The 115,343-nt window shown below is 63.0% G+C and carries 101 protein-coding genes, 3 tRNA genes and 1 riboswitch (1 of these 105 running past the window's edge); of the genes, 54 read left to right on the top strand and 50 right to left on the bottom strand.

The genetic code is table 11. The features are described from left to right. The 10 genes from FHS84_RS20790 to FHS84_RS20750 all read left to right on the top strand — a co-directional run. Positions 1-570: the 3' portion of a murein hydrolase activator EnvC family protein gene (locus tag FHS84_RS20790; RefSeq protein ID WP_166937464.1), read on the top strand. 648 nt of this gene lie to the left of the window's left edge; only the last 570 of its 1,218 coding nucleotides appear in the window; its start codon lies off the left edge, out of view; it ends in the stop codon at positions 568-570. A gap of 1 nt (position 571) precedes the next feature. Beyond that, positions 572-1,870, top strand: a complete 1,299-nt coding sequence (locus tag FHS84_RS20785; protein WP_166937463.1) for a S41 family peptidase — start codon at positions 572-574, stop codon at positions 1,868-1,870. Between the two features lie 153 nt (positions 1,871-2,023). Beyond that, on the top strand, positions 2,024-3,172 hold the full coding sequence (locus FHS84_RS20780; protein WP_166937462.1) for a divergent polysaccharide deacetylase family protein: 1,149 nt from the start codon (positions 2,024-2,026) through the stop codon (positions 3,170-3,172). Positions 3,173-3,225: 53 nt separating this feature from the next. Next, the gene (locus FHS84_RS20775; RefSeq protein ID WP_166937461.1) at positions 3,226-3,711 is read left to right on the top strand and encodes an RNA pyrophosphohydrolase; all 486 of its coding nucleotides are present in this window, start codon (positions 3,226-3,228) and stop codon (positions 3,709-3,711) included. Positions 3,712-3,810: 99 nt separating this feature from the next. Next, positions 3,811-3,936, top strand: a complete 126-nt coding sequence (locus FHS84_RS22115; RefSeq protein WP_279589374.1) for a hypothetical protein — start codon at positions 3,811-3,813, stop codon at positions 3,934-3,936. 132 nt (positions 3,937-4,068) lie between these two features. Then, on the top strand, positions 4,069-4,314 hold the full coding sequence (locus tag FHS84_RS20770) for a DUF2934 domain-containing protein (protein WP_166937460.1): 246 nt from the start codon (positions 4,069-4,071) through the stop codon (positions 4,312-4,314). Between the two features lie 63 nt (positions 4,315-4,377). Next, positions 4,378-5,340: an L-lactate dehydrogenase gene (locus tag FHS84_RS20765; protein WP_166937459.1), complete on the top strand. Its 963-nt coding sequence runs from the start codon at positions 4,378-4,380 to the stop codon at positions 5,338-5,340. A gap of 272 nt (positions 5,341-5,612) precedes the next feature. Further along, complete coding sequence (locus FHS84_RS20760; protein ID WP_166937458.1) at positions 5,613-6,020, top strand: hypothetical protein; 408 nt, start codon at positions 5,613-5,615, stop codon at positions 6,018-6,020. A gap of 9 nt (positions 6,021-6,029) precedes the next feature. Next, entirely contained in the window at positions 6,030-7,145 is a 1,116-nt protein-coding gene (locus FHS84_RS20755; protein ID WP_166937457.1) for a pentapeptide repeat-containing protein, read from the top strand. A gap of 137 nt (positions 7,146-7,282) precedes the next feature. Continuing rightward, positions 7,283-7,792, top strand: coding sequence for a hypothetical protein (locus FHS84_RS20750; RefSeq protein WP_166937456.1), 510 nt, complete (start codon positions 7,283-7,285; stop codon positions 7,790-7,792). A gap of 32 nt (positions 7,793-7,824) precedes the next feature. On the opposite strand, the gene FHS84_RS20745 is transcribed toward FHS84_RS20750, so the two are convergent. From FHS84_RS20745 to FHS84_RS20725, 5 genes are read right to left on the bottom strand one after another with little or no spacing between them, the layout of a single operon-like run. Next, positions 7,825-11,145, bottom strand: coding sequence for a hypothetical protein (locus tag FHS84_RS20745; RefSeq protein WP_166937455.1), 3,321 nt, complete (start codon positions 11,143-11,145; stop codon positions 7,825-7,827). Positions 11,146-11,161: 16 nt separating this feature from the next. Then, a complete protein-coding gene (locus FHS84_RS20740) occupies positions 11,162-11,866 on the bottom strand; it encodes a MotE family protein (RefSeq protein WP_166937454.1) in 705 nt (234 codons plus the stop codon). Beyond that, positions 11,863-12,261, bottom strand: coding sequence for a DUF6468 domain-containing protein (locus tag FHS84_RS20735; RefSeq protein ID WP_166937453.1), 399 nt, complete (start codon positions 12,259-12,261; stop codon positions 11,863-11,865). Before FHS84_RS20735 ends, FHS84_RS20740 begins: the two co-directional genes overlap by 4 nt. An 11-nt stretch (positions 12,262-12,272) precedes the next feature. After that, a complete protein-coding gene (gene fliM / locus FHS84_RS20730; RefSeq protein WP_166937452.1) occupies positions 12,273-13,373 on the bottom strand; it encodes a flagellar motor switch protein FliM in 1,101 nt (366 codons plus the stop codon). Between the two features lie 22 nt (positions 13,374-13,395). Continuing rightward, on the bottom strand, positions 13,396-13,935 hold the full coding sequence (locus FHS84_RS20725; RefSeq protein WP_166937451.1) for a flagellar basal body-associated FliL family protein: 540 nt from the start codon (positions 13,933-13,935) through the stop codon (positions 13,396-13,398). A gap of 99 nt (positions 13,936-14,034) precedes the next feature. Here FHS84_RS20725 and flgF point away from each other — a divergent pair, with 99 nt between their 5' ends. From flgF to flgH, 4 genes are read left to right on the top strand one after another with little or no spacing between them, the layout of a single operon-like run. Continuing rightward, positions 14,035-14,886, top strand: coding sequence for a flagellar basal-body rod protein FlgF (gene flgF, locus FHS84_RS20720; RefSeq protein WP_166937450.1), 852 nt, complete (start codon positions 14,035-14,037; stop codon positions 14,884-14,886). A gap of 16 nt (positions 14,887-14,902) precedes the next feature. After that, the gene (gene flgG / locus FHS84_RS20715) at positions 14,903-15,691 is read left to right on the top strand and encodes a flagellar basal-body rod protein FlgG (protein ID WP_166937449.1); all 789 of its coding nucleotides are present in this window, start codon (positions 14,903-14,905) and stop codon (positions 15,689-15,691) included. Between the two features lies 1 nt (position 15,692). After that, positions 15,693-16,181, top strand: coding sequence for a flagellar basal body P-ring formation chaperone FlgA (flgA, locus tag FHS84_RS20710; RefSeq protein ID WP_166937448.1), 489 nt, complete (start codon positions 15,693-15,695; stop codon positions 16,179-16,181). A gap of 10 nt (positions 16,182-16,191) precedes the next feature. Beyond that, positions 16,192-16,914: a flagellar basal body L-ring protein FlgH gene (flgH, locus tag FHS84_RS20705; RefSeq protein ID WP_208394009.1), complete on the top strand. Its 723-nt coding sequence runs from the start codon at positions 16,192-16,194 to the stop codon at positions 16,912-16,914. Between the two features lie 77 nt (positions 16,915-16,991). On the opposite strand, the gene dksA is transcribed toward flgH, so the two are convergent. After that, entirely contained in the window at positions 16,992-17,408 is a 417-nt protein-coding gene (gene dksA / locus FHS84_RS20700; protein WP_166937447.1) for an RNA polymerase-binding protein DksA, read from the bottom strand. 372 nt (positions 17,409-17,780) lie between these two features. Here dksA and FHS84_RS20695 point away from each other — a divergent pair. Both FHS84_RS20695 and FHS84_RS20690 read left to right on the top strand, forming a co-directional pair. After that, positions 17,781-17,857: transfer RNA gene (locus FHS84_RS20695), tRNA-Met, on the top strand. A gap of 110 nt (positions 17,858-17,967) precedes the next feature. After that, entirely contained in the window at positions 17,968-21,402 is a 3,435-nt protein-coding gene (locus tag FHS84_RS20690) for a trifunctional glycoside hydrolase family 18/polysaccharide deacetylase/glycosyltransferase family 2 protein (RefSeq protein ID WP_166937446.1), read from the top strand. Positions 21,403-21,436: 34 nt separating this feature from the next. On the opposite strand, the gene FHS84_RS20685 is transcribed toward FHS84_RS20690, so the two are convergent. From FHS84_RS20685 to FHS84_RS20675, 3 genes are all read right to left on the bottom strand, one after another. Next, complete coding sequence (locus FHS84_RS20685) at positions 21,437-22,825, bottom strand: 6-pyruvoyl-tetrahydropterin synthase-related protein (RefSeq protein WP_166937445.1); 1,389 nt, start codon at positions 22,823-22,825, stop codon at positions 21,437-21,439. Then, positions 22,822-24,366 (bottom strand): hypothetical protein, encoded by a 1,545-nt coding sequence (locus FHS84_RS20680; protein ID WP_166937444.1) that lies wholly within the window; start codon positions 24,364-24,366, stop codon positions 22,822-22,824. Before FHS84_RS20680 ends, FHS84_RS20685 begins: the two co-directional genes overlap by 4 nt. A gap of 101 nt (positions 24,367-24,467) precedes the next feature. Continuing rightward, a complete protein-coding gene (locus FHS84_RS20675; RefSeq protein ID WP_166937443.1) occupies positions 24,468-25,637 on the bottom strand; it encodes an SAM-dependent methyltransferase in 1,170 nt (389 codons plus the stop codon). Positions 25,638-25,857: 220 nt separating this feature from the next. Here FHS84_RS20675 and FHS84_RS20670 point away from each other — a divergent pair, with 220 nt between their 5' ends. From FHS84_RS20670 to lpdA, 3 genes are read left to right on the top strand one after another with little or no spacing between them, the layout of a single operon-like run. Further along, entirely contained in the window at positions 25,858-26,979 is a 1,122-nt protein-coding gene (locus FHS84_RS20670) for a glycosyltransferase (RefSeq protein ID WP_166937442.1), read from the top strand. Beyond that, positions 26,934-28,427, top strand: a complete 1,494-nt coding sequence (locus FHS84_RS20665; RefSeq protein WP_166937441.1) for a glycosyltransferase family 39 protein — start codon at positions 26,934-26,936, stop codon at positions 28,425-28,427. The genes FHS84_RS20670 and FHS84_RS20665 overlap by 46 nt, the downstream gene beginning before the upstream one ends. 55 nt (positions 28,428-28,482) lie before the next feature. Beyond that, the gene (gene lpdA, locus FHS84_RS20660; RefSeq protein ID WP_166937440.1) at positions 28,483-29,886 is read left to right on the top strand and encodes a dihydrolipoyl dehydrogenase; all 1,404 of its coding nucleotides are present in this window, start codon (positions 28,483-28,485) and stop codon (positions 29,884-29,886) included. 192 nt (positions 29,887-30,078) lie between these two features. On the opposite strand, the gene FHS84_RS20655 is transcribed toward lpdA, so the two are convergent. The 3 genes from FHS84_RS20655 to FHS84_RS20645 all read right to left on the bottom strand — a co-directional run bounded on the left by FHS84_RS20655 (position 30,079) and on the right by FHS84_RS20645 (position 33,134). Then, entirely contained in the window at positions 30,079-31,110 is a 1,032-nt protein-coding gene (locus tag FHS84_RS20655; protein WP_166937439.1) for an SMP-30/gluconolactonase/LRE family protein, read from the bottom strand. Between the two features lie 118 nt (positions 31,111-31,228). Continuing rightward, entirely contained in the window at positions 31,229-31,960 is a 732-nt protein-coding gene (gene rquA / locus FHS84_RS20650) for a rhodoquinone biosynthesis methyltransferase RquA (RefSeq protein ID WP_166937438.1), read from the bottom strand. A 193-nt stretch (positions 31,961-32,153) separates the two neighbouring features. Continuing rightward, the gene (locus tag FHS84_RS20645; RefSeq protein WP_166937437.1) at positions 32,154-33,134 is read right to left on the bottom strand and encodes a helix-turn-helix transcriptional regulator; all 981 of its coding nucleotides are present in this window, start codon (positions 33,132-33,134) and stop codon (positions 32,154-32,156) included. Between the two features lie 275 nt (positions 33,135-33,409). Here FHS84_RS20645 and FHS84_RS20640 point away from each other — a divergent pair, with 275 nt between their 5' ends. Then, positions 33,410-35,113 carry a methyl-accepting chemotaxis protein gene (locus FHS84_RS20640; RefSeq protein ID WP_166937436.1) on the top strand — a complete coding sequence of 568 codons (1,704 nt, stop codon included), beginning with the start codon at positions 33,410-33,412 and terminating at the stop codon, positions 35,111-35,113. Positions 35,114-35,121: 8 nt separating this feature from the next. Beyond that, positions 35,122-35,985 (top strand): CheR family methyltransferase, encoded by an 864-nt coding sequence (locus FHS84_RS20635; RefSeq protein ID WP_166937502.1) that lies wholly within the window; start codon positions 35,122-35,124, stop codon positions 35,983-35,985. Positions 35,986-36,041: 56 nt separating this feature from the next. Here the strand turns inward: FHS84_RS20635 and FHS84_RS20630 are convergent, their stop codons facing one another. Continuing rightward, positions 36,042-38,108 carry a beta-galactosidase gene (locus FHS84_RS20630; RefSeq protein ID WP_166937435.1) on the bottom strand — a complete coding sequence of 689 codons (2,067 nt, stop codon included), beginning with the start codon at positions 38,106-38,108 and terminating at the stop codon, positions 36,042-36,044. Between the two features lie 249 nt (positions 38,109-38,357). Here FHS84_RS20630 and FHS84_RS20625 point away from each other — a divergent pair, with 249 nt between their 5' ends. The 10 genes from FHS84_RS20625 (at position 38,358) to FHS84_RS20580 (ending at position 57,755) form a co-directional block, all read left to right on the top strand. Beyond that, positions 38,358-40,514 (top strand): beta propeller repeat protein, encoded by a 2,157-nt coding sequence (locus FHS84_RS20625; RefSeq protein WP_208394007.1) that lies wholly within the window; start codon positions 38,358-38,360, stop codon positions 40,512-40,514. A 118-nt stretch (positions 40,515-40,632) separates the two neighbouring features. Then, the gene (locus tag FHS84_RS20620; protein ID WP_166937434.1) at positions 40,633-41,724 is read left to right on the top strand and encodes a sensor histidine kinase; all 1,092 of its coding nucleotides are present in this window, start codon (positions 40,633-40,635) and stop codon (positions 41,722-41,724) included. A gap of 4 nt (positions 41,725-41,728) precedes the next feature. Further along, positions 41,729-42,514, top strand: a complete 786-nt coding sequence (locus tag FHS84_RS20615) for a LytR/AlgR family response regulator transcription factor (RefSeq protein WP_166937433.1) — start codon at positions 41,729-41,731, stop codon at positions 42,512-42,514. A 545-nt stretch (positions 42,515-43,059) separates the two neighbouring features. Next, positions 43,060-45,183 (top strand): autotransporter family protein, encoded by a 2,124-nt coding sequence (locus FHS84_RS20610; RefSeq protein WP_166937432.1) that lies wholly within the window; start codon positions 43,060-43,062, stop codon positions 45,181-45,183. Between the two features lie 189 nt (positions 45,184-45,372). Then, positions 45,373-48,537 carry a TonB-dependent receptor gene (locus tag FHS84_RS20605; protein ID WP_166937431.1) on the top strand — a complete coding sequence of 1,055 codons (3,165 nt, stop codon included), beginning with the start codon at positions 45,373-45,375 and terminating at the stop codon, positions 48,535-48,537. Positions 48,538-48,731: 194 nt separating this feature from the next. Next, positions 48,732-49,730, top strand: coding sequence for a hypothetical protein (locus FHS84_RS20600; RefSeq protein WP_166937430.1), 999 nt, complete (start codon positions 48,732-48,734; stop codon positions 49,728-49,730). Positions 49,731-49,743: 13 nt separating this feature from the next. Beyond that, the gene (locus FHS84_RS20595; RefSeq protein WP_208394006.1) at positions 49,744-51,312 is read left to right on the top strand and encodes a GH39 family glycosyl hydrolase; all 1,569 of its coding nucleotides are present in this window, start codon (positions 49,744-49,746) and stop codon (positions 51,310-51,312) included. A 46-nt stretch (positions 51,313-51,358) separates the two neighbouring features. Further along, the gene (locus FHS84_RS20590) at positions 51,359-53,596 is read left to right on the top strand and encodes an alpha-L-fucosidase (RefSeq protein WP_208394005.1); all 2,238 of its coding nucleotides are present in this window, start codon (positions 51,359-51,361) and stop codon (positions 53,594-53,596) included. 17 nt (positions 53,597-53,613) lie between these two features. After that, on the top strand, positions 53,614-56,109 hold the full coding sequence (gene galA / locus FHS84_RS20585; RefSeq protein ID WP_166937429.1) for a beta-galactosidase GalA: 2,496 nt from the start codon (positions 53,614-53,616) through the stop codon (positions 56,107-56,109). A 20-nt stretch (positions 56,110-56,129) separates the two neighbouring features. Continuing rightward, positions 56,130-57,755, top strand: coding sequence for an alpha-L-fucosidase (locus FHS84_RS20580; protein ID WP_166937428.1), 1,626 nt, complete (start codon positions 56,130-56,132; stop codon positions 57,753-57,755). A 263-nt stretch (positions 57,756-58,018) separates the two neighbouring features. On the opposite strand, the gene FHS84_RS20575 is transcribed toward FHS84_RS20580, so the two are convergent. From FHS84_RS20575 to FHS84_RS20530, 10 genes are all read right to left on the bottom strand, one after another. Beyond that, positions 58,019-59,290 (bottom strand): M48 family metalloprotease, encoded by a 1,272-nt coding sequence (locus tag FHS84_RS20575; RefSeq protein ID WP_166937427.1) that lies wholly within the window; start codon positions 59,288-59,290, stop codon positions 58,019-58,021. A gap of 30 nt (positions 59,291-59,320) precedes the next feature. Beyond that, positions 59,321-60,505 (bottom strand): toll/interleukin-1 receptor domain-containing protein, encoded by a 1,185-nt coding sequence (locus FHS84_RS20570; RefSeq protein WP_166937426.1) that lies wholly within the window; start codon positions 60,503-60,505, stop codon positions 59,321-59,323. A 431-nt stretch (positions 60,506-60,936) separates the two neighbouring features. Further along, on the bottom strand, positions 60,937-61,710 hold the full coding sequence (locus FHS84_RS20565; protein ID WP_166937425.1) for a hypothetical protein: 774 nt from the start codon (positions 61,708-61,710) through the stop codon (positions 60,937-60,939). Between the two features lie 214 nt (positions 61,711-61,924). After that, positions 61,925-62,137: a hypothetical protein gene (locus FHS84_RS20560; protein ID WP_166937424.1), complete on the bottom strand. Its 213-nt coding sequence runs from the start codon at positions 62,135-62,137 to the stop codon at positions 61,925-61,927. A gap of 164 nt (positions 62,138-62,301) precedes the next feature. Then, positions 62,302-63,873 carry a hypothetical protein gene (locus FHS84_RS20555; RefSeq protein ID WP_166937423.1) on the bottom strand — a complete coding sequence of 524 codons (1,572 nt, stop codon included), beginning with the start codon at positions 63,871-63,873 and terminating at the stop codon, positions 62,302-62,304. Positions 63,874-63,978: 105 nt separating this feature from the next. Continuing rightward, complete coding sequence (locus tag FHS84_RS20550; RefSeq protein WP_166937422.1) at positions 63,979-64,689, bottom strand: recombinase family protein; 711 nt, start codon at positions 64,687-64,689, stop codon at positions 63,979-63,981. Positions 64,690-65,052: 363 nt separating this feature from the next. Next, complete coding sequence (locus FHS84_RS20545) at positions 65,053-66,045, bottom strand: caspase family protein (protein WP_166937421.1); 993 nt, start codon at positions 66,043-66,045, stop codon at positions 65,053-65,055. A gap of 2 nt (positions 66,046-66,047) precedes the next feature. After that, positions 66,048-66,419 (bottom strand): TIR domain-containing protein, encoded by a 372-nt coding sequence (locus FHS84_RS20540; protein ID WP_166937420.1) that lies wholly within the window; start codon positions 66,417-66,419, stop codon positions 66,048-66,050. Between the two features lie 92 nt (positions 66,420-66,511). Further along, positions 66,512-66,964: a PHD finger domain-containing protein gene (locus tag FHS84_RS20535; protein ID WP_166937419.1), complete on the bottom strand. Its 453-nt coding sequence runs from the start codon at positions 66,962-66,964 to the stop codon at positions 66,512-66,514. Positions 66,965-67,179: 215 nt separating this feature from the next. After that, positions 67,180-68,073, bottom strand: coding sequence for a hypothetical protein (locus tag FHS84_RS20530; RefSeq protein WP_166937418.1), 894 nt, complete (start codon positions 68,071-68,073; stop codon positions 67,180-67,182). A 126-nt stretch (positions 68,074-68,199) separates the two neighbouring features. Between FHS84_RS20530 and FHS84_RS20525 the strand changes: the two genes are divergently transcribed. Then, on the top strand, positions 68,200-68,592 hold the full coding sequence (locus FHS84_RS20525) for a helix-turn-helix domain-containing protein (RefSeq protein WP_166937417.1): 393 nt from the start codon (positions 68,200-68,202) through the stop codon (positions 68,590-68,592). A 157-nt stretch (positions 68,593-68,749) separates the two neighbouring features. Here FHS84_RS20525 and FHS84_RS20520 read toward each other — a convergent pair whose 3' ends face one another. The 3 genes from FHS84_RS20520 to FHS84_RS20510 form a co-directional block, all read right to left on the bottom strand. Then, a complete protein-coding gene (locus tag FHS84_RS20520) occupies positions 68,750-69,193 on the bottom strand; it encodes a hypothetical protein (protein ID WP_166937416.1) in 444 nt (147 codons plus the stop codon). A 100-nt stretch (positions 69,194-69,293) separates the two neighbouring features. Continuing rightward, positions 69,294-71,033 carry a DUF6538 domain-containing protein gene (locus FHS84_RS22310; RefSeq protein ID WP_341801851.1) on the bottom strand — a complete coding sequence of 580 codons (1,740 nt, stop codon included), beginning with the start codon at positions 71,031-71,033 and terminating at the stop codon, positions 69,294-69,296. Positions 71,034-71,118: 85 nt separating this feature from the next. Beyond that, positions 71,119-71,195: transfer RNA gene (locus FHS84_RS20510), tRNA-Ile, on the bottom strand. 118 nt (positions 71,196-71,313) lie between these two features. Here FHS84_RS20510 and FHS84_RS20505 point away from each other — a divergent pair. Further along, entirely contained in the window at positions 71,314-72,018 is a 705-nt protein-coding gene (locus FHS84_RS20505; RefSeq protein ID WP_166937414.1) for an SIMPL domain-containing protein, read from the top strand. 194 nt (positions 72,019-72,212) lie between these two features. Here the strand turns inward: FHS84_RS20505 and pepF are convergent, their stop codons facing one another. Next, complete coding sequence (pepF, locus tag FHS84_RS20500; protein ID WP_166937413.1) at positions 72,213-74,093, bottom strand: oligoendopeptidase F; 1,881 nt, start codon at positions 74,091-74,093, stop codon at positions 72,213-72,215. Positions 74,094-74,202: 109 nt separating this feature from the next. Between pepF and FHS84_RS20495 the strand changes: the two genes are divergently transcribed. Further along, on the top strand, positions 74,203-74,706 hold the full coding sequence (locus FHS84_RS20495) for a thioredoxin family protein (protein WP_166937412.1): 504 nt from the start codon (positions 74,203-74,205) through the stop codon (positions 74,704-74,706). Between the two features lie 52 nt (positions 74,707-74,758). On the opposite strand, the gene FHS84_RS20490 is transcribed toward FHS84_RS20495, so the two are convergent. From FHS84_RS20490 to FHS84_RS20480, 3 genes are all read right to left on the bottom strand, one after another. Then, positions 74,759-75,517: an MBL fold metallo-hydrolase gene (locus FHS84_RS20490; protein WP_166937411.1), complete on the bottom strand. Its 759-nt coding sequence runs from the start codon at positions 75,515-75,517 to the stop codon at positions 74,759-74,761. 74 nt (positions 75,518-75,591) lie between these two features. Then, positions 75,592-76,506: a VOC family protein gene (locus tag FHS84_RS20485; protein WP_166937410.1), complete on the bottom strand. Its 915-nt coding sequence runs from the start codon at positions 76,504-76,506 to the stop codon at positions 75,592-75,594. Beyond that, positions 76,503-77,393, bottom strand: a complete 891-nt coding sequence (locus tag FHS84_RS20480) for a TolB family protein (protein WP_166937409.1) — start codon at positions 77,391-77,393, stop codon at positions 76,503-76,505. Before FHS84_RS20480 ends, FHS84_RS20485 begins: the two co-directional genes overlap by 4 nt. 151 nt (positions 77,394-77,544) lie before the next feature. Then, positions 77,545-77,744: riboswitch (cobalamin riboswitch) on the top strand. Positions 77,745-77,805: 61 nt separating this feature from the next. On the opposite strand from FHS84_RS20480, the gene FHS84_RS20475 reads away from it, so the two are divergent. The 3 genes from FHS84_RS20475 to FHS84_RS20465 are packed head-to-tail and all read left to right on the top strand — an operon-like array spanning position 77,806 to position 80,664. Then, positions 77,806-79,815 (top strand): ribonucleoside triphosphate reductase, encoded by a 2,010-nt coding sequence (locus FHS84_RS20475; RefSeq protein WP_166937498.1) that lies wholly within the window; start codon positions 77,806-77,808, stop codon positions 79,813-79,815. A gap of 8 nt (positions 79,816-79,823) precedes the next feature. Further along, positions 79,824-80,000 (top strand): anaerobic ribonucleoside-triphosphate reductase, encoded by a 177-nt coding sequence (nrdD, locus tag FHS84_RS22110; protein ID WP_166937408.1) that lies wholly within the window; start codon positions 79,824-79,826, stop codon positions 79,998-80,000. After that, entirely contained in the window at positions 79,990-80,664 is a 675-nt protein-coding gene (locus FHS84_RS20465; RefSeq protein WP_166937407.1) for an anaerobic ribonucleoside-triphosphate reductase activating protein, read from the top strand. Before nrdD ends, FHS84_RS20465 begins: the two co-directional genes overlap by 11 nt. Here FHS84_RS20465 and FHS84_RS20460 read toward each other — a convergent pair. Continuing rightward, entirely contained in the window at positions 80,651-81,814 is a 1,164-nt protein-coding gene (locus FHS84_RS20460) for an MFS transporter (protein WP_166937406.1), read from the bottom strand. The genes FHS84_RS20465 and FHS84_RS20460 overlap by 14 nt on opposite strands. A gap of 176 nt (positions 81,815-81,990) precedes the next feature. Between FHS84_RS20460 and FHS84_RS20455 the strand changes: the two genes are divergently transcribed. The 6 genes from FHS84_RS20455 (at position 81,991) to FHS84_RS20430 (ending at position 87,487) form a co-directional block, all read left to right on the top strand. Continuing rightward, positions 81,991-83,190, top strand: a complete 1,200-nt coding sequence (locus FHS84_RS20455) for a TIGR03862 family flavoprotein (protein WP_166937405.1) — start codon at positions 81,991-81,993, stop codon at positions 83,188-83,190. Positions 83,191-83,236: 46 nt separating this feature from the next. Further along, positions 83,237-83,324: transfer RNA gene (locus FHS84_RS20450), tRNA-Leu, on the top strand. A gap of 395 nt (positions 83,325-83,719) precedes the next feature. Continuing rightward, positions 83,720-84,460 (top strand): class I SAM-dependent methyltransferase, encoded by a 741-nt coding sequence (locus FHS84_RS20445; RefSeq protein ID WP_166937404.1) that lies wholly within the window; start codon positions 83,720-83,722, stop codon positions 84,458-84,460. Positions 84,461-84,675: 215 nt separating this feature from the next. After that, positions 84,676-85,290 carry a 30S ribosomal protein S4 gene (rpsD, locus tag FHS84_RS20440; RefSeq protein ID WP_166937403.1) on the top strand — a complete coding sequence of 205 codons (615 nt, stop codon included), beginning with the start codon at positions 84,676-84,678 and terminating at the stop codon, positions 85,288-85,290. 330 nt (positions 85,291-85,620) lie between these two features. Then, a complete protein-coding gene (locus tag FHS84_RS20435) occupies positions 85,621-86,256 on the top strand; it encodes a glutathione S-transferase family protein (protein WP_166937402.1) in 636 nt (211 codons plus the stop codon). A 28-nt stretch (positions 86,257-86,284) separates the two neighbouring features. Beyond that, a complete protein-coding gene (locus tag FHS84_RS20430; protein ID WP_166937401.1) occupies positions 86,285-87,487 on the top strand; it encodes a nitroreductase family protein in 1,203 nt (400 codons plus the stop codon). Here the strand turns inward: FHS84_RS20430 and FHS84_RS20425 are convergent, their stop codons facing one another. Then, a complete protein-coding gene (locus FHS84_RS20425) occupies positions 87,488-89,527 on the bottom strand; it encodes a M13 family metallopeptidase (RefSeq protein WP_166937400.1) in 2,040 nt (679 codons plus the stop codon). Positions 89,528-89,699: 172 nt separating this feature from the next. Here FHS84_RS20425 and FHS84_RS20420 point away from each other — a divergent pair, with 172 nt between their 5' ends. Continuing rightward, entirely contained in the window at positions 89,700-90,098 is a 399-nt protein-coding gene (locus tag FHS84_RS20420; RefSeq protein ID WP_166937399.1) for a bacteriohemerythrin, read from the top strand. Positions 90,099-90,104: 6 nt separating this feature from the next. On the opposite strand, the gene grxD is transcribed toward FHS84_RS20420, so the two are convergent. The 10 genes from grxD to purC all read right to left on the bottom strand — a co-directional run bounded on the left by grxD (position 90,105) and on the right by purC (position 97,212). Then, on the bottom strand, positions 90,105-90,437 hold the full coding sequence (grxD, locus tag FHS84_RS20415) for a Grx4 family monothiol glutaredoxin (protein WP_166937398.1): 333 nt from the start codon (positions 90,435-90,437) through the stop codon (positions 90,105-90,107). A 50-nt stretch (positions 90,438-90,487) separates the two neighbouring features. Then, positions 90,488-90,766 (bottom strand): hypothetical protein, encoded by a 279-nt coding sequence (locus FHS84_RS20410; RefSeq protein WP_166937397.1) that lies wholly within the window; start codon positions 90,764-90,766, stop codon positions 90,488-90,490. A gap of 2 nt (positions 90,767-90,768) precedes the next feature. Beyond that, on the bottom strand, positions 90,769-91,002 hold the full coding sequence (locus FHS84_RS20405) for a BolA/IbaG family iron-sulfur metabolism protein (protein WP_166937396.1): 234 nt from the start codon (positions 91,000-91,002) through the stop codon (positions 90,769-90,771). 64 nt (positions 91,003-91,066) lie between these two features. Continuing rightward, on the bottom strand, positions 91,067-91,285 hold the full coding sequence (locus FHS84_RS20400) for a hypothetical protein (protein ID WP_166937395.1): 219 nt from the start codon (positions 91,283-91,285) through the stop codon (positions 91,067-91,069). 96 nt (positions 91,286-91,381) lie between these two features. Beyond that, on the bottom strand, positions 91,382-92,188 hold the full coding sequence (locus tag FHS84_RS20395; protein WP_166937394.1) for an autoinducer binding domain-containing protein: 807 nt from the start codon (positions 92,186-92,188) through the stop codon (positions 91,382-91,384). A 102-nt stretch (positions 92,189-92,290) separates the two neighbouring features. Continuing rightward, the gene (gene purL, locus FHS84_RS20390) at positions 92,291-94,501 is read right to left on the bottom strand and encodes a phosphoribosylformylglycinamidine synthase subunit PurL (protein ID WP_166937393.1); all 2,211 of its coding nucleotides are present in this window, start codon (positions 94,499-94,501) and stop codon (positions 92,291-92,293) included. Positions 94,502-94,829: 328 nt separating this feature from the next. Beyond that, entirely contained in the window at positions 94,830-95,498 is a 669-nt protein-coding gene (gene purQ / locus FHS84_RS20385; RefSeq protein WP_166937392.1) for a phosphoribosylformylglycinamidine synthase subunit PurQ, read from the bottom strand. Further along, positions 95,495-95,983 carry a DUF2059 domain-containing protein gene (locus FHS84_RS20380; protein WP_166937391.1) on the bottom strand — a complete coding sequence of 163 codons (489 nt, stop codon included), beginning with the start codon at positions 95,981-95,983 and terminating at the stop codon, positions 95,495-95,497. Before FHS84_RS20380 ends, purQ begins: the two co-directional genes overlap by 4 nt. A 3-nt stretch (positions 95,984-95,986) precedes the next feature. After that, a complete protein-coding gene (gene purS, locus FHS84_RS20375; RefSeq protein ID WP_166937390.1) occupies positions 95,987-96,229 on the bottom strand; it encodes a phosphoribosylformylglycinamidine synthase subunit PurS in 243 nt (80 codons plus the stop codon). A 218-nt stretch (positions 96,230-96,447) separates the two neighbouring features. After that, positions 96,448-97,212, bottom strand: coding sequence for a phosphoribosylaminoimidazolesuccinocarboxamide synthase (gene purC, locus FHS84_RS20370; protein WP_166937389.1), 765 nt, complete (start codon positions 97,210-97,212; stop codon positions 96,448-96,450). A gap of 240 nt (positions 97,213-97,452) precedes the next feature. Here purC and FHS84_RS20365 point away from each other — a divergent pair, with 240 nt between their 5' ends. The 4 genes from FHS84_RS20365 to FHS84_RS20350 all read left to right on the top strand — a co-directional run bounded on the left by FHS84_RS20365 (position 97,453) and on the right by FHS84_RS20350 (position 101,984). Next, positions 97,453-97,767: a DUF1476 domain-containing protein gene (locus FHS84_RS20365; protein WP_166937388.1), complete on the top strand. Its 315-nt coding sequence runs from the start codon at positions 97,453-97,455 to the stop codon at positions 97,765-97,767. A gap of 207 nt (positions 97,768-97,974) precedes the next feature. Continuing rightward, complete coding sequence (locus FHS84_RS20360; RefSeq protein WP_166937387.1) at positions 97,975-100,248, top strand: TonB-dependent receptor; 2,274 nt, start codon at positions 97,975-97,977, stop codon at positions 100,246-100,248. Between the two features lie 121 nt (positions 100,249-100,369). After that, positions 100,370-100,732 (top strand): antibiotic biosynthesis monooxygenase family protein, encoded by a 363-nt coding sequence (locus FHS84_RS20355; RefSeq protein ID WP_166937386.1) that lies wholly within the window; start codon positions 100,370-100,372, stop codon positions 100,730-100,732. 160 nt (positions 100,733-100,892) lie between these two features. Beyond that, positions 100,893-101,984: a LamG domain-containing protein gene (locus FHS84_RS20350; protein WP_166937385.1), complete on the top strand. Its 1,092-nt coding sequence runs from the start codon at positions 100,893-100,895 to the stop codon at positions 101,982-101,984. Between the two features lie 1,462 nt (positions 101,985-103,446). Here FHS84_RS20350 and purB read toward each other — a convergent pair. The 6 genes from purB to map form a co-directional block, all read right to left on the bottom strand. Further along, positions 103,447-104,748, bottom strand: a complete 1,302-nt coding sequence (purB, locus tag FHS84_RS20345) for an adenylosuccinate lyase (protein WP_166937384.1) — start codon at positions 104,746-104,748, stop codon at positions 103,447-103,449. A gap of 85 nt (positions 104,749-104,833) precedes the next feature. Then, on the bottom strand, positions 104,834-106,408 hold the full coding sequence (locus FHS84_RS20340) for an ABC transporter ATP-binding protein (RefSeq protein WP_166937383.1): 1,575 nt from the start codon (positions 106,406-106,408) through the stop codon (positions 104,834-104,836). Continuing rightward, on the bottom strand, positions 106,405-107,202 hold the full coding sequence (locus FHS84_RS20335; RefSeq protein WP_166937382.1) for a hypothetical protein: 798 nt from the start codon (positions 107,200-107,202) through the stop codon (positions 106,405-106,407). The genes FHS84_RS20340 and FHS84_RS20335 overlap by 4 nt, the downstream gene beginning before the upstream one ends. Beyond that, entirely contained in the window at positions 107,199-108,062 is an 864-nt protein-coding gene (locus FHS84_RS20330; protein WP_166937381.1) for an ABC transporter permease subunit, read from the bottom strand. The genes FHS84_RS20335 and FHS84_RS20330 overlap by 4 nt, the downstream gene beginning before the upstream one ends. Positions 108,063-108,132: 70 nt before the next feature. After that, positions 108,133-108,804 (bottom strand): RadC family protein, encoded by a 672-nt coding sequence (radC, locus tag FHS84_RS20325; RefSeq protein ID WP_166937497.1) that lies wholly within the window; start codon positions 108,802-108,804, stop codon positions 108,133-108,135. Positions 108,805-108,888: 84 nt separating this feature from the next. Then, entirely contained in the window at positions 108,889-109,713 is an 825-nt protein-coding gene (gene map, locus FHS84_RS20320) for a type I methionyl aminopeptidase (protein ID WP_166937380.1), read from the bottom strand. A 122-nt stretch (positions 109,714-109,835) separates the two neighbouring features. Between map and FHS84_RS20315 the strand changes: the two genes are divergently transcribed. Further along, a complete protein-coding gene (locus tag FHS84_RS20315) occupies positions 109,836-110,588 on the top strand; it encodes a competence/damage-inducible protein A (protein WP_166937379.1) in 753 nt (250 codons plus the stop codon). A gap of 134 nt (positions 110,589-110,722) precedes the next feature. Then, entirely contained in the window at positions 110,723-110,992 is a 270-nt protein-coding gene (locus tag FHS84_RS20310; protein WP_166937378.1) for a hypothetical protein, read from the top strand. Between the two features lie 55 nt (positions 110,993-111,047). Here the strand turns inward: FHS84_RS20310 and FHS84_RS20305 are convergent, their stop codons facing one another. Together FHS84_RS20305 and FHS84_RS20300 are read right to left on the bottom strand one after the other, a co-directional pair. Then, positions 111,048-111,788, bottom strand: a complete 741-nt coding sequence (locus FHS84_RS20305) for an RNA methyltransferase (RefSeq protein WP_166937377.1) — start codon at positions 111,786-111,788, stop codon at positions 111,048-111,050. After that, positions 111,785-112,450: a hypothetical protein gene (locus FHS84_RS20300; protein WP_166937376.1), complete on the bottom strand. Its 666-nt coding sequence runs from the start codon at positions 112,448-112,450 to the stop codon at positions 111,785-111,787. The genes FHS84_RS20305 and FHS84_RS20300 overlap by 4 nt, the downstream gene beginning before the upstream one ends. An 80-nt stretch (positions 112,451-112,530) precedes the next feature. Between FHS84_RS20300 and FHS84_RS20295 the strand changes: the two genes are divergently transcribed. The 4 genes from FHS84_RS20295 to FHS84_RS20280 all read left to right on the top strand — a co-directional run bounded on the left by FHS84_RS20295 (position 112,531) and on the right by FHS84_RS20280 (position 115,227). Continuing rightward, positions 112,531-113,742, top strand: coding sequence for an NADP-dependent isocitrate dehydrogenase (locus FHS84_RS20295; RefSeq protein WP_166937375.1), 1,212 nt, complete (start codon positions 112,531-112,533; stop codon positions 113,740-113,742). A 6-nt stretch (positions 113,743-113,748) separates the two neighbouring features. Further along, positions 113,749-114,351 carry a carbonic anhydrase gene (locus FHS84_RS20290; protein ID WP_166937374.1) on the top strand — a complete coding sequence of 201 codons (603 nt, stop codon included), beginning with the start codon at positions 113,749-113,751 and terminating at the stop codon, positions 114,349-114,351. Between the two features lie 70 nt (positions 114,352-114,421). Beyond that, positions 114,422-114,784 carry a cupin domain-containing protein gene (locus FHS84_RS20285; protein WP_166937373.1) on the top strand — a complete coding sequence of 121 codons (363 nt, stop codon included), beginning with the start codon at positions 114,422-114,424 and terminating at the stop codon, positions 114,782-114,784. Between the two features lie 62 nt (positions 114,785-114,846). Continuing rightward, a complete protein-coding gene (locus FHS84_RS20280) occupies positions 114,847-115,227 on the top strand; it encodes a VOC family protein (protein WP_166937372.1) in 381 nt (126 codons plus the stop codon). The last annotated feature ends 116 nt before the right edge of the window (positions 115,228-115,343 follow it).

Below are 115,343 nucleotides of genomic sequence, written 5' to 3'. Positions count from 1 at the left end.
CTCCTCGCCGTCAAACGCCAGCAGGCCGATCTCGCCGCCGCGCGTTATGGAGTTCTAAAGACCCGTCTCGATACCATTGCGTCGCAGGCGGTCGATCTGCAGACATTGCTTAAGAAGGTGGCACAGTTGCGTGCGGCACCGTCCAGTCCCGCGGTCATTACGGTAAACGCCCCTCGCGGCAAGGGCTGGCTGAGGTCACCTGTTGTTGGTGCCTACAATTCCGGCGGAGTCGACGGCGTCGGCGGTTCCACGGCGCCTGGCATTACATTTGCGACAGTATCCGGCGCCACCGTGGTCGCACCGGCCGACGGCAACGTTATTTTCGCCGGACAGTCCGGTAAGGCCGGTCGCGTATTGATCCTGGAGATCGGGGCTGGTTACGATGTGCTTCTGGCAGGGTTGGACCGGTTCGATGTGCGGTCCGGTGACGCCGTTCTAGCGGGGGAGCCGGTCGGCGTTATGCCGAAATTTGACCACGAGCCGAGGTTATATTTTGAATTACGGCCGAAAAACGGAAAAGGGATGAGCCCTGCTCCCTACCTCGCCGTCACGCTCAGGAAGGCACGATAGCATGAAGCGCCTTGGGTATGTCGCTCTCGGAATGGGTCTCGGTATCGTCACCGCCGTGGGGCTGTTGCCTCAGGCGCAAGGCGCTAACAACGGCTCCATCTACAAGCAGTTCGATCTGTTCAGCGACGCCTATGAGAAGGTGCGCGAAAATTACGTCCGCCCGGTTCAGGATCAGGAGCTGATGAGCGGCGCCATCGAAGGCATGGTGTCGGGCCTCGATCCGCATTCGAGCTACATGGACGCGAAGGCCTTCGCCGACATGCAGATCACCACCAAGGGCGAATTCGGCGGCGTCGGCATCGAAGTGACGATGGACGACGGCCTCATCAAAGTGATCTCGCCGATCGACGACACGCCTGCCGCCAAGGCCGGCGTCAAGACCGGCGACTATATCGCCGCCATCAACGGCGACTCGATCCAGGGCATGGGCCTCAACGACGCCATCGACAAGATGCGCGGTCCCGCCGGCACCAAGGTGACTCTCACCGTGCTGCGCCAGGGCGAGAAGAAGCCGCTCGACATCCAGCTCACCCGCGCCGTCATTCACGTCGACAGCGTGAAATGGCGCAAAGAGGGCGATATCGGCTACATCCGCATTTCCTCGTTCAACGAGGAAACCGGCCGCGGTCTCGAAAAGGCCGTCAAGGAACTGAAGAAGCAGATTCCCAACATCAAGGGTTATGTCGTCGATCTCAGGAACGACCCCGGCGGTCTGCTGGATCAGGCGGTGCAGGTCTCCGACGACTTCCTCAACAAGGGCGAGATCGTTTCGACGCGCGGCCGTCATCCCGACGACACCCAGCGCTATCCCGCCAAGCCGGGCGACATCACCGACGGCAAGCCGATCGTGGTCCTCATCAACGGCGGTACCGCTTCGGCCTCCGAAATCGTCGCCGGCGCTTTGCAGGATCACAAGCGCGCCACCATCGTCGGCATGACCAGCTTCGGCAAAGGCTCGGTCCAGACCATCATCCCGCTCGGCGAAGGCGGCGGCGCGCTGCGTCTGACCACCGCGCGCTACTACACGCCGTCGGGCCGTTCGATCCAGGCCGAAGGCATCGTGCCGAACATCGCCGTGGCGCAGGGCTCGGAAGAGAACGTCGCCAAGTTCGAGCGTCCCTCGGAAGCCGATCTGCCCGGCCATCTCGCCAACGATGCCGCCGCCAAGAACAAGACTCCGCAGCCGGTCGTCCGCCCGCCGCAGGGCAAGAAAATCGAAGACTTCCAGCTCAGCTACGCGCTCGACCTCTTGCACGGCAAGCAGGCCATCGCCCAGGCCAAGAGCCCGGAGAAGCGGTAAGCTTTCGCATCAAGCGTCGAAGATGGCCCGGTCGCTCCGGGCCATTTTCTTTTGCGGCGGCCGGAAAGCGCCCGGAAATGGGGCAATTTTCGCGCCCGTTAACCTCATTTGAACCACGCCGGCCGTTACCATACCGGTATGGCCGCGAAGAGCATGACCGGGAACCGCGGGGCCCTCGTGCTTGGGCTCGCGTGGGCACTCGTCCTTGCGGCAATCGGGGCCGCAGCCCTCGCCATCCAGTTTCTCGGCGGACCGGCCAGTGACGACGTCATCACCATGGCGCTGGCGCCGCGGCCGCATCAGGCCAATACCACCGCAGCCGCCGCACCCAAGCCGCCCGCCGGACCGGTGGTGTTCGAAACGCCGCCCGGCGGCATTCTTCCGGCCCAGCTTTCGCCCGCCGAACAGGCCGCCGTCGCCGCTTTGCCGCCGCCGCCCGAAGCGCCCGGCGGCTCCATGGTCATCGCCCAGCCGCAGCCGGTGGCGTTGCCGCCGCTCAAAGGCGGACCCGCGGTCGCCAACACGGCGCTGCTGGAAAAAACACCCGACGGCTACCTGCCGCGCATTTCCGATGCCGGTCTGACGCCGATGCAGGCTTACGCAGGGGCGCAGCCGCCTGCCGGCCGTCCGCGCATCGCCATCGTCATCACCGGTCTCGGCCTCAGTGCCTCGAACACCCAGGCCGCGATCAACAATTTGCCGCCCGGCGTGACGCTGGCCTTCGCGCCCTATCTCGCCGACGTCCAGAACTGGGTGGCCCTGGCGCGCCAGAAGGGCCACGAAGTCCTGCTGCAGGTGCCGATGGAGCCCTACGACTTCCCCGATTCCGATCCCGGCGAGCACACGCTTCGGGTTTCGGTCGGCGAAGAAGCCAACACGCGCCGCCTCAGTTGGGCGCTGACCCGTTTCACCGGTTATGTCGGCGTGACCAACATGCTGGGCGGACGCTTCCTCTCCGAGCCCGGCCCGATCGAGCCGATGATGACCTTCCTGATGCGCCGCGGCCTGCTGTTCTACGATAACGGCGCGGCGTCGCGGTCGGTGGCGCCGATGGTGGCCGAGCGGCTCGGTGCGCCGTTCGCACAAGCGACCAACACCATCGATTCGATCCAGGCCTCGATGGAAATCGATCATCGTCTCGCCGATCTCGAAGCCGAAGCCCGCGCCCGCGGCAAGGCGGTTGGGACCGGTTTCCGCTATCCGGTGACGATGGAGCGGGTGACGCTGTGGGCGCGCGGATTGCAGAGCCGGGGCTTTGTTCTGGCGCCCATTTCGGCGATAGTTGCAACCGGAAAGAAATAGAGGCCGCGTCGCTTCCGCGCTGTCGCGGGAGTGCTCCGGCACGGCGGAAACCCATGCCCAAGAACCTCAAAGCCGAAGACCTGCCTTATCGCCCTTGCGTCGGACTGATGCTGCTCAATCCCGAAGGCAAGGTGTTCGTCGGCCGCCGCATCGACCAGACCGTCGAAGGCTGGCAGATGCCGCAAGGCGGCATCGACAAAGGCGAAACCCCCGAACAGGCGGCGATGCGCGAACTCAAGGAGGAAATCGGTACCGACAAGGCCGAAATCCTGCGCGCCCATCCCGACTGGCTGAATTACGACCTGCCGCCCCATCTCATCGGCGTCGCGCTGCACGGCAAATACCGCGGCCAGTCGCAGAAATGGTTCGCGCTGCGCTTCCTCGGCAAGGACGGCGACATCAATCTCGTCACCCACGAGCCCGAATTCGCCACCTGGCGCTGGTCCGGCTTCGACGAGCTGTTGTCGCTGATCGTGCCGTTCAAGCGCGACACCTACCGTAAGGTGGTGGCCGAGTTCAAAGACCTGGTCCACACCTGAGCCGGTAGCGGAATTCCGGCGTATCGCGAACGCTTTGGCGCATCGCATTTGGCGGCGGTTTGCGCCACAATAGCCTTCGTGCCAGGAGGGGCCGTTTTCATGCGCCGGTTTTTCGGGTTGTTCGCCGCGTTTCTGGCGGCGATGGTGCTTGTCATTGCCGCATACGGCGCCGGACCTTCGCAAAGCGCGCCCGATCGCGCAGACGTCCCGGCGCAGAATAACTGACCGGCCGATCTTCATTCCGCCGATGCCCCGCGTTGCGGCGGTACCGCCGCTGCAAACTCTTCATCAATCCGTGATGCCGGTTGCGCTATAGTCGGCCTTGGGACAGGCTGGCAGCATCGCGGAGGACAAGTCATGTCGAAATCCAGGCCGACGACGTTTTCGGATTACGAGGTGCGCGTGCGCGCCTACCGGATCTGGGAACGGTCCGGCCGTCCCGACGGCTGCGCCGAGGAGCATTGGCGCGAAGCTCTGGCGGAGCTCGAGGCCGAACGGCGGGCAGAAACTGCGGTGCAGGTTCCGCCCCAGCCGGACGTGTCGCAACAGCCGACCCGGACGGTCGCCGACAAGAGCGGGAACGCCGAAGACAAAGCCGCCTGATCGCCTTGTCATCGTCGCAATTTGCGTTCAAGACGCTCGCAGAATTGCAGCGGGAGTCTGACGATGGAAACCGAGCACTGGAAAGCCAGGAAGGTCGTGATTGTCGGAGCCGGCGCGGTCGGTTCCACCTATGCCTACACGCTGGCGCTGCGCGGACTGGCCGACGAAATCGTGCTGATCGATTACAATCGCGACCTCGCCAAAGGCCAGGCGCTCGACATGATGCACGGCCAGGCCTTCTTTCCCTCGATCCAGATCCGTGATGGCGACCAGAGCGATTACGCCGATGCAGCGCTGATCGTCATCACCGCGGGCGCCAAACAGCAGCCGGGTGAATCGCGCCTGCAACTGGTCCAGAAGAATGCCGCCATCATCAACGGCTGCATGGATCAGATTCTGGCGCAGAATTCTCCGGCGGTGGTGTTGATCGTCTCCAATCCGGTCGACATCCTGACCTATGTCGCGCACAAGCGCTCGGGCTGGCCGCGCGGCCGTGTGCTCGGTTCGGGTACGGTGCTGGACTCCGCCCGCTTCCGCCACCAGCTTGCGACGCGCTGCGGTGTCGACGTGCACAACGTCCATGCTCACATCATGGGCGAGCACGGCGACAGCGAATTCGCGGCGTGGTCGATCACCAACATGGCCGGCATGCCGATCGAGCAGTTCTGCAAATCCTGCGCGAAATGCGACAACTCCGAACTCGGCCGCAAGGCGATCGTCCATGCGGTGCGCCATTCGGCGTACCACATCATCGATTACAAGGGCGCGACCTGGTTTGCGGTGGCGCTCGCCATGACCCAGATCACCGCCGCGATCCTGCGCAATCAGTCGAGCGTGCTGACGGTCTCGGCGGTGCTCGACGGCGAATACGGCGAACAGGGCGTGGCGCTCGGCGTGCCGAGTATCGTCTCGGTCAACGGCGTCGATCAGGTCTTGGAAGTGGCGCTGCCGCCCGACGAGAGCAAGGCGTTCCACAACTCCGCCGCCACCTTGCGCGAGATCATCGCCAGCCTCGGTCTGAACTAGAGCGGCGAACAGTCTGGCGGGTTTACCCTTCTCCCGTGGAGGGTGAACTCTACCCGCTTGCCAACACATTGATTTAAATGCATTTCTCTGCCGCAGGGGAACAACCCTTACGGCAAATCCTGCGCTTTACCCGGCAAGCTCTACCGTGTCGCGGCAGCCCCTGCCGCGGTTTAACCTCGCGTTCACCCATCTTTCCCAAGTCTTGCCGGCAGTTCCGGTGGGCACGCTTCCTGCTTTGTGGCCTTCAGCAGCACTCGCTTGGAAGGCTTCCCATGTACATGAATGTCCCTGCCCACGGCCGCGAAATCGCGTTCGAGGGGTTTGCCGGTTTCGTGCCTCTCGAATCGGTCGAAGCGGCCGTCATGCAAGCCATGGTGCGCGGCGAGCAACTGGCCGAGGTCCTGCCGCCGACCTGTGTCAGCGAGGGCGCGCCGGTGCTGCTATCGATTTCGTCGCGCGATCTCGCGCTCGGTCTGCTGAACCTCAAGGACGATCCGCTCGCGCTCGCCGACTGGGCCGGCTTCGTCCTGATGATGACCGACCATCTCAAATTCGACCGCCCCAGCGAACCCTCCGACCGGCTTCTCACCGCCGTCTGGCAGCTGGCGTTCGGCGTTCCGGTGAGTCCGGGAATGATTCGTCTCGCCGAGTCCGTGGTCAGCCGTTGCACCTATCGCTGAGGCCGGACCATGCACATCGATGCCCATCGCCCTGCGGAGGCGCCGTCACCCGACGGCAGTGTCATCAACCAGCGCGCACTGACGCGCATCGTCGCCGATCACGAACGTTATCTGGCGCGCCGCCAAGGCGCCCGCGCCCGGCTCCCCAACGCCCGGCTCGATGATCTCGACATCGCCGGCCACGATCTGTCGGAAGCCGATCTCTCCGGCGCATCGCTCAGGAACGCCAATCTCAGCGGCGTCAATCTCTCCCACGCCAGCCTGTATTGTGCCGATCTCACCGGCTGCGATCTGCGCGGCGCGCGTCTCGATCATGCCGATCTCAGGGGCGCGGCGTTCCGCGATGCCGATCTCAGCAACGCGGTGATGGATCATGCCGATCTGCGCGCCGCCGCCGTGCTGCATCTCGACGGGATGCCGAAATTCCGCGGCAACGAACATGCCGAGGCGCCTTATGGCGCGGTGGATTTCTCGGGTGCCGCGCTGCGCCACGCGTCCTTCCGCCATGCCAAGCTCGACAATGCCAATTTCACCGATGCGCTGATCGAGGATGCCTCGTTCCAGGGCGCGCGGTTGCGCAACACCTGTTTCCGCGATGCCGTGGCATCGGGCGAGACGGCGAAAGCGCTCGGGCACGTGCTGCCGGCGCCCAATGCAGCGGCCCGCGATCGCGCCCGGCTTGTCTTCTCCACGTTGCTCGCGCACCACGAATGGTTTTCCTCGAACGGCAAGCACGGCCAGCCGGCGGCGATCGATCACGAAGATCTGCGTCCGCTCGGCGATGCGCTCAGGGGCTTGTGCCTGGCCGGCATATCGGCGCGCGACGTCATCGCGGTGGGCGTCGATTTCTCCGGCTGCCAGCTCCAGGCCGCCAAGTTCGACGGCGCCGATCTCAGAGCCGCCGTTTTCAATAAGGCCGATCTTTCGGGCACGTCGTTCCGCCGCGCCAAGCTGGCACACGCAACTTTCAAGGATGCCGCGATCCGCGATCTGATCCTTTGCACCGGACAGGTCGTGAATTTCACCGCCGATGCCCGCGCCGGTCTCAAGGCACAACTTGGCCAGGCGCGCATCCAGCCCAACACTCTCATCGCCGTGCTCGGGGAACAGCAGGGATCGTGTTGAACGGAAACGGGGAACCGGATCGATAGACGTGGGCGTGCCGCAGAACGCGTAGCACTGTGGAGGGCGCAGAAGGCGTCCGCATCCTTTTCCTCGGGCCCGATTGCTGTACACTCGCCCCGACGCGAGGACGGCAGGGCATGCTCAAGAAGCTCGACAAGGACGAGGTCGAACGGCCGGGATTCGACCTTCGGTGGATCAGTTTCGGATCGCCCTCGGCGATCGTGACCTCGATGGCGCTGATCGTCGGTCTCGATACCGCCATCGCCCCGCGCGAAACGATTTTGGCCAGTCTTCTCATCATCGGTATTGCCGACAACCTCTCGGACTCGCTGTCGGTCCACATCTATCAGGAAGCCGAGCGCCTCAAGCAGCATCACGCCTTCCGCACCACCATCGCCAATTATCTGGCGCGCTTCACCGTGGCGATGAGCTTCTTCGTGATCTTTCTGGCGTTGCCCACCACGCCGGCGGTGTGGATTTCGATGGGATGGGGCTTCTTCCTGCTCGCGGTCCTGAGCTGGCTTTTGGCGCGCGATCGCGGCGTCTCGGCGTGGTCCGAAATTCTCAAGCACACCGGGGTCGCGGGCGTGGTGGTGCTGGTCAGCAAACTGATGGGAATGGCGATCCGCAGTCTGGTCGGGGTGTAAAGCGCGCCCGGCGACAAGCGCAGCCGTTAAGCTCAGCGCTTCTTGTTCTGCATCTCGCTCATGAACAGCTTGAGGGTGTCGACCGCCGCGACCTTGGCAGCGGCATCGCGGAAGGCGACGCCTTGCAGATCGATGCGCTCGGTGACGACGGCGAAGCCGGTGGCGTTGGGCGTGCCTTTCATCTTCGGCATGAAGTTGGTGCGCAGCCGGTCGAGACTGGCCTGATCGTTGGCGAGCGAATAGGACACCGCCGCCCGCATCACTTCCTCGCGTTCGAGATCGGTAAGCGGCTTGTCGTCCTTGTAGCGTTCGCCGAGCGCCTGTTCGACGGCTTGACCGGCTTGCGGCCAGGCGCCGCTCTTCCAGTAGATTTCCGCCCGCAAGCTCTGGGTGTCGGGCTGCTGATCGACGGCGAGAAGGTCGAGGGCGTGATCGTAATGCTTCTGCTCGGTGAGGGCGCGCGCTTCCATCAGCAGGCGCTGATGCTGCACGTCGTCCGGCAGGGTCGAAATCTGGGTCGAGCGCAAGGTGTCGAGCACCGCCGCCGGCTTATGGTCCATCATCTGAACCATCGCGAGCTTGGTGGCGACCTGGGCGCGGGCGACGCCGTCGAGCCGTTTGGTGACCTGATAGTTGAGCAGGTCGGCGGCAGGACCGAGCAGGTCGACCTTGACCAGACGGTCCGCCATCTTGCGGATCATCTCGTCGCCGTCGGCGCCGATCGGGGTCAGTTCGATGAAATCGTAGAACAGGCCGAGCGCGGCGACCGGCGCCAGCTTGTCGGCCTCGCCGTGCAGGAACAGATTGACGAACGCGGTGCGCATGTCGTCCATCGCCTGGATACCGACGTCCTCCGTGGGGAAGTTGTCGGTGACGACGTGCAGAGTGATAAGGCCTTCGCGCCAGCGCTTCTGCGAGAAGTAGATGCCGGCCAGCGTGCGCAGGGTCTTGATTTCGAGCAGATCGCCGCGCCAGCGGAAGCGCAGGCGTTCGAGCGCGTTGATCGCCTGCCGCGGCTTCAGGCTGCCGTCGGCCAGTCCCGCCGTGACGCGATAATAGATCGCCAGCGCCGCGAACCTCTCGTTGCCGCTGGTCTGCAGTTCGTCGAACAGAGGATCGGATTTGTCGGTCTGGTGCTGGGCCGCATAAAGGCGCGCCTTGTCGAGTTTCGCCTGCAGCGCCAAGTCGCCCTCGAGATGCTGCGGCAGGCCTTCGAGTTCGGCATCGGCGACTTCCGGATGCGCCGTGGCCAAGGCGGCTTCGGCCGCCGCCATGCGGACGCGGGCCTGGACTTCGGGCACGTAAACGCCGAGCACCGACGCAGCGCGGTCGAGATTGGTGCGCGCGTCGTCCCATTTCTCCATCGCCACATCGGTGAGGCCGCGCCACAAGGCGGCATGGCGGTCGGAATCGAACTGGGCGCCGGCGAGCGCGTTGTGGGCGTCGCGGGGACGGCCCATCAGCAGCGACGCGACGGCCTTCATGGTCTGCAATTGCATGTCGCCGGAAAGGCCGGGATCGACGGACTGCATCACGCCGATGACGCCGAGCGCTTCGGCGGCGAAGCGGTTGGCGAGATAGAAGCGGGCCAGCGCCAGACGGGCGCGGTTGGCCTGCTCGCTGGGAAGACGCGCGATGGCCGCGCGCAACCGGCGTTCGGTTGCGAGGAACGAGCCGCCGGAAACCTTCTGCCATTTGGCGAAGTCGAGGAAACTCGGCGAGATCGAATTGGTCGCCAGCGTATCCGGCGTGCCGTTCGGCAGCATTGCGGGGGTGAGCGAAAGCCCGTCGGGCCGGGAAATGGTGACGCGGCTGCCCTGCACGCCGACGGCAAGATCGTCGACATAAGGCATCACCACCAGCCCGGCGCCGGTTTCGAGCGCCGAAAATTCGATGTAATCGCGCGGAGCGGTCACCGCCCGTCCGATCATGCCGGGCACCACCAGAAGCTCGTCGCCGGCCTGCGGATCGATCACGCGTTCGACTTTCGTGGCGCCCGACAGCAGCGTCGAAATGGTCGAGTGGGTCGGTTTTTCCTGGTTGCGGGCAAAGCCCAGCGCCACCGCAGTCGGCGTCACCGACTTGGCGATCACGACCTTGAGGTTGGAGCCTTCGGCATACGCCGCGATCTGTTCGGGCTGACGCAAGCCGATGCGCAGACGCATGGTGCCGTCGCCGGACGAGGCTTCCACGTCGATCGGGAAATTGCCGAGCTGGCTTTTCAGCTTGTTGGTATCGAGCGGCTGGTTGGTCTGCAGAATGATCCAGGCATTGAGGCCGCGGGTGAACACCGCCACGCCTTGGCGGGCGCCGCCGGCGAACTGCAGCACGGCGCCGTCCTTGGTGAGATGACCGGCAGCGAGCTGGGCATTGGGATCGGCCGGCGGCTCGGGCGGCGGCGGCGGACCGGCACCTTCCGGCATCGGCTTGTCGGCGGTCGCAGGCGGCGCGACCGGTGCAGGGGTTGCAGGTGCGGCCTTGGTTGCGGGGGCGGGTTTCGGTGCATTGGCGGCGAGCTTGGCCGGCGGTGCGGTAGCAACCGGCGGGGCGGGCGCTTTGCCGGGCTGCAAGCTGGTCACGCTGGGCTTGGCCTGTCCCGGCGGATTGTAGGAGTCGGCATCGGTCTTGGGCGCCAGCACGTCGACGACGACATGCGTCCCGTCGCGGAAATCGTGATAGCCGGAGGCGTAATCGATGGCGAGATCGACGACGGTGGTGCGGCCGGCCAGATGCCAGCCCGCCGACTTCACCCACGGCGGCGCCTGGCGGTCGATGGCGGAGAAATCGAGCTTTGTCGGCTCTTCGAACGTCACGGTCAGTTTGCCGGAGCCGCCGAACACCTTGTACGGCACGTTCTTCGGCCAATCGAACACGACGCGCGTGAAGTTCTGATAGGCGCCGGAGCGCACCTTGACGATCGGCAGATTGGCGACGTCGACGGGCTTGGGCTGCGCCTTGACCGGCTTGGGCAGATCGGGCGGCATGCCTTGATAGGTGAGCGGGGTGACGTCGACGACGAATTTGTCGACCGCCGAACTCACATGCACCTTGGCGTCGCCGGTCAGCGCAAAGCGATAGGTCTTGCCGTCGGCATCGACGCGGCCGTTGCTGATATAGCCCGGAATCGCGGCGGTGATGGTGACGGGGCTGATCGCAACCTTGCGGCCGAAATGAATGGTCAGGACGCTGCCGTTGACCTGGGCCGAAACCTGATCGTTTTCCGTCAGCGTGAACAGCAGGCGGCCGTAACCCTGATTGGTGGTGCCCGAAACCGAATCGGCCGCGGCGGCCGGTGCCATGATCAGAAGCACCGCCGCTGCGAGAGTCAAAAACCGGATTGCGATCTGCCGCATCATGGGCGCCTGAAACTCACTTCTTTGCGCCGGCCGGCTTGGCCGCGGCTTGCGGCGCCGGCTTGGCGGCCGCCTGCGGTGCGGGCGGGGTGACGGGGGCGGGCGCAGCCGGCGGAGTGATCGCGGCGGCGGCCGTTTCCGGCAGCTTGAGCTTGTCGGCCAGTTTCTGGGTCAGGCGCTGCGCATTGTCGGCGGTCATCGCGGCCAGAACCGGCGCCAGCACGTCGGACTTCATCTGCTTGGCCACCGGCACCAGAACGTCGTCGGGCAGGCTGTTGAAGATGCGCGCGGCGTCTTTCGGCTTCATCGCCGAATAGGTCTTCACCAGCGAGGCGATCTGCTTTTGCTGTTCGGCATCGCGCTGGCCGAGCAGGGTGGTGATCTGATCCTGCAACTGCTTCAGCATCGCGATCTTGGCGTCGACCCGCTGTTCGGCGGCGTTGAGCACCTGGGTGCGCATCTCGATATCGGCTTCGCGCGCATCGAGTTCGGTGCGGCGCTTGGTCAGACTCGACTGCACGTCGACCTCGGCGGCGCTTTCGGACTTGGGTTCTTCGGCGACCGGATCTTTTGGCAGCGGCGCAGTGTCCTGGGCCAGAAGATCGGCGGACGTCGTCTTCTGCCCTTCGGCCATGGCACTCAGGATCAGGCCTTCGCCCTTGAGCCCGAGAAGCCCCAGGCCGACCAGAATCACGGCAGGCAGGAGGCGGAAGGTTCTCATCGCACGGCCTTCAGGCGGTTCATCACGCTGCCGGACGGAAGCGGCGACGACGATTGCTGCGCCATCGGCACGGCGCGGTCGAAGCGCTGAGCGATACGCTCGCCGGAATTGGTCAGCAGCGACAATTCGTCGGAGAGGGCGCGGGCGCGGCGCAGCCGGTCGTCGAGCGTCTCGGCGGCTTCACCGGCGGCCATTTTCAGGGCGCGCAGCGAAGCTCCGGCGTTGGCGATGGCGCCGTTGAGATCGCCGATCATCCGCTTGAGGCCGTCCTGGCCTTTGCGCACCGAAGCGAGCCGGCGCTCGAGCACGATGCAATAAACCAGCGTCGCCGCCAGAAGGACCGACAACAGAACTTCGAGGCCCATCGAGACCATCGCTTGCAGGGTGGCGTGCATGGGTACTCTCCTTACAGGGCGCGGCTTGCGTCGGTACGTTCGATGGCTTCTTCGACCCGGACGGCGACCGAAGTACCGGCCCGTCCCATGCGGCCGCGCAGCAGCGGCACGCCGCGGCAGCGCAGCTCGATCTTCGACTCGGGCGAAGCATTGAGCAGCAAGGTCTCGCCGACCTGCATGTTCATGATCTTGTTGAGCGGCATCGTCTGTTCGTCGAGGATGGCGTCGATGTCGATGGTGGTCGACCACAGTTCGGTCGCCAGATGGCTTTCCCAGATCGAGTCGCGGCCGAACTTTTCGCCCATGAACTGTTGCAGCAGCAGTTTGCGGATCGGCTCGAGGGTGGCGTAGGGCAGCAAGAGTTCGGTGCGGCCGCCGCGGTCTTCCATGTCGACGCGCAGCTTGACCAGGATGGCGGCGTTGGCCGGCCGGGCGATGGCGGCGAAGCGCGGATTGGTTTCGAGGCGGTCGAGCTGGAAGGTGACCGGCGCCAGAGGTTCGAACGCCTGCACCATGTCCTGCAGGATCACTTCGATCATGCGCTGGACCAGGGTGCGTTCGATGGTGGTGTAGGGACGGCCCTCGATGCGCATCGCCGACGAACCGCGGCGTCCGCCCAGAAGCACGTCGACGATCGAATAGATGAGGTTCGAGTCGACGGTGAACAGGCCGTAGTTGTCGAGCTGTTCGGCGTGGAACACGGCGAGGATCGCCGGCAGCGGGATCGAATTGAGGTAATCGCCGAACCGGATCGAGGTGATGTTGTCGAGACTGACTTCGACGTTGTCGGAGGTGAAATTGCGCAGCGAGGTCGTCATCAGCCGGACCAGCCGGTCGAAGACGATTTCCAGCATCGGCAGACGTTCGTAGGAGACGAGCGTCGAGTTGATGATGGCGCGGACGCCGGACTTGTCCTGCACGGCGTCGGTGTTGACGTCGAAGCCGAGCAGCGAGTCGATTTCATCCTGGTTGAGGATGCGTTCGGCCGGCGCCGCCGCCGCGGCATCGTCGGTGCCGTCGTCGAGATCCGGAATCGGCGCCGCGGCCGCCGCCGCGAACGCCGCGTCGATCTCGGCCTGGCTGGTCATGGGTTTGTCGGTGTCGTCGGCCATTTACTCAACTCGCTGGTGCGGCTTACTGGATGATCATTTCTTTGAGCAGGACGTCGCGCACCTTGTAGGGGGCGGCGGCCACGTTGGTGCGGCGGACCAGTTCTTCCTTGAGGCGCATGATTCCGGCCGAGCCTTTGAGGTCGTCGGGCCGCAGTTCGCGCAAATAGCCCTGGAACTGGTCGCGGATGCGCGGCTTGAGCGCGTCGATACCGGCCTTTTCCTCGGGCGAGAACAGTTCGAGCTGGACGGACAATTTCAGATAGACCGGCGTGCCGTCCTGGCTCTGGATATTCACGATCATCTCGTCCATGTCGGCATAAGCGACGACCGGCGGAGTCGCGGGAAATTCGGGACCGCTTGCTTCGGCTTTGGACGCGTCGCTGCCGCTGAAGACGAAGAAATAAAGAGCCGCACCGCCGCCGCCGAGCACGAGCAGCAACGCCGCCGCTACGATGATGAGCAGCTTCTTGTTGCCGAGCAGTTTCTTAACGAAACCTTTCTTTTCGCCTTCGGCTGGCGCCTGGCCTTCCTGGGCCTCGGCTTCCGTATCCGTGTTGGCCATCGTCGTCCCTTCACTGGTGAACGGACGTTAGGCTGACGTGGTTAAGGAGTGGTTCAAATTTCGGCCACCGGCAGACTTATCCCGGCAGGATTTGCCGCCATGGGCGATCTTGATCCGGTTGGTTGCCGCGAATTGGCGGTTTATCGCGGATTTTGGCTGGCATGGGCCGTGCAACCGATGGAAGCGGCAGAGGACCAGAAAGGACCCCGACGCTCCATGGATAACGTCTCGCTCGTCAGTCTTTCCTATGAACTTGCGGCGCACCGCTCGATCGACGTGATTGCGAACAACATCGCGAACATGTCGACGCCCGGCTACAAGCGCGAGAGCGTCAAATTCGAGGAATACCTGCAGCAGCTCCGGCCTGCCCAAGGCCAGAAGGGCGGCCAATCGCTGAGCTTCGTCAAGGATGCCGGCGTGATGCACGATATGTCGGCGGGACGAATGGAGCCCACCGGGTCGCCGTTCGACCTCGCCATCGGCGGCGACGGCTATTTCGCGGTCCAGACCACGGCCGGCGAGCGCTATACCCGCAACGGGCATTTCACCCTCAACCAGGATGGTATCATCGTCACCGAGCAGGGCGATCAGCTCCTCGGCGATGGCGGTCCGATCACCATCACGGCCGACGACGGCGACATTACTTTCGGGTCCGACGGCACCGTCACCGGCCGCCAGGGCCAGCTCGGCAAGCTGCGTCTGGTCGATTTCGCCGATTCGCGCGCTCTCACCAAAGAGGGCAGCAGCCTTTACGCCACGACGCAGACGGCCAATCCGGCCGCCAATGTGACGATCGCCCAAGGCATGTTGGAAAGCTCCAACGTGCAGCCGGTCGTCGAAATCTCGCGCATGATCGAAGTCATGCGGGCCTACGAAGCAACCTCGACACTGGAAAAGGGCTCTTCCGACATGAAGCGCCAAGCCGTCCAGAAGCTCGGTTCGGTGCAGTAAGTTAAGGAGTGAAGTGATGCGTGCCCTTTCCATTGCCGCCACCGGTATGCTGGCTCAGCAGACCAATGTCGAAGTCATCGCCAACAACCTGGCGAACATGAATACCACCGGATACAAGGCCCAGCGGGCGGCGTTCCAGGATCTGCTCTATCAGAACATCCAGCAGGCCGGCGCCCAGTCGTCGGATACCGGAACGCTGTTGCCGTCGGGCATTCAGATCGGCACCGGTGTGCGCACGGCGGCGATCTATCGCATGACCAAGCCCGGCGACATGAACCACACCAACAATACCTACGATGTGGCGGTCAACGGGGCGGGCTATTTCCGCATCCAGTTGCCGGACGGCACCGACGGCTACACCCGCGACGGCAATTTCCAGCTCTCGCCGGAAGGCCAGCTCGTCACCCAGCAGGGTTATGTGGTGCAGCCTGGCATCGCCATTCCCACCAACGGCACGGCGACGACCATCAACTCCCAAGGCCAAGTGCTGGTGACCATTCCGGGCCAGACCGCGCCGCAGCTCGCCGGCCAGCTCGAACTGACGCGTTTTCCGAACGATGCCGGTCTTCGCGCCCTCGGCGACAACCTCTTTGCCGAAACCCCGTCGTCGGGCGGACCGCAGGCCGGCGTTCCCGGCTCGACCGGTTACGGCACCATCCAGCAGTACTTCCTGGAAACCTCCAACGTCGATGCGGTGAGCGAAATCTCGTCGCTGATCACCGCCCAGCGCGCCTACGAAATGAATTCGAAGGTGGTGTCCACCGCCGATCAGATGCTGGCGCAAACCGCCAAACTGGGAGCCTGACATGATGCGCTTCTGGCTGTTCGCTTTCGCCCTGATCCTCACCTATCCGGCTTTCGGCGGCGTCCGCGTCGTGGTGCCGAATCGCGACATCGCGCGCGGCCAAGTGATCGCCGAAGCCGACATGACCTACACCCAGATCAACGGCCAGGTGATGGCCGGGATCGCCACTTCGCTCGGCGATGTCGTCGGTCTCGAAACCCGCCGCACCCTGCGCGCCGGCGAGACCTTGCGCCTGTCCGATCTGCGTCATCCCGTCCTGGTCGCCAAAGGTTCGACCGTGACCATGGTGTTCGAGGCGCCCGGCGTCGTGCTCACCGCCACCGGCCGCGCCATGAGCGAAGGCGGTCTCGGCGAGACCGTGACCGTCCAGAATCCGGCCTCCTACCGCCAGATCAGCGGCATCGTCGTCGGCCCCGGCCAAGTGCAGGCGCAGGTCGGCGGTGCCCTGAACCCGTCCGCCGGCAACCGCTTCGCTGCCATCCGTCGCTGAGGATTTTCCCATGTTGATGCGTAATCTCCTCGTTCTGGTCTCGGCGGCGGTCCTCGCCGCAGGGTGCTCCACCGTCGATCGTCTCGAAGATCTCGGCAACGGCGGACCCAAGCTCGCCGGCATGACCAACACTGCGCCGCAAGTGTCGGTGCCGATGCCGCAGCCGCCGGCCGAACCCAAGGGCCGCGCCTCGCTATGGCAGCCGGGCGCCCGCTCCTTCTTCCACGATCCGCGCGCTTCGCGCGTCGGCGACATTATTACCGTCAACGTCGCCGTGGCCGACACGGCCAAGCTCTCGAATTCCACCACCCGCGGCCGGACCAATTCCGAGAACGCCTCGATGAACAATCTGTTCGGCCTCGAGAACGTGATGCCGGGCGTCGGCCTGACACCGGGCAGCCTGGTCAAGATGGGCTCGGACAATTCCAACGTCGGCACCGGAGCGGTGAGCCGTTCGGAAACGATCAACATGACCCTGGCCGCGCTGGTCACCCAGGTGCTGCCCAACGGAAATATGGTGATCGCGGGCCATCAGCAGATGAAGGTCAACGGCGAACTGCGCGATCTCACCGTGTCGGGCATCGTGCGCACCGAAGACATCACCAGCGCCAACACCATCGACCTGACCCAGATCGCCGAAGCGCGCATCAATTACGGCGGCCGCGGAACGGTCAGCGACGTGCAGCAGCCGCGTCTGGGCAGCCAACTGCTCGATATCCTGATGCCTTGGTAACGGGGGGAGTGCAGCAAAAAGGGCCCGATCGGTTCGTCCGGCCGGGCCCTTTTTCTGCTGTGCAGCGGATGTCCGCTTCAGTCGTCGCGATAGACCTTCTCGCGCCGTTCGTGACGCTCCTGGGCTTCGATCGACAACGTGGCGATCGGCCTTGCGTCGAGGCGCTTCAGCGAAATCGGTTCGCCGGTGTCTTCGCAGAATCCATACGTGCCGTCTTCGATCCGCCGCAGTGCCGCGTCGATCTTGGCGATCAGTTTGCGCTGGCGGTCGCGGGTGCGAAGTTCGAGCTGGCGTTCGGCCTCGGTGGAGGCGCGATCGGCGAGATCGGCGTGGGGCACAGTTTCGGATTGTAGATTCTGGATGGTCTCGCGACTCTCTTTCAGAATCTCTTCCTTCCAGTTGAGAAGCTTGCGCCGGAAATACTCGCGCTGCTTCTCGTTCATAAAGGGCTCGCTTTCCGACGGCCGATAGCCAGGCGGAAGTGGGGTACCCATGCACGCTCCTTCGCAGTGCCGCTTGTCGGGGCGGGTTATAGCGGCGGTTCTCCGACGCTTCAATGACGATCACGGGATGACGTTAAGAAGAAAACCCAGGGAAATTCAATTTGTTGCCGAACGGGGCGGGCCTCTGCGTCAAGGTTGACGCGGCGGGACTCGCCCCACGGGCGACGGATGGGGAGACTCGGCTGCGGCGTGCGGCGGCGGCAAGTGGGCGGTGGCCGCGCCTGCCCGCTAAGGCGCCCTTGCGGTGCGACGAATTGGTCGTACGCGATTTCCAAATGGCCGCGCCCGGACGGCACCGGAAGTAGAAAAGCGGGGTGGACAGGGCAGATGGGATGGCCTATATCCGCCCACCCTTCAAGGCGACGCGGGGTGGAGCAGTCCGGTAGCTCGTCAGGCTCATAACCTGAAGGTCGATGGTTCAAATCCATCCCCCGCAACCAGCCTTGGATCGCAGTCCTCTTCGGTTAACGCGAATTTCATCCGGCGCATCTCGGATTGCGCCGTAATTCTTCTGCCTATAATCGAGGCTGGAGCCGCCGAAGACTGACCCATGGCCAATAAACCGATCTTCTTCGATGAAACGGGCCGCCGTGCCGCGCGCCTGTCCCGCTTGGGCTGGGCAGGGGCGATTATCAGCACCCTGCTCGGTGTCGCCTTTCTGGGCTCGATCCTGGTCAGTCAGGAAAGCGCCAGTCCCGACCTCAAGACCAAGCTCACTCCTTACAATACCAAGCTGGAGCGGCGGGCGGTCGACCCGAGCCAGCTGAAGTCCGCGGCCCATCTGGCTGCCGAAGCCCGGCACCGTCAGGCGCTGGTGAAGGGGTGGAAGGATCGTCTGGCCCGCCAGCATGTGCCGTCGCGCGATCTGGCGGCCGCATTGCGTCCGCGTACCGACCGGCCGCTGGCCATGGGCTTCTACGATTCCTCCGATAATACCGACACGTCCTATCCGGCGCTGAAGCGGGCGCTGTGGAAGCTCGACTGGTTTCTGCCGAGCTGGCTGACGCTGTCCGGCCCCGACATGGCGATGCGGGTCTCGGTCGATCAGGAAGCCCTGAAGCTGGTGCGGACCGAGCGGCCCGGCCTGCCGATCCTGCCGCTGGTGCAGAACATCGCCGACGGCGAATGGGACGGGGCCAATCTCGCGCACATGCTGGCCAATCCGGGCCGCCGCGCCGCGCTGGAACAAAATCTCATCGCCTTCGTGCGCAACGGCAAATACCAGGGTCTGGTGATCGATTTCGAGGCGGTGCCGCCGGCGGCCTACGACGATCTCGATCAGTTTCTCAAGGACATGTCGGCCGCGTTCGCGCCCAATGGCTGGGTGCTGGTGCAATGCGCGCCGTTCGAAGAGGATTCCTGGCCCTACGCGCGGTTCGCCAAGTCGCTCGATTACACCGTCCTGATGGCCTACGACCAGCACGACGAGACCGGCACTGTCGGCCCGATCGCCGGCCAGTCCTGGTTCGAGACGATGCTCGACAAGCGGATGAAGGACCTGCCGCCGGGCCGCACCATCATCGCGGTCGGCAGCTATGCCTACGACTGGTACGGCCAGGATCTGGCCGACACGCTCACCTTCCAGGGCGCGATGGTGATGGCGCGGGATTCGAGTGCGCGGGTCATGTTCGATCCGGACTCGAACAATCCGCATTATACCTACATCGAGGACGATCACGTCCGGCATGACGTCTGGTTCCTCGACGGCGTGACCGTGTTCAACCAGGTCCATTCGGCCGATGTGTTCCAGCCGGCCGGCTATGCCTTGTGGAAGATCGGCAGCGAAGACCCGACCATCTGGTCGGTGCTCGGGCGGCCGTACGGCGCGCCGGCCCCGGCGGGTCTGAAGCGGATCGCCACCAGCGAAGACGTCGATTTCGAAGGCTCGGGCGAAATCCTCCGGGTGATCGCATCGCCGTCGGCGGGCAGCCGCAGCTTCGAAACCGATCCGCAGACCGGCGACATCTCGGACGAGACCTACACCAAGATGCCGACCACCTACGTCATCCGCCGGGTCGGCGCGGTGCCGAAGACGCTGGCGCTGACTTTCGACGACGGTCCCGATCCGGCCTACACGCCGGCCATTCTCGATATCCTGAAAGAGAAGAACGTCAAGGCGACCTTCTTCATCATCGGCGCCAATGCCGAAGCCCATCCGGCGCTCTTGCAGCGCATCCTCGCCGAGGGTCACGAGATCGGCAATCACACCTTCACCCATCCCAATCTCGCCGAGACTTCGCCCGAAGCCGACCGGATCGAATACAACGCGACCCAGAAGCTGATCGAAGCGCTGACCGGCCGCAGGATGGTGCTGTTCCGTCCGCCGTATCTCGGCGACGCCGAACCGGTGAACAAGGACGAACTGGTTCCGGTGCAGATCGCGCAGGATCAGGGCTATCTCACCATCGGCGTGCACGTCGATCCGTTCGACTGGCAGCAGCCGTCGCTCGAAGAAATGATGCAGCGCATTCTGGCGTCGGTCGGCGATCCCGATCCCGAACGGCGTGGCAACATCATTCTGCTTCACGATTCCGGCGGCGACCGCGCCAAGACGGTGGAACTGCTGCCGGGGCTGATCGACGGCCTTCGGGCGCGCGGCTACAAGTTCGTGATGGTGTCCAAGCTCGCCGGCCTCACGCGCGACCAAGTGATGCCGCCGACCAAACCGAGTCTGACGCTTTACGCCAACCGCGTCGTGTTTCTGAGCCTGTCCTGGCTCGGCGCCATTCTTTATTACTGCTTCCTGGCCGCGATCTTCCTCGGCATCGCCCGGCTGATCATCCTGTGCGGACTGGCGTTGTGGAATCAGGCGCGCGCGCGCCGTCGCGACGATCCGCCGGCCCCCGAGCTGCAAACGCCGGTTACGGTCATCATTCCGGCCTACAACGAAGAGAAGGTGATCGCGGCGACGGTGACCCGGATCCTGGCGTCCGATTACAAGAACCTCGAAGTCCTGGTGATCGACGACGGCTCGCACGACCGCACCTCCGACGTGGTGAAAGAGCAGTTCGGCGACGTTGCCAGCGTCACCCTCATCACCATTCCCAACGGCGGCAAGGCGCGGGCGCTCAACCTCGGAATCGAACGGGCGCATGGCGAGGTCATCGTGGCTCTCGATGCCGACACCCAGTTCGACACCGACACGATTTCGCGGCTGGTGCGCTGGTTTGCCGATCCCTCGATCGGCGCCGTGGCGGGCAATGCCAAGGTCGGCAACCGCTTCAACATGATCACGCGCTGGCAGGCGCTCGAATACGTCGTGGCGCAAAATCTGGAACGCCGCGCGCTGGCGGCGCTCGGAACGCTGACGGTGATTCCGGGTGCGGTCGGGGCCTGGCGCCGGAAGGTGCTGCTCGATCTCGGCGGCTATCCCACCGATACGCTGGCCGAAGACCAGGACCTCACCATCCATCTGCAGCGCGCCGGTTATAAGGTGCATTTCGATTCCTCGGCGGTGGCCTGGACCGAAGCGCCGGCCACCTTCCGCACGCTTGCCAGGCAGCGTTTCCGGTGGGCCTATGGCACGCTGCAATGCCTGTGGAAGTACCGCGACATGACCTTCAGCAAGCGCTACGGCATGCTGGGCATGGTGGCGCTGCCGCAGGTCTGGATGTTCCAGATCATCCTGACGGCACTGGCGCCGGTCGCCGACCTTCTCCTGGTGTGGCAGCTCCTGACCCAATGGGTCGCCTACATCCAGCACGGATCGGAATACACCAACACCAATCTCGTCACCGTCGGCATCTATTATGTCGTGTTCACGCTGGTCGATCTCGGCGCGGCGGTGGTCGGCTTCCTGATGGAGCGGCGCGAGAACTGGAGCCTGTTGTGGTGGCTGATGCTGCAGCGCTTCGGTTATCGCCAGCTGATGTACTACGTCGTGATGCGCTCGATCTGGACCGCCTTGCGCGGCGCCGTGGTCGGCTGGGGCAAGCTGGAGCGTACCGGCACGGTGAATGACCGGAGCGCACCCGCAAAAGTGTGAAGCGGTTTTTCGATAAGGTGCGCGACTCCAAAACTCACTTCGGCACGTAGAAGGTTCCGAAGTCGTCGCTGTGGTGCAGGCGGTAGCTTTGCATCAGCGCCTGATAAACGTTCTCGCCGAGCGCATAAGGCTCGCCGGGATCGAACTGGATCACCGCGTACCGTTTGGCCTGCACGGCGCGGGCGACCTCCGCATCGCTGCGGGCACCGGTTTCAAACGCCTGGCCGACATTGAACATGTCGACCGCCACCGGCTTGCCGGCCCAATAGCAGAAGGCCAGCATTTCGCACAGGCCCAGTCCTTTTTGCGCCGCCATGAAGGCGATGTCGCCGTGCGCGATAAAGGCTTCCGCCTTGACGACCGGACGATCGAGATACGCCGCCTGCCAGTCCTTGTCGGTGGCGACGATGACGAAAAGAGGCGCGACCGCAATCGCCGCCGCCAGCGGGCGCTTCCAGCCGTCCAGCTTGTGGACCGCGAGCGCAAGACCAAGCCCGAGCGCGATATCGGCATCGAACATCACATTGGGATCGACCCCGGCGCCGCCGAGGAAATAGCTGCCGATGACGATCGCGACCGCCGCATAGAGCGCGACGAACCGCACCGCGCTTTCGCGCACGAACCACGCCAGCAGCGCCAGCGCGACAATCGCCGGAGCGGTCCACGACAGCCAGTGCAGAAGGGCGGCGGTGAGCTGATCGAGCGAATAGCCCCGCGCCGTGGCGACCACCGCGAACAGGCTGACGCCGTAACCGAGGCGGAAGGCCAAAAGGCCGGCGACCAGAAAGCCGAGACCGTATCCGGCAAGCTGAAACGCCCGCCGCCGGTCTTCGATCAACAGCCACAGGAAACTGGCGGCCGGCAACGCCACCACCGCATGCTTGACGAAGAACGCCGCCACGAACAGCGCAGCCGCCGCGGCAACGGCATGGCGCGAGGTCCGCATCAGTACGATCAGTCCGGCGAGCGATACCGCGTGCGCCAGAAGCTGCGGATCGTCCATGCCGACATAATCGGTGGTGACCAGCAATCCGGCGACGAACCACAGGGCAGGCAGCACGGCGATGTTGCGGGATGCACCCTGGCGCCGCGCGAATACCGTCATGGCAACACCGATCGCCGCCACGGCGAGAAGCGACACGATCCGGCCGGCGATGATATTGTCGCCCACCAGCAGTCCGACGAGTCCGACGACATAGAACGACAGCGGCGGATAATTGTTGACGAGATAGGCCTCGGGGCCGGGATAAAGCGCATGCCCGCTCATCAGCGCGGCGGTGTGATAGGCGTTCCAGCCTTCGTTGGGATCGAACGGAAACTGAAGCGGCAGAACCGTCAGCACCCGCCACAAGCCGACCGCGCACAACAGGCCCGTCAGCGCCGTAACGGCGATGAGAGCGTAGCGCGGCGTCGGCTTGGTCATAGCGTGGCGCAGAGTCCGGTGCGTTTGATCTTATAGAGCGCGAAGAAGCTGCCGTCATGGACGAGGCGCAGGAACGCCGGCACATCGGCCCGCTCGCCGCCGCCATGGATGATCAGCGCGTAATCGAAGTGGCATTGATAGAATTTGAGATAGGGATAGTTCTCGTCGATGTCGGGATCGTTTTCGGTGAGGCCGAGAGCGAGATCGGAAAGCTCGGTGACGTCGGGCGGCGAGCCCTGCTTGGCGGTCGCCGCGGCGATGCGGTCGTACGGCGGCTTCACTTCGATGACATGCTGGCCTTTGGTGGCGAACATCAAGGGCGTGAAGGCGGCGCGGTCGACGATGGCGAACTCCGCCATGTGCCAATAGGGCGGGTCGGAGAGGTCGCTCAAGGCGTCGCCGTCGAGCACGGTGAAGATTTTCGCGCCGCGCGGCATTTCGCGGATGGCGGAGCGGAATTCCTGGTACTGACGGTCGTAGCCGCTCCAGCTCTGGATCAGGAAGGCGGCATTGAGGGCGGCAAGCAGCACCACGCCGGCGCCGTAGGCCATCTTGAGGCGATCGCCGGTGCGCAGTTCGAGGCTGGCGAAGGTGATGACGCCGAGCACCGGCGGCAGCCGCATGTCGACGCCCCAGCCGCCCAGCGCCCATTCCGGCGCCACCAGGGTCAACGCCGCCAGCACCAGCACCACCAGTTTCAACGCCGGATGGATGCGCAACTTGCCGTAGGCAAGTCCCGCCAGGATCAGGATCGCGAGGCCGCCGATGACGAGATAGGCCGGATCGGAGAACGCCCATTGCGCTGCGCTGCCGAACCGGTCGCCGATCGAGTCGGCATAATTGAATTCGACGCCGCCGCCTTCGCCGCCCGCCGACTTGAAGAACAGCGACAGCAAGCCGGCCGGCAGGAAGACGATCACCATCGGCAGCGCCCGCCGGGCCAGGGCGCGTCCCGTGAGATCACGCTCGCGGATCGCCGCGGCCAGTTCGTAAAGGCCGATCAGCGCCACCAGGATGCAGACGCCGAACAAATGGCAGACATAAAGCGCCACCACCGCCAGGGTGAAGCCGATGAGCATCGGCCAGGTCCGTTTGCCTTTGGTGACGATCCAGGCGGCGAAGAGGATGAAGGCGAAGCCGGCCGCAAAGGTGTAGTTGAGGAAACCCCAGGTGAAGTTGGCGTTGGTGGCGAAGAGCGCGCCCGCAAGCGGCGCGACGCCGATGCGTCCGGTCACCGCGCGCTGGATCAAGGCAGCTCCGGTGGTCCATAGCGCGATCGCGACGGTCAAGAACACCTTCACCGCGATTTCGAGCGGCAGGACGGTGGCCAACAGCGGCACCAGGATGTCGGAGGCGAGATTGGGCACCAGCCGCCAATGCACGGCATAGAATTCGGACGCACCGCCGCTGATGAGATGGTAGCCGGCCAGATGCGCCGGGTAATCGGGCATGGCCGGCGCGCCGACGCACCACAACGGAAGGATGAACAGGGCCGTCACCACTCCTAAAGCGACGATCGGCCAGTCTCGCGATGCTTGCATGGGTCCCCTCCGGCGGATGGGCCGGAAGCGCCCGTGTTAGCACGTCCGCAACGGCCCGTCACAGTGCGACGGAGAATCCCTTAATCCAATGATCGGATAAATTACGCGTGGACCAGTTCCACCTGCACGACGTCGGTGCGCCCGACTTCGAACGCGGCGGCGCAGATGGCGAGATAGTACTGCCAATTGCGCAGGAAGCGGTCGTCGTGCCCCATCGCCTTGATCTCGGGCGTCTTCGCGGTCATGCGGGCCGACCATTCGCGCAAGGTCCGGGCGTAGTCCTTGCCGAACGCGAACTGGTCCACCACCTTGAGCCCCGCTTTCTCCGCCTCTTCGCGGAAACGCGCCAGCGACGGCAGCATGCCGCCGGGAAAGACATAGTGGCGGATGAAATCGCTCCTCAAACGGTACATCGAAAACAGCTCGTCGCGCACCGTGATGGTCTGGACGATGGCGCGGCCCTCGCGCGACAGCCGTTCGGCGATGGTGCGGAAATAGGACGGCCAATACTGCTCGCCGACGGCTTCGAACATTTCGATCGAGACGATCGAGTCGAAGCGGCCTTTGGCCTTGCGGTAGTCTTCGAGCAGGATGTCGGCGGCGCCTTTCAGCCTTTCGCTGGCGAACTTGAACTGCGACGGCGAAATCGTGAGGCCGGTGACCTCCCGCCCGTAGGCCACGGCCTTTTCGGCAAAGCCGCCCCAGCCGCAGCCGATTTCGAGCACCGATTTTCCGCTTTTGGCGATGCGCTCCAGGATGCGCTCGTATTTGTTCGCCTGCGCGGTTTCGAGTGTCGGCGCGCTGCCGGCGAACAGGGCGGAGGAATAGGTCATGCTCTTGTCGAGCCACAGCGCATAGAAATCGTTGCCGACGTCGTAATGGGCTTCGATGTTGCGCTTGGCGCCGCCGAGCGAATTGCGCCGGACGAAGCGGTCCGAGATGACCAGCGCCATGCGGCTCAAGAATCCGCCATGGGCGAGATTGCCGAGCGCGTCCATGTTGAGCAGGAACAACTGGACGAGTTTGTCGATGCTGTCGGTCTCCCAGGCGCCGTCGATGTATTCCTCGCCGAGCGCGATATCGCCGCGCTGCACGATGCGCCGGAGCACGCTCCAGTCGCGGATGGCAAAGCGCGCCGTAGGGCCGGGCAGGGGGCCTTTGGCGATGCGCGAGGTGCCGTCCGGAGCAACGAATTCGAGCGTGCCGCATTGAAGACGCGACAGGACGTCGTACCAGCGCTTTTCCACGAACGAATCGGCGAGTCTCAGCATGGCCATCCCCATAAGGCGTGACGTTCTGCCGCTCCTTTATACCGTCCGGACTGCGGTGCCGGAACCGAAATTGTACTTCACCGCGTCCTGGCCTACCTCTGGTAAGCTTTCGTAATAACCTGATATACCGAGGAAAATCCGAAGATAGCCGCAGCGGCCGGCGGACACTTGACCTCGGCGCGCGGTGCGCTCACTAACCCGCCCCTCAAAGGTGAGGCTCATGACTTTCGCCAGTGTCGATACGCCCGTGCAGGGCAAGGAAGTTCAGCTTTCCGTCGTCATCCCGACCTACAACGAGCGCGGCAACGTCGCCGAACTCATCAAGCGGCTCGATGCGACGCTCAAAGGCATCGCTTGGGAAGTCATCTACGTCGACGATAATTCACCCGACGGCACGGCCGATGCGGTGAAGACGATCGGGCGCACCGATCCGCGCGTGCGCTGCCTGAGGCGCGTCGGACGGCGCGGCCTCGCCGGCGCCTGCATCGAAGGTATCCTGTCGTCGGCGGCACCCTACGTCGCGGTGATGGACGCCGACCTGCAGCACGACGAAACCGTGCTGCCGGCCATGCTCGAGAAGCTGCAGTCCGGCAAATACGATCTGGTCGGCGCCACGCGCTATGTCGAGGGCGGCGATTCCTCGTCGTTCAGCGCGGCGCGGTCGAAGATCAGCCGCCTCGCCACCAAGATCACGCAAAAGGTGCTCGGCACCACGCTGTCCGATCCGATGAGCGGCTTCTTCATGATGCGCCGCGAGACGTTCGACGAAATGGCGCCGCGCCTGTCGCCGGTCGGATTCAAGATCCTCTTGGACATCGCCACCGCTACCGAAGGTCTTCGCATCGGCGAACAGCCGTATTCCTTCGGCACGCGCTTCGACGGCGAATCGAAGTTCAACATGCAGATCGGCGTCGAGTTCCTCGGCCTGGTGCTGTCGAAGCTGACCGGCGGTCTGGTCGATCCGCGCTTCATCTTCTTCGCCATCGTCGGTGCCACCGGCGTCGCGGTCAATCTCGGCATCCTCAATCTCGCATTGGTGCTGCATCCCTCGGCCGGGTTCGAATGGGCCAAGACGATCGCCACCGGCGTCGCGATGCTGTGGAATTTCGTGCTCAACAACAGCTTCACCTATCGCGACCGCCGCCTGAAGGGGCTGGGATTGATCCGCGGCTTCATCGGCTTCTGCCTGTTCGGCGCCATCGGCGCGGTCACCGATATCGGGCTGGCCTCGCAGCTTTACGTCCATCATGAAACATGGTTGGTTGCCGGCCTTGCGGGGTCGATCGTGGGCGTGCTGTGGAATTACGCGATGTCGAGCATGTTCATCTGGCGCACGCGCTGATCGCTGAAAAGCGTCTTGCGTTGGCGCTGGGAACGTTGTTCGTCCTGCGGCTGGTCGCAGGTGCGGTGTTGCCGCTGTCGTCCGATGAAGCCTATTACTGGCTGTGGTCGAAGCATCTGGCGGCGGGGTATTACGACCATCCGCCCGCCATCGCCTGGCTGATCGCTGCGGGCAGCGCCGTTTTCGGCCAGACCGCATTCGGCGTACGTATTGCCGGCATTCTTCTTTCTTTCGCTGCGACGTGGTTTGTCTGGCAGAGCGCCGCGATCCTGTTGAAGGATGCCAAAGCGGCGTTGCGCGCGGCGCTGCTCTTCAATCTGACCTTGATGGTCACGGTGGAGATGCTGGCCGCGACGCCGGATACGCCGCAGGTTTTCACCGCGAGCGTGTTCGTCTGGACGCTGGCCAAGCTTGTGCAAACCGGCAACGGCCGCTGGTGGATCGCCGTCGGCATCGCCGGCGGGCTGGGCCTGCTCTCGAAATACTCGACGCTGTTCCTGGGGCTCGGCGCGCTCCTCTGGCTGATCGGTTCGCCGCCGGCGCGGCGCTGGCTGGCCTCGCCGTGGCCGTATCTCGGCGCGGCCCTCGCGGGGCTCGTGTTTCTGCCCAACATCCTTTGGAACGCGCAGCATGGCTGGGCGACCTTCGGCTTTCAGTTCGGCCGCATCGCCGGCAACCACATCACGCTCAAATACCTCGGCGAACTGATCGGTTCCCAGCTCGTGCTGGCGACGCCGTTCGTTCTGGTGCTGGGCTTGATGGGCTTTGCCGCCGCCCGCCGCCGCGAACCCGAGCGGGCTTTGATCGCGGCGCTGCTGTGGCCCTCGATTGCCTATTTCCTGGTGCATGCGCTGCACGACCGGGTGCAAGGCAATTGGCCTTGCTATCTTTTCCCGGCGCTGGTCATCGCCGCCGTCGACGCCGCCCGCCGCACCGATTGGACCGGCTGGCGGGTTCCGGTGGTGCGCTGGTCGGCCAAGCTCGCCGTGCCGGTCGCCGCGGTCCTGGTGATCGCCGGATATGCCCAGGCGCTGCTAGGCGTCGTTCCGATGGGCCGCAAGGATCCGCTGGCGCGCCTGTTGGCGGTCGGCATGCCGGAGGTGGTGCGCGATCTCGGCGATCTCAAGGCCGCCAACCATGCCGAGCTGATCCTGACCACCGATTACGCTTCGACCGCCTGGTTCGCCTTCTACAGCCCGTTCCCGGTAGTCAGCCTGGGCGAGGACTATCGCTGGCCCAATTCACCGCCGCTCGGCGCCGCGGCGTTCGCCAAGCCGGCGCTTTACATCGCCGAACAGCGCCGCGATTTGCACGGGGAGGTGGCCGCGCAGTTCACCGACGTGAAGGCGATCGCCCAGATCGACCGCCAACGCCACGGCATTCCCATCGCCCATTATGTGGTTTACCGGGTGAGCGGCCTGCGCGCGGCATCCGGCCGAATGCCTTGAGAATTGTTCTAATAAAACCTATTTTGCGGCCGTCTCTTCGCGCGGGAAATCCGACATGGCCGATTCGTTTGATGCCGTCGTTATTGGCGGTGGACCCGGTGGCTACAACGCCGCCATCCGGTTGGGGCAACTAGGCCTCAAAGCCGCTTGCATCGACAAGCGCGGCCGCTTCGGCGGCACCTGCCTCAACATCGGCTGCATTCCGTCGAAGGCGCTGCTGTTCGCCTCCGAGCGCTTCGAAGAAGCCAAGAAGGAATTCTCCAAGATCGGCATCAAGGCCGAGGTCGCGCTCGATCTTCCCGGCATGATGAAACACAAGGACAAGGTGGTCGGCGAGCTGACCAAGGGCGTCGAGTTCCTGTTCAAGAAGAACAAGGTCGAGCCGGTCGTCGGCGAAGCCCGCATCGTGGCGTCGGGCAGGATCGAAGTGCGCGGGCCCGATGGTGCCGTCCGCACGCTCGAGACCAAGAACATCATCATCGCCACCGGTTCCGAGGTGATGCCGCTTCCCGGCGTCGCGGTGGACGAAGAGTGCATCGTGTCTTCGACCGGCGCGCTGGCGCTGAAACAGGTGCCCAAACGTCTTCTCGTGGTCGGCGGCGGTTATATCGGCCTCGAACTCGGCTCGGTGTGGCGCCGGCTCGGCAGCGAAGTGACGGTGGTGGAATTCCTCGACCGCATCACGCCCGGCCTCGACGGCGAAGTCGGCAAGGCGTTCCAGCGCATCCTCGCCAAGCAAGGCATGACGTTCAAACTGTCGACCAAAGTTGTCGGCGTGGAAAAAGCGGGCGACGTGCTGAAGGTCGCGATCGAACCGGCCGCCGGCGGGGCGCAGGAAACGCTCGAAACCGATGTGATGCTGGTGTCGATCGGCCGCCGTCCGTACACCGAAGGTCTCGGTCTGAAAGAGATCGGCGTCACGCTCGATCCGCGCGGCCGCGTCGTCACCGACAGCCATTACAAGACCAATGTGCCGGGCGTCTGGGCGATCGGCGATTGCCGCGAAGGCGCCATGCTGGCGCACAAGGCCGAAGACGAAGCCGTCGCGTGTGCCGAGCGCATTGCCGGGCGCGCCGGGCATGTGAACTACGATGCCATTCCTGCGGTGGTTTACACTGCGCCGGAAGTGGCCTCCGTCGGCAAGACCGAAGAGGAACTGAAGGCCGCCGGGATCGCCTACAAAATCGGAAAATTCCCCTTCACCGCCAATGCCCGCGCCAAAACCATCGCGGCGACCGAAGGCTTTGCCAAAATCATCGCCGACGCCGCCACCGACAAGGTGCTGGGCGTGCATATCATCGGACCGGAAGCAGGCAATCTGATCGCCGAAGCGACGCTGGCCATCGAATTTGGTGCCGCCTCGGAAGACATCGCCCGCACCTGCCACGCCCATCCGACGCTGACCGAAGCCGTGCGTCAGGCCGCGATGGGCGTCGAAGGCTGGACGATGCAGATGTGACTGTCATCCCCGGCTGAGCAAGCGTAGCGCAGCGAAGGGAAGGGGACCCAGGTGATCAAGCCTGAATGCCCTAAGTAATTATAGAAGAACGCCTGTGCGATACCTTCGGCATCGCGCGCGTGTTGCCACCTGGGTCCCCTTCCCCTCGCTCCGCTCACTTTCGTTCGCGGCTCTCGGCCGGGGATGACAGGTCTACCAGTTCACCCCTTTGGTCAGGAGTTTGACCTTCGCCACGATGTCGGTGGCGCAGATGAACAGCGTCGAGCCGTCCTCGCCGAACGCGCAATTGGGACTGGCGCGGCCGGTCACGTTGATGAGGCCGAGGAGTTTGCCTTCCTTCGACAGGACCAGGATGCCGCCGGGGCCGGCGACGAACAGATTGCCGTCCTGATCGACCTTGAGTCCATCCGGATTGCCTTTGGTTTCCGGCGCCATCAACGCGGTGAAGTCGAACAGCACCTTGGCGCTTTGCACCAGTCCGGTGGCGCCGAGCGCATAGGCCTTCAGCACCGGCCGGGTCTTGTCGGAATTGGTCACGTACAGCGTCGATTCGTCGGGCGACAGCGCGATGCCGTTGGGCCGCGTCAGCTCCTTGTCGATGACCGCCAGCGTGCCGCTCGGATCGAGCCGGTAGACGCCCGAGAACGGCAGTTCCTTGAGCGTCGAGGTGTCGCCATCGGCAAGGCCGTACGGCGGATCGGTGAAATAGATCGCGCCCGATTTGGCGACGACGAGATCGTTCGGGCTGTTGAGCTTCTTGCCTTCGTATTTGTCGGCCAGGATGGTCTTCTTCTTGGTCTTGAGGTCGACCTTGGCGATGGCGCGGCTGCCGGAATCGGCCATCACCAGAGCGCCGGCGGCGTCGATGGCAAGGCCGTTGGAACCGGGCTCGCGCAGCGCCGGATTGGGATCGCCGGCATAGCCCGAGGGCTTCATGAACTCGACCGGCGGTGCGCCCGCGGTCCACTTGTAGATCGTGTTGGTGCGCGGATCGCTGAACAAAAGATAGCCGCCGTCCTTCACCCACACCGGGCCTTCCGCCCAGGTGTAGCCCCAGCCGATCTGCTCGACCGGTGCGGTGACATCGACGAGGGCGTCGAGGGCGGCGCTCTGGCGGCGCACCATGCCGTAAGAGCCCGGCGCCGGTGCGGCAGCGAGCGGCAACGAGATCAGCGGCAGCGCTGCGCTGCTGGCAAGAACGGTGCGGCGCGAAATCAACGACATAGTACCCTCCCAACGGTCCGGCGGCGCGAACCCTACCCACCCGGCGCGCGCAACGGAAGCGCACCGTGGTGAATCCGGTGTAATCAATTCGCGTGTATCGTAAACGGGCGCGGCGCCGTCAACTCCGGCGAGTCGCGACGACCTTCTGATAGAAGCCGCCGAACACCGGGGTGTGGCGAACCGTCATGTCGGGCGGCAGCAGGTCCTTCAGCGGCTGGCGCATCAAGGACAGCGCGAACGGCTCCAGCACCGCCAGGAAGGGCGGCATCAGATAGCGCAGCGGATTCCACCAGGCCGGCGGGCCGTAATCGCAAATCACCAGCGTACCGTTGGGCTTCAATACCCGCAGCGCTTCGCGCAGAGTCTGGGCCCGCACCTCTTCCGGCTGCTCATGCAGCAGGAAGAACAGCAACACCTTGTCGTAGCTGGCGTTGGGCAGATTCAGTGCGGTCGAATCCATCCGCATCAGCCGCGTCGGGGACCGCTTGGGCAGTTTCCACTTGAGAGTGCGAAGCTGAATCGGCAACACGTCGATGACGTCGAGCTGACCGTCTTGCAGCGCTGCCCGTTTGGCGAGCTTGGGGGTGAGATTGCCGTAGACGCACGCGATCTGCAGCATGCGGCCGAGCTTCGGCGCTTCGAACTCCGCCAAGGCGGTGCGACGCATCCGGTTGTAGTTGCAGAGCAAAATCAGATTGATCAGCCACAGCCGGTCGAATACGCGCGGCGCTTTGGGATGGACATAGGCCCACCAGTAATGGCGCATCAAATAGTCCGGGACGGCTACATGCCCGTGATACGGGGCTGTCGCCGCCGCTGGGCTCAAGCTGTCGTCGTGACTACGGTCCATGGTCCTTTCCGCAGCGCGGTCACCCGCCAAAATGGGGGACGGGGGCGGATGTGCCAATGCGGCGGAATGGGCAGTAAGCCCTGTCGCCATGCGCAAATGGCCGCGGGCTGTCCGGTCGGACACTCGAATTGGAACAAACTGCCGCAGCGCTGTGATATTCGTGTGATCCGTATACGATATATCGCGTACGCGATCAGAAAACGCTCGGCAGCGACAAGAACACGTTGATGAGTTCGGCCTGGCTGTGGGCTCCGGTTTTCTTGAGCATGCTGCGAAGCTGAGTCTTCACGGTCGGAAGCGCCTTGCTGGCAAGGTGTGCCGCCTCGTGCAGCGTATAGCCGTCGAGCAGCAGCGCTCCCAGACGTTCCTCGGCGGGCGTGAAGCCGAACAATTCACCCAGCCGCGCCGTGATCAATTCTATCTCGCGCTGCATCTGCTTGACGGTGATGAGCACGAAGTGGCGGATAGGCGCCGTGGGAAGCAGTCCGGCGTCCGCTTTCACCGGCGCGAAGGCGAGACCATAGGGATGCTTCTCCGCCGGGCGGGCGACCAGCATGACGCCTTGTCGTCCGCCGGCGGCATCGCGCGCCAAGGCTTCCAGCCGTGCGGTTTCGAACGTGCGGCGGGCGCGCAAACGGCCTTTGTCTTCGATCAGGCCTTCGTTGCTTGCCAGAATGCCGTCGGCCGCGGGATTGCGCCAATGAATGCGGCACTCGGAGTCGACGACGAGAAGACCCTTCACCATGCTCCGCGCCAACTGGGTGCTGGCAAGACATCCGAGCGCGTCGCGGTTGGTGAGTAGTCCCAGGCTGTAGGCGGTCCTGAGGTGACGGCGAAGTCGCGACAGCATCGCCACGTCGTCGGGCGAAAACGGCGTGCGGTTCCGCCGGAACTGGATGCGTACCGGACCGCGCTCGTGCTCGCCGATATCGACCCACAACACATGGGTTTCGGCGCCGCGCTCGGAGATTTCCGCGGCATCCTTCACGACGGCGATGTCGTCGGCGTTGAGCAGTGCCTGAAGCGCTTCGCGTGCCGCCGGTATGCGGGCGCCGTCGATCTGCGCCTCGTAAATGAGCGCAATCGCCTCGCCGAATGCGGACAAGGGATCCCGTTCCTCCTGCCGGTCGGCGGGTTGGGCAGAGCGGCGTTTCAGGTCGGCAGCGGACGTCATGGCATTCGCGGGGCGGGGGCAAACCGTACGTACAGCCTACAATCTCCCGGTGCAAGACGGCGTAGGTACAATTACCATCATCCACTTGGATGAAGCCGGCCGGCGGCAACTTAAGCTGTTCTGTAACTCCCTCGCCCCATCCTCGCCCGCGGTGGGGAATATCGCGCTGGAGCGGGCGAACAAGATCCGTAACAGCGCCAACTTACCCAGCAACACGACGGGGCCGGCGTACGGCCGGTTCCCATGCCGGTCCATTCCCCGAAAAGGAGTAACGGATGAGATTGAACCTGAAGGTGAAGCTGGGTGCCGCGTTCGCGCTCGTCCTGGCGATGTCGACGGCCGGAATGTTGGTCGGATTGCAGAAGGCGAACGACCTGAACAACGCGTTCAACAATGCCGTCGACAACAACGTGGCGCGGATCGTGATGGCGGCCGACATCCGCAAAGACAATCTCAGGATCGCTTCCGACATCCGCGAAATGATCATTCTCACCGATCAGGCCGGGATACAGGACACCGGGCGGATCATCGAAGCCGAAGCGAACGACGCCAGAGCGAAGGCGAACCGCCTGCACGAGATTTCGAGCGCCGAAGGCAAGCCGGCCGTCGAGGCGTTTCTCAACAGCTTCGAAAGCTATATGCGGAGCATCAATCAGGTCGCCCAGTTTGCGCTCGCCAACAACAACGATGCGGCCCACAAGATCATGGTGGAACAGGCCCGTCCCCTGCGCAAAGTGGCCGATGCCGATCTGCAGAAGGTGATCGACCTCAATACCCGCGATTTGACCCAGGCCAAGTCCGACACCGACGTGATGTACGCCACGGCGCGGACCGTGCTGCTGACGCTCCTGATCGCGTCGACGCTGATCGCGCTTAGCGCGGCCGGCTGGATCATCCTGTCGATCAACCGCGCCGTGACCAGCGCCCTCGGACTCGCCAACGCGGTCGCGTCCGGCGATCTCAACGTGACGGCGCGGGCCACCACCAACGACGAGATCAAGGATCTCATCGATGCGCTCAACCGGATGGTGGAAAAGCTGAAGGACGTCATCGCCAACGTCACCACAGCGGCCAGCAACGTGGCGGCCGGCAGCCAGGAACTCTCGGCCGGTGCCGAACAGCTTTCCCAAGGTGCCACCGAACAGGCCTCGTCGACCGAAGAAGCCTCGTCCTCGGTGGAGGAGATGGCCGCCAACATCAAGCAGAACGCCGACAACGCGACCGAGACCGAGAAGATCGCCCGCCAGTCCGCCGAAGACGCGCGCGCCAGCGGCGCCGCGGTGAACAATGCCGTCACCGCCATGCAGACCATCGCCGAAAAGATCATGATCGTGCAGGAAATCGCGCGCCAGACCGATCTGCTCGCGCTCAACGCAGCGGTCGAGGCGGCCAGGGCCGGCGAGCACGGCAAAGGGTTCGCAGTCGTCGCCGCCGAGGTGCGCAAGCTCGCCGAACGCAGCCAGACCGCCGCCGCCGACATTTCCACCCTGTCCGGCGATACCGCCAAGGCGGCGCATGCGGCAGGCCAGATGCTCGACAAGCTCGTGCCCGACATCAAGCGTACGGCCGAACTGGTATCCGAAATTTCGGCGGCGAGCCGGGAACAGAATGTCGGTGCCGATCAGATCAATGCCGCGATCCAGCAGCTCGACAAGGTCACGCAGCAGAATGCCAGCGCTGCCGAGGAAATGTCGTCGACCTCGGAAGAACTCGCCGAACAGGCCGAACATCTGCAGGCTGCTATCGCCTACTTCCGTGTCGACGGACTGGTCTCCGCCGGACCGGCGCGCACGTCCCGTCCTGCAGCCAAGGTTGCGCACCTCGCCAAGCGGCCGCAGAAGTCGCCGGACGGCTTGCGCGAGGCAGTGATGGCGGCGGCGCCGCACATGACGCGCAGCCTCGCCGGCGGCGGTTTCGCGCTCGATCTGTCGGACGGCCGCGACGGACTCGACAACGAGTTCAAGCGTCAGGCGAACTGAGCGTGTCGATGCACTTCCGGGCGGAACACACGGCCGCACGCGCGCCGGTCCCGTCGAAGGGAACGGAGGATGTGCTGCCCGCCCGGACGTTCGAAAATCTGGCGCGGCGGGTGACCGAGCACACCGGCATCCGCCTTCCCGTCTCCAAGAAGCAGATGGTCGAAGGCCGGCTGCGAAAGCACGCGCATGCGCTCGGCATGGCTCTGACGGGCTACTGCGATTGGCTCCTGGCCGGCGATGCGCCGGAGGCGGAATTTCAGCGTGTGGTGGACGCGATCACCACCAACAAGACCGATTTCTATCGCGAGCCGGATCATTTCGAGCATCTTGCCGGATATGCCGTGCCGCAACTCTTGAAACACCAGCGTCCGCTTCTCAAGGTGTGGAGCGCGGCCTGTTCGACCGGCGCGGAAGCCTACACCATCGCCATGGTGCTGGCCGAACGCGCCGGCGCGCACCGGTTCCGCTTCGCGATTCTGGGCACCGACATCTGCACCACGGTGCTCGCCCAGGCGGAACGGGCGATCTACGACGCCGACGTCGCGACCGCGATTCCGGGACCGCAACACCGTTATCTGTTGCGCAGCCGCAAGGCCGACGACGTCCGGATCGTTCCGGAACTGCGCCGGCTGGTACGCTTTGCCCATCTGAATCTGATGGACGGCCGATATCCGGTCGACCGGGACGTCGATGTCATTTTTCTGCGCAACGTGCTGATCTATTTCGACAAGCCGACGCAAACCGCGGTGCTGCGCAAACTGCTTCGCCACCTGCATCCCGGCGGCTTTCTCTATCTCGGCCATTCCGAATCGATGATCGGCACCGAACTGGGCCTCAAGGAAGTCGGCCCCGCCGTCTTCCGGTGGAAATGAGCGGCCAAGAGATTCGCGTTTGAAACCCGTTCGCCGACGATGACGGCGGTCCGCGCCTACTGCAGCAGTCCGACGCCGTATCCTTGCAGCACCAGTTTGCCGCTGAACCGCTTGCCCGACAGCACATCGGTCTTCGTGCCGTGGATCGCGATCGAAACCGGTTTGGTCGTGCTGTTGACATAGAGCGTGCGGCCATCGACCACGCGCGCATAAACGCCGGCCGGCGTTTGGGGCCCGCGTGTGATGGCAAGTTGCGGATAGAGCGAGCGGACCAGCGGGCCGATCATCGAGGTCTGGCTTGCCGTCGCCAGATAGATCGCCTGTCCCTTGCCGTAGCGATTGATGGTGATCGCCGCGGATTTTTCCGGCGTGTTCTGGAATGTCGCCAGCGGCTTGGCGGTATCGAGTTCGAGCACTTCGTAATAGCGATCCTTCGCCGTCACCGTTTTGCTCCCGAATTTGATCTGGAGCGGCGTATCGGCGCGGTAAAACGCATTGGTGTGCAGGCCGAACACATCGGTCAGGCGGCCGGGGAGCGGTGTATCGAACCACTGGCCGCTCGCGTCCGCCTTGGCCGAATAGCCGGTCATGATCGCCGTGCCGCCGTTCTCGACATACCTGCGGACGGCGTTCGCGCTTTTCTCGTCCATCAGGTACTGGCCGGGAACGATCACCAGCTTGTATTTGGCGAGATCGGCATAAGAGAGCTTGACCACATCGGCATCGATATTGTCGGTAAAGAGCGGTTCGTAGGCGCCCTGTACCTGATCCATGTAGCCGGTCTTATAGTATTGCGTGACCGACGCGTGCTGGCCCGGCGTCGCGGTCACCATGGCGGAGTCGAAGGAGTAGGCGATCGCCACTTGCGGGGTATCCAGCCGCGGAAATCCCAGTTTCTCCAGGGTCGCGAACTCGCGGGATATCTGGGCGAATTCGTCCACCTTCCACGACGGCGTGTTGTCGTGATCGACAAGCCCGAACAGCGCCTGTTCCTCGCCGCCCAGATGCGAATTGAATGTCCAGGCCAATATCGTCTGCGCCTGATCGATCAGCGCCATATAGGCCCACATGCGGCTGCGGCCCTTGGCTCCATAATATCCGACGCCGCCGGCGGTGAATTCGTTGAACCAGATCGGCGTCTCGAGGTCGCCTTTGATCATGCGGGCCCCGAGGCTGGCGCCGACGGGTTCGCCCGGATAGAAGCCCTCGGCGCCGTAGGTCGCGTAATCGCGGTAGGATCCGAGATAGTCGAACGGCTTGGTCCAGGCGGTATCCCACAGGTTCGAGACCGCCGGCTTGTCGGGAACATTCTCTTTGCGGACGGCTTCGAGTTCCTTGAGCGCCGTAATGGTTTGGTCCGACCAGAACCGGCGCAGGTCGAGATAGCGTTCGGCGGGGCCGGGGCCGTCACCGTACGGCAGTTCCACTTCGTCCCAGGTGTTGATGTGGCGCGACCAGCGCTGGCTCGCCCATGCCTTGTTCAGGGCGTCGACCGATCCGTACTTCGCCTTCAGCCAGTCGACGAAGCGAAGCCGGTCGGCCGCCGAATACGACATGTAGGAATTGCCGAACTCGTTGTTGTAGCCGATCGCCATCAGGGCCGGGTGATGGGCATAGCGTTTGGTCAGCGTATCGGCCATGCGTACCGCCAGACGCCGGTAATCGGGATCGGTGATATTCTGCATATAGCGTTCGGCCGGATGAAGCGTGGTGCCGTTCTGCGTTACGAGATTGGCGCCGGGATATTTGTGGTGCAGCCAGGTCGGCGCCGGCTGGCCGGGAATGTCGAGAACCACTTTGATGCCGTTGGCGGCCATCTCGTCCATTACCTTGTCGAACCATTCGAAGGTGAATTGGCCTTCGGCCGGCTCGAACGAATCCCACGACAGATCGCCCATGCGCACCAGCTTGAAGCCCGCCTTCTTCATGATGGCGATGTCGCGATGGATTTCCTCAGGGCTGCGATCGACCGGTTGATAACAGGTGCCGACGAACAACTGGCCTTTGCCCGGCCATTCGGGATGACCGGCCGCGCTTTGGGCGTTCACGCCCGTCACGATGATTGATGCCGCCAGCAGCAGTGACGCGGCAAATGACGCGCGGCGACGAACGGACGGCTTCATGGCAACCTCATGCCTGCAAAACATCCAATATAACTGCAGTATGCATTGCCGCTTGTGAAGCGCCGGGTGGCTCCGGTTGGCTTTTGCAGGCCCCGGCAGGGCCGGCCGCGGTGCACGATGCGACCCGTTAGTGAACTCCAAATCCGTCCTGCAAGGCGCCAGTCCGGCTCGCAACATTTTTGTGAATTTTGCACGCGCGTTGGGCATTCTGGCCCCCTTACCGCAACATTTTTCGGGCGCTGGGTTGAAATGGTCAGGTATTGTCGCATCGCAGCGCTTTTTGCGCTGGCGGGATTGTTGGCGCTGATGGCAATCGCGGCGCGGGCCGACGAGCGTCCCTATCGCTGGCAGACCGTACCGTTCGGCGGCGGCGGTTATGTGCCGGGTTATGTTTATCATCCCGCGGCGAAGAACCTGCTGTATGCGCGCACCGATGTCGGCGGCCTTTACCGCTTTGATTTCGCCAGCCGGAACTGGGTTCAGCTGCTCGACAATCTCGGCCACGACGAAGGCGAGCTGATGGGCGTTCTGTCCATCGCTCTCGATCCCAACGATCCGTCCAAGCTTTACACCGCCAACGGGTTCTATCTCAGTCAATGGGCGCGCAAGGGCGCGATTTTGCGGTCAGCCGACCAGGGGAAGACCTGGCAGAAAACCGAACTTCCCATTCGTGTCGGCGGCAATTCCGACGGCCGCGGTTCGGGCGAGCGATTGGCGGTCGATCCCCGCAACGGCAAGACTCTATATTACGCCTCCAACCAGGACGGGCTGTGGCTCAGCCGGGACGGAGCCGAAAGCTTCAACCGGGTGGGCTCGCCCTCGTCATCGTATTCGCTGGTCGCGTTCGACCCCGGCCGCGACGAGATCTATCTCGGCAGCGCCGACGGTTCGGGCGCACTGTATCTCAGCCGCGATCAGGGACGCAGTTTCGCCCGCGTGAGCGAAACGCCGGAACAGGTGCCGCAGCACATCGCTTTCGGCAAGGACGGCTCGGTCTATGTGACGTTCTCGGGAACGGACTCGAAGAACGCGATCAGTCCGTCCTACGCCGACCGCGGCAGTGTGTGGAAGCGCGATGCCGCGGGCCATTGGAGCGATATCACGCCCGAGCGGCCCTCCGCCAATCTGCATTTCGGCTATTCCGGCGTCGATGTCGGACCCGACGGCACGGTGGTCGTCGCCATTCTCGACCGCTGGGACGGCGGCAACGGCATCTACCTGTCGCGCGATGGCGGCGCGCATTGGATCGGGCTGAAGGGCCAGACCCATCACACGCTCGACAGCACGCCATGGCTCAAATCGCAGATCGGCGATCCGGAACAGATCGGCGGATGGCTGTCGGACGTGAAGATCAATCCGTTCAATCGCGACGAGATGATTTTCACCGGCACCTGGTTCAGCCGCAATCTGAGCGCGGCGGGAACCGGCAAAACGGTCGAAATCGAATTGATGACGGACGGTCTCGAAGAGACTTGCACCACCGCGCTGATGGCGCCGATGACGGGGCCGGTCCGGCTTCTGGCGTCGATGCTCGACAATGCCGGAGCGGCCTGGTTCGACGTCACCAAAGGCCCCGATATCGGCGTTTTCCGGCCGACCAAACAGGGCGGCAACAGCGTCGATTATGCCGTGTTGCGGCCCTCTTTCATTGTGCGCGAAGCCGATGAGGCGGCGACCAAAGGCTATTACAGCGAGGACGGCGCCCGAAGCTGGACTGCGTTTCCGTCGACGCCCTACAAACCCGTAGCGGGCGAATGGCGCAGCCCCGGCGTCATCGCGGTCTCGGCCGGCGGCACCTCCATCGTGTGGGTTCCGGAAAAGCAGGGCGCCTATTATTCGACCGACAAAGGCAGGACCTGGAAGGAATCCGCCGGCTGGCCGGCGCGGCGGGACCGGCAATTGGCCGTCATTTCCGACAAGGCCTATGACGGCGCCTTCTATGCCTACGATCTCGACGGCACCATTCTGATGAGTGTCGACGGCGGAGCGAGTTTCCAGCCGATCATTGCCGGCCTGAAAAAAATCGAATCCTGGCAGCGCGCCGCGTTGCATGTGGTGCCGGGCAGGCTGCGCGATTTGTGGCTGGTCGCGCCTTACGGGCTGCTGCATTCGGCCGACGCCCAGACTCCGATGAGCAACCTTCCGCACGTGACCGACGTGTGGACGCTCGGCTTCGGAGCGCCGCTGGTCAAGGGCGGTTATCCGGCCGTCTATCTTTGGGGCCGGGTGAACAAGAAAGAAGGCCTGTGGCGTTCGGACGACGAAGGCCAGTCGTGGGTGCGGATCGACGACGATGCTCACAAATTTGCGGGTGTCGACCACATCGCGGGCGATTGGCGCGAGCCGGGGGTGGTTTATATTGCGCCCGGAGCGCGAGGTCTGATGGTCGGCAGGCCTGATAAGTAATATCGCGCGCGCCGCGCGGTTGGCGCTGCGACGCGACGGAGATTGGTACCGATATCAGCCTGGGCTACGGTGAGCGGACCGTGGGCGCAGCGGGCAACGAACGGAAGCAGTGCATCCTATGTCGACAACCTCGTTCGGAATGGCTCTGGCGCCGGGTTTTTCGCGCCCTCAGAAAGCGGTGCTGGTTTTCCTCGGCTGGACCTTCATCGGTCTGCTCATGGCCGTGCCGCATGTGCTGGTGGGTTTCGACTGGCCGAATGTCATCAACAAGCTGATCGAATACTGGGCCTGGGCGCTGCTTACGCCGGCGTTCTTGTATGTCGACCGGAAACTCACGCGCTACGACGGCAAGCCGCTGGTCAGGGTCGGCATCTTCCTGCTCCTGAGCGCGCCGTTCAGCCTTCTGCATGTCTACGTCACGGCGATCCTGCTTTATCCCGATCCTCAGATCTGGTGGAACCCGCTGCGCACGCCGGAATTCGTCACTTACTATTTCCTCGGCGGCTGGCTGATGAGCTTTGCCATCATCGGCATGCTGGAGGCGCTGCGCTACTACCGCAGTTCCCTTGCGGGGCAGATGGCTTTGGAGCGGGTCGAAAAGCGGCTGCTCGAATCCCACCTCAATACCTTGCGGATGCAGCTGGAGCCGCATTTCCTGTTCAATGCGCTGAACGCCATCTCCTCCGAAGTCACCTCGAACCCCGAACTGGCGCGCGACATGATCGAGGATCTTGGGGCGTTGCTGCGGTTGTCGCTCGATTATAAGGACAATCAGGAAATCCCGCTTTCCCAGGAGCTCATCCTGCTCGAGCATTATCTGGCGATTCAGAGAGTGCGTTTCGGCGACCGCATCCGCACCGAGATCGAAGTCGAGTCCGATCTGATGAACGCGCAGGTGCCTTGCATGCTGTTGCAGCCGATCGTCGAGAACGCCATCCGCCATGGGCTCGGCAAGCGGATGTTGGGCGGTAGCGTCATGATTTCGGCCGCTCGCACCGACGGATGTCTCGAGCTTCGCGTCGTCGACGACGGTGTCGGACTGGCGCGTGGCTGCGACGTGGAAGCTGCCAAGGGTCTGGGCGTGCGCACCACGCGCGAGCGCTTGACGGGGCTCTATCCCGAGATAGCCAATCCGTTCGACATCAAGAGCCGCGCCGAGGGCGGGGTGGAAGTCACGATGCGCGTGCCGCTGCGATTCTCCGGAGCATGAGGTGATGGACCAGAAACCGTCGAAAGCGCTGCGCGTCCTGATCGTCGACGACGAAGCGCCTGCCCGCAAGCGGCTGCGCGACCTCTTGGCCGAAGACGCCGAGATCGGAACCGTCGCCGAGGCGGAAAACGGCGTCGCCGCCGTGGCCGCGATCGAGAGCGGGCACCCCGATATCGTGTTTCTCGATGTACAGATGCCGGAAATCGACGGCTTCGGCGTCATCGAAGCGATCGGCGCCGACCGCATGCCGTTGACGATATTCGTCACCGCGTACGACCATTATGCGCTCAAGGCGTTCGATACCGATGCGGTCGACTATCTCTTGAAGCCGTTCGGCAACAAGCGGTTCGAACAGGCCGTGGCCCGCGCCAAATCGCGGCTGCGCAGCGCCGAGGCCCGCAGCCTGGGGCCGAACGTGCTCGAGCTTGTCGCGCGCCGGGAAACGCCGGGCGCGCTGTGGGATTGGATCGTCATCAAAGGCAGCGGCGTGACCAAGCTGGTGATGGCGTCCGAAGTCGATTGGATCGAGGCTGCCGGCGTCTATGTGAATCTGCATTTCCAGGGCAAGGAGTGCATTTATCGTTCCTCGCTGGCGGCCGTTACCAAGAGACTGGATCCGCTCCGCTTCGTGCGCATCCATCGCTCCAGCGTGGTCAACATCAAGGCGATCGTGCAACTGGAGCCGATTTCGCACGGCGAATTCGAGGTCCTGCTGCGCGACGGGGCCAGGTTGATCCTGAGCCGGAACTACCGCGCGGAAGTTGAAAAGCGCCTCGGTCAATCATTGTAAGCGGTACACCGATCGCTCGTTCCGCGAGCGGGTGCGTGAACACCGCCGCTGCGCGGGCGGATTTTCCGCGCCGCCTTATTCGGGCCAGAATCCGTTCTGCAAAACCCGAATCCTCTCCGGAACATATTTCCGGAAGGCCGCTCCGCGTCCCCTATAAGCGATAAATCATATGAATGGGCCATGCCCCGGATTGGGCAGGGCACGAGCGGGATGTGTGCGTTGGGCGTAGCGGCCCAGAGGAGAGGATCGTCGTCGAGCCGTTTTGACAGCGCTTACGAAAAAGCGCGCGGAAGAAAGACCCGTTCGATGCGGTTCTCCCACCAGGCGGGAGGAATGCGTGACGATGGAAACGTGAGGGAGATGCGACGGGCGCGCTCGATCCGCCGCGTTCGGACAGCCGCAATCGGCCTTGTGCCGGTGATGCGCGGCAGGCGGCGCTCAACCCGATCTGGTCTCTGAGCGGCATCAACTTGTGGCTTCCGGCGTTCTGCCGGTCGTCGCGGGGCAAACGAATGGCGAGGACATCGCCGTGTTGGGAGGGAACAATGTCACAGGTATTCAAACATAACAGCCGCAGGCTCTGGCTTTCCGCCAGTGTGCTGGCACTCGCAGTCGCCGGCCCTGCCTTGGCGCAGACGACGGTGCTGACGCCCGGTCAGAACTACGACTTGAACACTGCAACCGATACCGTGGTCGAAGTGCCGACGGGAATGACGGCCTATTATAACTCTGGCGTCGGTTGGGCACTTCCTGGCGGCTCTACGCTTTTAAACTACACCTCCTATATGTCGTCGGAGAACAGTGCCCCGTTTAACTGGTGGAATGGCTGCTGCCGGTTTAATGCACCGGTCATCACTGTCGACAGTGGGGCCACGTTACGGTTTGTCGGTCAGACATCGGTCCCCTACGATTGGTATAGTGGTGATCCTTGGCTGAATTCGATGATCAACGCCACGGGCGACGTCGTTTTTGAAAAGGTCAAATCCGGCAGCGAACTGGAACTCATCGGAACCAACAAATTCCTGGGCAATGTGACCCTGCTCGATGGCGCCGTTGTGCAGATGGGTTGGGACTGGTCGTCCATAAACGCGACGACGACATTCGGTCCCAACACGCATTTCGATCTCCAGGGCGTCTCCACGCTCACGCTCAATCCGGGCGGGACCGGCGTATTCAACGGCACCATGGCGGCGGATTCGACAGCGACGTTCTTCTTGAAGAGCGGATCTTTGACCATGAACGGCCAGAGTACCGCTTTCGCCGGTACGGCGAAGATCAACTCCGGTGCGACGCTTGTTGTCGGGGATTCAACGCATTCCTCGGCGACATTGGGCAACGCCGCAAAAACCGCGATCATCAACGTATCCAGCACGACTGCGTCGCTGAGCGGCTACGGCACGATCAACGGCATCGTGACCAACAACGGCGTTGTCACGGCCGGCGGCACCAAGGGCGTCAACGGCAATCTCACGATCAACGGCAGCTATACGCAGGCCTCCACAGGGCAATTATATACCGCCTTTTCACCTACCGGCGTCTCAGGGCTCGTCGTGAATGGGAATGCGACTCTTGCCGGCGACCTGATCATCAGTATCGCGGAAGGTTCTTATGGGAACGCCGTCTATCCGCTCGTGACCGTGAACGGCGGTACGCTGAGCGGCTCGTTCACAACCGTGTCGACCAACGGCAACGTTGCCGGAGCGATGGTGGGCGTTGCGAAAACAGCCGGTGGATATTCCATCGTAACGCAGAAAGGATCGGCCGCCCAAGTATTCGGGCACCTGGTTTATTCCAACCGCACCGCGCTCACCAATTTCGTCGGTTCGCTGTACGACGTGATGAGCATTACGCCGGCCTCCGGCGCCAAGGTCGATACCTGGATAACCCCAATCGGCGAGATCGAAAATCTCAGCCGCGACGGCCAGGGCTACGAGCAGAAGACCTATGGCCTTCGCATGGGAGCCTTGCATCGCTTCGAAAACCACGGCGGCGTAGTGGGTGCGGCGTTCTCCTATCGCCATGGCAACATGACGGTGAAGGACGATCCCGCGACGTCTTCGTCGAACGGCTACGATTTTGCCGTTTACGGCGGCGCCGACGTCAACGCGCTGCGGTTCGAAGGCTCCGCCTTCTACAACGTCTACGATGCCTCCACCAAGCGTCCGATGGGCACCTACGGCACCGCCGCGGCCGATCAGAGCGGCTACGCTTTCGGTGCCTCCGGCCAGATCAGCCACGACATGTTCGGATCGCGTCTGACGCCGTATGTGCGGGGAATGTATGCGAGGGTCCACCTCGCGGCGGCTTCCGAAACGGGCTCGGATTATTACAACCTTCGCCACGATGCCCTGAGTGCCAATACGTTCGCGGTCGACCTCGGTATGCGGGTGCATGTGATGCGGGCCGAGCACATCAAGGTCGATGCGGATTTGGCATGGCGGCACGACCTCTCCGATCCCGGCGAGACCGTGACGGGCGGTTTCGTCACCACGCCGGATTCGTCTTCCGTCGCTTTCTGGAAAGGCGATTCGAAGAACGCGTTCCGCGCCGGTGTGAACGTCGCCGGTCAGGTCACCGACAAGCTCGAGATCTACGGCCGTCTGGACGGCACGGTGACGTCCTATCGGCGCGCCGGTGAACTCGCGGCGGGCGTGAAATACCGCTTCTGACGGAGTCGTTGGGCCGAAAGGCCGTGGAATGGGGCCGATCGGCCCGGAGGAGACATCACCAGCGCGGGATAGACAGTTCGATGACCGGGAAAACGGCAAGTCGGATGTGCGCTGGTGAAATCTCCAACAAGGAATTGGGAGGGTACAGTGAATTATCAGGCGAATAGCACGAGGGGCATCGCGGCCAAGATGAGCTGCATGTTGTTCGGCGGCGTTTCAGTGCTGGCGTTGGGCATGGTCATGCCGGCGGCGGCCCAGACCCAGACGATGGAAACCGTGACGGTCACGGGCCAGCGCGCGGCGATCCAGTCTGCCGTCAAGATCAAGGAAAACGCGGATCAGATCGTCGACTCGATCGTGGCCGACGATGCCGGCAAGCTGCCGGACCGTTCGATCACCGAAGTGCTGCAGCGCGTTTCGGGCGTGACCATCACGCATTTCAACAATCTCGGCAATCCCGACAACTATACCGTCGAAGGCTCCGGACCGACCGTGCGTGGTTTGCCGGGCGGCACCTCGACCTTGAACGGTCATAACGCGTTCAGCGCCAACAACGGCCGTCAGTTGCTGTGGGGCGACGTTCCGTCCGAACTGATGGCGGCGGTCGACGTCTACAAGACCTACACGCCGGACCAGATCGAAGGCGGTCTCGGCGGCACCATCAATCTGCGCACCCATTTGCCGTTCGATTTCGACGGCACGACGATCCGCGGCGCGGTCAGCGCCAGCTACGGCGATCTCGTCAAGCAGCTTCGCCCGCGCGCCTCGGTCATGGGCAGCACGCGCTGGGACACCAAGTGGGGCGAGATGGGCTTCCTGCTCGACCTGTCCTACGACGACAGCAGCTATCGCAACGACGCGATCCAGGTCGAACCGTACTTCCCGCACACCAACGTGCTGGAAAACTACACGCTTCAAAACGTCAGCGGAACGGTTACGCCTGTCCTCAAAGCCAATCCGACGACCTACTGGATGCCGGGCGGCTTCGATTATCACACCAGCACCGGCTTCCATAAGCGCGGCGGCGTTTACGCGGCCTTCCAGTGGCGGCCGAGCGAAAAGCTGTCGATCAACGCGACGCTGTTCAGCTCCGCCAACGATCAGAACGAAAGATCGTACAACTTCGCGGCCAGCAACGGCGGCCACAATTCCAATATCACCTATACGCTGAATCCGACCGATACCGTGCGCAACGATCTCGGCAAGTCGCAACTCGTTGCGGCACTGAGCGGAGGCACGCCGGGAGCAAACGATCCCCTCTATCATCTCTACGATTCGGGGAACAATCTGGTCTACACCAACGCCTACTACGATACCGGCTTCGTATTCGACAAGAATATTGGCTGGAATCCCAATTACGATACGATCATGGGGCGCTGCGGCGATGCCAGCAAGCTCTGCTCGAAGGGCGCCACGCGCGCCGGTGCCAGCAAGTCCTATGCGCGCACGACCGATATCGCCCTCAGCGCCAACTGGACGCCGAACGACAACTGGACGGTGCGGTCGAACGCCAGCTTCATTTATTCGAAGTCCAACGGCACCAGCCTGGAAGTCGAAGGCGACGTCATCATGTCGCCGTACGGCATGGATCTGCGCGGCGCCTATCCGACCATCGTGATGGCCGACGCGTCGTCGCTGAAGACGAGTTCCGGTTATTACTGGAACGACACGATGTATAACCGGAACAAGAACTACGGTCAGGAAATCCAGGCCACCGTAGACGTCGAATACAAGCTCAATGCGGGCATCGTCAAAGCCGTCAAGTTCGGCGTTCGCGGCGACATCCGCACCGAGCACGACCAGAACGCGGGCGGCTACGACTGGAAGAATCTCTCGGCGACCTGGGGCACCATGTATTGGTGGAGCGATCCGGCGGCGAAGGCCGACACGGTGCTGTACCAGTTCCCCAACTTCTTCCGCGGCGAGGTGAATCTGCCGGGACCGGCCTTGTTCCCGGAAATCTCGAAAGTCGAGATGTATGACGTCAACTACTACCGTTCGAAGTACGGCGATTCCAAGGATACGATCGAGTATCCCTACGAAGGCCGCAGAGCCAAGCACTACAAGACGGTGAACGTCGCGGGCTACGCCATGGCATCCTTCGCGATGGAAGACGTCCTCGGCATGACCATGAGCGGCAACGCCGGTGCACGCCTCGTCTATGTCGACAACCGGGCAAGTGGCTTCATCACGACGTGGGGCAACACGCTGTTCCGCGAGACCTCGTCCGGACCCTTGCTGGCCACCGACAAGACGTCGCTGCCGGTCCAGGGCGGCCGCGTCAGCTGGACGCTGCTGCCGGCGTTCAACGTCCAGTTCATGCCGAACGACAAACTGCATATCCGCTTCGCCGGCTCGATCACCGCCGAGCAGCCGACCTTTGCCGGCATCGGCGGCGGCAGCACCGTCGGGACGGAGGGCAACAACAAGATCCTGACGGGCTACAATATCGACAGCGACAATCCCAACCTGAAGCCGCAGATCGGCCGCAACTTCGACATGTCCGTCGAATGGTACGGCGACGGCGGCTCCAAGGTTTATACGTCGCTGTTCTACAAATCCATCAAGCACCGGCAGGTCACCGGCTACGTGCTGCAGGACATGCCGTGGGTGATCGGTACGCCGCAACTGCAGTCGAACGGCACCGATTGCGTGAGCACCGGGGCTCCCGACTATTCCTGCCTGTTCGTCAGCAAGCAGACGGTCACCAAGCCCACGGTGGTGAAGTCCGCGCAGAACACCAACAAGGAGACGTTGATCCGCGGTGTCGAATTCGGCTTCACGAAATATGCCGATTGGGAGTTCGTGCCGTCCTACTTGCGCGGCTTCGGCATGGACGCCAACTTCACCTACATCGACTCCAAGGCGCCGGGTAACTACTCGTTCGACATGCTCGGCAACAACATCAGTGCGCATATGCCGGTGGCCGGCCTGTCGCATTACGCCTACAACGCGACGCTGATGTACGATCGCGATCCGCTCTCGTTCCGTCTGGCCTACAACTGGCGCAGCAAATATCTGATGTCGGCTTCCGGCTGGAACACGCAGGGTACTTATGCGGCGGGCGACAACTATGTCGATTGTCCGCAGAACAACAATGCGTCGGCGGGCTGGGGCGGCAATCTGATCGCCGGTCAGTGCCGTTACTCGCTGCCGGTGTGGAGCAAGTCGTTCGGCTCCCTCGATGCGGGCATGGACTACAAGATTGACGAGCACTTCTCGTTCAACATCCAGTCGCAGAACCTCCTCAACACCAAGGCCAAGACGACCATGGGCTACGCCGCGCAAGAGCACGGCCGCAGCTGGTTCGTCGCCGACCGCCGCGTGTCGATGGAACTGCGGGTGGAATACTGATGTGAAGAGGGGCTTGGCTCGGGCCAGGCCCCTCTGCTTTCCAGGTCCAGCGCCGCAAAGCGGCAGCCGGATCGTCCGAGAAGGCGGCGCTACCCGCCTTGCACTTCTCCTGGTTCACATCACGAGCAGGCGAAGTGCCCTCCCAGAGGATCCCCGGTGTCACGAGCCGGGGATCCTTACATTCGGATACGGCGATGAGCAAAGCAATTCTCGCAGCAATCGGTCTCCTGCCGTGGTTGTTCGCGCCTTCGCAGGCGCAGTTGGGGCCGGCCACGTCGGGTAACCCGAATGCTCCCGGCATTGCCGGGGAGGCGCCGAAAGGCGTGGCGACCATCTCCGACCAAGCCGTCGATCAGATCAACAAGTTCGGCACCTATGATGCCCTCAAGGCTCGCATGAAGAAGTGGAACAAGGAGGGCAAGTCGGCCGGCGAAATCCTGGCGGAGGACAAAGCCAAGGCTGCGGCGCTTGTCGCGTCCTTCAAGCTTCAATGCCGCGTGACCAACGCCATTCTGGTTGCGGTGGACGACAACGCGAACACCAAAACCTACGAGGTCGCGTGCGATAGCGGCGTCGGCTATTTTCTGGTCCAGGGCGGTGCGCCCGGCGGATCGTCCGGCTTCACTTGTTTTGCCGCCGAAGCGGCGCGCGCGGTCGACATCGCCGCCAAGCGCGAACCGGCGATCGCATGCGGCCTGCCCGAGAATCCCGGTTCGAAAGCCGCTGCTGCGTCGATCCTGTCGCAAGCCGGCAAGGCGTGCACCATCAAGGACATCAAATGGCGCGGGCAGAGCCCGACCACCGATTTTATCGAAACGGCATGCGCCGAAGGTCCCGGCTTCACCATCTGGTCGCCGCTGCCGGGCTCTCAGGCTCCGGTGCGGATCATGGCCTGCCCGATTTCCGAGATGAATGGCGTCGCGTGCCGCCTTCGCGACAACGATACCGCGCTCGCGGCGGCGAAGGCTGCGTTGGGGCGCTACAAAGTATCCTGCGACGCGCAATCCGTTCGCGTGATCGGACACGAGACCGTCAAGCGGCGGCAGGTCGTGGAATATTTCTGCCCCAGCCAGCAGCCCAAAGGCCTGGTCGCCTATCTGCCGGCCGAGGGATCGAACGAACCGTTCGAAGCGGTCGATTGCCTCGCGGCGGCCAAGCGCCAAGCCGTCTGCACTTTAACGAAACCGAATTAGAATGAGGTTGTTCATGTCTTCCCGCGTCGCCAGAGCAATGACCGCCGGCGTGATCGCCGCATTTGCCGCCACGTCCGCGCTGGCGCAACCGGCACGCTCCATCAGCGCCGACATGACGGCCGTTGCCGGACCGCGCGACATGGCGTGGCAGGATTGCGTCGGTGCCGATCATCCCGGCATTCTTTTGCGCAAGGACAATCTCGCCCAGCTCAAGCTGGTTCACGACGAGCTGGGGTTCAAGTTCATCCGCTTTCACGGCATCCTGCACGACGACATGGAGGCCTATCGCGAGGTGGACGGCAAGCCGGTCTATAATTTCGACAAGATCGATGCCGTCTACGATGCCATCCTCAAGACCGGCATGAAGCCGTTCGTCGAAATCGGGTTCATGCCGCACGACCTGGCGAGCGGGACCAAGACCATTTTCTATTGGCAGGGCAACGGCTCGCCGCCGAAGGATTGGGGCAAGTGGTCCGATTTCATGACCGCCTTTGCCCGTCATCTCGAAGCCCGCTTCGGCGTCGCCGAAGTGCGGTCGTGGCGGTTCGAGGTGTGGAACGAACCCAATCTCGACGGCTTCTGGACCGACGGCAACCAGGCCACCTATTTCAAGCTCTACGACGCCACCGTTCGCGCGCTCAAAGCGGTCGATCCCCTCTTGCAGGTGGGCGGGCCCGCGACGGCCGGTGCCGCCTGGGTGCCGGAATTCCTCGCCCACGCCAAGGCCGCGGGCGTGCCGGTCGATTTTGTCTCGACCCATGGCTACGGCGTGGCCGGCGGATTCCTCGATGAAAAAGGCGAGGGCGACAACAAGCTGGTGGCCGACCCCGGTTCGATCAGCAACGACGTCTGGAACGTGCGCAAGCAGATTCAGGCCGATTGGCCCGGCTTGCCGCTGCACTTCACGGAATGGAGCACCAGCTACAATCCGCGCGATCCGATACACGACGATTATCTCAGTGCGGCCTTCATCCTCGACAAGCTGAAGAAGACCGAAGGCGGCGCCCAGTCGATGAGCTATTGGACCTACACCGATCTGTTCGAGGAAGCCGGCCCCCCGCCGTCCTCGTTCCACGGCGGCTTCGGTCTCGTCAATCGCGAAGGTCTGCGCAAGGCCGCCTTCTTCGCCTACAGATATCTCAACGAGCTGGGGCCGCAGGCGCTCGCCGGCAGCGATACCGAATCGATTCTGGCGCGGACGGAAACGGGTTTTTCCGGATTGTTCTGGGATTACGCCACGCCGGACCAGAAGGAGAGCAATCGTCCGTTCTATCGCAAGGTCAGGCCCGCCGCGGCCGCCGCGCCCGTCGAACTGAATCTCGCCAAGCTCACGCCTGGCACCTACCGGCTGACCGTGCATCGCACCGGCTACGAAGCCAACGACGTCTACACCCAGTACTTGAAATGGGGCATGCCGAAAGACTTGTCGGCGGAGCAGGTCGCGACGTTGCAGAAGCAGTCGGCCGACCGGCCGGAGATCGACATCAAGGTGACGGTTGGGGCCGACGGGACCTTTCATCGCACGCTTTCCATGCGACAGAACGATGTCGTCCTCGTCAAACTCGAAAGAAGCCGGCCCTAGCGGTCGATTCGAAGCCGTCCGTACCCCGTTCAGCAGGATGCCTGTCATGCCGTCGAAGATTTCGTGTGCCGCCGCCGTCACAATGCTCGGCTTTACCGCTGCGTTCGGGCAGCCGGCGGAGAAGGCCATCCCGTATGCCGATGTCCAGGTGATTGCGGCGGGCGATTCCGCGGCGGTAATCGCGGAGAAAGCCGCCAAGGTGCTGCCGCGCGCCAACCAGCGCACCTGGATGCGGCTGGAAAACACCTATTTCCTGCATTTCGGGCCGAACACGTTCCGCGGCCTCGAATGGGGTGATGGCCGCGAAGATCCGGCGATTTTCAATCCCTCCGCGCTCGATGCCGAACAGTGGGTTCGTACCATCAAAGAGGCGGGCGGCCGGGAGATCATCCTGGTCGCCAAACATCACGACGGCCTCAATCTGTGGCCGACGCGCTATTCGGACCACTCGGTCGCGGCCAGTCCGTGGCGGGGCGGCAAGGGCGATCTGGTGCGCGAGGTCGCCGATGCGGCGCGCAAGCACGGCGTCAAGCTGGGCCTCTATCTGTCGCCCGCCGACCTGTGGCAACTGAAGACCAATCCGAAAAATCCGTCCGGTTATTACGGCGACGACAGCGCCAAGAAGCGTTCGACGATCCCGACCGATCCCGCCAGCTTCACCAGCGATCCTGCCAAGCCGAGAGCGTCGAAGTTCGGCCGCTTCAGCTACACGGTGGACGACTACAACCGCTATTTCCTCAACCAGCTTTACGAGCTGCTGACCGAATACGGACCGGTGCAGGAAGTCTGGTTCGACGGCGCCAATCCCGATCCGAGCGTGCACGAAACCTACGACTATGCCGCGTGGTACGATCTGATCCGCAAGCTTCAGCCGGGTGCCATGATCTTCGGCAAGGGGCCGGATGCACGCTGGGTCGGCAACGAAAGCGGCGTCGGCCGCACCACCGAATGGAGCGTGATTCCGCTGCCCAAGGCCCCGGCGGACTTCAACTGGCCCGACATGCAGGACGAGGATCTCGGCAGCCGCGCCAAGCTCGTACCCGGATCGCATTTGTGGTGGTTTCCGGCGGAGGTCAACACCTCCATCCTGTACGGCTGGTTCTGGCATCCGAAGAAGCGCGTGAAAACCGCGGCGGATCTGGTCGACGTCTACTACCAATCGGTCGGCCGCAACGGGAACATGCTGCTCAATCTGCCGCCGGATACGCGCGGATTGATTCCGGACGATCAGCTCGCTTCGTTGCGGCTGATGGCGGAGGTGGTCAAGGACACGTTCGCCAAGAACCTCGCCGCCGGCGGCACGCTCACCGCGGACAGCACGGCGAAGGGGCATGCCGCGGCCCGCGTTCTCGACGGCAGTCTCGACACCTGGTGGGAGGCCGCGCGCGGCCAGCGTCAGGCGACGCTGACCCTGCAGCTTCCGGCGCCGGTGACCTTCGATGTGGTTTCGTTGCAGGAAGCCGTCGACCGTCGCGGTCAGCGCATCGAAAATTTCGCCGTCGATGTCTGGGACGGCTCGGCCTGGAAGCAGATCGACGCGCAAACGACCATCGGCCACAAGCGCCTGTTGCGCTGGGATACGCCGGTGACGAGCGACCGGGTCCGCATCCGCATCACGGCGGCCCGCCTGGAGCCGGCATTGGCCGAGATCGGACTGTTCAAGCAGGCCGAACTGGTGCGGCCGCCGGTGATCTCCGAGCGTACGGTCGATGGTTTGGTGACGCTCAACAGCCCCAAGGGTCTCAAAGTCGTCTACACGGTGGACGGCTCGGTGCCCACACCGACATCGCCGGTCTACTCCGGTCCGGTTGCGCTCGTTCGCGGCGGTGTGGTCAATGCCGCCTGCGTGGGGGCGGACGGCCGCCTCGGCATGATGGCCTCCAAGAGCTTTTCGGGCTTTGCGCCTGCCGGCTGGACGTCGGCGGACGGCGTCAAGGCGATCGACGGCGATCCGGCCACCATATGGCAGGGCAAGACGCTGCCGACGTCTCTCACCGTCGATATGGGGCGGGCGCTGGCGATCGGCGGCTTCTCCTATTTGCCGAGCGGCGACGCCGCCGGCGCGGTCGATACCTATCGCTTCGAAACCAGCCTGGATGGGCGCATCTGGACGATTTCCAGCGAAGGCCGCTTTGGTAATATCGAGAACAGTCCGCTTCTTCAGGAAGCGACCTTCGCCCCCGTCACGGCGCGCTTCTTCCGCTTCACCGCCTTGAAATTGGCGAAAGGGACCGCCGCGGGCATCGCCGAAATCAGCGTTCTGCCGGCCGAAACCGCGCCATAAATCGTCAGGAGAGTAGCATGGTCGAAATCACCCGCCGCGATCTCGTCGCCACCGGCGCAGCGGCTCCCGTTGTGCTGAGCAGTGCGTCGTTCGCGGGCGCCGCCACCGTTCCGTCCGCCGCCGCCGAGACCACGGTCGCGCCGCGCGAGCGCCTGCTGTTCGACTTCGGATGGAAATTCGCCTTCGGCCACGGCAGCGATCCGGCCAAGGATTTCGGCTTCGGCATGGGCCAGGGCGATTTCGCCAAGACCGGCGAGTTCGCCTTCGCCAAGCCCGGCTTCGACGATTCCGCCTGGCGCGTCCTCGATCTGCCGCACGACTGGGCCGTGGAGCTGCCGTTCGTCAAGGACGACGACGCCAAGGGCGACAGCCAGCTGCGTTCGCACGGCTACAAGCCGCTCGGCCGCCGTTATCCCGAGACCAGTGTCGGCTGGTACCGGCACGAATTCGACATCGCTGCGGCCGATCTTGGCCGCCGCATCACGCTCGAGTGCGACGGCGCCTTCCGCGATGTGCTGGTGTTCGTCAACGGCTGTTTCATCGGCCGCAACACCAATGGCTATGCCCCGTTCCGCTTCGACCTTTCCGATTTCCTGGTCTATGGCGGCAAGAACGTCATCGTTCTCAGGGTCGATGCCAGTTTCGGCGACGGCTGGTTCTACGAAGGCGCCGGCGTGTACCGGCATATGTGGCTCACCAAGACCGATGCCGTTCACCTCGGCCGCTGGGAGAGCACCGTGCGTCCGTCGCTGAACGGAAACACGGCGACGCTGGCGCTCGCTACGGTGGTGCAAAACCGGGATCGCCAGCCTGCCGCTGCCAAAGTGAGCTGGGTGATCCGCGACGCCGCGGGCAAAACCGTCGCCACGGCGCAAAGCGAGCACACCGTTCCGGCGGATGGCGCGGCGGAATTCGGCGCCTCGGCTGCGATCGCCGATCCGCAACTGTGGTCGCCCGATGCGCCCAATCTCTATACCGCGACGGTAACGGTTTCGACCGGCGGCAAAGCGCGTGACGGCGAGGTCGTGACCTTCGGCGTGCGCACCGCGGTGTTCGAGGCCGACAAGGGCTTTTTGCTCAACGGCAAGGTGCTGAAGATCCAAGGCACCTGCAATCATCAGGACCATGCCGGTGTCGGCGCCGCTCTGCCGGACGCGCTGCAGCGTTTCCGCCTGTCGGTATTACAGGAAATGGGCTGTAACGCCGTGCGCACCTCGCACAACATGCCGGCGCCGGAGTGGGTCGAAGCCTGCGACCGCGCCGGCGTGATGATGCTGTGCGAGACGCGGCTGATGAACTCCAATCCGGAGGGCATGGCGCAGCTCGAAGCGATGATCAAGCGCTACCGCAATTCGCCGTCGATCATCCTGTGGTCGATCGGCAACGAAGAGTGGCTGCTGCAGGACAAGATGGCCGAACAGGGCGTCAAGATCGCCGCCACGATGGTGCAGCGCTGCCACGAACTCGATCCGACGCGGCAGGTCACCGCCGCCGTCAACGGCGACAACGAAAAGGGCGTCTCCGATTCGCTCGACGTGATCGGCTTCAACTATGGCGAGGACCGTCCGGACGGATTCCACAAGCGACATCCGCAGCGCCCGGTGGTCGGCTCGGAAACCTCGAGCGCGGTTTCCACGCGCGGCGAATACACGTCCGATCCCAAGCGCAATACCGTGAACAGCTACGACGGCGTGGTGCAGTGGGGCAAGACGCCGGAAGCGTGGTGGAATTTCTACGGCACGCGCGACTGGCTGGCCGGCGGCTTCGCCTGGACCGGATTCGATTACCGCGGCGAGCCGACGCCTTACGGCTGGCCGTCGATCAGCTCGCAATTCGGCATCGTCGATATGTGCGGCTTCCCCAAGGACTATTTCTATTACTACACGGCGTGGTGGCGGAAAGAGCCGTCGCTGCACCTGTTCCCGCACTGGAATTGGGCCGGCAAGGAAGGCCAGGAAATCTCCGTTTGGGTCTACTCCAATCTCGATGCGGTCGAGTTGCTGGTGAACGGCAAAAGTCTCGGCCGTCAGGATGTTCCGCGCCTCGGGCATGTTCAGTGGAAGGCCGTCTATGCGCCCGGCGCGATCGAAGCGCGCGGCTACAAAGGCGGAAAACTCGTCCTCACCGAAAAGCGGGAGACCACCGGACCGGCCGTGGCGCTGCGGCTGACCGCTGATCGCACCGCGATTGCGGCCGATGGCGAGGACGTCGTGCTGGTCAAAGTCGAAGCGCTCGATGCCCGCGGCCGCGCCGTGCCGACCGCGAACGACAAGCTCGCCTTCCAGGTTACCGGCGCGGGCCGGTTGATCGGCGTCGGCAACGGCGATCCGAACTGTCTGGAGAGCGACAAGCAGCCTGCCCGTTCGCTGTTCAACGGCTTGGCGCAGATCATCGTGCAGTCCACCAAGCAGTCCGGCAGCATCCGCATCGGAGCCTTGGCATTGGATGGAAAACTGAAGCCCGGTGCTCTGGTCGTCCGCACAAAGGCGGCCAAGCCGAGGCCGTCGGTATAGTGCAATTGCGCGAGGATGTGATGGTGAACCGCAGAGCCGTTTTGTCGTCCGCTGCTGCCGCCATCGCTCTCGGCGGCTTTGCCCGCGCGTCCGGCGGTTCGTTGTTCCAGGGCGATGCGCCGGAGGGGCCGTTCCTGCCGTTCTGGGATTCGCTCAAGGCCTATCGCACGCCGGAATGGTTCCGCGATGCCAAGCTCGGAATCTGGGCGCACTGGACGCCGCAATGCGTGCCCGAGCAGGGCGATTGGTATGCCCGCAACATGTACATCCAGGGCATGCCGCAATACGACTATCACGTCAAAACCTACGGCCATCCGTCCAAGTTCGGCTACAAGGACATCTGTCATCTCTGGCGGGCCGAGCGTTGGGATCCGGAAGCGCTCATGCGCTTGTACAAGCGCGCGGGGGCCGAATATTTCGTCGCCATCGCCAATCACCACGACAATTTCGATTGCTGGAATTCGAAACATCAGCCGTGGAATTCGGTCAATGTCGGTCCCAAGCGCGATATCGTCGGAACCTGGGCCGGAATCGCGCGGACGCACGGCTTGCGCTTCGGCGTCAGCTATCATGCGACGCCGCATCGGGTGTGGGACGAGTTTCTTCCCGTCCGCTACAAATCCGATGCGACCGGCCCGCTGGCGGGCGTGCCGTATGACGGTTTGCAGACCATCGCCGACGGCAAGGGCACGTGGTGGGAGGGCATGGACCCGCAACTTCTCAACGGCAAACCGCACGCGAAGAACACGCCGGCGCCCGAATTCGTGCGCCATTTCTTGGCTCGGCTGCAGGACCTCATCGACAGCTACGATCCCGACCTTCTCTATTTCGACGACAGCGCGACCTTCGATTTCGATGCCGGCGGTCCGTTCGCGCCCGATCTGAAGGTGTGGCTCGGCATGCCCGATCTGGCACCCCAGATCATGGCCTATTATCTGAACATGAATGTCCGGCGCCATGGCGGGCGGCTCGACGGCGTCTTGAATCTGAAACAGGTTCCCGAGCCGGTGTGGGACACCATCACCCGCGATTTCGAAGCGGCGATGGAAAACAGCATCCAGAAGGATCCCTGGCAGACCGACGCCTGCATCGGCGGCTGGCATTACGACCGCTCGCTGTTGGCGAACCACGCCTATCAAAAACCATCGACGATCATCCCGATGTTCGTCGACATCGTCAGCAAGAACGGCAATCTCTTATTGAACATCCCGCTGCCGGGACATGGCGAGCCCGACGCCGACGAGATGGCCTTCCTGCACGAACTCATCGCCTGGCAGGCGGTCAACAACGAAGCGATCAAGGGTACGCGCCCTTGGAAAATCTACGGCGAGGGTCCGTCGACCTCCGCCAAGAAGCTCGGCGCCTATCAGTTCTCAGCGCTGAAATTCGACCATCGCGACATTCGGTTCACCACCAAAGGCGATACGCTCTACGCCATTGTGCTGGGCTGGCCCGCCGACGGCAGGATCGACATTGCGTCGTTGGCCGAAGGGGCGCCGAACTACCCGCAGCGGATCGGCCGGATCGAACTCTTGGGTTCGCACAAGCCCGTCCGCTGGCGCCGCGGACCCGCAGGCCTGCACATCGAGGCCCCCGCCACTCCGCCCAGCAAATACGCTTGCGCCTTCCGCATTCGTCCCGCCTGACGGCGGTGACGTTCGGCCGAACACGTATCTGGTTCGATTCGGATACCGGCGAGCGACCGCGAAAGGGTGACTGGTGGGCCCGGCAGGAGCCGAACCGTTATCGCCGCGACATGAACGAAATCAGCAACTTAAATCGTCCGTGGGCGTCGGAAAGTGTCACAGCAAGGTGTCACAGTCCTTGGCCGCTAGATAGCGCAGGTGGAGCGTTGTCGCAACGATGAGGTGCGGTTCGGCCATCAGTCCCGCAAACCAAACGCGCCTAACTAGAATTCAATGCGGTCTTCTCTAAGTCGGCCACCGAGCCCTTCCAGGTAAAGAGAACCGTAGAATGTCAGGATGTCCGGCCTGACTGCGCCGATATGGGTGAGGAGCATTTCTTTAACTCTAGCAACGACTTCCAAAACTTTGAGAAGTGCACCTCGTCGCGGCGCGTCGGCTCTGCCTAACACATCGTGTAGTGACCAAATTCGATCAAGCGGTTGAGGGTGTGAAGATGAGCCCGAAAAGCGAGGTACCTCCGAATGTACTGATGCTACCTCGTCGATCAGGTGAAGGGCAAAGAAGACCATATATGCAGCCTCGGCCATGCTTCGGCGCGCCTTGGGTTCGGAGACGTTCAGCACCGCGCCTCGATCAGCCGCAAACTCGTCATCGCGAGGATGTTTCTCGATGCAGTTCTCTCCGCTGATACCGCCATTAAGATGGCCGAGCAGATAGTGCGCGAATTCATGGCCGAACGTGAATTCTAACATCGCATCGACCTGGCCGCGGATCTCCGCCTCCAGCCGGGGGTGTGGTGAGCAACGGGGGTCTAGATCGAAATCCTGCGCTTCGCTCCCAATCATGATCCGGAGTGCTATCAATCCCGCCGTCGAACAGTCCGGTATGTCGATGTCACGGTTAGCGCCAGTCAGACAGAGAACGACGAAATAGAAGAACTCTCGGAGCATTTCCGAAGCCGTTATCACATCGCCCACAAGCGACCGCATACAGATGGCGTTGGCTTCCCTAACCGCTGAAAAGCCGTATGGGATCGCCCGTATCGTCCTCTGTTGCGCCCGCGCCAACCGGGCCACATACCGCTTCGGGGCGCGGTTGAGACTGGCATAATAGTCGCTCAGGCTCCAGCGTCGGCCGGTGGCTTCCCACTTCTGCCGACGTGCTGCCATGACTCGTAGCAATCGTGGATTTTCAACGATGGCATTGGCGCGGATCATGAGCAGGTAGTCGTGGGCCGTCTTGATCTCCCGAAGGCGCGCGGTCTCCTTTGGGGTGCATATTTGGTAATAATCGAGGTCCTCAACCGACTTTATGAGCTCTTGTGATGGTCGGATGTGGGTGATGTGGAAGAAGCCCTTTGGAAGCTCGACGAACACGCCCTGGGCCGCCCGTCGTGCTCCCGGGACTGTTCGCAATAGATATTCAATTTGTTCTGCCGTGAGTGGGCCGCCGTAGGCCTGAGCGGGCGTGCGTAGCCGCTCGAGGTCCGATGTCATCCTGAACTGTTGATCGTCGTTTATGCCGTTTTTCACCATGAGACTAAAGCGAATGCTCTATCATGCGGATCATGCGGATCGTGCGGCACGGCGGGTTTGAGGCGATACTCTAAGGCTGCTCACGGCCCAGTCGGTCCCGTCTAAATACTGTTCGCACCGGGCGATATCCGCTTTCTCCACTGCATGAAGTGCAGCGTTCATGCGACGCTTGGACCAACCCGTAAGCTCCATCAATTCCTCCGGGTCGTACTCATCCCTTCCGTTGTTCACCATCACTGCTGCTAGCGCCCTGGCGTCATCGGCAGGGCGCCAGCCGTGGACGTGCTCATCAAAGGTGATGAATAGCGGTCCCAAAGCCCAGACCGTACTGTCTCCGATAACGTCAGTTTCGTGAAGCATCCCGGCCTGAACCAAATCAAGGATGCCAATCTCGACGTCTTCGCTGCTCAGACCGGTAGCGTCGGCGACCTCTTCAGGGCTCAATTGAGGTTCAAATTCTGCACCCGTGGTATTCACGTTGGCAAAGTGCTTGCCGATAGCGACTGCGGCCGGAGACAGATGAGCCAATCCGCCGACGCGTTGAACGTAACGAGGTTTCTCCCCAAGAGGCGGCTTGGCACTCACGCCGTGTATTTGGTCAACGAGGTAGCGAAGCGTTGGTGGACTTTCGGGGTCGATTTCAGGGGAAAGTATCCCCTTCAGGAGTGGTGGTAGCGCGATCAGCGAGAGGCCCATGCGCAACGGGATAAACTTACACCTACCTTCGACTTTCTGAACGAAGCCTGCATCGATTTCCTCGTTCACCCAAGGCCTCTTCAGAGACTTTTCTGTGAGCAGCACCACAAAATGGGTGCACGCGCCTAGGCCCTCGTCCATCCTCCGACGTAGGCTGTCGCCAGCTCCGATTTCCCATTCGTCGAACCAGACTTCTATGCCGTTCGCGACCAGATGCTCGGCGATAGGCCGTGCGGCGGGCTTGTCTTCGGACGCGTGCGCGAGATAGACGACAGGTGAATCGCTTTCCATTCGTTTACTCTCGTCAGTACGTTGCTTATCCAAACGTCTCTCCAGGGCTATGGCGTAGCTCTCCGAACCGTTAGTCGTGATTAGGACACCCTTCGGCGGAGTGCGCCACGCAAATACCAGAGGGTGAACACCAGTTTCGGGATCCGTCAGAGAGGCGCCCGCCGCCCGACTTCGCTTGAGGAGCTCGTTCAGCGCTTTATCGATGATCTGCTTTTCCAGGTCCTTCATGAAGTCTCTGGCATTGAAGGGCCGCCCCCTCCAGGTCCGCGCCATAGCGGTCCCTCCTCGGTGGGTATCCTGATCCTCCTACTCTCGGAGTGGTTGTGGCTCAAGGCGAGAGCGAACTCAATTTGTGGGCCGGGCGCATCAGGATCGAAATTGAGGAAGACGGAACACAGTACGATCAAGCCTTTGACATTATCGATCGACGCTGTGGGATGCGGTAAAAAAAACCTTGGGGCACCTAATTTAGAGCGGTTCTACAGATTGCGCCCGGTTGCAAATCCCAAAGCGGAAATATGGGGAATGCAGTAGGTAAATACCAAAGCTCACATCCCTGGGTCCCGTTCGTATGCCGGTTCGGCACGAGCTGAGAACAGGAAAAAGGCCACGGGCGCAATCCGTGGCCGCTCTCGTGCCGGATCGGTTCTCGCTCGCAATCAGTGGATCGTCGGATCGAGTGGGGACCGGTATAGGGCGACTATGTCGGGGTCTACGATATCGAGCTTTCCCGGTGTGTACGCCCCGCGGCCGTTACGGCTGACGATGTCGGACCAATGGATACCCTCAAGTGCCAGCTTCGTGGTCCTTGACCTGCCGAGTGTCATGTCAGGGTAGTCGGTCCTCAGAAGGTGCCAGAGATCGCTCGCAACCACGGACAGCCCCTCGTACTCCACCAGGACGTTCCGGCGCGTGTTGCGGAGATTGACCCTGCAAGGTACCAGCTGCAGATTTCCCGGCTCATAGTGCCCGTTGTTGTTTACGCGATCGATTTCCAGGCCAGTGGGAGAGACATCCGGGTACTCCGCCAGCATGTACAGGACGAACGCGGTTCGGCTCTCGAACCTCAACTCGATCCCTCGACCACCGTAGTCCGCGTATTGGGGGTTCCTGGGGTTGCGGCATCGCTGGAGTATCGCATCGTAGCGTTCAGCCCAGCGCTGAGCAGCGAGATTGTGGCGTTTGGCCCCCTTCGATCCGCCGTGCTTCACCCCTCGTGAGCATGTGCACTGTGTTGTCTTCCCAAAGAGAATGTTGTCGACCCAGTACTCCTTGGTCTCGCCGCACACCTCGCAGACCCCGCGGACTTTCCACGCCTTGCGACCCCCACTCACTTGTTTTCGAGTGGGAGGTTCGGGGAACGTGACACCCCTAACCGGTGAAGCGTTCAAGCGCGCATGCAGCTCTTGTGCGCGCATGTGTTCGTTACTCATGATTTTCTCCAGCTATTTCAGTTTCATGCGCTCGCCCCTCTGCCTAGCTGCTAGGCTGCTGCCGAACTTCCATATGGATGTTCTGTTTGCAGGTTCAACTAATGCGCGCCAACTTCACGCATACCAAATCCTTGGTATGGGGCTGCCGCGATGACAGTTGTGAGCGCGCGCTCTGCCGCCTTCGCTTGGTATCTCTTGAGCTTGAAGTATTCGTTCACCAGCAGCTTCGCTGCGCTTCCCAGGATTGAGCGACCGAAGGATCGTCCCCCGCTCCCTTGATCTCGTTCGCGCAGTCGATCAGTCGGCGACTGTCCTTCTTCCAGGACATGAACGCGGCTTCGTCAACGCCAAGCACCGCCGCCGCAGTGGCACAGTGGATGTCGCCGCCGCCGCGGTAGACGCGGAGCATCTCCGGCTCCATCGCCATCAAGGCGACGCCATGGTCTATCCGATGTCTAAGGGCCTAACGGCCATTCTGCAGATCAAAAAAGTGAAGCCAGTTGCAAAGCGTATCAAGAGTAGCGCCCATGCACCGATGCGCGCAGAAGCTACATGTGGCTTGTAGGGTGGGCATCTATTGCGAAGGCGCAGTTAATCCAGGGGTTCGGCTTCTCCTGGTAGGCGAAACAGCGTCAGCAGGCCAAGGTAGCGACGGGCTAAGCGGTAGCGCTTAGTGCCGCGTTGATGACGAACTAGCCTGCTCGGTTCGAGGACCCCTCGCCGAACGAGCCGGGTCAGGAGCTCCGCTGACGCCCATCCGCCGCCATCTGTTTCCGAGATGCCACCGGTCAAGAGCAATGCTTCCAAGGCACCCCTGAACGCACCGGGGTGTCGCTCTGTCTCTTGCCGGATGAAGTCAACGAGGGGGATCAACTCGGAGGCCGGAACAGGGGGGGCTTCCCGCATGATTTCGCCGAAGCGGAGCCATGGCAGGCGCGTCAATGCGTCGGCGCGGGCCGCCATGAAGAGGGAGCTGAGCCGTCTGAAGTCACGCGGGGCGCTGTTCGAGATCACGTCGGGCAAGTTTGAGTGGTATCGGACCTCGAAGCGGATGCGATCATCATCCTTGGCGTAGACCACCAGCTCCTTTTCGGCCTTATGCCGGGACCGGGTGGCATCGAGGGGAATGGTGACGACCAGTGATCCGGCTTCGCGTGCGACGACGAGTTCACGTTCGGTCTCGTACCGCCGTATCCTGACATCGCGCGCGGCAGCGAGCGCGTGATCGGCAAATGCGCGCATCCAGGGAAGTGCCCGGGCCACGCGCCGCTCCCAGTATACTTCGCATTGGCTAAGCGAAATCTCTCCCCAGTTCACCCTGACGGTGGCCGCAGCCGATGAGTCGTGGTGGCCATCCGATGCAGCTTGGGGCCACGTGATGGAAGGTCCGTCATATGTGAAGAACCGTCCGGGGGCTGTCTCGCAGAGCAGTTCTTGGACGAGGCGCTGCAAGCCCAGCTCGAAGGTCTCAAGGAAGACGCTCAAATATCGCTCGCGGGCGCGTTGTGCCCCAGGGACGTACCGCCCGAGCAGCATGTTGTCGTGCTGGTCTAGTGAGCGAATTGAGGCATGCGCGGCGGGCTGCGCAACGAAGAATTCACGTCCGAAGAGGCTATGAAACTCGCAAGGTTGGTAGCGGGACTGTAAGTGAACGAGGGTTCGGGTCGGGTTGAGGTTCAGGGCGAGCGTCCAGTTCGCGCGTGAACCTGCAGGCTTGACGGTCAGCTCTGCTCCGATTGTCCATCCGTGGGTAACGGTCTCGATGGACCAATAGCGGGTACTCCTGCAATCAGGGTTTCCGAATAACCTGCACTCATGGTCGAGCATGTTCTCGGCAAGCTGCAGGAACCACTGCCGCAGAAGATGGTCATTCGCGAACTCGATGGTGCCCGGCAAGATGATCTTGGTCTTGTCGATGAACGCTTCGCCCGCGGTGGGGCATACTTGCCAGTCCAGGGGAGGAAGGTGGCGGCTATCGCGGAAGCGATCATAGGCGGTAGGCTCGTTGGTCACGGGACGATGATGTTGCTCATGAATTGAAGTTTGCTGCTCTATAGAGATGTCGGTGCGGGGGTCTGACCCAGCGCGGGCATCGCCGGGCACTATGGACAAATTGCCGGGATGACCACGCCGCGCGCTTCTCGACGCGCTGGATCGCAGCACGGCGCACGCCGCACAATTTGGCGAAGTGCCCCAGGGATGCTCCATCGCGGCGATGTGTGGACATTACTTCGGTCTGCATGGCAGGACGCTGCCGCGAGTGCGAGATCACATCGTTTCCAGCCGGGACAGCACACGCTTCACGCCCATGGCGGTCCAAGCTCCGCCCCGCGGCGTGGCAGCACCAAGGTCGGTCAAGCGGGCGGCGATGGCGGCGTAGGACATCCCCTCGTTCCTCAGTGTGCGGACTGTGGGCTCCAGCCGCTTTGCGTGCTCATTCGCCCTGGTGATCACGGCGGCGGTGCCCAAATCCGGCCGGGAGACCGTCAACCCGTTTGGCCCCCCCAGGCGACCGATGGGCCTGCCGGAGCGGCGGGAGATGTACTCCTCACCCGCATCGAGGCGCTCTTTGATCGATGCCAGTGCCGCCTTCGTGCGCGCTGAGATGGCTTCGCGCTCCGCCTGCGCTACCGCGGCGAGAATGTGGATTGTGAGGTTGTTCGCCGTTGGCATGTCGCAGGCGACGAAGTCCACGTCGCCCTCCATGAGGTTGGCGAGGAACGCCACGTTGCGGCTCAGCCGATCCAACTTGGCGATGAGCAGCTTCGCGCCGGTCATGCGGCAGTGGGCCAGCGCCCGCGCGAGGGCTGGACGGTCGTTGCGCTTCCCGCTCTCGATTTCCTCGAACGACCCCAGCAGAGAACCCTTCGCCGACTTCACGTATTCCTCGACCGCGCGGCGCTGAGCATCTAGGCCAAGGCCGGAAGCGCCCTGCTTGGCGGTGCTGACCCGGTAGTAGGCAACGAAGCGAGTGGGCATATCAAACCTCGGAACGACCGTTCCGAGACATGAGACATAACTCTAGCAGCGATTCAACAGAGTTGGTGCCGCACGCCCAGATCGTTACCGGCTCGCCTTTAGTGCTTCGGCAATGAGCGGTAGATATCGCTGGACCTGTTCACGGTCACTCTGCTTTTCGACCTCCGACAACCCCGCATATGAGGTCGAGCTCTGTCTGGACCATATCTCGACCAGCTCTTTGGGTATCACGAGCGTACCGTCAGCCTGAGGAACGCACTTGCTATGAAGGTACCTCTGCCAGTGTGACCATCGCTCGTGTTCGACCGAAGCAAGCCGCTCCACCAACCGGGCGAGCAGACCATCGATATCGTCGTCGGTCATTCAAATTAGGCCCTGCGCAACCAAATTCCGGTAGTGCTCACCCAGTACTGTCAGCTCGCATGCCTTGCTGTTCATGGCTGCGTGCCACATGTGTTTCGCTCCTACAGGGCGAACAAGGTTGACTTTGACATACTGCTGCAAGACCGCAAAGACCTCGTTTTTCTTTGGATCAGGTCGTGGGATCGAAGGGTCTTCGAGCTGCTCTTTGGTACGTTCCGGCTCGTAGGCGGGGTCCAAGGCGAACTTGAATCCGGGTGATGGAAAGTGCTTGGCCAAGGCTTGGAGTTCCGCCAAGGGTATTGGAGGTGTTGCACGGCGCAGAGACACGAAGGACTTCACGTGGGTTTTGAACATGGGGCGCTGAGCCCACGGCCCTAACGACTGATCGATGTGAGCATAAACGCTACCGGGAGTGACATCACCGACGAGATTCATGGCCGCGCCATTCAGAGCGTCGATTAGCAGCGAGGTGAAGACGCCTGCTCCGCCCCCCGGTGTTTCCATCGCAGACTGCCGTGCGGTGGACGCGGTCAAAATCGTCATACCTTCTTTGATTTCTGCCGTGCTGCCTGCAGTGGGCCTATTTCCGGCGCTGCCGCTATGACAGCTATCAAGAATGATCACCTTATTCTTGGCGGGCGAATTGCTCGCCCAGGTGATCACGTCATTAAGCGCGATACCATCGTCACCGGTATCGCTGTCGCCAGCGCAAAGGTAGCCACCAGTGTCTTCGACGCAGCCGTGTCCTGCAAAGTAGAACAGCGCAATCTCCGCGTCGTCGGCGAACAGTTCTTGAATGGCGGTACGGAGTTCAACCCTTGTTACGACGTCTGCAGGACCGCTTCCCAACAGGAGTTTTGGTGTGACGAAGTTCTTGGTTCCGTCTGCGTGGTGCTCCAGGGCGTTTTTCACGCCGTAGGCGTCGTTTACGCATCCGGACAATGGGGGCAGGTGCGTGTAGTGATCGATGCCGACGATCAGGGCTTTGCGCATACCTAGAGCGAGTCTATGAAGTTGCTGATGTTGTTGTCGCTCCAGGTGTAGGTCGTAACTCCTTCCAGATTCGTCCGGTCATCTGAGTAAGCCCAGATACCCCGGATTTTCTTATGCTCCTCTTTGGCGCAAGCCACTTCCCACTTTTGTCCCGCAGACGTCAGCGAATTCTTGCTGACGAGGACGATCACACCGTCCGAACGCTTGATGCGCGTGCGGACCTTATCTTTCCACTCTGACTCATATGCAGTCTTCACCGACATATCGATGAATTCGTAGGGCGCGCGTGGATGAAGGGATTGCCCCTTCAGGAAATCTCGCTGCCGCTCATCTTCGATGGCGAAGGCTACGAATACGACTTTCTTATCAGCCATGATGCCCCTCCAAATCAAACCGTATTCTAGCACGATCACAGACGTGGCTAACGGAAAATCGTGGTGCACTGTTGCCGACCGTGCGCGGGGGGCTACCCGGAGGGCGAGTTCGCCCTCAGCCGTCCGTCCAAGGCGATAAGCGTTCCGGGCAGCATCTCGAACCACTGTTCTTCGCCGGATCGATGATGCTGGGTTTGAAACCGCGCCCACGCATCCGGGTGCCTGAAGCGCCCGTGTACGGCCATGTGGCAGGCATGACAGAGCGGGATGATATTCCAAGGGTCGGCGTAGGTCTCGTTGTGAAATCCGACGTGTGCGCGGCTGCGGCAGACTGAGCAAACTTGCGGCCGGGCGAGGGTCCCCGCATCGAGTGCGAAGCGCTGGAGCTGCCACACACGGACGCGCAGTTCGCCGGAGAAGCCGTTGTAGGGTCGAAGTGGTGGCCACCGCCATTCGGCAAGGCGCGCATCCGGGCCGGGCAGGGGCGGCGCTGGCACCCGGAACGGCTCCAACAGGGTCAGATAGTGTTCGAAGTCAAACGTCATCCCGCTGGTCGAACTCCGGGGCTGCTCCGCCTCACCGCGGCCGTCCGTTGCAACGGGTTGCAAGTTTTCCCTATCGCAATTTGCAACTTGTTGCAAAATTTAGAGGTCATGGGAGGCGGTTTTGACGACATCTGCTGGTGGAAATCGGCCCAGGAACCCATGCGCGGGCGCTGGCCGTGATCTCAAGCCGCCCGCTATCTCAGGACCTGGGCGCCTCACCGGTTGTGGATGCGGATTTTGATCTTCCCATCCGGCATCAGAGTGCACTGGGCGACTTGGGGTATCTTGTTGCCAAAGCCGTTCTGGGCATCGAAGTCCACGGTGATGCCATGATTACCGTCGTCGTCCGTGAAGGTACCGCTGCCGAAGATGTGCTGATTGTAGGAGGACGGGTACCGGAGCATCGACTGAGTACCCTCCGAGCACGCGTTCCGGAACGGTACCGCCTTGACGGCCTCATCGCGGTCGTCCTCGCTCAAGAACACCCCGCGGCCGATCTCAGCCTGCGTCAGGAAGTACCGCGCCTCGTTGTGGCACTGCACGTAGATGGTGATCCTGGAGGGCGCCTTCGAACGCTGGTCCGCAATTTCAACTAGGTCTACAGCATCACACTTGTCCTGCTTGGCAACCCCGTAGGCTGCCGTTTTGCGCAGGTCCTCGATGCGCTGAACGCCTTTCGGTCCCCAGGCAGCAAAGATGTCGGGGTCGTCCTTCTTCGTGTACGGCTTCAATACGCTTGGGCCTATCTTCGCCTCCGGCGATTTCGCCGCCGCCGCCGCGCGTTCCTCGGCGAGTTTTGCCCGCTTATCTTCGTCCGCCTGCTGTTCGGCCTTCTTCAGCTCTGCGGTGTCCCGAACACAATCCCTGAACTGACCAGCCGCGTGCTCACGGCAGAGTGCGATGCGGCGATCCCATTCCGCCTGCGCGATAGCAGCGGGGCGCTCCGGTGGCATCTGGATCAGCATCCCTCCGGCGATGAAAGCCAGAAGGGCAACAACACCCCCGATCCGTCGGCGCTTGAATGGCCCCCACGGCTTGATGACTGCTGAGAGGGGGATAAAGGCGCCAAGGACGAAAACAAAGGTCAGACCATCAACAAGGGTATCCAATTCCACGCTCCGCAACGCAATTCCGCGGGGCCGGACCATACCAGCACTCTGAGTGCTGTCTAGACATGCACTTAGAGTTCCTCGCCGCAGGCCTCTGATCGCGTCACACAATACGTGGAGGCGCTGATGGCTCGTCTGGAACACATCTTCGGAAAGCGTGTGCGCGAAATGCGCATCGGGCTCGGCATGACGCAGCCGCAGCTCGCCGAAGCCATCGACATGTCGGTGGAATGGGTGCGCCGGATCGAACAAGGCGGAGCTTCCCCATCCTTCGAGACGATCACTGCCCTCGCCAAGGCGCTCAATGTTCGTCCGCAGGATTTGTTCGGAGAAACCTCCCCGCCGCTGGCCAGCCGGATCTCAGCCGCGGTTCAGGGATTAAGCGAAGAGCAGGTGGCGTGGCTGATTGACGGCGCGCGTCTTCTTCAGCAGTCAGGTTTTGGCTCCGCTGGTGGCCGTGCAGCCCGGCCGCGCCGAGGGCGGGGCAGCGCAGCCAAGAAGGTCAGAAAGCGGACGTGAGACCGGCGTGGGCTGGCTGCTAGGGCCGCAGACCCTTCCCATTGCAACGCGTTGCAACCTGGGTCACGAGCAGCTCTTTGCCTTCTTCAGTGCAGTCTTACATCGCAACGCGTAATGTCGTCGAACGTTGGCACGATCGCCTGCTATGTGCGGAGGCCTAATCAAGAATGATTTGGCGCCGAGATCGGTTCTTTGGTAGTCGCTTTGATGATGATCCCGATCGGTCGGCGGTGTTCTGACGTTTCCAATCAACGTCCAAAAATACCGACGTTATTCCGATGCGCTCCCCCACGTCGTTAATTCCTATGAGCAAGAAGCAAAACGCGCGCTCTGGCATCACCATTAGCAGAGGATCCTCAGGCCCCTCGTAACCTTGCTCAGCACTGTGGTCGATAACCGTCTGCCACGCAGCAGCTTTGATCCTTGTCACTTTCGGCCCAGGGATAAAGGCAAGCTCGTTCCCGATTGCACCTAGTACATGGTCACACCACTCGGTGTGTAGTAACTGACCAGCCCGGAGAATTTGCCTACCACACCCCGGGCAATAGAAACTGCCAAGTTCACCGCCGAACTGACGGATAATGAGATCGTTGTCGGCCATCGGTTCTTCTGGTCAGCACTGCCTTCAGTTAATGCAATCCTTTCCTGCGCGCACAGCCGATTCGCAAGCAGCCCTGCGGCCTCGCGACTACAGGCCGCGATCACGGAGCACTAAGACGGAAATCGCCGTACTTGATCCTCGCGATGGCTTCGGCGAGCACCGGGACGCGCCCGCGATCACCGTACCGGGTCGCTTGGTTCTCCCCTGTCCAGCCACCGAGCGCCTCCGCGGTCTCCTGAGCGATCAATGCGTCTCGGCACGCATCGCGAAAGCCGTGACGGAAGCTGTGGAAGACGAGGCAGGGGTCTTTCATCTTCAGCCGGTCCAGGAAGGCGGCGAACCACTTCGACAGCTCGTGCGAGTAGTTGCCCTTCGGCCCCTGCTTCAAGTCCGGGAAGAGGCGTACGTCGTTCTTCCGCGTGTCGAGGAACGTCAACAACCCCGACGACAGCAGCTCGGGGTGCAGCGGCACGAACCGCTCGCTCGAACGCGTCTTGAGGCGCTTGTCGATAGCCCTGCGCCCCCGCGCATCGAACATGGTCAGGTTGAGGCACCAGACGCCTTGCTCTTCAACCACGTCCTCGACGCGGAGCTGACAAATTTCCCCCGCGCGAGCGCCGGTGTACGCCGCGATGGCGGGCACCCAGAAGCGGGTGGGGCGGACATCGCGGAGCTTGCTCAGCTCGGAGAACAACGTGGACAGCTCGTCGGGCGTGAAGCCGCGGCGCTTCACCATTGCCTCGCGGGTACGTACCAGACCCTTGGTATTCACATCGACATCCCAGCCACTCTTCTCTGCCCAGTTCAAGATGGCGGCGAGGTTCTGCATGTACGTGCCCACCGTCTTCGGCGCGAGCCCCGGAAGCCGATCCAGTTCGGCCGTCTCCTTCGCCGCCTTGAGCGGCCGATCACGGAACCGCTTTGTGGCGTTCGGGGGCAGCGCCCGGAGAAAGGCCATCACCTCGACGCAGTGCTCGCGCTTGATCTCCGCGACGGGTAACTCGCGACCGAGGACCTCCTCGATGACCTTGAACAGGAGACCGAACTTCCGCGCCGTGCTCTCCGTCCCGAACTCCTTCTCGCGCTCGGAGCGGTACGCGGTGAGCAACTGGCCGACGTTTCTCGGCGAGGAAGCCCCACTGGACCGCAAGGGAAGCCCGCTCGCGGGGTTGAACACCGGATCGGCAGGAGCGGAGCGTTCGCCCTTGAGGTGATCCCTGGCGAGCTTGCATTCGATCTCCAGGGCGATGCGCACGCGATCACACAGATAGCGGTACTGCGCCGATGTCCTGTCCACGAGCGGCGATTTCGCGACCGTAGTGATCGCACCGATCTTCCGCGGGCGAGCCACGATGCCCACGTCGATCAGCAACTGATCCGCGACGCTCTTCGCTGGGTCCTCTTCGTCCGCGCGAGGCGCGACCACCGCCTGCAGATCGTCCTCGATCACATCGAGGGTCTCACGCAGGTCGAACGCGTCGATGTTCGGTTGCCGAAGCGCGGCCCGCTTCTGCCACCACGACCAAACCAGGGCGTCGATCTCAGTGTCGGTGAGCCGTTCGAGCCTTCCCGTTAGCAGCACCTGCGAGATATGGTCCTTCTGGTCCACCTCGACGCGTTTCAACTCGAACTCGCGGTCGAACTCCGCCATCGCCGACGCGTAGAGCCGGATGGCCTCCTTCTTGTTGGAGGTCTTCAGGCTCTTACGAAGTTGAAGGCCCTTGTTCTCGCCGATGTAGATGATGCGGAGTTCGCTCGGAACCTTCTTCCGCACGTACCAAACATCGCTTCCATCACGCCTATACAAACCAGGATAACCGGGCACGTCGTTCTCACTCATGGTGTCACACTACGGTGTCACAGAGCGATGCGAGAAGCCGATTTCGATCAACGAGTTGCGGCGGATCAACGCCTTACGTAGACGCTGGTGGGCCCGGCAGGACTCGAACCTGCGACCAGACCGTTATGAGCGGCCAGCTCTAACCAACTGAGCTACAGGCCCCACCGTCGCGGACACATAACCGAAACGGCCGCAAAGTACCACTTTGCCGCCTTGGGGTTGCCTGGATTACGGTGTCGCGTAGGCGTGCCCGCCCGCGCGGGCTTCTGGAGGAAAGACCATGAAGCACTTAGCAGTCTCCGTTCTTGCCCTGATCTTGGCCGCCCCGGCGCTGGCCGCCGCCCCGCAGGACCAGGTTCCGCCGCGGACGCTCACCGTGACCGGCACCGGCATCGCCAAGGCCGCCCCCGACGAGGCCAGTTTCTCGACCGGGGTGGTCAGCCAGGGCCCGACCGCCGGCGCGGCGCTGGCCGCCAACACCAAGGCGATGAACGCCGTGATCGCCACCCTGAAGCGCCAGGGGGTGCCCGACAAGGCGATCCAGACCTCGAACCTGTCGCTCAATCCGCAATATCAGGCCTGCAAGCCGAACATGGCCTGCCCGCAGAAGATCGTCGGCTATGAGGTCGCCAACACCGTCACCGTCACCATCGGTCTCGACAAGGCCGGCGCCGCGCTCGATGCGCTGGTCGCTTCGGGCGCCAACCGGGTCGACGGCATCGGCTTTGCGATCCACGACGAGAAGCCGCTTCTCGCCGAAGCCCGCGCCGAAGCGGTGAAGGAAGCCATCGCCAAGGCCGAAGCCTATGCCAAATCGGCGGGCGTCAGCCTGGGGCCGATCCTGTCGATCCAGGAAGGCGGCGTGAGCGCGCCGCAGCCGATCAATATGGCGATGGGCTATCGCCTCAAAGCCGCAGCGGTGCCGCTCGAAGGCGGCGAGGAGAAACTTGCCGCCACGGTGTCGATCACCTGGGAGATCAAGTGAGCGCTTCCCGATAAGTGGGAACCGGTTATCGGACAAGAAGCGCGACAGCAAAATAAGCACTTCCCGATAAGTGGGAACCGGTTATCGGATAAGAAGCGCGACAGCAAAATAAGCGCTTCCCCGACAAGGGGTGGCAACAAAAAAGCCGGGAGACTCGCGTCTCCCGGCTTGTTCGTTTTGTCCCGACCCGAAGCTTATTTCTGCAGCTTCTCGATCTGGTCCATGATGTTGTTCATGCGGGCGATCAGCGCCTTGTACGGCGCCGGGGTCGCCATATCGAGACCGGCCTTCTTGTAGAGCTCGTAGGGATAGTCCGAGCCGCCGGCCTTCAGCATGGTGATGAGGCGTTCGCGGGTCTTGGCGTCGCCCGCTTCGATGCCCTTCGTGAACACCGCCGCGCCGACCATCGAGGTCGCGTACTGATAGACGTAGAAGCCGTAATAGAAGTGCGGGATGAAGGCCCATTCGATGCAGTACTGCGGATCGATCTTGGTCACGCCCTTGTCGTCGCCGTAGTACTTCTTGAGCAGGCCGCAATAGATCTCGCTCATCTTGGCGCCGGAGAGCGCGTTGCCCTTCTCCACTTCCTCATGCAAGGCGAGCTGGAATTCGCCGAACATGGTCTGGCGGAAGAACGTGGTGCGGATCAGCTCCAGCTCCTGGCCGAGATAATAGAGCTTCTCGGCCTTGGTCTTGGCGTTCTTCACCATGTAGTCGGCGAGCAGGAACTCGTTGGAGATCGAGGCCGTCTCGGCGGTGAAGGTCGAGTAGTTGGAGGTTTCGTAGGGCTGTGTCTCTTCGGTCAGCAGCGTATGCACCGCATGGCCCCACTCGTGCACCAGCGTCGACAGCGACTGGTAATCGTCGTTGTGGGTGAGCAGCAGATAGGGGTGCACGTCGTAGGCCGAGCCGTTCATGTAGGCGCCCGAGGCCTTGCCTTTGCGCGGCAGCACGTCCATCCAGCGCCCGGCGAAGCCCTTCTTGAGCAGGCCGGTGTATTCGGGGCCGTACGCCTGGGTCACTTCGAGGCCGATCTTCTCGGAGTCCTCGACCGTGAATTTCAGCGGCGTGTCGAGTTTGAACATCGACGGATACATGTCGTAATAGGCGAGATCGCCGTTGATGCCGAGCAGCTTCTTGCGCAGCTTCAGATAGCGATGGAAGGTCGGCAGGCCGGCATTGGCCTGGGCGACGAGCTGGCGATAGACCGCTTCCGGCATGTTGTCGGAGAACAGCGCATCGGCGAGCGCGTTCGGGGTGCCGTCGGGGCGCACGAACTTGCGTTCCTTGGCATCGAATTCTTCGGCCAGCACCTGGGTGTTCAGCGTGGCGCCGAAGGTGCCTTCATAGCTTTTCCAGGTTTTCCAGAACGCATCGAACACCGCCTTGCGGTCGGCGCGGTTTTCCGACTGGCGGTACTTGGAGTACTGCGCCTGATCGAGCTGCTCGACTTTGGTGCCGTCGCTCAAGGTCACGGCCGGGAACGGCAGTTCGCCGTTGGAAAGCTGGCTGTAGATGCTGTTGGGCTGGGCCAGCACGTTGCCGGCGGCGGCCATCACATGTTCGGCTTCGGCGCCGAGCACGTGCGGCGCGTTCCGGAGGATGTTGTCGAGCCAGAAGCCGAAACGCTTCTTCAGTTCGGGCTTCTCGGCTTCGAACGCCTTCACTTTTTCGGCGCCGACCGACAGGATTTCCGGCGTCAGCCAGGCGGTCTTTTCGCCGAACGACGAGCCCAGCGCCTGGGCCAGTTGCAGGCGTTCCTGGTTCTTGGAAATGTTCACGTCCTCGTCGGCCTTGAGGGCGGCGTAGACCGCGAGGCGGTCGAGTTCGCGACGGGCGTTGCTGGCGGCGTCGAGCGCGGCGAACAGATCGGCGGCGCTTTTGCCGAGCGTGCCCTTATAGGCGGGAAGCTTGGCGATATTGGCGGCGGCCTTGTCCTTGGCGGCCGTCCAGGCATCGGGGCTGGGATAAAGCTCGGTCAGATCCCACATATATTTGTCGGGTACGTCGGCGGCGGACGCAGGTACCAGCGCGGTGGAAAGGACCAGCGCGGCGGCTAGGGCAAATCGTTTCATGGAGGCTCCCCTCGATAGAGTTGCCGCGTTTTTACGCTATGCTGCGCCGCAAGGCATTCACATTTTCGTTGCCGTGCCCCGCACGGCGACCATCAGAGGACGGTTAACGATGAAAGGCTTGGTCATTGGTCTCGCGGCGGTGTTGCTGGCCGGGTCGGCGCTGGCCGCGCCGGCGCCCAAGCTGGCGGTGACCGAGATGAGCGCCCTGCCGGTGGTGGAGCGCAAGCCCTACGACGAAGCCGCCAACGCGCCGGCGGCGGTCGATGCCGCCTTCGCGCGCGCCAAGAAGAGCCACAAGCGGGTGCTGATCGATCTCGGCGGCAACTGGTGCGGCGACTGCATCGTGCTCGCCAACATCATGGCGCTGCCCGAGATGAAGCCGTTCATCGCCAAGTATTTCGAGGTGGTGACGGTCGATGTCGGCCGCTTCGACAAGAACCTTTCCGTACCGGCACGTTTCGGCATCACCAAGCGGCTCGAAGGCGTGCCCTCGGTGATCATCGCCGAGCCCGACGGCAAGTTCGTCAATCCGGGCAATGTCTCGGCGCTCGCCGACGCCCGTCACATGACGCCGCAAGCCGTCGCCGATTGGCTGGCGCAGTGGGCGAAATAGGAGTGCAGCCAGGAAAAGTGTGAAGCGGTTTTCCGTCCGGCTGCCGGACGCTCTAGAGCGTGACCACTTCGCGCCGTCCCGGCGTGAGGCGGCGGAAGCGGGCCTCGAGGCCGAGCAGTTTCAGCGAGGTTTCGAGTTCGCTCTGAGTCTCGGTGAAATGCCGCCAGCCGTCATTGTGGATGGCGACGATGGTGGCTTCGGCAAAGGCGTGCGCCGCTTCGATGACGTCGTTCGAATCCATCGTCACATGCACGTTGGCGCGCGGTTTGGCTTCGCCGGTGAAAAGCACCGCCAGCCGCGGCCGAAAGCGCCGGGCGATCTCGGTGGTCTGTTCGTACCAGACCGTGTCGCCGGAAACGTAGATCAGGCCGGGTTCGTCGGGACGGCCGATGAGAAAGCCGGTCACGTCGCCCGAGATCGGTTCGATGCCGCGCGGACCGTGGCGGGCCGGAACTGCGGTGATCACGAGATCGCCGAGGGGCATGGTCTGCCAGGGCGCCAGACCCATCGCGCCATTGCCGAGCCGCTCGGCGCCCACCGGCGTTGTGATCACGGTTTTTGTTGCAGCAAACTCCCGGCCGGAGCGGTCGAAATTGTCCCAATGCTGATCGTGGCTGAGCAGCACCGCATCGATGCGCCCGATTTCGCTGGGTTGCAGCGCCGGGCCGCGCAGTTTTTCGAGCACGATATCCTTGGCTTGATAAGTGCCGGGCGGATCGAAGGTCGGATCGGTCAAAAGCCGCAAGCCGTCCACTTCGATCAGAAGGGTGGGGCCGCCGATCAAGGTCAGCGCAACGTCAGGTTTGGCCATCGTGTCCTCCAACCGCTTTGAGATAGGCACGACTGGAGATTTTGCTCATGCACGGCGCGCAAGGCCGCTGCGCGTCAATTTTCCGGATCGGGCGCCGTGAACGGCGTGCAGCACGGCTTGATGACGGCATGGAATTCCATGAATTCGGCGCGGGTGCCGTCGGGGTCGTACATGTTGAATTGCCACTTGCCGTCGGCGCCGATCTTGGGCCCGTCGGATTTTTCCGAAATGCGTTCGCCACCCGCAAGCAGCGTTACGGTCTTTTCCATGTTGCCGACGCCGAGCGCGAAATGATTGAGCACGCCCGCGGTCGCTTGCGGCATGTCGGCGGGAATGCCGGTCTTCTCCTTGCCTTCGACCAGCATGTATTCCATCCAGTCGCGCCCGTCGGGCACCTGCTGCGAGATCCAGGTGTTGTGGCCGGGATGCATGCCGCCCGCCCAATACCCGCGGAAGCCCAACAGGCCGCGATAGAACTTATCCATCAGCGCTTGATCGTGGGTGATCATGCCGACATGGATGATGTGGCCGGACAGCGGATTGACCGGCACGTCCGGCAGCGTCTTGGGCTGCTCGATGAACTGCACCGTGTTGTTTTCGGGATCGGCGACCTCGAACCATTTCGAGCCGTCTTTGCCGGTCGTCAGTTTGCTCGGCACTTTGATGCGATTGGCCTTGAGATAGGCGCGCATTGCTTCGGCATCGGCGGTGATATAGGCGGCATGGGCCATGCGCAGTTTTTCCGGCGTGCCCGCGGGCAGCGGCAGCACTTCGACGAACTGGCGCGGATTGAAGTAGTAGCGCACACCCGCCGGATTTTCCGGATCGGCGCCTTTCACCGCGCCGAGCTTCGCCGTGTAGAACGCATCCGACTTCGCCATGTCGGCGGAATAGACGGCGAGGTGCGAAACGGCGGTGATCGCCGGTCGGGTCGGGGCGGCCGTCGCCGCAGCAGTGAAGGCCAACGCAAGGGTGAGCGTGAGTTTCATGGCTGTTTTTCCATTTCGTAGCTGACGAAGGAAATGCGTTTGGAATCCGCCGACCAGCACGGCGAATCGAACGTGCCTTGGCCGCCGGTGAGATGGGTCAGCACGCGCGTGCGGCCGTCGTCCAGCGCGATCAGGCGCAGTGTTACATCCTTATCCATCGGATGGCCGCTGGTCGCTTCGCCTTTGGCATAGCTGAGAACGGCCATCCATTTGCCGTCCGGCGAAAGGTGCGGATACCAGTTGTCGAAACCGTCGTTGGTGATCTGCTTCGCGTCCGAGCCATCGGTGCGCATCCGCCAGATTTGCATCGCGCCTGTGCGGTTCGAATTGAAATAGATGAACCGGCCGTCGGCCGAATACTCGCCGCCGTCGTTAAGGCCTTCGCGGGTGAGTCGCTGCGGCGCGCCGCCCGCGACCGGCACCGTATAAATGTCTTCGTGGTTGCCGAGGATCGATGTGAAAACAATGTTCGCGCCGTCTGGCGACCAGCCATGAAAGAACGAGATCGGTTGCCGGGTGATTCGCTGCGCTGTGCCCCCGTTCGCTGGAATGACATGCACATCGGGGCCGTGCTCGCCCGCTGCCGGGCAGGAGAGGGCGAACCATTTTCCGTCCGGCGAGAAACCGTGTTCGCCCCAGCAGCCCTTGAGTCCGCCGGTGTCGAACGGCGTTCGCGCAGTTCCGCTCATCGGCACGCGAAAGAATCGGCCGTCCTGGTTGATGACGAAGCCGTCCTGATTCGGGGTCCAGTTCGGCGCTTCGAAGATTCCGGAGGCGGTTGCAACCGCGGTCGGCGCGCCACCCTCGATGGCAATCACGTTCAGCGTCGAAACGGTTCCGGCGGCCGCAGGTGCCGCCATCAGGCACGCAAGCAACAGACTGCGCATCGTTTTCCTCGCCTTCGGGCAAGACTGCGCGGCGCCGACACTGCCTGTCAATTGCATCAATGGTCGAGGACACCCGCCTTATGAGGTGCGGTTCGCGGCTCTTGTTGTCACAGCAGCGCTTGCTTGCTTGACGGAGCCGTAACGCAAAAATTACCCTATCTGGCGTTACGGTTCCTCAGACAACACGACATCTGGGGCCAAGAGGGAAACCGGGACTCAACCGGTGCTGCCCCCGCAACTGTAAGCGGCGAGTCGCTGCCAAGGCGTGTCACTGGCGCCTTTTTGTGCCGGGAAGACCGGTAGCGACGACGACCCGTGAGCCAGGAGACCTGCCGTAACACGAAACGCACCGGGCGGGGTGTCCGGAAGGCGGGCGATGTCCCGTCTCCGCTCCGTCCAGAAAGAGGATTTGATGCAGGACGCGGGCGTTCATACGCCGGAATTCGTGGTCAAGCGCAGCGGCGATCTGGTGGCGTTCGAGCCCGACAAGATTCGCTCGGCGATCGAGCGCGCCGGCAAGGCGTCGGGCGAATTCGAACCCGCCGAAGCCCAGCTTCTGATGATTCAGGCGGTCAAGGTCCTGAGCCACAAGGTTCGGGGCGCCCAGCCGCAGGTCGAAGAAATCCAAGACGTGGTCGAACAGGTGCTGATCAGCGCCAACCACTTCAAGACCGCGCGCGCCTATATCGTCTATCGCGAGCAGCATGCCCGCTTGCGCCGGGATCAGGACATCACCGTCGGCGTGGTGTCGTCGATCAACGAATATCTCGACCGCAAGGATTGGCGCGTCAACGCCAACGCCAATCAGGGCTATTCGCTCGGCGGCTTGATTCTCAACACCTCGGGCAAGGTGACGGCGAATTATTGGCTCAGCCATGTCTATGCGCCCGAGATCGGCCGCGCCCATCGCGAAGGCGACGTCCATATCCACGATCTCGACATGTTGGCGGGTTATTGCGCCGGCTGGTCGCTGCGCACTCTGTTGAACGAAGGCTTCAACGGCGTGCCCGGCAAGGTCGAAGCCGGTCCGCCCAAGCATTTGTCCAGCGCCATCGGCCAGATCGTCAATTTCCTCGGCACCTTGCAGAACGAATGGGCGGGCGCGCAGGCGTTTTCCTCGTTCGACACCTACATGGCGCCGTTCGTGCGCATCGACAATCTCTCCTATGAAGAGTTGCGCCAGGGCATTCAGGAACTCGTCTACAATCTCAACGTCCCGTCGCGTTGGGGCACCCAGACGCCGTTCACCAATCTCACCTTCGATTGGACCTGTCCCGACGATCTCAGGGAGCAGGTGCCGCTGATCGGCGGCGAAGAAGCCCCGTTCACCTACGGCGATCTTCAGGCCGAGATGGACATGATCAACCGCGCTTACATTGACGTGATGACCACGGGCGATGCCAAGGGCCGGGTGTTCACCTTCCCGATCCCGACCTACAACATCACCAAGGATTTTCCCTGGGAGAGCGAGAACGCCGACCGTCTGTTCGAAATGACGGCGAAATACGGCCTTCCCTATTTCCAGAATTTCCTCAATTCCGAACTGACGCCCAACATGGTGCGCTCGATGTGCTGCCGCTTGCAGCTCGATCTGCGCGAACTGTTGAAGCGCGGCAACGGCCTGTTCGGGTCCGCCGAGCAGACCGGGTCCGTCGGCGTCGTCACCATCAATTGCGCCCGTCTCGGTTATCTCTATCGCGGCAATCGCGAGGCGCTGCTGGCCCGGCTCGACGAGTTGATGGATCTCGCCCGCGACAGTCTCGAAACCAAGCGCAAGGTGGTGCAGCGCTATATCGATTCCGGTCTTTATCCCTACACCAAGCGCTATCTCGGCACGCTGCGCAATCATTTCTCGACGCTCGGCGTCAACGGCATCAACGAGATGATCCGCAACTTCACCGCCGATGCGGAGAACATCACCACCGACGCGGGCTACAAATTCGCGATCGAATTCCTCGATCACATCCGCGAACGCATCACCCATTTCCAGGAAGAGACCGGCCACCTCTTCAATCTCGAAGCGACGCCCGCCGAAGGCACCACCTATCGCTTCGCGCGCGAAGACCGCAAACGCTATCCCGGCATCATCCAGGCGGGCACGCCCGACAAGCCGTACTACACCAACTCCAGCCAGCTTCCGGTCGGCTTCACCGACGATCCGTTCGAAGCCTTGGCGCGTCAGGACGAACTGCAGCGCAAATACACCGGCGGTACCGTGCTGCATCTTTATATGGGCGAGCGGGTGTCGTCGGCCGAGGCGTGCAAGAAGCTGGTGCGCCGGGCGCTGTCGAATTTCCGGCTGCCCTACATCACGGTAACCCCGACCTTCTCGATCTGCCCCAAGCACGGCTACATCGAAGGCGAACACGAATTCTGCCCCAAATGCGATGCGGAACTGATCGCGTCGAAGCGGCAGGTATAGAGGACGATATGGATCGCGCAGAAAGCATCGAAACCGTCGCGCTGAAGGACGAAGAACGCCAGCGCTGCGAAGTGTGGACGCGGGTGATGGGCTATCACCGCCCGGTGTCGTCGTTCAATGTCGGCAAGCAGGGCGAATTTGCGGAGCGCGTCTGTTTCCGCGAACCGAAGGGCGATGTCGGCTGAGCTTCGCATCGGCGGCCTGACGCGCCTGTCCAGTTGCGACTGGCCGGGCGAACTGGTTGCGACCGTGTTCTGCCAAGGCTGTTCCTGGCGCTGTCCTTATTGCCATAACACCGATCTGCAACCCGCCACAGCGGGCGCCATCGCCTGGACCGAGGTACGCGCGTTCTTGAAGGCGCGCATCGGTCTGCTCGACGGCGTGGTGTTCTCCGGTGGCGAACCATTGCTGCAATCCGCACTCTCCGACGCCATCGCCGAAACACGGGCGCTCGGATTCAAGATCGGTCTGCATACCGGCGGCGCGGTGCCGTCGCGTTTCGCCGAACTCCTTGCCGTTTGCGATTGGATCGGCTTCGACGTCAAAGCGCCGTTCGATGAGTATCCGGCGATCACCGGTTCGCCGTCGAGCGGTGCCGATGCCCGCGAAGCGCTGCAAAGCTTGATCGCTCGCGGCACGCCGTACGAAATCCGCACCACCGTGCATCCGCGTTTGATCGCTGGCGAGATGCTGCTCCGGCTGGGGCAGGACCTCGTTGCGCTCGGTGTCTCGCAATGGGTACTGCAGCCGTTCCGCAGCTTTCCCGGCGCAACCCTTCACCCCGAAAATTACGATCCGGCGGTCACCGTCGCGCTGCAAAGCCTGCCGCTGGCGATCACGTGGCGGTAGCCGGTTGCGCGCCGTCCCGTTGCGCGTAGTGCCGGCGCAGCAAGGTGATCTGCCACGCCGTCCCGGCCAGGCCCAGTAGCAGCACCGCCCACAGCGGAACGTGGAACCACGCCAGAAGCGCGGCGGTCAAAAGACTGGTGGCGCCGCCCGCATCCCATCCCGCTTCGGTCGCGATATGGAAGCGCAGCGAACACGGTGCCGCTTTCGCCAGCGTATAAACGACGGCCATCAGCGTCGGAATGTAGAGGCAGTTGCCGATGGCGCTCAACGCATTGACGGTCACGGCCAGCGCCGGATGCAGGGTTGCCATCGCGCGCAGCACCACTATCAAAGACAGGATGCCATAAGCAATGGTGACGGCGCGCTTGCCGTTGCCGTCGTCGATATGTCGGCCCAGCACCATGCCGGCCGCGGCGCCGACCACCGCCGCAATCGCCAGTGCGCCGCCGAACGTCAAAAAATTCTGGTTCAGCGCCAGGAACAGCGCGACCTGCCACACGAACAGATAGATGCCGCCGATGAAGCCGTCGCCGACGAACAACAGGATGCCCGGCAGCGCGTCACGGTAGGCGTGCGGCACGGTCGGCACGATCGGCACATGCGGGGTGTAGAGCAGCGGCAATGCCGAACCGGCCACCGCCAGCGCGCTGACGCCGAATGCGACCTGCGGTCCGAACGTCACCAACAGGATGCCGGTGAGAAGCGGACTGACGACCCCGATCATGGCGGCAATCGCTTCGCGCACGCCGATCTGCTGGCCGCGCGCGTCGTCGTCGCCGAGCCGCGCGAAATAGGCGTGATAGCAAGGCCAATAAAGCGTGTCGGCAATGGCACCGATGGCGATCATCGCATAAAGCGGCAGGCCCGGACCGTGGATGAAGCCGAGGAAGGGAAACTGGCAGGCGTTGAGGAGCGTGCCGAGAATGATGAGACGGCGCATGCCGTAGCGCACCGCAAGGCCGAGAATGGCGGGGCGGATCAGAAAGCGCCCGATCAGAATCGCCGCAAACGATGCGAACACGCCCGGAATCGGCACGTCTGCTTTGACCAGATAGGCCGCGAAAAACGCGCCGCCGCCCGTCATCGCAATCGAATGGATCGCGTAATGCAGGTTCAACAGATTGATGGTGCGATTGCCGAAATACGCCATGGACGAACGCCTTTCCTGCCGCCGGACTAGCAAGCAGGCGATGCCATGAATAGGACAGGAGTGCTCCGAGCGGCATTTCAACGCAGAGTTGCTGCCGACATCATGCCGGGCCGCGCGGGTTGTCTTGGAGGCGGCTTGCCGTCATACCCACGCCGTCGTTTCGCTTGGTTGTCACTGTGCCCCACATTGCCGTCATAGGCGGAGGTCCCGCCGGACTGCGTGCTGCCGAAGTCCTCGCCGAGGCGGGGCAGGCGGTGACGGTCTACGACCATAAGCCGAGCGTCGGGCGCAAATTTCTCCTGGCCGGACGCGGCGGGCTCAATCTCACCCATGGCGAGCCTGTCGCCGAATTCCTGAAAAAGTACGGCGCCGCCGAACCGTTGCTGGCGCGGGCTCTGGCGTTGTTCTCGCCCGACGACATGCGCGCGTGGTGCCACGATCTCGGCATCAAGACCTTCGTCGGCACCAGCGGCCGCATTTATCCCGAGTGCATGAAGACGACGCCCGTGCTGCGCGCCTGGTTGAAGAAACTCGACCGGCTCGGCGTCAAATTCATGCCGCGCCACCGTTGGACCGGATGGGATGGCGACGCGCTGACATTCGAAACGCCGGACGGGGCGACAACCGTAAAGCCCGACGCCACGCTGATCGCGCTCGGCGGCGCCTCGTGGCCGCATCTCGGCTCCGACGGCCATTGGACCGAGATTTTCCGGGCGCAGGACATTGCGCTGGCGCCGCTGCGTCCCGCCAATTGCGGCTTCACCGTTGCATGGTCCGACACGTTCCGCACTCGCCATGCCGGCGAGCCGTTGAAACCGGTGACGCTGACCTTCGCCGGCCGCAGTCAGCGCGGCGAGATCATGATCACCGACACGGGTGTCGAAGGCAGTCTGATCTATGCTTTCGGGGCCGCCTTGCGCGATGCCGTCGACGCCAACGGCAAAGCCGACATCGCGCTCGATCTGCGCCCCGACCGCACCGAGGACGAACTCCTCGAGCGCCTCGCCGCGCCGCGCGGCCGCCAGTCGCTGTCGAACCATTTGCGCAAGGCCGGAGGCCTGTCGCCGCTGGCCGCCTCGCTGTTGCGCGAAGGCGCCCGCGATCTTTCCTCCGATCCGGCGGTGCTGGCAGCCCGCATCAAGGCGATGCCGTTGACTTTGACCGCCACCGGCCCGATCGCTCGCGCCATTTCGACTGCCGGCGGCGTCCGTCTCGATGTCTTGACCGACGATCTGATGCTGAAGGCGAGGCCCGGCGTGTTCGTTGCCGGCGAGATGCTGGATTGGGAAGCCCCGACCGGCGGCTACCTGCTGCAGGGGTGTTTTGCCACCGCGACCCTGGCGGCCGAGGGCATCAAGGCCCGGCTCGGCCGCTGAAGGCTGGCTTGCCGCCGCCCGGTTCGGCTATATCTCTCGGCGCGCTGCGGGCGTGGCGAAATGGTAGACGCAACGGACTTAAAATCCGTAGGGCCGAGAGGCTCGTGCCGGTTCAAGTCCGGCCGCCCGCACCAGCCTACGCTCGCGAAGCGAGCGGAGGCTGCCGCGCCGAAGCCAGTTCGGCGAAGGCGGGCTGGTCGCCGCGAGCTACGGCTCGGCAAGCCAGTCACAATTACCAGCGAAGCCGGGCTTGCTTGGGATCGCGCGAGCTTCGTCTCGGCAAGCCTTCGCAGGCTTCCCCTTCGTTGACACCCCATCGGGCCGAGCGTAATTCTCGCGCATACCTCAGTGGAGTTTGGATGCTGGAGATTGTTGCAGGCCGCTGAACGTCCGCGCTTTTGCGGATGAATGCGACTGTAAGACCCGCGATCGGCAAGGCCGGTCGTGGACGGCTTCTTTTAAACTCGCGGCTAGATCACACCAAGATGCCGCCTCGCGCGAACCTTCGCGCCCACGTGAGTAATAACCCATGTCTATGGAACAGGCTTACGCCACCGTTTTCGCCGGCATGACCCGTCAGGGTCCCGGCAGTGAACGCTCCACCCGCAAGGCTTTATCCTTGCTGCCGCCGTTGCCCGACACCGGCACGGTGCTCGACCTCGGTTGCGGCACTGGCGCTTCAACCCTCGTCGTCGCCGATGTTCTCGACCGGCCGGTGCTGGCCTCCGACGTCAATCCTGCTTCGCTCGAAACCCTGCACCAGCGGGCGCGTACGGCGGGGCTGAAAAACCGCATCACCACGTCGATCGCGTCGGCTGACGCCACCGGCCAGCCGGACGACAGCGCCGCGTTGATCTGGTGCGAAGGCGCCATCTTCACCGTCGGCGTCGAAGCGGGACTGAAGCACTGGCACAGCCTCCTCAAACGCGGCGGCGTCGTCGCGTTCACCGAGATGTGTTGGTTCGGCACCGAGCGTCCGGCCGATGCGGCGGCGTTCCTCCTCGGCTGCTATCCGCCGATGACCGATGCCGCCAGTCTGTTGTCGCTTTGCTTCGCGTGCGGCTACCGGCTGGAAGCGATGTTCGCGTTGCCGGAAGCGGATTGGTGGGACGAATACCTCGCCCAAATCGTTCCGGCGATCGAACGGTATCGCGGCAATCCCGATCCCGACATCCAATCGGTGATTGCGATCTGCGATCAGGAACTCGACATCTGCCGCCGCTTCGGCGCGGCCTACGGCTACGTGTTCGTGATCCTGTCGAAGGTCTAATCTTGCCCTGGGCCGTTCCCGCCGGGAGCGGCCCATTCGGCCTTGAGCGCGGTCTGCACGCTTAAGGAGAAAAGTACAACTCGCCACATTCTTCCGGTTGAGTACGATTCAAAACCACACGGCAAAACAATGCCTTATCGGATATTGACTTGGGGTTTTCCGCGCCTATAGTGCGCCACCTTTCGAAAAGCCCTTTTGCAGAGAAGACCTGTCCGATGAGCAAGCGCGAATCCGCCAAATTCAAAATCGACCGCCGCATGGGCGAAAGCATTTGGGGCCGCCCGAAGAGCCCGGTCAACAAGCGCTCCTATGGCCCCGGCCAGCATGGCCAGCGCCGCGCCAAGAAGCTCTCGGACTACGGCACCCAGCTGCAGGCCAAGCAGAAGCTGAAGGGTTATTACGGCAACATCACCGAGCGGCAGTTCCGCCGCTATTACCAGGAAGCCTCGCGCCGTCCCGGCGACACCGGCGAGAACATGATCGGCTTGCTCGAGCGTCGTCTCGATGCGCTGGTCTATCGCGCCAAGTTTGCGCCGACCCCGTTCGCCGCCCGTCAGCTCGTCAGCCACGGCCATGTGAAGGTCAACGGCAAGCGCGTCACCATCGCTTCCTATCAGCTGCGTGAAGGCGACGAAGTCGAACTGGCGCCGAAGGCCCGCGAAATGGCGCTGGTGCTCGAAGCCTCGGCCAGCCCCGAGCGCGATACGCCGGACTACGTCGAAGTCGATCCCGCCAAGAAGGCGAAGTTCCTGCGCACCCCCAAGCTGGCCGACGTTCCGTACGCCGCCCAGATGGCGCCGCATCTGATCGTCGAATTCTATTCGCGCTGATCCTGACGGCAGTGGCAGTTTCGAAGGCCGGTTCCGAAAGGGGCCGGCCTTTTTGCTTATCTCCACTTGTCATCCCCGGCCGAGTGCTCCGAGCGTAGCGATGGAGACGAGGGGAAGGGGACCCAGGTGGTGACACGCAAAAAACCTCGAAGTAGAGGGGAGAAATTCCTGCGGCATCGCTGATGTGTCGATACCTGGGTCCCCGCCATGACGCTGTCGCTATGGCGCCCTCGCAGCGCTACGCTTGCTCGGCCGGGGATGACAGTGTTGTTTGTGTCGGCAGTTGTTCTGAGTCTGAAGTATCGTGGTACTGACGAAGGATTTTCTCGGATGACCTACATTCTCTACGGCGACAAAGGTTCGGGCGCGTTCTGCGTCGAGGCGGCGTTGGCCGAAGCCGGTGCGCCGATGGAATTCCGCGCTATCAGCCTCGAAGCCGACGAGCAGAAGTCCGAAAGCTTTCTTGCGCTCAATCCGTCGGGCAAGATTCCGGCCCTGCAATTGCCCGAAGGCGGTATCGTCACCGAGACGGCGGCGCTGCTCGTTCTGATCGCCGAGCGCCATCCCGAAGCGAACCTGCTGCCCGCCCCCGGCACGCCGGATCGCGGCCAGGCGCTACGCTGGATCGCCTTCATGGCGTCGGAGATCTATCCCATTGTCGAGATCGCCGATTATCCCGAACGCTTCTTCGCCGACCACAAGAGCGCGGCAATCCTCGGTCTTGCCGCCAAGCGGCGCATCCGCGCCCGGCTTCAGATCGTCGAAGAGGCCGTCAAAGGCCCGTGGTTCTTGGGCGAGACCTTCTCCGCGCTCGACATTTATGCCGTGATGTTCAGCCGTTGGCGCGAAGCGCGCGAGAACGGCTGGCGCGACGAGTATCTGCCGAAAATCTGCGCCATGGCCGAAGCGTTGAAGCAGCGCCCGGCTTTAACGGCCGTGTTCGAAAAATATTTTCCCAACGGCTAAGATCGTCTCCTCATCCGGGGAGGGGACCATGGTATCGCGACGGACGATGATCGCCGGTGGTGCGGGCGCAGCGGTTTTGGCGGCGCTCGGCTATCGCGCCTGGGATCGCGGCGTGTTCGCGTCCGGCCAAGGTCCCGCCTATGAGGCGTGGTCCGAGTGGCAAGGCCATCCGGGCGAAGGAGCGGCCCGTCCGCTGCACGCCGCAATCCTGGCGTCGAGCGCCCATAACACACAGCCGTGGCTGTTCGAGCCGCGGGGCGACGGGATCACCGTCTACGCCGATCTTTCCCGCAATCTCGGTGCAGCCGATCCGTTCCGGCGGGAGTTGCTTTTTAGTATCGGCTGCGCCCTCGACAGTCTTTTCCTCGCCGCCTTCACCCAAGGTTGGGCGGCCGCCGCTCAAGTGGCCGCCATCTCCACAGTCGAACCAGTGATCGTCAAAGTCGCTGAGATCGTGCCGCAGCCCGTGTCGACGGCCTATGGCGCTACGACCGGCGAACCGTTCGACACCTTGCGACGGCTGGCGCGGGTCATTCCGCTTCGTCACACCAACCGCGGTCCCTATCTGCCGGGCAAGCCTCTGCCGCCGATTTTCCCGCTGGCGCGGCGTCATGCCGATCCGCCTTTGCCGCTGATTGCCTCGGTGACCGACAAAGGCGCCTGCCGCGAACTTGGTGCGCTTATCGTCGAAGCGACGGAACGCTTCATTGCCGATCCCGAGATGAGCCGCGATAGCGGTCGGTGGAATCGCACCGGACGGCGGGACATCGAACACAACCGCGACGGCGTTACGGTCGATACCGCAGGGTTGTCGCCGTTTATGACGGGTGCGGCCAAGCTGCTGCCCGATCAGGATGTGGCGGCGGCCGACAAATATTGGCTGGCCTCGACGCGCGACATGCAAGTGCCGACCGCCGCCGCCTATGGCATTTACTTTCTTCATGACCGGCGAAACGCGATGGAGCTGGTCGACGCCGGACGACACTGGCAACGTCAGCATCTGATGATCACGGACGCGGGTCTGGCCGCCCAGCCGATGAACGCGCCCATCGAGATGATGGATCGCGCTCTGGTGCTCGGCCGCGCCGATCCCTATGCCAAGGAAGTGCGCAAGATCGCCCGTGTCGAACAGGGCGATCCTGCTTTCATATTCCGCGTCGGCTACGCCGAACGCCCGGCGCTGCCGTCGCCGCGGCGACGGTTCGACGATGTCATCCGGCGGCTGGCCTGATCACCACACCTGCACGCGGTCTTCCGGTTTCAGGAACAGCTTCTGGCCCGGCTTGACGGCGAAGGCTTTGTACCAGGCGTCGAGATTGCGCACCGTGTCGGCGCGATACTCGGCGGGGGCGTGGCCGTCGGTGAGGATCTGCTGGCGCAGCGCCGCTTCGCGCGTCTTGTCCCGCCAGCTTTGCGAATAGGCGAGGAAGAAGCGCTGGTCGCCGGAAAGCCCGTCCAGCACCGGCGCCGGTTTGCCGTGCAGCGACAGGATATAGGCGTCATAGGTCGCCGACAGGCCGGCGACATCGGCGATATTCTCGCCCAGCGTCTGCTTGCCGTTGACCGCGAGATCGGCGAACGGGCGATAGCCGTCGTATTGCTTCACCAACTTGGCCGCGGCGGCGCGGAAATGCGCGAGATCGGCGGGCGTCCACCAGTTGTTGAGCTTGCCTTGAGCGTCGAACTGGCTGCCCTGGTCGTCGAAGCTGTGGCTGATTTCGTGGCCGATGGTGGCGCCGATCGAACCGTAATTGAGCGCGTCGTCGGCCTTGGGATCGAAGAACGGCGGCTGCAGGATCGCGGCCGGGAAGTTCAGCGCATTGACCAGCGGCAGATTGACGGCGTTGACGGTCTGCGGGTCCATCGCCCATTCGCCGCGGTCGACCGGGCGATGCAGCTTGGCGAGGGCATAGCGGTATTCGAACTGTTCGGAACGCTGCAGATTGCCGAAGGCATCGCCGCGCACGATTTTCAGGCTCGAATAATCGCGCCATTTGTCGGGATAGCCGACGCCGACTTTCAGCGTCGCCAGCTTGGCCAGCGCCTTCTGTTTGGTCGCCGGACTCATCCAGGCGAGGCGATTGATGCGGGCGCGATAGGCGGCGATCAATTCCTTGACCATGCCTTCGATCTTGGCTTTGGCCGCCGGCGGGAAATAGCGCGCGACATAGAGCTTGCCGACCGGCTCGCCCAGGGCGCCGTTGGTGGCGCTGATGGCGCGCTTCCAGCGGTCGCGGATTTTCGGCGTGCCGTTGAGGACGGTGCCGTAGAAGGCGAAGCTTTCGTTGACGAACGCCTTGGGCAGCACGCCGGAATAATGTTCGATGAGCTGATAGGCGAGATACTCTTTCCACACGCCGACCGGCTGGTTCGATACCAGCGCCGCCGTGCCGGTCACCGCACCCGGCTGCCAGACGATGAAGTCGGCCTGATCGGAAAGGCCTGCGGCCGCGAAATAGGCGTTCCAGTCCATGCCCGGCGCGCGCTTGGCGAAGCTTCCGCGATTCCACGGATTGTTGGCCTTGAGCACGTCTTCACTGTCGGCGCGCGAGGTGTGGGCGCTCGCGATTTTGGTCTCCAGCGCCATGATGCGCGCCGCCTTGGCGTCGGCATCGGCGATCCCGGCGAGTTTCAGCACGGCGGCGATATGGGCCTGATACTTGGTGCGGATCGCCGCCATCTTGGGCGACTTCGACAGATAGTATTCGCGGTCAGGCATGCCGAGCCCGCCTTGCAGGATATACGGCACGTTACGGCCGGGCTGCTCGAACGCCTGATTGACCCAGATGCCGAAGATATGATCGGTGTAGAGATTGGTGGCATTGAGCGGATCGACATCGGCACGCAGCATCGCGCCGAGATAGGCCGACAGCGATTTGGTGTCCTTGATCGCGGCGATGCGGTCGAATTCGGGTTTGAGCGGCGTCAGGCCTTTGGCTTCGATGCCGGCTTCGTCCATGAAGCTCGCATAATAGTCGCCGACCTTCTGCGCATCGGAGCCGGGCTTGGGATTGGTTTTGGCCGCGGTCTGGATCAGATCGCGCACTTCGGCCGAAGTCTTTTCGAGCAGCTGATCGAACGTGCCGAAACTCGAGCGGTCGGCCGGGATCGCGGTTTTCTTGAGCCAGGCGCCGTTGCCGTAGGCGAAGAAGTCGTCGCCCGGCGCTACCGCTTTGTCGATGCCGGCAAGGTCGATTCCGGACGGGACGCTCGCCGCAACGGCCGCGACGGTGGCACAAACGGCAAGCGATACGGCGTAGATCCTGCGCATGGCGAACCCCTCTTTGGTTCCCTATCCATAGCGCAACAAGGCCCCGGCATGCACCGGGGGACAGGCACGGCACGTTCAAAATCGCTTGAAGCTCGTTCCGTCGCCAAGCGCGGCGGCGTCTTAAAGTCCTGGCAACGCTTGGCGGTTAGCTTGGCGCCCCAAGGGAAACGGCATGGCACTGCTGCTTTGGAATGACGGCTACAATCTGGGCATTGCTTCGATGGATGCTCAGCACCAGGAGATGGCGGGTCTCGTCAACACTCTGGCGTCTGCAGAGGGCGACGCCGCGATCCATCGCGCCCTTGATCGCCTGATGCTCTTTACCGAAAAGCATTTCGAGTACGAGCATGCGCTGTTCCGGCAAACCGGCTACCCCGCCGCGGACATCCACACCAAACGGCACGGCTTTCTGACCCTGATTCTGAAGCGCTTTGGCCAGACGGTCGCGAGCCATGGATCGACGGCGGCGGAACTCGCCTTCCTGCGCGGCTGGCTGCTGGACCATATCGGCAAGGACGATCGCGCCTTCGCGGACTATGTGCGCAGCCAGTATCCGGTTTTGTGTGGCTGACGGCCTTCAGGCGTCGACGGTGGCGACGCCCTTTTCGGCCAAGAGTTCCTTCAGCTCGCCGCTCGCATACATCTCGCGGACGATATCGCAGCCGCCGATGAACTCGCCCTTGACGTAAAGCTGAGGAATGGTCGGCCAGTTGGCGAATTCCTTGATGCCCTGCCGGAGATCGGCATCGGCGAGCACGTCGAACGCCTTGAACTTCACGCCCAGTCTGGTCAGCACATCGACGACCGCGGCGGAGAAGCCGCATTGGGGGAAGACCGGCGTGCCCTTCATGTAGACGACAACGTCGTTGGCGGCGATGGCTTCGGCGATCTGGTCGTGGACGTTCGGCATTTTGGAACCCTTCAAAAGTCCGACAGAGGTAAGGTCTGGACCGGCGAACGTCAAGCGGGTGGTCGTGAGCGGAACCGGCGCGGCAAAAGCGGCAGCAGGCGAGGAACAGCAAAGAATTGGCCTGTCCAAATACCGAGAAAAACAGCGCCGCCGACGATGATCCGTTCGCCTTTGTCGTCCGGCAACCCCACAATGATCGCCAGGATATGGAGCACCAGCCATGTCAACGCCGCTGAGCTGACGAGGAGAAACAGCCCAAAGCTGTGGCCGCGTCGCTGTTGGGCCTGCTTTGCCATTTCCAATGCGCTGGGATTGCGCCAGAAGCCCATACTCAGTCCTTCGCTACAGTTTGCAGCATCAGCGCGTGCAGGTCTCCGCCCATTTTGCCTTGGAGGGCGGCATAGACCATCTGGTGCTGCTGGACGCGCGATTTGCCTTGGAAGGCGGCGGAGGTAACCACAGCCTTGAAGTGGTCATTGTCGTTGGCAAGCGCTTCGATCGCCACCTCCGCATCGGGAAAGGCGGCTTTCAACAAGGCTTCGATTTCATGGGCTGGCATCGGCATGGGCGGAGATTAGGGCAAGCCGTCGCGCGAGAAAATCCCTCTCCCCATCGCGAGAGGTGCAGCCTCAGTTAAGGCCTGAGCGCCGCTTGCGCCCACCGGGCGGGGGCGCGTGATAGGCAAGCTCCATCAGGCTGTGCAGGAGAGGGCCGGCTTCCTGGATGCGCCCCAGACCGCAAAAGCCGATATGAAGCTGCAACAGGGTTTCCATCACCTCTTCGCGCAAGGTGACATTGGCGGCGCGGCTATTCTCTGCCGCGGTTGGTGTCGCCTTCCGTTTGGCCACGATCGATTTGCTCCGGGCTGAAGTGTGGGCCGCCCCCCAGCCCACGAACCCATTATCGCGACTTGTCCGCAAAAAGCGCCCCGCCGATCGGCAGGGTCAAACGCCGATCAGCCCGGCCGCCGCTGCATTGACAACCGCCTGGATGCGGGTCGCGACGCCGAATTTGCGTTTGGCGCATTCGATATACCAATGCGCCGTGCGCTCGCTGATTTTCAGGATTTCGCCGATTTCCCAATCCGATTTTCCCTGCGCCACCCATGTCAGGCATTCCCTTTCGCGGCGGGTCAGGGTGGGGGCTTCAGTGGTTTCGGTTTGCATCAGCGTCAACAGGCGGTTGTGAGTGTAGAGCGCCATGACATGCAGGGCCGCGCGCGAGGTCGGCGCCAGATCGAGTTGAGGACCGGCCAGAGTGGCGAACGCCATATAGCGGTTCGGTCCATAGATCGGCACGCACAGGCCTTGATTGAGGCCGAAACTGCCGGCTTCGTCGTAGATGCGCCGCTGGGGCTTTTCCCGCCGCGACCGCGCCAAGGCCTCGCTCCAAAGGAACGGCTCGACGCTGCTGGCAATGGCCCGCACGCACGGATCGATGGCGGCGTATTTCTGCTCGAAATAACGCTCCTTCCACCCCACTGGCATGGTGTCGTCGATCACCGTGCGCTGGAACGCCTCCGGATTGGGATTGACTTCGAGAAGCGCGAAACTGGTCACGCCGAGCGCGGTGATGGCGTCGGCAAAGGCGGCCCGGACGGCTTGCGGTTCGTCCAGCCGCTGCAACCGGTCGATGTATTCGAAGGCGGCCAGCCCCATCGCCGATGGAGCGGCATGGCGCGCGACAGCCGTTACCGTTCGGGTGATCCCGGCGGGCACTTTTGCCGGCGTCGAACTTTTTTTCCTGGCCACGACGGTGCCGCTCAACCGAATGCAGCCGCGATCCTATCAGCGAAAAGCGAAGGACCGCGATGCGACGCCGATGCTCAGGACCCCTCGTAAGGGGAGAGGAATTTACCCCTTCATGTATTCCGGCAGCCAGGCTTCGTGGGTCGCCTTCAGCGCCGTGACGGTCACGGGCGGCAGGCCGACGCCGGTAAGAACCGCTTCGCCCTTGTCGTTCTTGGCGCCGGTGAAGCCGATGTGACGCGCCCGCACGCCCGCCTTCTTGGCCTTGGCGAGGATCGCATCGGCCTCGGCGGCCGGAACCGCCATCAGATAACGCGCCTGATCTTCGCCGAAATAGAACGGGATGAACTTGTCGGCTTCGAACTGGCCCCGCAGCACCGCGCCGATGCCGCCGGCCATCGCCATTTCGGCGACCGCGACCAGCAATCCGCCGTCGGCGATGTCGTGCACCGTGTCGGTGCCCGCTTCGATCAGCCCACGGACGAAATCGCCGTTCTTCTTTTCCAGCTTGAGATCGACCGGCGGGGCGGCGCCTTCTTCGAGACCCTCGATTTCGCGCAGGTACACCGACTGGCCGAGATGGCCCTTGGTGTCGCCGATCAGCAGAATGGCATCGCCTTCGCGCTTGAACGCGACGGTCGCCATCTTGTGCACGTCCTTCAAGAGACCGACGCCGCCGATGGTCGGGGTCGGCAGGATGCCTTCGCCCTGGGTCTCGTTGTAGAGCGAGCAGTTGCCCGACACGATCGGGAATTCGAGCACGCGGCAGGCTTCGCCGAGGCCTTCGATGCCGGCGACGATCTCGCCCATCGCTTCGGGCTTTTCCGGATTGGAGAAGTTGAGGCAATCGGTGGTGGCGAGCGGCAGACCGCCGACCGCGGTGATGTTGCGCCAGGCTTCGGCGACGGCCTGTTTGGCGCCTTCGAACGGATTGGCTTTGCAATAGCGCGGCGTCACGTCGGTGCAGCAGGCCAGACCCTTATCGGTGCCGTGTACGCGTACCACCGCGGCGTCGCCGCCCGGCTGCTGCACGCTGTCGGCCATCACGGTGTAGTCGTACTGTTCCCACACCCAGCGCTTGGAGCAGAGGTCCGGCGTCGACAAGAGACGCAGCAGCGATTCCATCGCCGGCCGCGAGGCTTCGAACGATACCTTGCCGCTTGTCGGCTTGCGCTTGACGAACGGGCGCTCGTAGATCGGCGCGGCATCGCTAAGCGCGGTCACCGGCATGTCGGCGACGATCTCGCCTTTGTGGCGCACGACCATGCGATGGGTGTCGGTGGTATAGCCGATCACCGAGAAATCGAGTTCCCACTTCTTGAAGATGCGTTCGGCTTCGGCTTCGCGCCCCGGCTTCAGAACCGCCAGCATGCGCTCCTGGCTTTCCGACAGCATCATCTCGTAGGCGGTGAGATTGGTTTCGCGCTGCGGGACTTTGTCGAGATCGATCTCGATGCCCGAGCCGCCTTTGTCGGCCATTTCCGACGACGACGAGGTCAGACCCGCCGCGCCCATGTCCTGGATCGCGATGATGGCATCGGTCGCCATCAGTTCGAGGCAGGCTTCGAGCAGCAGCTTTTCGGTGAAGGGGTCGCCGACTTGCACCGTCGGACGCTTCTCCTCGGAGTCCTCATTGAACTCGGCCGAGGCCATGGTGGCGCCGTGAATGCCGTCGCGGCCCGTCTTGGAGCCGACATAGACCACCGGATTGCCCGCACCCTTGGCCGCCGAATAGAAAATCTTGTCGGCTTTGGCGAGGCCGACGCACATCGCGTTGACCAGGATGTTGCCGTTGTAGGATTTGTGGAAATTGGTTTCGCCGGCGACCGTGGGGATGCCCATGCAGTTGCCGTAGGAGCCGATGCCCGACACCACGCCCGCCACCAGATGGCGGGTCTTGGGATGGTTGGGCTCGCCGAAGCGCAACGAGTCGAGCGAGGCCACCGGGCGCGCGCCCATGGTGAAGACGTCGCGCATGATGCCGCCGACGCCGGTCGCTGCGCCCTGGAACGGCTCGATGAAGCTCGGATGGTTGTGGCTTTCCATCTTGAAGACGCAGACGTCGCCGTCGCCGACGTCGATGATGCCGGCGTTTTCGCCCGGACCCTGGATCACCCACGGCGCCGAGGTCGGCAGCTTCTTCAAATGAATGCGGGTGGACTTGTAGGAGCAGTGCTCGCTCCACATCACCGAGAAGATGCCGAGTTCGACGATGGTCGGCGCGCGGCCGAGCAGCTCGACGATGCGGGCGTATTCGGCGTCGTTAAGGCCGTGATCCTTGACGACTTCGGGCGTGACGGCAACGGGGGCGTTCATGGGCGGGCTCTTATTCAGGAGTTCAGGGAAATCCGGCACGCGGTGTCGCGGAGGCGCGGAGAAAATGGAAAAGATATGTCATTCCCGGCCGAGCAAGCGCAGCGCAGCGAGGGGAAGGGAACCCAGGTCGCGGCCTCGACTCTGTGTGGAAAGGGAAGCCGTGCCTCTTTTTCGATTTCGCGGAAGCCGGACCACCTGGGTCCCCTTTCCCTCACTGCCATAGCGCTTCGCGCAACGGCAGTTCGGCCGGGGATGACACGGTGGAGCGAACTCCGCGTCTCCGCGTCTCCGCGTGAATCAGGGCTGAGGCGGTCAACCGACATCCGTTCTATCCCAGCGCTTCAATCAAACCTTCGAACATCGCCTTGCCGTCGGTGCCGCCGAGAAGCGGATCGCAGACGCGTTCGGGATGCGGCATCAGGCCGAGGACGTTGCGCTTTTCGTTGAGGATGCCGGCGATGTCGCGGGCCGAGCCGTTGGGGTTCTCGCCCGGCGCATACTTGAACACCACCCGGCCTTCGCCTTCGAGGCGGTCCAGCGTTTCGTCGTCGGCGACGTAATTGCCTTCGCCGTGCGCCACCGGGAACACCACGCGCTGGCCTGCTTGATATTTGCGGGTGAAGACCGACTGGGTCTCGATCACCTCGAGGGCCTGCGGCCGGCAGACGAATTTGAGGTGCGCGTTCTTCATCAGCACGCCCGGCAGCATGTGGGTCTCGGTGAGAACCTGGAAGCCGTTGCAGATGCCGAGCACCTTGACGCCTTGTTCGGATTTCTCCTTGACCGCGCGCATGATGTTGGACTGACCGGCCATCGCGCCGCAGCGCAGATAGTCGCCATAGGAAAAGCCGCCCGGCAGCACGATCAGGTCGACGTCGGGAACTTCCGAGTCGGCGTGCCAAACCATGACGGGCTTGGTGCCCGTGATCTGTTCCAGGGCGACGGCGGCATCGCGGTCGCAATTGGAGGCGGGGAAGACGACGACGGCGGATTTCATTGCTTGGGGGCTTCCTTGGCAGCGCGTTCCTGCATGTAGGCGATGAAGCGCTGGATGATGACGTTGGAGGTCTGCACCGACATCTGCATGCTTTCGCGCATCAAGGCGGGCATCTCGCTGACCACGCGCTTGCCGGTCGGCGAGGCGTAGAAGGCGATCATGTCGCGCATCTCGCTTTCCGAGAAATGGCGGGCGTAGAGCTTGGTGGTTTCCTCGATCATGCCGGGGACGGCCTTGGTGAACTCCTCCTTGACGATCGCCTTCAAGTGATTGATCGCATCGTCGTCGATGGCCGGCGCGGACTTCTTCACTTGCGCGACCATGGCTTCGGTCAGGCCGTCGACCGAGCCGAACAATTGTTCGGCACCGCTGACCTGGATCAGTTCCTTGGCGGCGGCCAGCTTGGCGGCGGGGATGGCGTCATCGGCGAACGCGGGAGCGGCGAGGGCAACGCTCAGCGCGAAGGCGGCGAGGAGCTTTTTCATGGCTCAGGCCTTCAGCTCGATGTCGTATTTCTCGATCACCGTGTTGGCGAGCAGCTTCTCGCACATCTCCTTGAGGGCGGCCTTGGCCTTGGCCTCGTCGGTTTCGCTAAGTTCGATCTCGATCAGCTTGCCCTGGCGCACGCTGCCGACGCCTTCAAAGCCGAGATTGCCGAGCGCGTGCCCGATCGCCTTGCCTTGCGGATCGAGAACGCCGTTTTTCAGGGTGACGAAGACGCGCGCTTTCATGGTGATTTATCTCCAAGAGCGCTTTCCGGAAAAAGTGGGAACCGGTTTTCCGTCTGAAAGCGCGATACACAAAGGCCCGTGCTCGGCAGGCAGACACAAGCGGGAGGACACACTACTCCTGCAAAGTGTTGCTGCTTCGCGAAATCCGTGCGCCTCGACCCTGAAGGGAGGCAAAACCCGGCGGCTTATACGCGTGCGTCTGGCGATTCACCAGCGCGTCATTTCACCAGCATCGGGCCTTTGGCTTCTCCTTGCCCTGATTCGGGCAGGATTCCCAGGCGGCGTGCGACCTCAGAGTAGGCCTCCATCAGGCCGCCGAGATCGCGCCGGAAGCGATCTTTGTCGAGTTTCTCGCTGGTGGTGACGTCCCACAACCTGCAGCAGTCGGGGCTGATTTCGTCGGCCAGCACGATCCGCATGTAGTCGTTTTCCCACAAGCGGCCGAATTCGACCTTGAAATCCACCAGCTTGATGCCGGCGCCAAGGAACAGGCCCGAGAGGAAGTCGTTGATCCGGATGGTCAAGTTGACGATGTCGTCGAGATCCTGGGGGCTGGCCCAGCCGAACGCGGTGATGTGTTCTTCCGACACCCAGGGATCGTGCAGGGCGTCGTTCTTGTAATAATATTCGATGATCGAGCGCGGCAGCGGTGTGCCTTCTTCGATGCCGAGGCGCTTCGAAAGCGAACCTGCGGCGACGTTGCGCACCTTCACTTCCAGCGGCACGATCTCGACTTCTTTGACGAGCTGCTCGCGCATGTTGAGGCGGCGCATGAAATGCGTCGGCACCCCGATGAGGTTGAGCTGCGTCATCAGGTATTCGCTGATGCGGTTGTTGAGTACGCCCTTGCCTTCGATCACCGCCTTCTTGGCGTTGTCGAGGGCGGAGGTGTCGTCCTTGAAGTATTGGACCAGGGTGCCGGGCTCCGGTCCTTCGTAAAGGATCTTGCCCTTGCCCTCGTAGATCATGCGCCGGCGTTTCATTTGAAAATCCATCTTGGCCTGCCTGGCGCTCCAGGACGCTCCTAGGGAGCACTTGTGAAAACGCGAAGCGGGGCCTTAACCGACCCCGCGATCCCCCAAAATAAGCATCGCGCGCCCTGGGGGCAATGCGCGCCGCCGGATTCCCTTAAGGCGGCTTCTCGCGGCGCTGCGACGGGCGTTGCAAAAGCCTGCCTTGCCATTAGATAATCAATAGAAATCAATAACTTACGCTAGGGAATCATGAGCGAGTCGCACAACAAGCACGAACACAAATGGGCGTTCGACGAGGAGGTCCGGTTCAAGGCCACGGTGCGGCGCAACAAGCTCCTGGGGTTATGGGCGGCGGCGGAACTGGGCCTTTCCGGTCCCGAAGCCGAGGACTACGCCAAGTCGGTGGTGGCTTCGGACATGAAGGAGCCGGGCGAAGAGGACGTCTTCCGTAAGGTCCAGGGCGACTTCCGGGCCCGCGGCGTGGCGGTTGCGGACGAGGTTCTGCGCAAGAAGATGCACGAATACAGCGCCCAGGTCCGTGCCGAGCTGGAAGCGAACGGCTGAGAAAGGATGGACCGGGGGTGTTGTACTGCAGCGACAGTCGTGGCCGAGCGGACGCGCACTGTCACGCAGCAGTCATGCACCGCCCCTAGGTTCCGCCCGCGAGAGGGGATTTCCACCGAACACCGGGGTGATGGCGAGGCGAAAGTCTCGCGCTGGGGTTCTGTTGGCCTTCTCGCTGTTTGGTAAACCAATGAGCGGGAAAAAAGCATGCATTCCATGAACGTTATGGGCCGGGCTCTGGTGGGGGCGGCGGTTTGCGCCCTGATCGTGGGCAATCCGGCCTTTGCCCAGAGCGCAGGTCTTGAGGAAGTCGTCGTCACCGCCCAGCGCCGGGTCGAGAACCAGCAGGACGTGCCGGTGTCGACCAGCGTGTTGAGCAACGAGGCTCTCACCACCATGACCGCGTCGGGCGACGACACGCTGCTGGCGTTGTCGGGCAAGGTGCCGAGTCTCTACGTCGAATCCACCACGGGGCGCATTTTCCCGCGCTTCTACATTCGCGGTCTCGGCAATGTGGACTTCTATCTCGGCGCCTCGCAGCCGGTGTCGATCATCCAGGACGACATCGTGATGGAACACGTCGTGCTGAAGTCGACGCCCGCCTTCGACGTCGGCGCCGTGGAAGTGTTCCGCGGTCCGCAAGGTTCGCTGTTCGGCCGCAACACCACCGCCGGCATCATCAAGTTCGATTCGATCCGCCCCAGCCAGACGTTCGAGGCGCGCGGCTCGGCCAGCTACGGCGCCTATAACAGTGTCGACATCGATTTCGGCGCCGGCGGCCCGCTGATCGACGGCAAGCTCGCGCTGCGCGTTTCCGGCCTCTATCAGAAGCGCGATCATTATATCGACAACACCTACACCGGCGCTTCGGCCGACGGCACGCCGACCGGCCAGAAGGATGCGGTGGGCGGCTTCAACGAACGCGACTTGCGCGTCCAGTTGCTGGCGACGCCGACCGACAATCTTTCCATGCTGACCGTGATGCACGGCCGCTGGTACGACGGTCCGGCCAGCGTGTTCCGCCGCGGCGCCATCAGCCTCGGTTCGCACGATGTCTCGTCGCAGCACTGGAACCAGGCGCGCTGGGACGAAGGCATGAACAATCCGCAGGGCTACAACACCTACGGCATCTCGGAGAACATCACCTACGATTTCGGCGGCGTCACGCTGACCTCGATCACCGGCTATGAAGCGACCGAAGGCCAGAGCCGCGGCGATACCGACGGCGGTGCGGCGGCCGATTATGGCAATGCCGGTTTCGGCGAATCGATGGGCCGGGTGCGCGCGCTCAGCCAATGGACGCAGGAAGTGCGTCTGGCCTCCAGCGCCGAAGGCCCGTTCAAGTGGCAGGTCGGCGGCATGTATTTCGACCAGCACGACATCACCGAATTCTATCAGCGCGCCTTCTTCCTGACCCCGCCGGCCAACAATCCCAACAACTGGGTGCGCTTGCGCGATGCCAACACCTCGTGGGCGCTGTTCGGCCAGGCGAGCTACGAAGTGCTGCCGCACTTGACGATCACCGGCGGCGTCCGCGTCACCAACGACCGCAAGGACACGCTGCTGGTCAAACCGGCGGCGACCGCGGCGGGCGTAGTGGGTTTCCCCGCCAGCGCCAACCCGCATCCGGTGCTGGAAGACACCAAGCCGAGCTGGGACGTCAGCGCGCTTTACGAGGTGAGCCCCGATCTCAGTGTTTATGCCCGCGTCGCCACCGGCTTCCGCGGTCCCACCATTCAGGGCCGTTCGGCGGTGTTCAACGCGCCGTTCACCTCGGCCAATTCCGAAACCATCCTGTCGTGGGAAGCCGGCCTCAAGAGCCAGTTCTCCAACACGCTGCGCTTCAACGTGTCGGCCTTCACCTATACGGTCGACGACGTTCAGCTCAACGGCAACGACTCCAACGGCAACGGCGTGTTCTTCAATGCCAACAAGGCCGAGGCCTACGGCATGGAAGCCCAACTCGACTGGCTGCCGATCGAGAACCTGTCGCTCACGGCGGGCCTGTCGCTCTTGCACACCGAGATCAAGGACGCCAACGCCTATGCCCAGATGGGCAGCTTCCTCGGCGTTCTCACCGTCACGCCGCTGAACCCCTATTTCGCCAAGGGCACAGGCACCGGCACGACGTATTTCGCCAAGATCGACGGCAACCCGCTGCCGAACGCGCCGGAATACAACCTCAACTTCTCCGGCCGCTACGACATTCCGCTCGGCGGCGAGGGCAAAGTGTTCGTGGCGACGGATTGGAACCTGCAGGGCTATACCAACTTCGTGCTCTATCGCACCCGCGAGTTCAATTCGAACGGCAATTTCGAAGGCGGTTTGAAAGTCGGCTATTCCACCGACGCCTGGGAAGTCGCTCTCTACGGCCGCAACATCACCAACAACAAGAACCTCAAGGGCGTGATCGAGAACTACTCGGCCGCGATCCTCAACGAACCGCCGACCTACGGCGTGACGCTGTCGGGCAAGATCTGATCCTCAGCGCGTTTGTTCAATACGACGGCCGGGGCTTTCGCTCCGGCCGTTTGTTTTGTATGTCGTGCTGAGCATATGGCGAGCGGGAGTGCCCGCTCCGTCCAACAAGGGAACCGCACGGATGCAATCGCGCCAAGCGCCGGCAAACGAAAGCGTGACGCCGGGTTTCGTCGTTCTTTATCGATGGCGGCTGCGGGCCGACGCCGAGGACGCTTTTGTTGAAGCTTGGTCGCGTATGACGATGGCCCTCCGGGTGCGCGGATCGCTGGGATCGCGGTTGCACCGCGGCGCTGATGGCCTGTGGTATTCCTATGCCCAGTGGCCTAGTGCGCGCACCAGGGATGAAGCATTTGCACGAGGTCCGGCCGATCCAGAAGCGCTGGCGCAAATGCGGGCCGCGATTGCGGAGTCTCTGCCGGAGGTCGTCCTTGAAGTCGTGGCCGATCAAATCGGGATCGCCCCGACGGGCGTCGGCGCTTCCTAGCGCTGTCGAGCAGCCGGTCGGCGCTGAAGCTGCGCGGCAATCGCAGCATGATAATTTGCTCATGATTTACACCGCGATGTGATCGCTCACACCGCGATGTGAACGGCTCGGCTTCACCCCCGATGCTAGCGTGCCGTCCTTGATCCTTTCGGAGACGACGATGAAGCTCGCCGCTTGCGCCAGCCTGATGATGCTTGGCCTGTTTCCCGCCATGGCGGCCGATCCGGTCGCCATGAAAGCCGAGGCCTGGACCGTGCGCGGCGACGGCGAATTCGCCGATTACAAAGGTTTTGCCGCGCTCAAGCTGAAGCAGACCAATGCCCAGGCGGTACCGAACGGCGTCATTCTCGCCAACGGCAGCATCGAATTCGATGTCGAGACCCAGGGGACCATGGGCGTCGGCATCGGCTTTCGCCGCATCGATGGCGAGAACTACGAGGACTTCTATTTCCGCCCCAAGCCGAATTGCGCCACCGCCATCGACTGCATGCAGTATGCGCCGATGGTGCACGGCGTTCTGTTGTGGGACTTCTTCCCGCAATACCAGCGCCCGGCGCCGCTCGCGGACGGAGCGTGGAATCACATCAAGCTGACGGTCGCGGGCGAGCGGCTGTCGATTTATGTCAACGGCACGCTGGCGCTGGCCGACGCCCATCTCGAAGGCGGCACGACGAGCGGCGGCTTGGTGCTGCACGGTCCCGGCGTGTTCGCCAATCTCACGGTCACCCCCGATACGGCCGCGCCGCCGCCGCCCGCCGCCGCCAGGAGCGATGCGCTGTTCGTGCGCCATTGGCAGGTTTCCCAGCCCTCCGTGCTGGCGGCCGGCCGCGAACCTGTGCTCGCCGATATGCCGACGGCGCCGTGGCAGCCGCTGGCGGCCGAGTCGGACGGCCTCGTGAACCTCACCCGGCTTTACGGCAAACCGGTCTCGGCGCCGGGTCGCGCGCTGGCGTGGCTGAAAACGACGATCACCGCGCGCCGCGCCGGACCCAAGACCGTGAACATCGCTCTCTGCCGCGAGGTGTGGGTGTTCGTGAACGGCGAAAAGGTGTTTGCCGACAAGAATCCCTATCAGCCGCCGCAAGCGCGCAAGGCCCCGGACGGACGCTGCACGCCGCAGAACGCGTCGTTCGCGCTGCCGCTCAAGGCCGGCGCCAATCAGATCGCGGTCGCCGTCGCCAACAATTTTTACGGCTGGGGCACCGCCCTCAAACTCGCCGACGACAAAGGACTGCGCGTCGCCAAGCCGTGACGGGTCGTCTTGCGCGCATGTTCACTGCTCCTTTCCCGCAAGGTGGAGGTGAAATTGCATCTGCGTCTCATCGTTCAGAAATCGTGATAGCGATTGCGCAGTTAATGTCCTCGTCGCGCTTTCTTCATGGCTTGGCGGGCAGCATCGAGCGCGAGTTCATAACGATATAAATCACCCGCATCCCGAAATCGGATGGCGAGTTCCTTTTGTTGGATTGTTTCGGCTAAATAGTCCTGGGTCGCTTTTCTATGATTTCTGGTCGGTATGCATGGCGCCCACTCTGATGCATTCGCAGTGAATGCATCAAACCTTGCAGTTCGCTTCCACGAACAGCGCCAGTCCCCTTTAAGTCTTAGGCATTTTGACTGCAGGTCATACTTAAGTGGGTAACGGGTAACAACCTTACGGATCACAGCACGCCGCAATTCTGTATCTGCGATCTCCGCGATTACCTTTCTCAGCAGCGTTATGTCTCCATGTATACGAACATGTTCCAGTGTTTTGGCAAGTCGCTCATTAAACTGTTTGCGGAAGTTTGAATCCCAAGGTCTCCACTGGTCTACAAGACCCAACCATCTGGGTGACGATGGCATGTTGTTCCCCTATTTGGGCGTTCTTTCGAGACGGCGAGAGCTTAAACGAAGTGTCGATTGCCAGAAACAGTCTCACTGAAGTTGTCCGAATAGCTACGACCGTCGATTTTGGCTCTTGCACCTGCGTCTCATCGTTCAGAAATCGTGATAATTGTTGCCGATTCCTGTCTCAGATAGCGCTTGATGCCGGCGCGGTCGCTTCCCACTTTTCCAAAGGAAGACTGACCGCTGATGGTGCATGGACGACGCACTCGCATTCTCGCAAACCCCGCCGCTTCTGATCGAAGCGATGCGGCGGCCGTTGCGCGCGCGGGTGCGCCAAATCGATGGTAAAAGGGGTGGTCCCGCCAGGGGAGGGGGCTCCCCCTCCTGGGTGCGAAAACCGTCAAAACAATTATGTTGCCGAAGCGCGGCGTGCGGGGGCGCCGGTTGGTAACCGCAATGCGGTCAAGCGCGAGCGCGCTGAGATGCGGGCACTGTTGGCCGAGGTGAAGGCGCTCCGTTCCAGGATGAATGCGTTGATCGCCCGCGTGAAAGCCGCCATCGCCGCGGCCGAACAGATGATCGCGGCGCAACCGCCGCGCCGCACGGACCTGTTCATCCTCGAAGTCGACGGCACCGTCCGCCGCGTCTGGTCGGTGACGAAGATCTGCCCCGCCAAAACAAACCTGTCATTCCCGGCCGACCGTCCGGAGCGCACCGCGCGAAGGATGGGAGGGGAAGGGAACCCAGGTCGCGACACATCTTCTGCGTTTCAGAAAAGGCACGACTTCACTTCGAAGTCTGATCAGGCGCGGCCACCTGGGTCCCCTTCCCTTCGCATTCCTCGCGACGCTCGGACTGCTCAGCCGGGGATGACAAGTTTATTTTTACCCGAACACCCGCGCGAAAATCGTGTCGACGTTCTTGAGATGGAAGCCGAGGTCGAACAGCGATTCCAGTTCGGTCGTCGACAGCGCCTTGGTGACGTCGGGATCGGTCTTCAAGAGATCGAGCAGCGGGCCTTCGCCGTTGAAGGCGCGCATGGCGTTCTTCTGCACCAGGCGATAGGCGACTTCGCGCGCCAGACCCTTTTGCGTCAGCGCCAGCATCACGCGCTGGCTGTTGACGACGCCGTGGGTGCGGTTGAGGTTGGCCAGCATGTGCTCGGGATAGACCACCAGCTTGGCGATCAGTCCGGTCATGCGGGCGAGCGCGAAGTCGAGCGTGATGGTGGCGTCGGGGCCGATATAGCGTTCCACCGAGGAGTGCGAGATATCGCGCTCATGCCACAGCGCCACGTCTTCCAGCGCCGGGATCACGGCGGAGCGCACCATGCGGGCGAGACCGGTGACGTTCTCCGACAGGATCGGATTGCGCTTGTGCGGCATCGCCGAGGAGCCCTTCTGGCCGGGCGAGAAATACTCTTCGGCTTCCAAAACTTCGGTGCGCTGCAGATGGCGGATCTCCACGGCCAGCCGTTCGAGCGACGAGGCCACCACCGCCAGCGCCGCGAAGAAGGCGGCATGACGGTCGCGCGGGATCACTTGCGTCGACACCGGCTCGACGGTCAGCCCCATTTGTTCGGCGACATAGGCTTCGACCTCGGGCGACACGCTGGCGAAGGTGCCGACCGGTCCGGAAATGGCGCAAGTGGCGATTTCTTCGCGGGCCGTCACCAGTCGCGCGCGGGCGCGGGTGAACTCGGCATAATAACCGGCGAGCTTGAGCCCGAAGGTGGTCGGCTCGGCGTGAATGCCGTGGCTCCTGCCGATGCAGGGCGTCAGCTTGTGTTCGAAGGCGCGGGTCTTGATCGCTTCGAGCAGCTTGTCGACGTCGGCGATCAAGAGGTCGGCGGCGCGCTTCATCTGCACCGCCAGGCAGGTGTCGAGCACGTCCGACGAGGTCATGCCCTGGTGCACGAAGCGCGCTTCGGGGCCGACAATCTCGGACAGATGGGTGAGGAAGGCGATGACGTCGTGCTTGACCTCGCGTTCGATCTCGTCGATGCGCGCGACGTCGAATTTCGCGGCGGCGCCCTTTTCCCACACCGTCTTGGCGGCGTGCTCCGGAATGACGCCGAGCTTGGCGAGCGCGGTCGCCGCGTGGGCTTCGATTTCGAACCAGATGCGGAATTTGGTTTCGGCCGACCAGATCGCGGTCATATCGGCGCGGGCGTAGCGCGGGATCATAGTCCTATCGTCCTCGGGAATCGGGCGGACCCTAGAGCGCTTTCAGGAAAAGTGGAACCCGGTTTTCCGTCCGAAAGCGCGACAATCAAAGATTCGAAGAACTCTCGGGTGAAAGATCGGAAAAGCTCACCGCCTCGATCAGCGCCTTGGTGGCGTCGTGCTGGGGGGTACGCACCAGATGGGCGATCGAGCCGCGTTCCACGATCTTGCCGTCCTGGAACACCATGGCTTCGTCGGCGAGGGCCTGCGCCACGGTCAAGTCCGAGGTCATCACCAGGAACGCCGATTCCTGGGTGGCGCGGAAATCGACCAGCACTTCGCGCATGATGGTCTGGGCGAACGCGTCGAGGCCCTTCAAGGGTTCGTCGACCACCACCAGAAGGGGTGCGCCGACGAAGGCGCGCGCCACCTGCAGCCGCCGTTTGTCGAACATCGACAGCGAGGCGACGGTGCGCTTGCCGTCGTGACTGGCCAGCCCGACCCGTTTCAGCGCTTCGTCGCGATAGCCGGCGATGAGATCGCGGCTGAGATCGAGATGGGCGCGCAGCGGCTCTTCGACGGTGTCGTGGATGGTCATGCGCGGATCGAGGCAATCGTCCTCGCCGGTGACGAAGGCGATGCGGCGGCGGATGCGCGAGGCCATCGCCTCCGACAGGCGGTAGAGATCGACGGCATCGAACAGCACCTTGCCGCTCGGGGCCTTGTCGAAGCCGAGCAGGGCTCTGAGCATCGCCCGCCGCCCGGAACCGGCTTCGCCGACCAGTGCCAGCGAGGCGCTGCGGCGCAGTTCGAAGGTGAGGCCGTCGCGCATCGAGGTGTTGGGCACGAAGGAAAGGCCGTGGACCTGCAGCAGCGGCTGGCCGCGATGGGCGGTGCGCGGCTTGGGGGCGTCGCGGTTGAGGCGCGGCAGGGCCTTGAACAGGGTCTTGGTATAGGCGTGGGCGTGCTCGCCCATCAGCCGCGTCGCGTCGCCTTCTTCGACCACCCGGCCGGCACGCAGCACCAGCACCCGCCCGCCCAGCCGGGCCGCCGCCTGCAAGCCGCCGGTGGCATAGATCAGTCCGAAGCCGAGCCGGGTGTGTTCGGCCCGGAGCAGCGTCATCAGGAGTTTGACCGCCGCCGGTCCGAGATCGGCAAAGGGATGGTCGGCCAGCACCAGATCGGGGGTTTGGGCGGTCACCGCCGCCATCAGCGCGATCGCCAGCGTCACCGGATCGAGCCGGTCCGGCTTGGTGTCGAGCAGTTCCAGCGTCACCGCGGTGGGGAAGCGTTCGAGCGCCAGCCGCAATTCCTCGCGGGCGCTGCCGAACGGAGCGCCGAGTTTGCGCGCCACGATGCGCACGAGTTGTTTCAAGGCGCTGGCATGGGGCGACAAGGGATTGGTCAGCGGGCTCGGCAGATAAGCGATGCGGATCGGCGCCTTGAGGCGCTTGGCGGCGGGCCGCGCCTGATTGGCGGCAAACTTGATGGTGCCCGAGATGCTGTCCGCCTTGTCGGGGAAGCCGCCCAGCACCCGCACCAGCGCCTCGCGCCCCGAGCCTTCTTCGCCGAGCAGGATGGCGCACTCGCCGGTTTCGAGCCGGAGCGACAGCCGGTCGAGAACGGTGGTGCCGCCGCGCGTCACTGTCAGGTCGGAAAGCTCGAGCAGCGGTCCGTTCATGCCCGCTCCCCTTCATCGAGGCCGGCCGCCAGCCGGGCGCACAGGATCAAAAGGATCAGGGCCAGAGCCGGAAATGCTGCCGTCCACCAGGCGGAGAAGAAACTGATCTTGCTGGCCGCGATCATCAGTCCGAGGTCGCGGGTGGGAGCGCCGAAGCCGAGGAAACTGGCGGTGGAGATCACGATGGTGGCGGCGGCCAAGGCGCGCGCCACCACGCTGCCGAAGACGTTGTGGAAATCGTATGTGAGGTCGCGTTTCAACAGGATCATGCCGGGAATGCCGGTGGCGTGGGCGTATTCGGCATGGCGCGAGCGGACGTCGACGGCATCGAAGCTGCGCACGAAGCCGAGCGGGGCGGTGGCAAGGCCCGCGGCGACGATGGCAAAGCCGCCGCCGAACAGGCCGATCAGCAGGATGGCCAGGAGCAAGGGCGGAACCGCGGCCAGAACGCCCCAGAAGCCGCGCACCAAAAGCGCCAGAGGCCGCGGCAGCCGCGCCGCGACGGCACCGAACAGTCCGCCGAGCACGATGGCGATGGCGGCGGCGGCCACCGCTTTGACGCCGGTGGCGGCCAGACCGTGCAGGGTTTCGCTGAAGACGTCGCGGCCGATGATGTCGGTGCCGAACGGATGGGCCTGCGACGGCGGGCTCAGTTCGGCACCGGCTATGGCGGCCCCGGCCGGAGCGTGGGCAAGGAAGTCGCTGAGCAGCACCGCCAGCGCCAGCAGTCCCAGGCCCAGCCAGCCCAGGCCGCGCACGATCAGGCTTGCCAGCGATACCTCGCGCGTTCTCATGGCCGGCCTCCCGGCGCCAGCGCATGGGCGATGGTCTGGCCGAGGAAATCGACCACGAAGGTTATGGCGGCGAACACGAACAGGAGGATGGCGGCCATGTTCCAGTCGGCCAGCGCCACCGATTTCACGAACAGGTCGGCGGCACCGGCAGAGTGGAACACCCATTCCGCCACCACGGTGGCCGAGACCAGCGCCAGCACGATCTCGCGCGCGCCGGCGGCCAGCCCGGCGGCCACATGCGGCAGAACGTAAAAGGTTTCGATCTCGATCAGGCCGAGTCCCATCCGCTTCAAGCCGGTGCGGAACGGCGCTTCGCTCGACAGCGCCGCCGACCGGCGCAGGACGAGTTGCACGGCGGCCGCGCCGGCCAGTCCGACCGTCAGGATCGGCAAGGCGGCGATCTGCCAGGACTGGTACGGCGTCGCCACCGGCGCGTTCACGCTCACCGGCCAGTGCAGCACATGTACGGCGACAAAGGCGAGCGCGAGGCCGGAAACGAAGACCGGGGTGGCGGTGATGATCTGGATCAAGGGTGCCGCGATGCGCCGGGTCGGGCCCAGCGCGAGCAAGAGGCCGAACGGCACGCCCGCCACCAGGGCAACGCCGGCGCCCATCGCCACCAGGGCGAGTGTCTGCGGCAGATACCGGGCGAGCTCCTGCGCCACGGGCGTCCCGCTGACCAGGCTGATGCCGAGATTGAGGCGTCCGAACTGGATCAGATGGTTGAGGAATGCGGTGAGAAAACCGGGCAGATCGCGCGCGGCCGGTTCGCCGCTCGCAGCGATCGCTGCGGCGATCAAAACCGCCCCCAAAAGCCCTGCCGCCAGCCGTATCAATTGGCGGATCACGAACCGCTGCATCAACCCCCACCTTTCGGGGCCTTGTATAGCAGCCGCCTCACCGGCGCCGAAGCATTTGCCGCGGATTATCTTAAAGCAGACCGAGGGCCTTGAAGCTGACGTGGCCGCTGCGGCCGACGATCACGTGGTCGTGGACCACGATCCCCAGCGCCTTGGCGGCATCGGCGACATCGCGGGTCATGGTGATGTCGGCTTTGGAGGGGGTGGGATCGCCCGAGGGATGGTTGTGGACCAGGATCATGGCGGTGGCGCCGTGGTCGAGGGCGCGCTTGACGATCTCGCGCGGATAGACCGGGGTGTGATCGACGGTCCCGGTCGACTGCACTTCGTCCGCCATCAGAACATTCTTGCGGTCGAGGAAGAGGACCCGGAATTCCTCTTTCTGCGAGCGGGCCATGGCGGCGGCGCAGTAGTCGATCAGCGCCGACCACGAGGCCAGTGCCGGCCGTCCCAACAGTCGCGTTTTGGCCAGCCGCCGGGCGGCCGCTTCGACGATTTTCAACTGGGTCGCGACGGACGCAGAGACCCCTTCAACCTCCGCCAGGCGCTCGCGCGGGGCGGCGATGACCTCGGCAAACGATCCGAACCGGGCGATCAGGGCTTTGGCCAGCGGTTTGACATCGCGCCGGGGCACGGCGGCGAACAGGGTGAGTTCGAGGAGTTCGTAGTCCGGCATGGCGTCGGCGCCGGCGCTGAAGAAGCGTTCGCGCAGGCGTTCGCGGTGGCCGACATAATGCGGCATTTCCACGTCGGACACCGAGCGCTGGGATTTGGACACAGTAGCCCCCCGGCCGAATCCGGAGGAGTTTACCACAATCGGTGGCGCTTACAGGTAAGGCGGCTTGTGCCAGCCTTTGGGCGACAGCGTGAAGATTTCGACGCCGTCTTCGGTCACGCCGACGGCGTGCTCGAACTGTGCCGACAACGAGCGGTCGCGGGTTACCGCGGTCCAGCCGTCGGACAAGACCTTCACACCGTAGCCGCCGAGATTGATCATCGGCTCGACGGTGAAGAACATCCCCGGCTTGAGGCCGATGCCGTGTCCCGGCTTGCCGTAGTGGACGATATTGGGCAGGGCGTGGAACACCTGACCCAGGCCGTGGCCGCAGAAATCGCGCACCACGCTGCACTTTTCCTCGCCTTCGGCAAAGGACTGGATGGCGTGGCCGATGTCGCCGGTGGTGGCGCCGGGTTTGATGATGGCGATGCCGCGCATCATCGAGTCGTAGGTGATGTCGACCAGGCGGGCGGCTTTGCGCTTGACCTCGCCGACCAGATACATGCGGCTGGAATCGCCGTGCCAGCCGTCGAGGATCACGGTCACGTCGATGTTGACGATATCGCCGTCCTTGAGCGGGCGGTCCGAGGGCATGCCGTGACAGACGACATGGTTGATCGAGGTGCACAGCGTATAGCGGTAACCGCGATAGCCCAGGCACGCCGGAACGCCGCCGTGATCGACCATGTAATTGTAGGCGATCTCGTCGAGGTGGGCGGTGGTCACGCCGGGTTTCACTTCCGGCACCATCAGATCGAGCACCTCCGCCGCCAGCCGTCCGGCCCGGCGCATGCCCTCGAAATCCTTTTCGGTGTGAAGCGCCACGGCGAAATGGGCCCGGCGGGCGGCCTCGAAAACCTCGGAAACTTGCATCAGGGAAACATCTATCGCGTTGTCCCCCCCAATCTAGGATGCACGGCCGCCCAATTCCACTCCTCTCGTAATTGTCCCTATCGCTGCTGGTAAACCTCTGGGATGCGGCCCAAAATGCGCCGATGAGCGAAAATCCTACCGCCGCGGTGCTGGTCATCGGCAACGAAATCCTGTCCGGCCGCACGCAAGACACGAATTCCAACACGATTGCACGCTTCCTCGGCCCGTTCGGCATCACCCTCAAGGAAATCCGGGTGGTGGGCGATTTTGCCGATGAAATCATCGCGGCCCTGAACACGCTCAGAGCCCGGTACTGCTATGTGTTTACGACCGGCGGCATCGGGCCCACCCACGACGACATCACCGCCGATGCGGTGGCCGCCGCTTTCGGGGTCGGGATCGATTACCATCCCGAGGCGCTGAAGCTGCTCGCCGCCCGTTTCGCCGATCCGGCCGATTTCAACGCAATGCGCCGCCGCATGGCCCGGATTCCCGACGGGGCCAGTCTCATTCGCAACACGGTGTCGGCGGCGCCCGGATTTCAGATCGACAACGTCTTCGTACTGGCGGGGGTGCCGTCGATCATGCGGGCGATGCTCGACGAGGTGGCGCCGCGGCTCAGCCGGGGACGGCCGGTGATCAGCGTCACGGTGGCGGCCGCGGTGGCGGAAGGGGCGATTGCCGCCGGTTTGGCTGCGATCCAGACCCGTTTTCCGGATGTCGCGATCGGGTCCTATCCGGTCTACCGCGCCGATGGCTATGGCGTGCAGCTCGTGGCCCGCGGGTTCGATCCCGCCCTGGTGGAGACTGTGGCCGGGGAATTAACCAGCCTGTTGGCGGCTGCCGGCGGCAAACCCGAGCGCTTGTCACCATAACGCCGCAGCACCGCCGGCGGGGCGGTGAAAACGCGATGTAAACGGTGTATCGTGGGTTTTACAAAAATGCGGTCGGATCCAAATCCGGCCCTTCTGCGTTGGTTGGATCGCAACCGGCGGATCGGGTGGGGTGTATGCGCAGGCTTTGGTGGGCAGTTGCCCTCGGCATCGGCATTACGGCCGCTGGCGTCGCCGTAGCCGACAATCTGACCTCGTCGAAACAGGCCGATTTCTATGCGCCCGGCAAGCACCGGTTTTATGTCTGGTGCCAGGGCGGCGGCGATTACAACGCGGTCGAGCGCGGCGCGTCGGCGGAAGACGCGCAGATGCGGCTCTACAACGGCGTCAAAGCCAAAGGCCGCCCCGCCTGCTGGCCGGTCTGGCAAGGCAAGATTTCGGGGTAGTTTTCTGCCCCCCGCAGTTGCGGGGGGAAGTCCACGCGAAGCGTGGGAAGGGGGGTTATTCCTTCGGTTGTGCCCGGTGCTTGCCTTTGGCGAGCGCCACGATCATGCCGCGCAGCGTCTGCACTTCCTGGTAGGTCAGCTTGGCGCGATGGATGGTGGCGCGGATGGCGCGGCTCATGTGATCGCGCTTGTCGGGCGGAAACAGGAAACCGGTGCGGGTCAGTTCGCCTTCGAGATGATCGAACAGCTGGAACAGCTCTTGCCGCGTCGGTTTGCGATGGATCGGGTTGTGCTCGATTTTTGAAACCGGGGTGTGGTCCTCGGCCTTGAACCATTCGTAGCAGCACAAAAGCACCGCCTGGCCGAGATTGAGCGAAGCGAACTCCGCGGTCGGAATGGTGATGACGCAATCGGCGAGCGAAACGTCGTCGTTCTCGAGCCCGGCGCGCTCGTTGCCGAACAGCAGACCCGTCTTGTCGCCGGCCGGCACCTTGCGCAGCCGCCGCGCCGCTTCCGGCGGGGTGATGACTTCCTTGGTGATGCCGCGGTCGCGCGCCGTGGTGGCGTAGACGACATTGAGGTCGGCCAGGGCCTCGTGCAGATCATCATAAAGCTTGGCGTCGTCGAGGATCGGCTTGGCGGTGACCGCCATGGCGTAAGCCTTCTCGTTCGGCCAGCCGTCGCGCGGCGCGACGATGCGAAGGTCCGAAAGCCCGAAATTCTTCATGGCGCGGGCGGCGGCGCCGATATTCTCGCCGAGCTGCGGGCGGCACAGGATGATGGCAGGGGTGGTCATGACGGCGTCTTACGCGACCTTGGCCAAAATGCAACCACAATAGAACCGAACAGAAGCAACCCCGGGAGTGCCAATCCCAAGCCTATAGCCATTAGCTTGGGTACGCCTTTGGCTGCAAATACACCCTGTGTGAACGCGTAGTAGGGCGTTTTGAAACAAGGATTGGTGCCGAGGCAATCCATTCCCGCCTCGACTTTCGTCACGTAAATCCCCTGCGCTGAAATCTGCTGCCGCACGTCTGCATTGCTTGTGCCATCGAAATATCGTCCGGGCACATCGAGCATCATGCCGAATAAAAAGAGAGCGGCCAGGGATAGCGGGACAACGCGCAGCGAGCGGCGACGGATTGCAATTCCTATCGCCGCGAAAATCAGAAGTACCGGAGCAACTATGCCGCCAAGCAGGGCTGCCAACCGAGGTACGCCTGGTCGAGGAAAAAAGCCGCTGATTTTGGCAAAAGCACGAACATCGCACGTGGGGCCGCCAAGACACGCAACGTCGGCGCCTTCTACGGATGAGGTCAGAACCGGGTCGTCCGGGATGGTTCGTGTGACGTGATAATCTGCGAAGGTTGTCTGGAGGCATTCAGCGTACCGGACCAGGCACAAGCCCAGTACGATGGCCAAAATTGGGAGCAGGACAATCAAATGCCATCGCCGCATGGCTTCCCCCTCGAAATGCCTTTGACGCCTGGGGAGGCTTTGGCTAGAACGACTCCAATTTCCCCCGCCGAGGAACTTCCATGAACAAGATCAAGGTAGCTAACCCGGTCGTCGAACTCGACGGCGATGAGATGACCCGGATCATCTGGGATCTGATTAAGCAGAAGCTGATCCTGCCCTACCTTGACGTGAAGTTGGATTATTACGACCTGTCGGTCGAGCACCGCGACGCCACCGAGGACAAGGTGACGGTGGACTCGGCGGAAGCGATCAAGCGCCACGGCGTCGGCGTCAAATGCGCCACCATCACGCCCGACGAAGCGCGGGTGAAGGAATTCTCCCTCAAGAAGATGTGGAAGTCGCCCAACGGCACCATCCGCAACATCCTGGGCGGGGTGATCTTCCGCGAGCCGATCATCTGCAAGAACGTGCCGCGTCTGGTTCCCGGCTGGACCCAGCCCATCGTCATCGGCCGCCATGCTTTCGGCGATCAATACCGCGCCACCGATTTCAAGTTCCCCGGCAAAGGCACGCTGACGCTGAAATTCGTCGGCGACGACGGCGAGGTGATCGAGCAAGAAGTCTTCAAGGCGCCCGGCGCCGGCGTGGTGATGGGCATGTACAATCTCGACGAATCGATCCGCGACTTCGCCCGCGCTTCGATGAATTACGCCCTGGCGCGCAATTATCCGCTCTATCTCTCGACCAAGAACACCATCCTCAAGGCCTATGACGGCCGCTTCAAGGATCTGTTCCAGGAGGTGTTCGAGAAGGAATTCGCCGCCGCCTACAAGGCCAAGGGCCTCACCTACGAACATCGCCTGATCGACGACATGGTGGCCTCGGCCCTCAAATGGTCGGGCGGCTATGTCTGGGCCTGCAAGAACTACGACGGCGACGTGCAGTCCGACACCGTGGCGCAGGGCTTCGGCTCGCTCGGCCTGATGACCTCGGTGCTGATGACGCCGGACGGCCAGATTGTCGAAGCCGAAGCCGCGCACGGCACCGTCACCCGCCATTACCGCGAGCATCAGAAGGGTAAGCCGACCTCGACCAATTCGATTGCCTCGATCTTCGCCTGGACCCGGGGTCTCGCCCATCGCGCCAAGCTCGACGGCAACACGGCGCTGGCCGAATTCTCGCACACGCTGGAAAAGGTCTGCATCGAGACGGTCGAATCCGGCTTCATGACCAAGGACCTCGCGCTGCTGGTCGGTCCCGAACAGAAATGGCTCACCACCGAAGGCTTCCTCGACAAGGTCGACGAAAATCTCCGCGCGGCGATGGGCTAAGACCGCATGAAAACACTGATCGCCGGATACCAGAAATTCCGCCGCGAAGTCTGGCCGCACGACAAGGATCACTTCGAGGCGCTGGCCAAAGGGCAGAAGCCGCATACGCTGGTGATCTCGTGCAGCGACAGCCGTGTCGATCCGGCGGCGATTTTCAGCGTGCGGGCCGGCGAGTTGTTCGTCATCCGCAATGTCGCGTCGGTGGTGCCGCCGTATGAAACCTATGGCGGCTATCACGGCGTGTCGGCGGCGATTGCGTTCGCGGTGATCAATCTCGAAGTCGAGCGCATCGTCGTCCTGGGTCACGAGCATTGCGGCGGCGTCGCTGCGGCGATGGCAAGGACCGAGTCGCCGACCCCGTTCCTGTCGCAATGGGTGTCGCTGTTGGAGCCCGCGATCCACACTTGCAGCGGCGGCGATCCGCTGGCGGTCGAATGCGAATCGATCCGGCTGTCGCTCGGCCGGCTGATGACGTTCCCCTTCATTGCCGAGCGCGTCGAGAACGGCACGCTGCAACTGATCGGCGCCCACTTCAAGATTTCCGACGGCACTTTGTCGATGCTCGATCCGGCCGATCAGGTGTTCAAGCGCGTCGGCGACACCGCCTGAATCGCGGCCCACGCGAATGTGATTTGAAGGCTTGCCGTCTCGCCGCCATCTGAGCGTTGAGAGGATTCCCATGCCGAACGCGATCAATTTCGCCGAAAAATTTTCCCGCTTTGCCGAGCAATGGCAGCCCAAGATCGTCGCGCAGATGAACGACTATCAGTTCAAGCTGGCGCGGATCGAAGGCGAATTCGTCTGGCACAGTCACTCCGACACCGACGAGGTCTTCATCGTGCTCGAGGGCGAAGTGCGGATCGATTTCCGCGATGGTGCGGTGACGCTGCATCCCGGCGAGATGTTCGTCGTGCCGAAGGGCATCGAACACAAGCCGTTCGCGCCGCGCGAGGCCAAGATTTTGGTGGTCGAGCCGTCGGGCGTCGTCAACACCGGCGATGCTGGCGGCGATCGCACCGCGCCCAACGACGTCTGGATTTAGATAATCGTTCTTTATTTGTTCTTCGCCCGGTGCTATAGCTCGGGGCAAACAGGGAGAGGCACATGCTTGGCTATGTCACGATCGGCGCCCGCGATAGCGAAGCGTCGGGTAAGTTCTATGACGCGGTGCTCACGCATGTCGGCGATGAGCGCAAATTCGCCGATGGCGGTTGGATCGGCTACGGCCCCAAGGGGGCGGACAGCCACTATTTCTATGTCTGTTCGCCGTTCAACAAGGAGCCGGCAACCTCCGGCAACGGCACCATGCTGGCGTTTAAGGCGCCGTCGCAGGAAGCCGTCGATGCCGCGTATGCGGCCGGCATGGCCAATGGCGGCACCGACGAAGGCAAGCCCGGCTATCGTCCGCCGGATGGCGACAAGTTCTACGGCGCCTATCTGCGCGATCCGACCGGCAACAAGATCTGCATCTACATCGCGAAATGATCTTTCCTCCCCCGTTGTTCACGGGGGAGCGACTGTCTTGGGTGTCAAGCGGGTTGCCATGGGCGTCGATCCCTGAGGATGGCGTTGAGGATGGTGAGTAACCGCCTGGCGACGGC

Origin of the sequence: Rhizomicrobium electricum (assembly GCF_011762045.1) — a bacterium.
GTDB lineage: Bacteria > Pseudomonadota > Alphaproteobacteria > Micropepsales > Micropepsaceae > Rhizomicrobium > Rhizomicrobium electricum.
Note: the sequence above shows the minus strand (reverse complement) of the source record. Positions and strands in the feature narration are given on the sequence as shown.

Coding starts and splice junctions, on each gene's coding strand:
- FHS84_RS20785 (WP_166937463.1), top strand. CDS start 572: ATGAAGCGCCTTGGGTATGTCGCTCTCGGAATGGGTCTCGGTATCGTC.
- FHS84_RS20780 (WP_166937462.1), top strand. CDS start 2,024: ATGACCGGGAACCGCGGGGCCCTCGTGCTTGGGCTCGCGTGGGCACTC.
- FHS84_RS20775 (WP_166937461.1), top strand. CDS start 3,226: ATGCCCAAGAACCTCAAAGCCGAAGACCTGCCTTATCGCCCTTGCGTC.
- FHS84_RS22115 (WP_279589374.1), top strand. CDS start 3,811: ATGCGCCGGTTTTTCGGGTTGTTCGCCGCGTTTCTGGCGGCGATGGTG.
- FHS84_RS20770 (WP_166937460.1), top strand. CDS start 4,069: ATGTCGAAATCCAGGCCGACGACGTTTTCGGATTACGAGGTGCGCGTG.
- FHS84_RS20765 (WP_166937459.1), top strand. CDS start 4,378: ATGGAAACCGAGCACTGGAAAGCCAGGAAGGTCGTGATTGTCGGAGCC.
- FHS84_RS20760 (WP_166937458.1), top strand. CDS start 5,613: ATGTACATGAATGTCCCTGCCCACGGCCGCGAAATCGCGTTCGAGGGG.
- FHS84_RS20755 (WP_166937457.1), top strand. CDS start 6,030: ATGCACATCGATGCCCATCGCCCTGCGGAGGCGCCGTCACCCGACGGC.
- FHS84_RS20750 (WP_166937456.1), top strand. CDS start 7,283: ATGCTCAAGAAGCTCGACAAGGACGAGGTCGAACGGCCGGGATTCGAC.
- FHS84_RS20745 (WP_166937455.1), bottom strand. CDS start 11,145: ATGCGGCAGATCGCAATCCGGTTTTTGACTCTCGCAGCGGCGGTGCTT.
- FHS84_RS20740 (WP_166937454.1), bottom strand. CDS start 11,866: ATGAGAACCTTCCGCCTCCTGCCTGCCGTGATTCTGGTCGGCCTGGGG.
- FHS84_RS20735 (WP_166937453.1), bottom strand. CDS start 12,261: ATGCACGCCACCCTGCAAGCGATGGTCTCGATGGGCCTCGAAGTTCTG.
- fliM (WP_166937452.1), bottom strand. CDS start 13,373: ATGGCCGACGACACCGACAAACCCATGACCAGCCAGGCCGAGATCGAC.
- FHS84_RS20725 (WP_166937451.1), bottom strand. CDS start 13,935: ATGGCCAACACGGATACGGAAGCCGAGGCCCAGGAAGGCCAGGCGCCA.
- flgF (WP_166937450.1), top strand. CDS start 14,035: ATGGGCGATCTTGATCCGGTTGGTTGCCGCGAATTGGCGGTTTATCGC.
- flgG (WP_166937449.1), top strand. CDS start 14,903: ATGCGTGCCCTTTCCATTGCCGCCACCGGTATGCTGGCTCAGCAGACC.
- flgA (WP_166937448.1), top strand. CDS start 15,693: ATGATGCGCTTCTGGCTGTTCGCTTTCGCCCTGATCCTCACCTATCCG.
- flgH (WP_208394009.1), top strand. CDS start 16,192: ATGTTGATGCGTAATCTCCTCGTTCTGGTCTCGGCGGCGGTCCTCGCC.
- dksA (WP_166937447.1), bottom strand. CDS start 17,408: ATGGGTACCCCACTTCCGCCTGGCTATCGGCCGTCGGAAAGCGAGCCC.
- FHS84_RS20690 (WP_166937446.1), top strand. CDS start 17,968: ATGGCCAATAAACCGATCTTCTTCGATGAAACGGGCCGCCGTGCCGCG.
- FHS84_RS20685 (WP_166937445.1), bottom strand. CDS start 22,825: ATGACCAAGCCGACGCCGCGCTACGCTCTCATCGCCGTTACGGCGCTG.
- FHS84_RS20680 (WP_166937444.1), bottom strand. CDS start 24,366: ATGCAAGCATCGCGAGACTGGCCGATCGTCGCTTTAGGAGTGGTGACG.
- FHS84_RS20675 (WP_166937443.1), bottom strand. CDS start 25,637: ATGCTGAGACTCGCCGATTCGTTCGTGGAAAAGCGCTGGTACGACGTC.
- FHS84_RS20670 (WP_166937442.1), top strand. CDS start 25,858: ATGACTTTCGCCAGTGTCGATACGCCCGTGCAGGGCAAGGAAGTTCAG.
- lpdA (WP_166937440.1), top strand. CDS start 28,483: ATGGCCGATTCGTTTGATGCCGTCGTTATTGGCGGTGGACCCGGTGGC.
- FHS84_RS20655 (WP_166937439.1), bottom strand. CDS start 31,110: ATGTCGTTGATTTCGCGCCGCACCGTTCTTGCCAGCAGCGCAGCGCTG.
- rquA (WP_166937438.1), bottom strand. CDS start 31,960: ATGGACCGTAGTCACGACGACAGCTTGAGCCCAGCGGCGGCGACAGCC.
- FHS84_RS20645 (WP_166937437.1), bottom strand. CDS start 33,134: ATGACGTCCGCTGCCGACCTGAAACGCCGCTCTGCCCAACCCGCCGAC.
- FHS84_RS20640 (WP_166937436.1), top strand. CDS start 33,410: ATGAGATTGAACCTGAAGGTGAAGCTGGGTGCCGCGTTCGCGCTCGTC.
- FHS84_RS20635 (WP_166937502.1), top strand. CDS start 35,122: ATGCACTTCCGGGCGGAACACACGGCCGCACGCGCGCCGGTCCCGTCG.
- FHS84_RS20630 (WP_166937435.1), bottom strand. CDS start 38,108: ATGAAGCCGTCCGTTCGTCGCCGCGCGTCATTTGCCGCGTCACTGCTG.
- FHS84_RS20625 (WP_208394007.1), top strand. CDS start 38,358: ATGGTCAGGTATTGTCGCATCGCAGCGCTTTTTGCGCTGGCGGGATTG.
- FHS84_RS20620 (WP_166937434.1), top strand. CDS start 40,633: ATGTCGACAACCTCGTTCGGAATGGCTCTGGCGCCGGGTTTTTCGCGC.
- FHS84_RS20615 (WP_166937433.1), top strand. CDS start 41,729: ATGGACCAGAAACCGTCGAAAGCGCTGCGCGTCCTGATCGTCGACGAC.
- FHS84_RS20610 (WP_166937432.1), top strand. CDS start 43,060: ATGTCACAGGTATTCAAACATAACAGCCGCAGGCTCTGGCTTTCCGCC.
- FHS84_RS20605 (WP_166937431.1), top strand. CDS start 45,373: ATGAGCTGCATGTTGTTCGGCGGCGTTTCAGTGCTGGCGTTGGGCATG.
- FHS84_RS20600 (WP_166937430.1), top strand. CDS start 48,732: ATGAGCAAAGCAATTCTCGCAGCAATCGGTCTCCTGCCGTGGTTGTTC.
- FHS84_RS20595 (WP_208394006.1), top strand. CDS start 49,744: ATGTCTTCCCGCGTCGCCAGAGCAATGACCGCCGGCGTGATCGCCGCA.
- FHS84_RS20590 (WP_208394005.1), top strand. CDS start 51,359: ATGCCGTCGAAGATTTCGTGTGCCGCCGCCGTCACAATGCTCGGCTTT.
- galA (WP_166937429.1), top strand. CDS start 53,614: ATGGTCGAAATCACCCGCCGCGATCTCGTCGCCACCGGCGCAGCGGCT.
- FHS84_RS20580 (WP_166937428.1), top strand. CDS start 56,130: ATGGTGAACCGCAGAGCCGTTTTGTCGTCCGCTGCTGCCGCCATCGCT.
- FHS84_RS20575 (WP_166937427.1), bottom strand. CDS start 59,290: ATGGTGAAAAACGGCATAAACGACGATCAACAGTTCAGGATGACATCG.
- FHS84_RS20570 (WP_166937426.1), bottom strand. CDS start 60,505: ATGAAGGACCTGGAAAAGCAGATCATCGATAAAGCGCTGAACGAGCTC.
- FHS84_RS20565 (WP_166937425.1), bottom strand. CDS start 61,710: ATGAGTAACGAACACATGCGCGCACAAGAGCTGCATGCGCGCTTGAAC.
- FHS84_RS20560 (WP_166937424.1), bottom strand. CDS start 62,137: ATGGCGATGGAGCCGGAGATGCTCCGCGTCTACCGCGGCGGCGGCGAC.
- FHS84_RS20550 (WP_166937422.1), bottom strand. CDS start 64,689: ATGCCCACTCGCTTCGTTGCCTACTACCGGGTCAGCACCGCCAAGCAG.
- FHS84_RS20545 (WP_166937421.1), bottom strand. CDS start 66,045: ATGCGCAAAGCCCTGATCGTCGGCATCGATCACTACACGCACCTGCCC.
- FHS84_RS20540 (WP_166937420.1), bottom strand. CDS start 66,419: ATGGCTGATAAGAAAGTCGTATTCGTAGCCTTCGCCATCGAAGATGAG.
- FHS84_RS20535 (WP_166937419.1), bottom strand. CDS start 66,964: ATGACGTTTGACTTCGAACACTATCTGACCCTGTTGGAGCCGTTCCGG.
- FHS84_RS20525 (WP_166937417.1), top strand. CDS start 68,200: ATGGCTCGTCTGGAACACATCTTCGGAAAGCGTGTGCGCGAAATGCGC.
- FHS84_RS20520 (WP_166937416.1), bottom strand. CDS start 69,193: ATGGCCGACAACGATCTCATTATCCGTCAGTTCGGCGGTGAACTTGGC.
- FHS84_RS22310 (WP_341801851.1), bottom strand. CDS start 71,033: ATGAGTGAGAACGACGTGCCCGGTTATCCTGGTTTGTATAGGCGTGAT.
- FHS84_RS20505 (WP_166937414.1), top strand. CDS start 71,314: ATGAAGCACTTAGCAGTCTCCGTTCTTGCCCTGATCTTGGCCGCCCCG.
- pepF (WP_166937413.1), bottom strand. CDS start 74,093: ATGAAACGATTTGCCCTAGCCGCCGCGCTGGTCCTTTCCACCGCGCTG.
- FHS84_RS20495 (WP_166937412.1), top strand. CDS start 74,203: ATGAAAGGCTTGGTCATTGGTCTCGCGGCGGTGTTGCTGGCCGGGTCG.
- FHS84_RS20490 (WP_166937411.1), bottom strand. CDS start 75,517: ATGGCCAAACCTGACGTTGCGCTGACCTTGATCGGCGGCCCCACCCTT.
- FHS84_RS20485 (WP_166937410.1), bottom strand. CDS start 76,506: ATGAAACTCACGCTCACCCTTGCGTTGGCCTTCACTGCTGCGGCGACG.
- FHS84_RS20480 (WP_166937409.1), bottom strand. CDS start 77,393: ATGCGCAGTCTGTTGCTTGCGTGCCTGATGGCGGCACCTGCGGCCGCC.
- FHS84_RS20475 (WP_166937498.1), top strand. CDS start 77,806: ATGCAGGACGCGGGCGTTCATACGCCGGAATTCGTGGTCAAGCGCAGC.
- nrdD (WP_166937408.1), top strand. CDS start 79,824: ATGGATCGCGCAGAAAGCATCGAAACCGTCGCGCTGAAGGACGAAGAA.
- FHS84_RS20465 (WP_166937407.1), top strand. CDS start 79,990: ATGTCGGCTGAGCTTCGCATCGGCGGCCTGACGCGCCTGTCCAGTTGC.
- FHS84_RS20460 (WP_166937406.1), bottom strand. CDS start 81,814: ATGGCGTATTTCGGCAATCGCACCATCAATCTGTTGAACCTGCATTAC.
- FHS84_RS20445 (WP_166937404.1), top strand. CDS start 83,720: ATGTCTATGGAACAGGCTTACGCCACCGTTTTCGCCGGCATGACCCGT.
- rpsD (WP_166937403.1), top strand. CDS start 84,676: ATGAGCAAGCGCGAATCCGCCAAATTCAAAATCGACCGCCGCATGGGC.
- FHS84_RS20435 (WP_166937402.1), top strand. CDS start 85,621: ATGACCTACATTCTCTACGGCGACAAAGGTTCGGGCGCGTTCTGCGTC.
- FHS84_RS20430 (WP_166937401.1), top strand. CDS start 86,285: ATGGTATCGCGACGGACGATGATCGCCGGTGGTGCGGGCGCAGCGGTT.
- FHS84_RS20425 (WP_166937400.1), bottom strand. CDS start 89,527: ATGCGCAGGATCTACGCCGTATCGCTTGCCGTTTGTGCCACCGTCGCG.
- FHS84_RS20420 (WP_166937399.1), top strand. CDS start 89,700: ATGGCACTGCTGCTTTGGAATGACGGCTACAATCTGGGCATTGCTTCG.
- grxD (WP_166937398.1), bottom strand. CDS start 90,437: ATGCCGAACGTCCACGACCAGATCGCCGAAGCCATCGCCGCCAACGAC.
- FHS84_RS20410 (WP_166937397.1), bottom strand. CDS start 90,766: ATGGGCTTCTGGCGCAATCCCAGCGCATTGGAAATGGCAAAGCAGGCC.
- FHS84_RS20405 (WP_166937396.1), bottom strand. CDS start 91,002: ATGCCGATGCCAGCCCATGAAATCGAAGCCTTGTTGAAAGCCGCCTTT.
- purL (WP_166937393.1), bottom strand. CDS start 94,501: ATGAACGCCCCCGTTGCCGTCACGCCCGAAGTCGTCAAGGATCACGGC.
- purQ (WP_166937392.1), bottom strand. CDS start 95,498: ATGAAATCCGCCGTCGTCGTCTTCCCCGCCTCCAATTGCGACCGCGAT.
- FHS84_RS20380 (WP_166937391.1), bottom strand. CDS start 95,983: ATGAAAAAGCTCCTCGCCGCCTTCGCGCTGAGCGTTGCCCTCGCCGCT.
- purS (WP_166937390.1), bottom strand. CDS start 96,229: ATGAAAGCGCGCGTCTTCGTCACCCTGAAAAACGGCGTTCTCGATCCG.
- purC (WP_166937389.1), bottom strand. CDS start 97,212: ATGAAACGCCGGCGCATGATCTACGAGGGCAAGGGCAAGATCCTTTAC.
- FHS84_RS20365 (WP_166937388.1), top strand. CDS start 97,453: ATGAGCGAGTCGCACAACAAGCACGAACACAAATGGGCGTTCGACGAG.
- FHS84_RS20360 (WP_166937387.1), top strand. CDS start 97,975: ATGCATTCCATGAACGTTATGGGCCGGGCTCTGGTGGGGGCGGCGGTT.
- FHS84_RS20355 (WP_166937386.1), top strand. CDS start 100,370: ATGCAATCGCGCCAAGCGCCGGCAAACGAAAGCGTGACGCCGGGTTTC.
- FHS84_RS20350 (WP_166937385.1), top strand. CDS start 100,893: ATGAAGCTCGCCGCTTGCGCCAGCCTGATGATGCTTGGCCTGTTTCCC.
- purB (WP_166937384.1), bottom strand. CDS start 104,748: ATGATCCCGCGCTACGCCCGCGCCGATATGACCGCGATCTGGTCGGCC.
- FHS84_RS20340 (WP_166937383.1), bottom strand. CDS start 106,408: ATGAACGGACCGCTGCTCGAGCTTTCCGACCTGACAGTGACGCGCGGC.
- FHS84_RS20335 (WP_166937382.1), bottom strand. CDS start 107,202: ATGAGAACGCGCGAGGTATCGCTGGCAAGCCTGATCGTGCGCGGCCTG.
- FHS84_RS20330 (WP_166937381.1), bottom strand. CDS start 108,062: ATGCAGCGGTTCGTGATCCGCCAATTGATACGGCTGGCGGCAGGGCTT.
- radC (WP_166937497.1), bottom strand. CDS start 108,804: ATGCCGCATTATGTCGGCCACCGCGAACGCCTGCGCGAACGCTTCTTC.
- map (WP_166937380.1), bottom strand. CDS start 109,713: ATGCAAGTTTCCGAGGTTTTCGAGGCCGCCCGCCGGGCCCATTTCGCC.
- FHS84_RS20315 (WP_166937379.1), top strand. CDS start 109,836: ATGAGCGAAAATCCTACCGCCGCGGTGCTGGTCATCGGCAACGAAATC.
- FHS84_RS20310 (WP_166937378.1), top strand. CDS start 110,723: ATGCGCAGGCTTTGGTGGGCAGTTGCCCTCGGCATCGGCATTACGGCC.
- FHS84_RS20305 (WP_166937377.1), bottom strand. CDS start 111,788: ATGACCACCCCTGCCATCATCCTGTGCCGCCCGCAGCTCGGCGAGAAT.
- FHS84_RS20300 (WP_166937376.1), bottom strand. CDS start 112,450: ATGCGGCGATGGCATTTGATTGTCCTGCTCCCAATTTTGGCCATCGTA.
- FHS84_RS20295 (WP_166937375.1), top strand. CDS start 112,531: ATGAACAAGATCAAGGTAGCTAACCCGGTCGTCGAACTCGACGGCGAT.
- FHS84_RS20290 (WP_166937374.1), top strand. CDS start 113,749: ATGAAAACACTGATCGCCGGATACCAGAAATTCCGCCGCGAAGTCTGG.
- FHS84_RS20285 (WP_166937373.1), top strand. CDS start 114,422: ATGCCGAACGCGATCAATTTCGCCGAAAAATTTTCCCGCTTTGCCGAG.
- FHS84_RS20280 (WP_166937372.1), top strand. CDS start 114,847: ATGCTTGGCTATGTCACGATCGGCGCCCGCGATAGCGAAGCGTCGGGT.